At 59.3% G+C, this 115,343-nt stretch carries 95 protein-coding genes, 3 tRNA genes and 3 pseudogenes (2 of these 101 cut by a window edge); 48 read left to right on the forward strand and 53 right to left on the reverse strand.

Annotation, left to right across the window (positions count from 1 at the left end; translation table 11 throughout):
* Both ppdK and HNR55_RS03510 read left to right on the forward strand, forming a co-directional pair.
* On the forward strand, positions 1–814 hold the final stretch of the coding sequence (ppdK, locus tag HNR55_RS03505; protein ID WP_166111454.1) for a pyruvate, phosphate dikinase. The gene continues 1,862 nt to the left of window position 1, outside the view; only the last 814 of its 2,676 coding nucleotides appear in the window; its start codon lies off the left edge, out of view; its stop codon occupies positions 812–814.
* A 50-nt stretch (positions 815–864) separates the two neighbouring features.
* Positions 865–1,692, forward strand: coding sequence for a pyruvate, water dikinase regulatory protein (locus HNR55_RS03510; protein ID WP_166111457.1), 828 nt, complete (start codon positions 865–867; stop codon positions 1,690–1,692).
* Between the two features lie 94 nt (positions 1,693–1,786).
* Here the strand turns inward: HNR55_RS03510 and HNR55_RS03515 are convergent, their stop codons facing one another.
* Positions 1,787–2,179: a hypothetical protein gene (locus tag HNR55_RS03515; protein WP_242005425.1), complete on the reverse strand. Its 393-nt coding sequence runs from the start codon at positions 2,177–2,179 to the stop codon at positions 1,787–1,789.
* 204 nt (positions 2,180–2,383) lie between these two features.
* Here HNR55_RS03515 and HNR55_RS03520 point away from each other — a divergent pair, with 204 nt between their 5' ends.
* Complete coding sequence (locus HNR55_RS03520) at positions 2,384–2,995, forward strand: IMPACT family protein (protein ID WP_166111460.1); 612 nt, start codon at positions 2,384–2,386, stop codon at positions 2,993–2,995.
* Here HNR55_RS03520 and HNR55_RS03525 read toward each other — a convergent pair.
* Positions 2,992–3,396, reverse strand: a complete 405-nt coding sequence (locus tag HNR55_RS03525) for a hypothetical protein (RefSeq protein WP_166111463.1) — start codon at positions 3,394–3,396, stop codon at positions 2,992–2,994. The two genes, HNR55_RS03520 and HNR55_RS03525, sit on opposite strands and share 4 nt — an antisense overlap.
* A gap of 308 nt (positions 3,397–3,704) precedes the next feature.
* Between HNR55_RS03525 and HNR55_RS03530 the strand changes: the two genes are divergently transcribed.
* The 5 genes from HNR55_RS03530 (at position 3,705) to HNR55_RS03550 (ending at position 9,761) form a co-directional block, all read left to right on the forward strand.
* Positions 3,705–5,084, forward strand: a complete 1,380-nt coding sequence (locus HNR55_RS03530; RefSeq protein WP_166111466.1) for a class II 3-deoxy-7-phosphoheptulonate synthase — start codon at positions 3,705–3,707, stop codon at positions 5,082–5,084.
* A 106-nt stretch (positions 5,085–5,190) separates the two neighbouring features.
* Positions 5,191–6,384, forward strand: a complete 1,194-nt coding sequence (locus tag HNR55_RS03535; RefSeq protein ID WP_166111469.1) for a nicotinate phosphoribosyltransferase — start codon at positions 5,191–5,193, stop codon at positions 6,382–6,384.
* Positions 6,385–6,393: 9 nt separating this feature from the next.
* Positions 6,394–6,837 (forward strand): hypothetical protein, encoded by a 444-nt coding sequence (locus HNR55_RS03540; protein WP_166111472.1) that lies wholly within the window; start codon positions 6,394–6,396, stop codon positions 6,835–6,837.
* A 117-nt stretch (positions 6,838–6,954) separates the two neighbouring features.
* Positions 6,955–8,286, forward strand: coding sequence for a glutamate--tRNA ligase (gene gltX, locus HNR55_RS03545; protein ID WP_166111475.1), 1,332 nt, complete (start codon positions 6,955–6,957; stop codon positions 8,284–8,286).
* Positions 8,287–8,471: 185 nt separating this feature from the next.
* Entirely contained in the window at positions 8,472–9,761 is a 1,290-nt protein-coding gene (locus HNR55_RS03550; RefSeq protein ID WP_166111478.1) for a lipoprotein pyruvate-formate lyase, read from the forward strand.
* A gap of 40 nt (positions 9,762–9,801) precedes the next feature.
* Here the strand turns inward: HNR55_RS03550 and HNR55_RS03555 are convergent, their stop codons facing one another.
* Positions 9,802–12,186 (reverse strand): heavy metal translocating P-type ATPase, encoded by a 2,385-nt coding sequence (locus tag HNR55_RS03555; protein WP_166111481.1) that lies wholly within the window; start codon positions 12,184–12,186, stop codon positions 9,802–9,804.
* 127 nt (positions 12,187–12,313) lie between these two features.
* Between HNR55_RS03555 and HNR55_RS03560 the strand changes: the two genes are divergently transcribed.
* From HNR55_RS03560 to HNR55_RS03580, 5 genes are all read left to right on the forward strand, one after another.
* Positions 12,314–12,730 carry a hypothetical protein gene (locus tag HNR55_RS03560; protein WP_166111484.1) on the forward strand — a complete coding sequence of 139 codons (417 nt, stop codon included), beginning with the start codon at positions 12,314–12,316 and terminating at the stop codon, positions 12,728–12,730.
* 79 nt (positions 12,731–12,809) lie between these two features.
* A complete protein-coding gene (locus HNR55_RS03565) occupies positions 12,810–14,519 on the forward strand; it encodes a copper resistance system multicopper oxidase (protein ID WP_166111488.1) in 1,710 nt (569 codons plus the stop codon).
* Between the two features lie 95 nt (positions 14,520–14,614).
* A complete protein-coding gene (locus HNR55_RS03570; protein WP_306309691.1) occupies positions 14,615–15,586 on the forward strand; it encodes a copper resistance protein B in 972 nt (323 codons plus the stop codon).
* A gap of 159 nt (positions 15,587–15,745) precedes the next feature.
* Positions 15,746–16,081, forward strand: coding sequence for a metal-sensitive transcriptional regulator (locus tag HNR55_RS03575; RefSeq protein ID WP_166111493.1), 336 nt, complete (start codon positions 15,746–15,748; stop codon positions 16,079–16,081).
* Between the two features lie 213 nt (positions 16,082–16,294).
* Positions 16,295–17,578: a DEAD/DEAH box helicase gene (locus tag HNR55_RS03580; RefSeq protein ID WP_166111496.1), complete on the forward strand. Its 1,284-nt coding sequence runs from the start codon at positions 16,295–16,297 to the stop codon at positions 17,576–17,578.
* Between the two features lie 81 nt (positions 17,579–17,659).
* Here HNR55_RS03580 and HNR55_RS03585 read toward each other — a convergent pair whose 3' ends face one another.
* The 5 genes from HNR55_RS03585 to miaA form a co-directional block, all read right to left on the reverse strand.
* The gene (locus HNR55_RS03585; RefSeq protein WP_166111499.1) at positions 17,660–19,123 is read right to left on the reverse strand and encodes a catalase; all 1,464 of its coding nucleotides are present in this window, start codon (positions 19,121–19,123) and stop codon (positions 17,660–17,662) included.
* 235 nt (positions 19,124–19,358) lie between these two features.
* Complete coding sequence (gene ilvC / locus HNR55_RS03590; protein WP_166112075.1) at positions 19,359–20,378, reverse strand: ketol-acid reductoisomerase; 1,020 nt, start codon at positions 20,376–20,378, stop codon at positions 19,359–19,361.
* A 62-nt stretch (positions 20,379–20,440) separates the two neighbouring features.
* Entirely contained in the window at positions 20,441–20,959 is a 519-nt protein-coding gene (ilvN, locus tag HNR55_RS03595; protein WP_166112078.1) for an acetolactate synthase small subunit, read from the reverse strand.
* A 65-nt stretch (positions 20,960–21,024) separates the two neighbouring features.
* A complete protein-coding gene (ilvB, locus tag HNR55_RS03600) occupies positions 21,025–22,839 on the reverse strand; it encodes a biosynthetic-type acetolactate synthase large subunit (RefSeq protein WP_166111502.1) in 1,815 nt (604 codons plus the stop codon).
* A 39-nt stretch (positions 22,840–22,878) separates the two neighbouring features.
* Positions 22,879–23,907: a tRNA (adenosine(37)-N6)-dimethylallyltransferase MiaA gene (miaA, locus tag HNR55_RS03605; RefSeq protein ID WP_166111506.1), complete on the reverse strand. Its 1,029-nt coding sequence runs from the start codon at positions 23,905–23,907 to the stop codon at positions 22,879–22,881.
* A gap of 30 nt (positions 23,908–23,937) precedes the next feature.
* Between miaA and serB the strand changes: the two genes are divergently transcribed.
* The 4 genes from serB (at position 23,938) to HNR55_RS03625 (ending at position 26,721) form a co-directional block, all read left to right on the forward strand.
* The gene (serB, locus tag HNR55_RS03610) at positions 23,938–24,825 is read left to right on the forward strand and encodes a phosphoserine phosphatase SerB (protein WP_166111509.1); all 888 of its coding nucleotides are present in this window, start codon (positions 23,938–23,940) and stop codon (positions 24,823–24,825) included.
* Between the two features lie 47 nt (positions 24,826–24,872).
* A complete protein-coding gene (locus tag HNR55_RS03615) occupies positions 24,873–25,067 on the forward strand; it encodes a hypothetical protein (protein ID WP_166111511.1) in 195 nt (64 codons plus the stop codon).
* A 171-nt stretch (positions 25,068–25,238) separates the two neighbouring features.
* Positions 25,239–25,505 carry a metal-sensing transcriptional repressor gene (locus HNR55_RS03620; protein WP_166111514.1) on the forward strand — a complete coding sequence of 89 codons (267 nt, stop codon included), beginning with the start codon at positions 25,239–25,241 and terminating at the stop codon, positions 25,503–25,505.
* 4 nt (positions 25,506–25,509) lie between these two features.
* Positions 25,510–26,721, forward strand: coding sequence for an MFS transporter (locus tag HNR55_RS03625; protein ID WP_166111517.1), 1,212 nt, complete (start codon positions 25,510–25,512; stop codon positions 26,719–26,721).
* An 82-nt stretch (positions 26,722–26,803) separates the two neighbouring features.
* Here the strand turns inward: HNR55_RS03625 and HNR55_RS03630 are convergent, their stop codons facing one another.
* Positions 26,804–27,835 (reverse strand): mitochondrial fission ELM1 family protein, encoded by a 1,032-nt coding sequence (locus tag HNR55_RS03630; RefSeq protein ID WP_166111520.1) that lies wholly within the window; start codon positions 27,833–27,835, stop codon positions 26,804–26,806.
* 199 nt (positions 27,836–28,034) lie between these two features.
* Here HNR55_RS03630 and HNR55_RS03635 point away from each other — a divergent pair, with 199 nt between their 5' ends.
* Positions 28,035–29,195, forward strand: a complete 1,161-nt coding sequence (locus HNR55_RS03635; protein ID WP_253545115.1) for a DEAD/DEAH box helicase — start codon at positions 28,035–28,037, stop codon at positions 29,193–29,195.
* Between the two features lie 189 nt (positions 29,196–29,384).
* Positions 29,385–30,413: a M14 family metallopeptidase gene (locus HNR55_RS03640; RefSeq protein ID WP_166111526.1), complete on the forward strand. Its 1,029-nt coding sequence runs from the start codon at positions 29,385–29,387 to the stop codon at positions 30,411–30,413.
* Positions 30,414–30,635: 222 nt separating this feature from the next.
* Here the strand turns inward: HNR55_RS03640 and glyA are convergent, their stop codons facing one another.
* Positions 30,636–31,925, reverse strand: a complete 1,290-nt coding sequence (gene glyA / locus HNR55_RS03645; protein ID WP_166111529.1) for a serine hydroxymethyltransferase — start codon at positions 31,923–31,925, stop codon at positions 30,636–30,638.
* Positions 31,926–32,386: 461 nt separating this feature from the next.
* Here glyA and hemB point away from each other — a divergent pair, with 461 nt between their 5' ends.
* Positions 32,387–33,391 (forward strand): porphobilinogen synthase, encoded by a 1,005-nt coding sequence (gene hemB, locus HNR55_RS03650; RefSeq protein ID WP_166111532.1) that lies wholly within the window; start codon positions 32,387–32,389, stop codon positions 33,389–33,391.
* Between the two features lie 73 nt (positions 33,392–33,464).
* Positions 33,465–34,238: an arginyltransferase gene (locus tag HNR55_RS03655; protein ID WP_166111535.1), complete on the forward strand. Its 774-nt coding sequence runs from the start codon at positions 33,465–33,467 to the stop codon at positions 34,236–34,238.
* 114 nt (positions 34,239–34,352) lie between these two features.
* On the opposite strand, the gene HNR55_RS03660 is transcribed toward HNR55_RS03655, so the two are convergent.
* The gene (locus HNR55_RS03660; protein ID WP_166111538.1) at positions 34,353–34,919 is read right to left on the reverse strand and encodes a hydrolase; all 567 of its coding nucleotides are present in this window, start codon (positions 34,917–34,919) and stop codon (positions 34,353–34,355) included.
* 108 nt (positions 34,920–35,027) lie between these two features.
* Here HNR55_RS03660 and HNR55_RS03665 point away from each other — a divergent pair, with 108 nt between their 5' ends.
* Positions 35,028–35,657: a TetR/AcrR family transcriptional regulator gene (locus tag HNR55_RS03665; RefSeq protein ID WP_166112082.1), complete on the forward strand. Its 630-nt coding sequence runs from the start codon at positions 35,028–35,030 to the stop codon at positions 35,655–35,657.
* A gap of 482 nt (positions 35,658–36,139) precedes the next feature.
* On the opposite strand, the gene HNR55_RS03670 is transcribed toward HNR55_RS03665, so the two are convergent.
* Positions 36,140–36,700, reverse strand: coding sequence for a recombinase family protein (locus HNR55_RS03670; RefSeq protein WP_166111541.1), 561 nt, complete (start codon positions 36,698–36,700; stop codon positions 36,140–36,142).
* 134 nt (positions 36,701–36,834) lie between these two features.
* Here HNR55_RS03670 and HNR55_RS03675 point away from each other — a divergent pair, with 134 nt between their 5' ends.
* Together HNR55_RS03675 and HNR55_RS16875 are read left to right on the forward strand one after the other, a co-directional pair.
* Positions 36,835–37,317, forward strand: a complete 483-nt coding sequence (locus HNR55_RS03675) for a hypothetical protein (RefSeq protein WP_166111544.1) — start codon at positions 36,835–36,837, stop codon at positions 37,315–37,317.
* A gap of 584 nt (positions 37,318–37,901) precedes the next feature.
* Positions 37,902–38,186 (forward strand): annotated as a pseudogene (locus tag HNR55_RS16875) (transposase); the annotation flags it as partial.
* Here HNR55_RS16875 and HNR55_RS03685 read toward each other — a convergent pair.
* The 3 genes from HNR55_RS03685 to HNR55_RS03695 all read right to left on the reverse strand — a co-directional run bounded on the left by HNR55_RS03685 (position 38,122) and on the right by HNR55_RS03695 (position 39,692).
* A complete protein-coding gene (locus tag HNR55_RS03685) occupies positions 38,122–38,562 on the reverse strand; it encodes a hypothetical protein (RefSeq protein WP_166111547.1) in 441 nt (146 codons plus the stop codon). The pseudogene HNR55_RS16875 and the gene HNR55_RS03685 overlap by 65 nt on opposite strands.
* 38 nt (positions 38,563–38,600) lie before the next feature.
* Entirely contained in the window at positions 38,601–39,077 is a 477-nt protein-coding gene (locus HNR55_RS03690; RefSeq protein ID WP_166111550.1) for a DUF1311 domain-containing protein, read from the reverse strand.
* A 333-nt stretch (positions 39,078–39,410) separates the two neighbouring features.
* A complete protein-coding gene (locus HNR55_RS03695; RefSeq protein WP_166111553.1) occupies positions 39,411–39,692 on the reverse strand; it encodes a hypothetical protein in 282 nt (93 codons plus the stop codon).
* A 609-nt stretch (positions 39,693–40,301) separates the two neighbouring features.
* Here HNR55_RS03695 and HNR55_RS03700 point away from each other — a divergent pair.
* Positions 40,302–40,526 (forward strand): annotated as a pseudogene (locus tag HNR55_RS03700) (transposase); the annotation flags it as partial.
* Between the two features lie 12 nt (positions 40,527–40,538).
* Here the strand turns inward: HNR55_RS03700 and parC are convergent.
* The 8 genes from parC to dnaE form a co-directional block, all read right to left on the reverse strand.
* On the reverse strand, positions 40,539–42,749 hold the full coding sequence (parC, locus tag HNR55_RS03705; protein WP_166111556.1) for a DNA topoisomerase IV subunit A: 2,211 nt from the start codon (positions 42,747–42,749) through the stop codon (positions 40,539–40,541).
* An 84-nt stretch (positions 42,750–42,833) separates the two neighbouring features.
* Positions 42,834–43,592 (reverse strand): DNA repair protein RecO, encoded by a 759-nt coding sequence (recO, locus tag HNR55_RS03710; protein ID WP_184382570.1) that lies wholly within the window; start codon positions 43,590–43,592, stop codon positions 42,834–42,836.
* A 39-nt stretch (positions 43,593–43,631) separates the two neighbouring features.
* Entirely contained in the window at positions 43,632–44,537 is a 906-nt protein-coding gene (gene tsf, locus HNR55_RS03715) for a translation elongation factor Ts (protein ID WP_166111562.1), read from the reverse strand.
* A gap of 131 nt (positions 44,538–44,668) precedes the next feature.
* Positions 44,669–45,457 carry a 30S ribosomal protein S2 gene (gene rpsB, locus HNR55_RS03720; RefSeq protein ID WP_166111565.1) on the reverse strand — a complete coding sequence of 263 codons (789 nt, stop codon included), beginning with the start codon at positions 45,455–45,457 and terminating at the stop codon, positions 44,669–44,671.
* A 162-nt stretch (positions 45,458–45,619) separates the two neighbouring features.
* Positions 45,620–46,726, reverse strand: coding sequence for an aromatic ring-hydroxylating oxygenase subunit alpha (locus HNR55_RS03725; RefSeq protein WP_166111567.1), 1,107 nt, complete (start codon positions 46,724–46,726; stop codon positions 45,620–45,622).
* A gap of 159 nt (positions 46,727–46,885) precedes the next feature.
* Positions 46,886–47,692, reverse strand: coding sequence for an aminotransferase class IV (locus HNR55_RS03730; protein WP_166111570.1), 807 nt, complete (start codon positions 47,690–47,692; stop codon positions 46,886–46,888).
* Positions 47,689–49,056, reverse strand: coding sequence for an aminodeoxychorismate synthase component I (gene pabB / locus HNR55_RS03735; RefSeq protein WP_166112085.1), 1,368 nt, complete (start codon positions 49,054–49,056; stop codon positions 47,689–47,691). Before pabB ends, HNR55_RS03730 begins: the two co-directional genes overlap by 4 nt.
* A gap of 12 nt (positions 49,057–49,068) precedes the next feature.
* Positions 49,069–52,488, reverse strand: a complete 3,420-nt coding sequence (gene dnaE / locus HNR55_RS03740; RefSeq protein ID WP_166111573.1) for a DNA polymerase III subunit alpha — start codon at positions 52,486–52,488, stop codon at positions 49,069–49,071.
* Positions 52,489–52,664: 176 nt separating this feature from the next.
* Here dnaE and panC point away from each other — a divergent pair, with 176 nt between their 5' ends.
* Positions 52,665–53,504 carry a pantoate--beta-alanine ligase gene (gene panC, locus HNR55_RS03745; protein ID WP_166111576.1) on the forward strand — a complete coding sequence of 280 codons (840 nt, stop codon included), beginning with the start codon at positions 52,665–52,667 and terminating at the stop codon, positions 53,502–53,504.
* Between the two features lie 44 nt (positions 53,505–53,548).
* Positions 53,549–53,899, forward strand: a complete 351-nt coding sequence (locus HNR55_RS03750; protein WP_086645629.1) for a RidA family protein — start codon at positions 53,549–53,551, stop codon at positions 53,897–53,899.
* Positions 53,900–54,033: 134 nt separating this feature from the next.
* Here HNR55_RS03750 and HNR55_RS03755 read toward each other — a convergent pair.
* Positions 54,034–54,109 (reverse strand) — tRNA-Asn (locus HNR55_RS03755).
* A 502-nt stretch (positions 54,110–54,611) separates the two neighbouring features.
* Between HNR55_RS03755 and HNR55_RS03760 the strand changes: the two genes are divergently transcribed.
* Complete coding sequence (locus tag HNR55_RS03760) at positions 54,612–55,649, forward strand: ABC transporter substrate-binding protein (RefSeq protein ID WP_166111578.1); 1,038 nt, start codon at positions 54,612–54,614, stop codon at positions 55,647–55,649.
* 58 nt (positions 55,650–55,707) lie between these two features.
* On the opposite strand, the gene HNR55_RS03765 is transcribed toward HNR55_RS03760, so the two are convergent.
* The 4 genes from HNR55_RS03765 to gluQRS form a co-directional block, all read right to left on the reverse strand.
* The gene (locus HNR55_RS03765) at positions 55,708–56,652 is read right to left on the reverse strand and encodes a DMT family transporter (protein WP_253545118.1); all 945 of its coding nucleotides are present in this window, start codon (positions 56,650–56,652) and stop codon (positions 55,708–55,710) included.
* Positions 56,653–56,698: 46 nt separating this feature from the next.
* Positions 56,699–57,904, reverse strand: a complete 1,206-nt coding sequence (locus HNR55_RS03770; protein WP_166111581.1) for a pyridoxal phosphate-dependent aminotransferase — start codon at positions 57,902–57,904, stop codon at positions 56,699–56,701.
* 3 nt (positions 57,905–57,907) lie between these two features.
* The gene (locus tag HNR55_RS03775) at positions 57,908–59,110 is read right to left on the reverse strand and encodes a pyridoxal phosphate-dependent aminotransferase (protein WP_166111584.1); all 1,203 of its coding nucleotides are present in this window, start codon (positions 59,108–59,110) and stop codon (positions 57,908–57,910) included.
* Positions 59,111–59,320: 210 nt separating this feature from the next.
* Entirely contained in the window at positions 59,321–60,328 is a 1,008-nt protein-coding gene (gene gluQRS / locus HNR55_RS03780) for a tRNA glutamyl-Q(34) synthetase GluQRS (protein ID WP_166111587.1), read from the reverse strand.
* A gap of 189 nt (positions 60,329–60,517) precedes the next feature.
* On the opposite strand from gluQRS, the gene HNR55_RS03785 reads away from it, so the two are divergent.
* Positions 60,518–61,081, forward strand: a complete 564-nt coding sequence (locus HNR55_RS03785; RefSeq protein WP_166111590.1) for an HNH endonuclease — start codon at positions 60,518–60,520, stop codon at positions 61,079–61,081.
* A gap of 15 nt (positions 61,082–61,096) precedes the next feature.
* Here HNR55_RS03785 and HNR55_RS03790 read toward each other — a convergent pair whose 3' ends face one another.
* Positions 61,097–61,363 (reverse strand): hypothetical protein, encoded by a 267-nt coding sequence (locus tag HNR55_RS03790; protein WP_086645709.1) that lies wholly within the window; start codon positions 61,361–61,363, stop codon positions 61,097–61,099.
* Between the two features lie 186 nt (positions 61,364–61,549).
* Positions 61,550–61,762, reverse strand: a complete 213-nt coding sequence (locus HNR55_RS03795) for a heavy-metal-associated domain-containing protein (RefSeq protein ID WP_166111593.1) — start codon at positions 61,760–61,762, stop codon at positions 61,550–61,552.
* 140 nt (positions 61,763–61,902) lie between these two features.
* Between HNR55_RS03795 and HNR55_RS03800 the strand changes: the two genes are divergently transcribed.
* A complete protein-coding gene (locus tag HNR55_RS03800) occupies positions 61,903–62,571 on the forward strand; it encodes a hypothetical protein (protein ID WP_166111596.1) in 669 nt (222 codons plus the stop codon).
* Between the two features lie 88 nt (positions 62,572–62,659).
* On the opposite strand, the gene hpnR is transcribed toward HNR55_RS03800, so the two are convergent.
* On the reverse strand, positions 62,660–64,201 hold the full coding sequence (gene hpnR / locus HNR55_RS03805) for a hopanoid C-3 methylase HpnR (protein ID WP_166111599.1): 1,542 nt from the start codon (positions 64,199–64,201) through the stop codon (positions 62,660–62,662).
* Between the two features lie 221 nt (positions 64,202–64,422).
* Positions 64,423–64,845, reverse strand: a complete 423-nt coding sequence (ndk, locus tag HNR55_RS03810; RefSeq protein ID WP_025826705.1) for a nucleoside-diphosphate kinase — start codon at positions 64,843–64,845, stop codon at positions 64,423–64,425.
* Positions 64,846–64,984: 139 nt separating this feature from the next.
* On the opposite strand from ndk, the gene abc-f reads away from it, so the two are divergent.
* Positions 64,985–66,877 (forward strand): ribosomal protection-like ABC-F family protein, encoded by a 1,893-nt coding sequence (gene abc-f / locus HNR55_RS03815; protein WP_166111602.1) that lies wholly within the window; start codon positions 64,985–64,987, stop codon positions 66,875–66,877.
* Positions 66,878–66,937: 60 nt separating this feature from the next.
* Here the strand turns inward: abc-f and HNR55_RS03820 are convergent, their stop codons facing one another.
* Together HNR55_RS03820 and HNR55_RS03825 are read right to left on the reverse strand one after the other, a co-directional pair.
* Positions 66,938–67,333, reverse strand: a complete 396-nt coding sequence (locus tag HNR55_RS03820) for a hypothetical protein (protein WP_233129053.1) — start codon at positions 67,331–67,333, stop codon at positions 66,938–66,940.
* A gap of 167 nt (positions 67,334–67,500) precedes the next feature.
* A complete protein-coding gene (locus tag HNR55_RS03825) occupies positions 67,501–68,712 on the reverse strand; it encodes an MFS transporter (RefSeq protein ID WP_166111605.1) in 1,212 nt (403 codons plus the stop codon).
* 160 nt (positions 68,713–68,872) lie between these two features.
* Here HNR55_RS03825 and HNR55_RS03830 point away from each other — a divergent pair, with 160 nt between their 5' ends.
* The 4 genes from HNR55_RS03830 to HNR55_RS03845 all read left to right on the forward strand — a co-directional run bounded on the left by HNR55_RS03830 (position 68,873) and on the right by HNR55_RS03845 (position 73,357).
* Positions 68,873–69,973, forward strand: a complete 1,101-nt coding sequence (locus HNR55_RS03830) for an AI-2E family transporter (RefSeq protein ID WP_166111608.1) — start codon at positions 68,873–68,875, stop codon at positions 69,971–69,973.
* A gap of 82 nt (positions 69,974–70,055) precedes the next feature.
* Positions 70,056–70,733 carry a winged helix-turn-helix domain-containing protein gene (locus HNR55_RS03835; protein ID WP_166111611.1) on the forward strand — a complete coding sequence of 226 codons (678 nt, stop codon included), beginning with the start codon at positions 70,056–70,058 and terminating at the stop codon, positions 70,731–70,733.
* A complete protein-coding gene (locus tag HNR55_RS03840; protein WP_253545120.1) occupies positions 70,730–72,172 on the forward strand; it encodes a sensor histidine kinase in 1,443 nt (480 codons plus the stop codon). Before HNR55_RS03835 ends, HNR55_RS03840 begins: the two co-directional genes overlap by 4 nt.
* A 453-nt stretch (positions 72,173–72,625) precedes the next feature.
* Positions 72,626–73,357 carry an SIMPL domain-containing protein gene (locus HNR55_RS03845; protein WP_253545122.1) on the forward strand — a complete coding sequence of 244 codons (732 nt, stop codon included), beginning with the start codon at positions 72,626–72,628 and terminating at the stop codon, positions 73,355–73,357.
* Positions 73,358–73,509: 152 nt separating this feature from the next.
* Here HNR55_RS03845 and infC read toward each other — a convergent pair whose 3' ends face one another.
* The 4 genes from infC to HNR55_RS03865 all read right to left on the reverse strand — a co-directional run bounded on the left by infC (position 73,510) and on the right by HNR55_RS03865 (position 77,938).
* Entirely contained in the window at positions 73,510–74,046 is a 537-nt protein-coding gene (gene infC / locus HNR55_RS03850) for a translation initiation factor IF-3 (protein WP_059024330.1), read from the reverse strand.
* Positions 74,047–74,201: 155 nt separating this feature from the next.
* Entirely contained in the window at positions 74,202–76,133 is a 1,932-nt protein-coding gene (gene thrS / locus HNR55_RS03855; protein WP_166111617.1) for a threonine--tRNA ligase, read from the reverse strand.
* 54 nt (positions 76,134–76,187) lie between these two features.
* Positions 76,188–77,114, reverse strand: coding sequence for a glycosyltransferase family 9 protein (locus HNR55_RS03860; RefSeq protein ID WP_166111620.1), 927 nt, complete (start codon positions 77,112–77,114; stop codon positions 76,188–76,190).
* The gene (locus HNR55_RS03865; protein WP_242005426.1) at positions 77,111–77,938 is read right to left on the reverse strand and encodes a tetratricopeptide repeat protein; all 828 of its coding nucleotides are present in this window, start codon (positions 77,936–77,938) and stop codon (positions 77,111–77,113) included. Before HNR55_RS03865 ends, HNR55_RS03860 begins: the two co-directional genes overlap by 4 nt.
* A 100-nt stretch (positions 77,939–78,038) precedes the next feature.
* Here HNR55_RS03865 and HNR55_RS03870 point away from each other — a divergent pair, with 100 nt between their 5' ends.
* The 3 genes from HNR55_RS03870 to HNR55_RS16705 all read left to right on the forward strand — a co-directional run bounded on the left by HNR55_RS03870 (position 78,039) and on the right by HNR55_RS16705 (position 81,258).
* Positions 78,039–79,268, forward strand: a complete 1,230-nt coding sequence (locus tag HNR55_RS03870) for a glycosyltransferase family 4 protein (protein WP_166111623.1) — start codon at positions 78,039–78,041, stop codon at positions 79,266–79,268.
* Positions 79,269–79,304: 36 nt separating this feature from the next.
* Positions 79,305–80,117, forward strand: a complete 813-nt coding sequence (locus HNR55_RS03875) for an NAD kinase (RefSeq protein WP_166111626.1) — start codon at positions 79,305–79,307, stop codon at positions 80,115–80,117.
* 85 nt (positions 80,118–80,202) lie between these two features.
* Positions 80,203–81,258 carry an OmpA family protein gene (locus HNR55_RS16705; RefSeq protein ID WP_198911907.1) on the forward strand — a complete coding sequence of 352 codons (1,056 nt, stop codon included), beginning with the start codon at positions 80,203–80,205 and terminating at the stop codon, positions 81,256–81,258.
* Between the two features lie 99 nt (positions 81,259–81,357).
* On the opposite strand, the gene rnhA is transcribed toward HNR55_RS16705, so the two are convergent.
* Genes rnhA through ispH form a run of 3 tightly spaced genes read right to left on the reverse strand, consistent with a single transcriptional unit; the run spans position 81,358 to position 83,821 of the window.
* On the reverse strand, positions 81,358–81,807 hold the full coding sequence (rnhA, locus tag HNR55_RS03885) for a ribonuclease HI (RefSeq protein ID WP_373318173.1): 450 nt from the start codon (positions 81,805–81,807) through the stop codon (positions 81,358–81,360).
* Between the two features lie 28 nt (positions 81,808–81,835).
* Positions 81,836–82,810 carry a homoserine kinase gene (locus tag HNR55_RS03890; RefSeq protein WP_166111629.1) on the reverse strand — a complete coding sequence of 325 codons (975 nt, stop codon included), beginning with the start codon at positions 82,808–82,810 and terminating at the stop codon, positions 81,836–81,838.
* A gap of 9 nt (positions 82,811–82,819) precedes the next feature.
* On the reverse strand, positions 82,820–83,821 hold the full coding sequence (gene ispH / locus HNR55_RS03895) for a 4-hydroxy-3-methylbut-2-enyl diphosphate reductase (protein ID WP_086645653.1): 1,002 nt from the start codon (positions 83,819–83,821) through the stop codon (positions 82,820–82,822).
* Between the two features lie 242 nt (positions 83,822–84,063).
* Between ispH and HNR55_RS03900 the strand changes: the two genes are divergently transcribed.
* Positions 84,064–84,654 (forward strand): hypothetical protein, encoded by a 591-nt coding sequence (locus tag HNR55_RS03900; protein WP_166111632.1) that lies wholly within the window; start codon positions 84,064–84,066, stop codon positions 84,652–84,654.
* A gap of 76 nt (positions 84,655–84,730) precedes the next feature.
* Here the strand turns inward: HNR55_RS03900 and HNR55_RS03905 are convergent, their stop codons facing one another.
* The 5 genes from HNR55_RS03905 to HNR55_RS03925 form a co-directional block, all read right to left on the reverse strand.
* Positions 84,731–86,095, reverse strand: a complete 1,365-nt coding sequence (locus tag HNR55_RS03905) for an ABC1 kinase family protein (protein WP_166111635.1) — start codon at positions 86,093–86,095, stop codon at positions 84,731–84,733.
* Entirely contained in the window at positions 86,085–87,941 is a 1,857-nt protein-coding gene (locus HNR55_RS03910) for a M3 family oligoendopeptidase (protein WP_166111637.1), read from the reverse strand. Before HNR55_RS03910 ends, HNR55_RS03905 begins: the two co-directional genes overlap by 11 nt.
* A gap of 133 nt (positions 87,942–88,074) precedes the next feature.
* A complete protein-coding gene (gltB, locus tag HNR55_RS03915; protein WP_166111640.1) occupies positions 88,075–92,631 on the reverse strand; it encodes a glutamate synthase large subunit in 4,557 nt (1,518 codons plus the stop codon).
* Positions 92,631–94,076: an NAD(P)-dependent oxidoreductase gene (locus tag HNR55_RS03920; RefSeq protein ID WP_166111643.1), complete on the reverse strand. Its 1,446-nt coding sequence runs from the start codon at positions 94,074–94,076 to the stop codon at positions 92,631–92,633. The genes gltB and HNR55_RS03920 overlap by 1 nt, the downstream gene beginning before the upstream one ends.
* Before the next feature lie 196 nt (positions 94,077–94,272).
* Entirely contained in the window at positions 94,273–95,229 is a 957-nt protein-coding gene (locus tag HNR55_RS03925; RefSeq protein ID WP_166111646.1) for a complex I NDUFA9 subunit family protein, read from the reverse strand.
* A gap of 189 nt (positions 95,230–95,418) precedes the next feature.
* Between HNR55_RS03925 and HNR55_RS03930 the strand changes: the two genes are divergently transcribed.
* Positions 95,419–95,505, forward strand: a tRNA-Leu gene (locus tag HNR55_RS03930).
* 180 nt (positions 95,506–95,685) lie between these two features.
* Here HNR55_RS03930 and HNR55_RS03935 read toward each other — a convergent pair.
* Positions 95,686–96,594 (reverse strand): N-acetylmuramoyl-L-alanine amidase family protein, encoded by a 909-nt coding sequence (locus tag HNR55_RS03935; protein ID WP_166112097.1) that lies wholly within the window; start codon positions 96,592–96,594, stop codon positions 95,686–95,688.
* A gap of 489 nt (positions 96,595–97,083) precedes the next feature.
* Between HNR55_RS03935 and HNR55_RS03940 the strand changes: the two genes are divergently transcribed.
* The 8 genes from HNR55_RS03940 to HNR55_RS03975 all read left to right on the forward strand — a co-directional run bounded on the left by HNR55_RS03940 (position 97,084) and on the right by HNR55_RS03975 (position 104,345).
* A complete protein-coding gene (locus HNR55_RS03940) occupies positions 97,084–99,837 on the forward strand; it encodes a ribonuclease E/G (RefSeq protein ID WP_242005428.1) in 2,754 nt (917 codons plus the stop codon).
* Between the two features lie 128 nt (positions 99,838–99,965).
* Entirely contained in the window at positions 99,966–100,691 is a 726-nt protein-coding gene (gene hisG / locus HNR55_RS03945; protein ID WP_086645659.1) for an ATP phosphoribosyltransferase, read from the forward strand.
* A gap of 22 nt (positions 100,692–100,713) precedes the next feature.
* The gene (gene hisD, locus HNR55_RS03950; protein WP_166111650.1) at positions 100,714–102,027 is read left to right on the forward strand and encodes a histidinol dehydrogenase; all 1,314 of its coding nucleotides are present in this window, start codon (positions 100,714–100,716) and stop codon (positions 102,025–102,027) included.
* Between the two features lie 69 nt (positions 102,028–102,096).
* Complete coding sequence (gene infA / locus HNR55_RS03955) at positions 102,097–102,315, forward strand: translation initiation factor IF-1 (protein WP_003623225.1); 219 nt, start codon at positions 102,097–102,099, stop codon at positions 102,313–102,315.
* Positions 102,316–102,317: 2 nt separating this feature from the next.
* Positions 102,318–102,950 carry a Maf family protein gene (locus HNR55_RS03960; protein ID WP_166111654.1) on the forward strand — a complete coding sequence of 211 codons (633 nt, stop codon included), beginning with the start codon at positions 102,318–102,320 and terminating at the stop codon, positions 102,948–102,950.
* Positions 102,947–104,032, forward strand: a complete 1,086-nt coding sequence (locus HNR55_RS03965; RefSeq protein ID WP_166111657.1) for a ribonuclease E/G — start codon at positions 102,947–102,949, stop codon at positions 104,030–104,032. Before HNR55_RS03960 ends, HNR55_RS03965 begins: the two co-directional genes overlap by 4 nt.
* Positions 104,029–104,214 (forward strand): DNA gyrase inhibitor YacG, encoded by a 186-nt coding sequence (locus HNR55_RS03970; protein ID WP_373318175.1) that lies wholly within the window; start codon positions 104,029–104,031, stop codon positions 104,212–104,214. The genes HNR55_RS03965 and HNR55_RS03970 overlap by 4 nt, the downstream gene beginning before the upstream one ends.
* Positions 104,215–104,269: 55 nt before the next feature.
* Positions 104,270–104,345 (forward strand) — tRNA-Phe (locus HNR55_RS03975).
* 582 nt (positions 104,346–104,927) lie between these two features.
* Here the strand turns inward: HNR55_RS03975 and HNR55_RS03980 are convergent.
* The 6 genes and pseudogenes from HNR55_RS03980 to HNR55_RS04005 form a co-directional block, all read right to left on the reverse strand.
* A complete protein-coding gene (locus HNR55_RS03980) occupies positions 104,928–105,368 on the reverse strand; it encodes a hypothetical protein (protein ID WP_166111663.1) in 441 nt (146 codons plus the stop codon).
* A gap of 254 nt (positions 105,369–105,622) precedes the next feature.
* Positions 105,623–106,591: an ABC transporter substrate-binding protein gene (locus tag HNR55_RS03985; RefSeq protein WP_166111666.1), complete on the reverse strand. Its 969-nt coding sequence runs from the start codon at positions 106,589–106,591 to the stop codon at positions 105,623–105,625.
* A complete protein-coding gene (locus HNR55_RS03990) occupies positions 106,588–107,208 on the reverse strand; it encodes an ANTAR domain-containing response regulator (protein WP_184382562.1) in 621 nt (206 codons plus the stop codon). The genes HNR55_RS03985 and HNR55_RS03990 overlap by 4 nt, the downstream gene beginning before the upstream one ends.
* Complete coding sequence (locus HNR55_RS03995; protein WP_166111669.1) at positions 107,208–111,182, reverse strand: bifunctional nitrate reductase/sulfite reductase flavoprotein subunit alpha; 3,975 nt, start codon at positions 111,180–111,182, stop codon at positions 107,208–107,210. The genes HNR55_RS03990 and HNR55_RS03995 overlap by 1 nt, the downstream gene beginning before the upstream one ends.
* Positions 111,183–111,189: 7 nt before the next feature.
* Complete coding sequence (gene nirB, locus HNR55_RS04000) at positions 111,190–114,087, reverse strand: nitrite reductase large subunit NirB (protein WP_166111672.1); 2,898 nt, start codon at positions 114,085–114,087, stop codon at positions 111,190–111,192.
* A gap of 383 nt (positions 114,088–114,470) precedes the next feature.
* A pseudogene (locus HNR55_RS04005) lies at positions 114,471–115,343 on the reverse strand (alginate export family protein); it runs 804 nt beyond the window's last position.

The raw sequence follows: 115,343 nt of genomic DNA on the forward strand, positions 1-115,343 counted from the left end.
TCTGCCGGTCACCATCCGCCTGCTCGACCCGCCGCTGCATGAGTTCCTGCCTCATGGTGAGGCTGAACTGGCCGATGTAGCCAAGGCACTGGGCAAGGATGTGGAAAGCCTGCGCGCACGTCGCTCGGCCCTTTCCGAATCCAACCCCATGCTGGGTCATCGTGGTTGCCGCCTTGGCATTACCTACCCCGAAATCTACGCCATGCAGGTCCGTGCCATTACCGAGGCCGCTCTGGACATTGCGAAGGAAACCGGGAAGGCCGTGGAACCCGAAATCATGATCCCGCTGATCGGCACCAGGACCGAGCTGGATCTGGTTCGTAAATCCTGCGAAGGCGTTATTGCCGATGTGCTGAGCGAACGTGGCGTCAAGCTTGCTTACAAGATTGGCACCATGATCGAACTGCCCCGCGCCGCCCTGACTGCGGACCAGATTGCACAGAGTGCTGACTTCTTCTCCTTCGGCACCAACGATCTGACCCAGACGACTCTTGGCCTGTCGCGTGATGATGCGGGCTCCTTCCTGCCTGAATACGTGGAAAAAGGGCTGCTGCCGCAGGACCCCTTCGTGTCCATCGACCGCGAAGGCGTGGGCGCTCTGGTCCGTATGGGTGTGGAAAAAGGCCGTGCCACCAAGCCCGACCTCAAGCTGGGCATTTGTGGTGAACATGGTGGGGACCCGCTCTCCATCGCCTTTTTTGAGGAAGTCGGGCTGGATTACGTTTCCTGCTCCCCCTTCCGTGTGCCGGTCGCCCGTCTGGCCGCAGCACAGGCGGCTCTTGCCACACGCAATAACAAGGCTGTTAAAGCCTAAGGAAAAAATGGCCGCCTCCCTGTGAGGCGGCCATTTTTCAATCTGATACCATGCAAAAAATTCTTACTCTCCACCTCGTATCTGAGGCTACAGGACAAACGCTCGATTCCGTGGCGCGGGCCTGCATAGCGCAGTTCCCCAACACTGAAGTCCGCCTGCGCCACTGGAACCTGATCCGCACCCAGATCCAGCTCCGGCGGGTTTTGCGGCATATTGCCAATAACCGTGGGCCGGTCATGTCTACCCTGACAGATCCGATCCTTCAGGCGGATATGGAAGCTGGTTGCTCCAGCCTGCAGATCAGGCTTCTGGACGTGCTGGACAACGCCCTAAACTTTCTGGCCGAAGAAACCGGGGAAGAGGCAACCCGCCACCCCGGCGGCCAGTATATTATGGACGAAAACTACTACCAGCGCATCGAGGCCATGCATTACGTGCTGGCTCATGATGATGGGCAGGAAACGCGCGGCCTGAACAAGGCGGATGTTATTCTTGTTGGCGTCTCGCGCGTTTCCAAGACTCCGACCTGCTTCTATCTGGCGAACCGGGGCATAAAGGCGGCTAACGTGCCGCTGGTTATGGGCATAGAACCGCCAGAAGCCCTGTTTACCACCACCAAGCCGGTCATTGGCCTGACCATAGACCCCGAGCGACTGATTGAAATCCGTCGCAACCGTCTGAACCAGATGATCCCGGGCAAATCCCGCCCCGAGGCCATAACCGATTACGCCTATATTGATCTGGAAAAAGTGCAGGAAGAACTGCACTGGGCAAGGCGGTTATGCCGCCGCCATAACTGGCCAGTCATAGATGTAACGCGCCGCTCCATTGAGGAGTCGTCCGCTTCCATTCTGGAACTGATTGCCACCACAGCCTGAGAACACGCCCCTGTTGCCCTTTTAAACGGGGCGCAGGGGCAGCCTTCCAACCTCCGGCTCTGGTTAAACAGAGCCATGAAGCTGTGGAAGATATTTAGTCGTTCATTTCCTGTGCTGTCAGTCTTTGCACCCGCACGGCCTGCCCCTGAGCGTTGTAATAAATCACACTGCTCCCACTCCGCTGGGCATACCCATCGGGCTGCCCGTCTTTGGTCCAGAACAGCAGCCGGTTTGTATCAGGCTGTTCCACCGCCCTGTCCCCCGGCGGCACAAAACGGTATTTGCTAAAGTCCTTATGCGCGCGTGGCAGGGGCAGCTTGCCCGCCAGATTGTGCATGCTGGAGGCCTGATGGGCGTCCGTATCATCATCATCCCCGCCGTTCAGCGGATCACCGTCGGCATAGGCGGGCACACCGGCCATAAGGGGCAGTGCAAGCGCACACAAGCCAAACATGATTTTCCATTTTTTGCGGAATACCGGCATCATGTCGGTGCTGTCTCCTTTACTCAGACCTCAGGTGGCAGGATTTGCCAGTTCCGGGTTAGCGTAACACAGGTTAACATCTGTTACCGCGTTACTCCTGTTATAAACGACTGTCAGCCCCCAGTTTGGGCATACGCCCCTCATTGAAACTGCGTATTGCCCCCGCCCGACTTGCCCGAACCGGAACGGAAAGGATAAGAAGAGCGCATGACACAAACGCTGGTCGGCCCTTTTTTGTTGGAACGGGATATTAAAAAAAGCCGCTTTCTTGCGCGCGCAATTCCCATTGCCAGCATTGCAGAAGCCGATGCGTTTATTGCCAGCATTGCCGCTGCCGAGCCGGACGCCACCCACCATTGCTGGGCATGGCAGTTTGGCCCCCACTGCCGCTGCCACGATGCGGGAGAACCCTCGGGCACGGCAGGCCGCCCGATTTTGCAGGTGGTTGTCGCCCAGAAGCTGGACCGCGTAGCTATTGTGGTGTCCCGCTGGTTTGGGGGGATCAAACTGGGTGCGGGCGGGCTGGTGCGGGCCTATGCTGGCACAGCAGCCGAATGCCTGCGTGAAGCTCCGAAGGAAGAACTGATCGAGCGGATCAGGCTTGGGTTCCACTGCCCGTTTTCATTACTGGGAATTATTCAGGCACGCCTGCCTGAATGGGGCGTAGAGGCCGAACCACCCGTTTTTGATGAAAACGGAGCGTGGTTCCAGCTTCTGCTCCCACAGGCTTTGCAACAGGACGTCTGTGCAAAGCTGACCGACCTGACCAGCGGTCAGGCCGATATTCGCCTCATAGAGGACCAGCCAGTACCAGCCTAGCGGGGAGTAACCCAGCCATTGCCTGTGGAATCCCCCACCTGCCCCGAACCAAACGGGCCGGAGTTCTGGTAAGCGGAACCATAGCGCGACAGGTCAGACCCCGTGACAGAATCCCTATGCACCTTGGCCAGATGGTCCGGGTCATCCCCATGCTGGAACTCCATGGACGGAGCATCCTGATAACCGGGAGGCAGGCTGCGGTGCCCATGCACGGTCTTAGCTTCGGTCGATTTACCCGCGCCAGCTCCCGCATCCACGTTGCCATTCCCTTCGGAAAAGGAAACATCATCGCTCGGGGTCATCAGGGGGTCCGCGTGAGCAACACTTGCTGCCCCCCCAAGGCCTGCTACCAGCAGAAGGCCGGACATCACGTTTACAAACGGTCTACGCAGCTGCGCCATCGCGCGTTACCCCGCAAGAAAAAGGAAAAAACACCCACACCAACCATAAAGCACATGGCCGTGCAGGTTCCATACTGGCCACCCTTATCACACCAAAAGTGCAAAAATCCAAATCCTCTGACCAGAAGTGGAGCAGATGCCACACCATTGACCAGAACATGGCTTGGACCAGCAAACGCTATTTGCCTAATTCGTGCATATTAGACATAAAGGCAGCCGCCTTTGGCAAATTCATGCCCAAGAGAGATTGTTTTTATCCTTCTGCTTACCATTTGTGTGTAACCAGCCCAACTGAACAGGAACGCGTTATGAGTGCTACGCTCACCCAGCCCAACCCGACGTCTGCGACCTGGATGCCGGATAGCTGGCGTTCGTTTCCGTTCAAGCAGATTCCCACCTATCCGGATGCGGTAGCCCTTAAAAACGTTGAGGACCGGCTGAGCGCCTACCCCCCACTGGTTTTTGCTGGTGAAGTGCGCCGCCTGCGCAACCATCTGGCCCAGGCCGCACAGGGCAAGGCCTTTGTGCTTCAGGGCGGCCCGTGCGCTGAAAGCTTTGGCGAGTTCAAGGCCGATATCGTGCGCGACACCTTCCGCGTGCTGCTGCAAATGGCCGTGGTGCTCACCTTTGGGGCCAAGGTGCCGGTCATCAAGCTCGGCCGTATGGCTGGCCAGTTCGCCAAACCCCGCTCTTCCGATATGGAAACGGTGGATGGCGTCAGCCTGCCCTCCTACCGGGGGGACATCATCAACGGGCCGGAATTCACCCCTGATGCCCGTATTCCCGACCCGGCCCGGATGGAAACAGGGTACTTCCAGTCCACCGGAATCCAGAACCTGCTGCGCGCCTTCTCTCGCGGGGGGTATGCCAACCTGCACGAAGTGCACCGCTGGAACCTTGGCTTTGTGGAACGCTCTCCGCTGGCCAACCGCTACCGCACCATGGCCGAACGGATTGGTGAGACCCTCGCCTTCATGCAGGCCTGCGGGATTGACGCAGCCTCCTCTGCCCAGGTGGACGAAACCGAGTTCTACACCTCGCACGAAGCCCTGCTGCTGCCTTACGAGCAGGCCCTGACGCGCGTCGATTCCACATCGGGCGAATGGTATGACTGCTCGGCCCATTTTGTATGGATCGGGGACCGCACCCGCCAGCCCGACGGCGCGCATGTGGAGTTCCTGCGTGGGGTGCGCAACCCCATTGGCATCAAGGTCGGCCCCACCACCAGCGTGGAAGACATCAAACGCCTGACCGCCATCCTCAACCCCCAGAACGAGGCCGGGCGTATCACCCTGATCTCACGCATGGGGGCGGAAAAGATCGAACAGTTCCTGCCTCCTCTCATGCGGGCGGTCAAGGAAACGGGGCAGCCTGTGACATGGATCAGCGACCCCATGCACGGCAACACCATCTCGACCGGGAACAAGATCAAGACCCGCTCGTTCGATGCGGTGATGCAGGAAGTCAAAGGCTTCTTTGCCGTATGTGCGGCCGAGGGCGTACCTGCTGGCGGTGTCCATCTGGAAATGACCGGCCAGAACGTGACCGAATGCGTAGGCGGCGCCCAGCGCCTGACCGAAGCAGACCTTGGCGCACGGTATGAAACCTTCTGCGACCCGCGCCTGAATGCCGAACAGTCTCTGGAACTGGCGTTCCTGATCGCGGAGGAGTTGACCGGCCGCAACTAGGGTCGCGCTGCTCTTTGCCTGATCACAGAAGCGGGGGTGGCCTTTACGCCACCCTCCATCACACCCATCATCTGTGCAGTGTTTGGCAGAAAAGAGCATTTCAGTAATGACGCAGTCCCCCTCTGGCGTAACGGCTCCCGGTATTACCACGGCACAGGCCACAACCGCCCTGACAGATGCAGAAATCCGGGCACGCACGGATTCCTACTTCAACCGCACCTGTCAGATTGTCAGCCACTTCGGGGATTGTGAGGTCACTTACGCCTTTTTCCTGCGCTGCCCTGTTATTTCCGCCCCCGGCATTATGCTGGAATGGCTGAAGAACATCATGGCCGAGCGCGGTAGCCACTACACCGTGGACCTGCTCCACCCCGAGGGCGAATGGGTTGGGGCGGGGGAGCCGCTGGTCTATGTGACCGGCTCGTTCCTGCATCTGGCGGATTTGGAAACACTTCTGCTCCAGAAGCTGGGAAGTTCCTGCGTTGCCGCCCTGCGGGCTTACCAGATGGCGCTCTCTCTGCCACAAACCCGCTTTCTGGCCATGGATGCCCGGCATTGCGCGGGGTATGAAATGCAGGAGCTTATGGCCTATGCCGCCTCCGTTGGCGGACGGGCGGCCCAGCAGGACGGAGCGGTAGGTTTTGTTGGCACAGCCAATGATGCCGTTTCCGCCTTTTTTGGCACCACACAGGGCGCAGGCACCATGCCCCACGCGCTTATTGGGTATGCGGGTTCCACCGTACGGGCGGCGGAAATGTTCCACGAGACATTCCCCGATTCCGACCTTGTGGTGCTGGTGGACTATTTTGGGCAGGAAATAACCGACGCATTGGCCGTATGCCGCCGGTTTGAGGAACTGGCCAAAGCAGGCCGCCTTGCCGTGCGGCTGGATACGCATGGCGGGCGGTTTATGGAAGGGCTGAACCCGCAGGAATCCTATACCGTGGTCAACCGCCACGCCCCCGAGGCCCTGCGCCGCTACCGCTCGGACCGTGAGCTGCGCTACCTGATTGGCACAGGCGTTTCCGCCGCATCCATCTGGAAAATGCGTGAAGCACTGGACGAGGCGGGGTTCACACAGGTGCGGATTATTGCCTCATCGGGCTTTGGGGTCACCAAATGCGCCTGTATGGCCGATGCGCATGCCCCCATAGACGTTGTTGGCACAGGCTCGTTCATTCCCGAAATATGGAACGAAACGTACGCCACAGCCGATATTATTTCGTACAACGGTGTTGAGCGGGTTAAAATCGGGCGCGAATTCCTGTTTGCCTCCGCCCGCAACAAAAAAGACAGCTAGGAAAACCTCATGAGCGAAACCGAAGCCCCTCAGGAGCAGGGCTGGAAAGTCCGTATTCTGGACCTGTCCGGCGGTGCCGAAGACAATATTGTGGAGGAGGTTGGCGTTTTTCATGACCTTGCCCACGCCAACGCCTTTGCCCGCGCCTATGTGCGTGACAGTGTGGAACGCTGCCGCACGCCCGGTGCTTCCGCCAAGGACGTGCTGGACACATGGACCAGCTTTGGTGAGGACGCCGTGGTTATAGATGCAGAAGACGATGGCTGGCGCTCCGCCAACGAACTGGATGACTTTACCGCGACCCCGGCAACCCCCATGGAGCGTGACTGGCGCATGCTGGACCCACGCCGACTGGTGGACGGTGAAGACATCCTGCTTGAAGATGATGAGGACGGGAGAATGGAAGAGGACGATACGGACACGTTCGACCCCGGCCTGCACAACCTGCACTAATTCCCGCCCACAGGCGGCAGCGGCAGGTAGCCCTCTACCCGGCATGCCACCCCTGCCCCTGTTTTATGTTTCCTTCGTGCTGGTCTTTCCAGCCCATTCACGGCATAAGCCTCTGTTATGAAACTCCGCTTTGCGCCCAGCCCTACGGGCCTTCTCCATGTGGGCAATGCCCGCCTTGCCCTTGCCAACGCCCTGTTTGCCCGCCGCAACAAGGGCAAATTCCAACTGCGTATTGATGATACGGATACCGGTCGCTCGCGCGAGGAACTGGTAGGCGCCATCCAGCAGGATCTGGAATGGATGGGCATTACGTGGGACGAGACCTTCCGCCAGACCGAGCGGCTGGACCGCTACGCTGCCGCCATTGAAAAACTCAAGGCATCCGGCCACCTGTACCCCTGCTTTGAAAGCGAGCAGGAACTGGCCGCAAAGCGCGAAACCCAGATCCGCCAGCATCGTGCCCCCGTGTATGACCGCGCCATGCTCAGAATGACCGAGCAGCAGCGCGCACAGGCCGAGGCCAATGGCAAGGTGCCTTACTGGCGCTTCAAACTTTCTGGCCGCATTGTGCGCTGGCGCGACCTTGTTATGGGGGAATGTCAGGTCAAGCTGCCATCCGTCTCCGACCCGGTTCTGGTCCGTACCGACGGCACGGTGCTGTACACGCTGGCCTCGGTTGTGGATGACCTGGAAACAGGGATCAGCCACATTATCCGTGGGGAAGACCACGTTACCAATACCGGTGTGCAGATTGACATAGCCGAAGCTCTGGGCGCGCGCCCCGACCACTTCCGCTTTGCCCACCTGCCCCTGCTGCTGGATGAAAACGGCGGCAAGCTTTCCAAACGGTTTGATGCCTGCTCCCTGCGCACCCTGCGTCAGGACGGGGTGGAGGCGGAAGCCCTGATCTCCTACCTCGCACGCCTTGGCAGTTCGGACGACCCGGCACTTATGCCGTTTGATGCGCTGGCCCAGAGCTATGACCTGTCACATATCTCGCGCTCGGCTGCACGGTTTGACACGCGCCAGCTTCTGGCCATGAACCACCGTTACCTTGCCCAGATTCCCTTTGCCACCGTGGCCGACAAACTGCCCAAAGGGGCTACGGAAGCCTTCTGGCTGGCTATTCGCAGCAATATCGACCTGCTTTCGGAAGCCAGACTGTGGCTGAACGTTGTGGAAGGGGACATTATCCCCCCCGTGCAGGAAGAGGACGAAGCGTTCCTGCAGGATGCCGCAGCCCTGCTCCCGCCCGAACCGTGGGATGTGGAAACATGGAAGGCGTGGACAGCCGCGATCAAGGACAAAACAGGCCGCAGCGGTAAAAGCCTGTTCCACCCCCTGCGTGTTGCCCTGACGGGGGAAGAACACGGGCCTGAACTGCGCGACCTGCTCCCCCTTATCGGCCGCAAACGCGCGCTGGGCCGCCTGCTGCCTTCTCAAGTCTAAACCAATGGCAACGCCATATGGCCCCGGTATAGGCTGCCGGGGCTGTGTGCTGCCCTGTAGCGGGGCTGGCTGAACATCTTCCGGCCCGTGTCTTTTTGTCCATTGCGCGTAACATGACTTGACCGTGCGTGTTCCCGCCTTTCAATAGGGGGCTGCACCGCTTTATCTGTCAGTCTGGAATCTGTATGCGCCCTGTTCTGCACCGCCGTACATTCGGTTTGGGCCTGACCGCGCTTCTGGCCGCCCCCGCAGCCGGACGGGCAACCAGCATACCCGACCTGATGGACCGCCCTCCGCCCGAACTGGAGGAGTTAAAGTGGCACCCCCCGCTCCGGGAGGCCATTCAGGCACTCATTAACGCGCATGGCCATTATTCCGACACCTATAGTGGCAACGCTCCCCCTTATGTGGTGATGGACTGGAACAACACCGCCATAGTGGGTGATGTGCAGCAGACATTGTTCCTGTTCATGCTGGAACACTTCTGCTTTCTACTGCCCGCCCAGAAGTTCCGCAGCCTGATCCACGTACACGCATCCAGCCAGCCCCTGCCTGCACCCTTTGCAAACATGGCCGGGCAACCGGTTACTTTTCCCGACCTTGTGAGCGATATCGTAGAGGATTACAGCGCACTGGCCGCCCGCTACGGGCACATGCCCCACCCCATTGCGCGTGAGGAATTACAGGACAACCCCGCCATGCTGGCCTTCAGGGCACGTATGGCGTTCTGCCATCAGGCGGTGGCCGCCCTGCACGGCCCCGATGCGGCACAGCAATGGCTGATCCGGCTGGTTGCGGGGCAAACCCAGACCGATGTGATTACCCTGAGCCGCGCCGCCAATGAATGGTGCCTTGGGGCGTCGATCAGCAACCAGAGGTGGGTCTGCCCTGCCTCCCGCCCCGGCAAGGCTGGCCCTGTGCAGGCAGACATAACGCAAATGCTGCGGCTAACGCCCGAAATGGGCAACCTGCTCCAGATTTTGCAGGAACACGGGATAGACCCCATTATCTGCTCTTCCGCGCTGGAGGACCTGATTGCCCTGTTCGCCACCTCGGCCGAATACGGCTACAACCTGCGGCACGAGCATGTGTTTGGCGCGCGGCTGGTCGAGCGCAAGGGCGTTATGGAACCCACCGAGGTCTCCCACTACCCATTCCCCGCAGGGGTTGGAAAAACCGAGTTGATCCGCCTCCATTTTGAACAGAAACGCAAACAGCCCCCCCTGATGATCTTTGCGGGGGAAAGCAGCACGGCCAACCTGCTCAAATCTTTCCCCGATACACCGCTATGCTGCCTGATCAACCGCAAACAGTCCGAGGATATGGAGGTCTTCCTGCGCGAGGCCGCGCAGCCCGCCCCGGCTGGCACGCCCCGCAGGCTTTACCTACAGGGACGAGACGAAAACACGGGTGAATGGCGGCCCCATACCAGCAGCCTGCTGCTGGGCAGCACAACCCCCACCCTGCCTGCCTGAACCGCCGGGCACAGGGGAGTGGGCATGGACTACGGGCAGATTACGCGGACCAGACCTTGCGCGGCTTCCAGCGATTGAGCAGCAGGGAGTTACTGACCACCGAGACGGAACTCATGGCCATGGCCGCCCCGGCAAAGACCGGGTCCAGCAGCCCAAAGGCCGCCAATGGCAGGCCCAGTATGTTGTAAATAAAGGCAAAAAACAGGTTTTGCCGGATTTTGAAAACCGTTGCGCGGGACAGCGAGAGCGCATCCACCAGTGCCGTCAACTGGCTACGCACAAGCACGACATCGGCTGTTTCGAGCGCAATATCGGCCCCAGCACCAATAGCAAAGCTGACATCGGCCAGCGCAAGGGCGGGCGCATCGTTAATGCCGTCCCCCACCATGCCTACGCAATGCTGGCCATCGGCCCGCAACCGCGCAATCTGGGCGGCCTTGCCATCTGGCAGCACATCGGCCACGACTTCATCAATACCCACCTGCCGGGCTACAGCCTGCGCTGCACGCGCGTTATCCCCGCTGAGCATGACAACCCGCAGGCCCTCGCTCCGCAGGGCGGCAATAGCAAGCTGGGCTTCCGGCCGCACCTGATCAGCCAGTCCAAAATAGGCGGCCACCGCACCGGCACGGGCCAGCGCAACAATGCTCTGCCCCCGTGCCTGCCAGCTATCGGTCAAGGCATGGTCAACCGGGTAGCCAAGCTGGAGCATATAGGCCAGCGAGCCCATATGCACATCCTGCCCATCCACGCGGGCCTGCACTCCCTGCCCCGGTATGGCTTTAAAGTCGCTCAGGGCCGCAGGCTGGGCACCCCGCTCCGTGGCATAGCCCACAATGGCGCGGGCCAGCGGGTGCTCGGAACTCTGCTCCAGCGCACAGGCCAGCCCCAGCATGGCCTGTTCCGCCACGCCCGGCGCACTTTGCACCTGCACCACACCGGGCCGTCCCATGGTGAGCGTGCCGGTTTTGTCCGTAACCAGAATGTCCATCTTGCGGGCCTGTTCCAGCGCATCCGCATTGCGGAACAGAATACCCGCCTGTGCGCCAAGGCCCGTGCCAACCATAATGGCCGTGGGCGTTGCCAGCCCCAAAGAGCACGGGCAGGCAATAACCAGCACGGACACGGCATTGACCAGACTGGCCCCGAAGTCATGCGTGATAACCCAGCCAAGACCAAGGGCCAGCACGGCCAGAACCAGCACGGCAGGCACAAATACGGCCGCTACGCGGTCGGCCAGACGCTGCACGCTGGCCTTGCTGCCCTGTGCCTGCTCCACCATGCGCACAATGCCCGAAAGCACGGTTTGCGCGCCAACCTTGATGGCCTGCACACGCAATGCCCCGGTCTGGTTGAGCGTACCTGCAAACACGCGGTCCCCTGCGGTTTTGGCAACGGGAGCACTTTCCCCCGTTAACATGGCCTCATCCAGATCGGACTGGCCATCAAGCACCTGCCCGTCCACGGCAACGCTCTCACCGGGGCGAACCATAAATACGTCACCGGGCACAAGCTGTTCCACCGGCTGTTCCACCCACTGGCCATTGCGCTCCACCTGTGCCGTGCGGGGTTGCAGGTGCAGCAGGCTTTGCATGCCTGCGCTGGCACGGGCCTTGGCGCGGGCCTCCAGAAGCCGCCCAAGCAGAACAAGGGTCATGACCAGTGCGCTGGTTTCAAAATACACAGGCTGGTCAAGGCCAAACAGCATGACAACGGTACTGAACACAAAGGCAATGCCCGTGCCCATAACCACCAGCACATCCATATTGGCAGCCCCACTGCGCAAGGCATGCATGGCCCCACCATACAGGGAGCGCCCACACCAGACCTGCACAATGGCGGCCAGTACACATTGCGCCCACAAGGGCAGCATGGCTGTGTGCAGCCCTGCCAGCATGCCCAGCATCTGCCCCACAAAAGGTAGGCTCAGCACTGCAGCAAGCACAAAATTGCGCCATTCATCCCGCAACGCGGCCTTGTGCTGCGCTGCCTGCGCATCCGGGTCCTGCTGGCTGTACAGGGTTGCACCGTAACCCGCTTTTTCCACCCGCGCGATCAGGGCCGCGGTATCCACCACACCGGGCACAAAACTGACATGAGCACGCTCGGTCGCCAGATTGACCGATGCCTGAACAGACGGCAGGGCATTAAGCACTTTTTCCACCCGGCTTACGCAGGAAGCACAGGTCAGCCCGGTCAGGGCCAGATCCACACTGGTCGTCTGGGGCGCAAAGCCCGCGCTGCGCACGGCAGCAAGCACCTGTGGCAACTGGGTGGTGGGGTCCTCCAGCGTGACCTGCGCCCTTGCCGTGGCAAAATTGACCGATGCCTGCAAGCCCTGCTGGCGGTTAAGCACTTTTTCCAGCCGGGTGGCACAGCTGGCGCAGCTCATGCCCTCTATGGGAAAACTGACAATCTGGCTCATGCTCTTGTTGCTCCGCGCCCGTGGTCGTACAGACCGGGGCCAAACATGCTTACGCACAGGGGGTGGTCGGGTTGGAACCGCATCCATTCTTCTTGCCATATATGCCCCCTGGGGGTATATTTAAAAGATGCCGTGTCGTTCTTTCCTGCATCAGATGGTGATGGGCTGCCTGCTTGTGCTGGCCGCAACTCTGGGGCTTTGGGCTGCGCATACACCCGCGCAGGCGGCACAACCCGCCATGGCCCATACGGCCATGCACATGGCCGGGCACAGCGTGGCGGGCGTACCCACCCTGCACAGTAGCCACACACAAGCAGCCATAAGCTGCCCCACAACCACGGCCGCCACACACCATCTCATGCACCACCACGGCGCATGCTGCATGACGGGAAATGCCCTGTCTGTTGTTGATACAGCGGTTGGTGTGCTGCCCAGTGGCCTGTTGTGGCACACCCGGGCTCGTCCGTTTTTTGCAACACCCCCTACCCTGCCCGACCGCAGGGCCGCCCCTCTGCTCCGCCCGCCCAGACTGCACACGGCCTGACACATTCGCCGGAGCCACAGCTCCGCCCGATCAGCCAGACGCCCTGCCCCCGTGCAGAGCGCGCAGTATGGACCAGACCATGCCCAATTCCTCCCTCCGCCATGGCAGGGGCATTGCACGCCGCCAGTTTATAACTGGTGCCAGCGCGCTTGCCGCCATGGCCACCCTGCCTGCCACACCCCATGCGCAGGCGGATACCCTGTCTGCCCCCATCATCCCCCCCAACCCACAGCAGGTTTATGACCTGACCATAAGCCCGATGGGCTGCACTATTGCGGGCAAAACCCAGACCATACCGGCCATGAACGGCAGCATGCCCGGCCCCACCCTGCGCTGGCGCGAGGGGGAGACAGTAACCCTGAACGTGCATAACCACCTGGCCGAGGACACCTCCATCCACTGGCATGGCATACGCTGCCCGGCCGATATGGACGGCGTACCCGGCCTGAGCTTTGGCGGCATTGCGCCGGGGCAGAGCTTTACGTACCGTTTTCCCGTCAAACAGAGCGGAACCTACTGGTACCACAGCCATTCCAACATGCAGGAAGCGCGGGGGCTGTATGGGGCCATTATCATAGACCCCCGCACCCCACCGGCCACAGCATGGGAGCGGGATTACGTTATTCTTCTCTCCGACTGGTCGGACGTGGCCCCGCACGACATTATGAATAACCTGAAATTTCAGGACGACTACTACAACTTCCGCCAGCGGACGGCTGTCTCCCTTGTGCATGACGCCAAGCGGGATGGTCTGGGGGCCGCCATAAAAAACCGCCTGCAATGGGCAGGCATGAACATGTCCGCCACCGATATTTCAGACGTAACCGGGATTATTTACACCTACCTGATGAACGGCTGCACGCCCGATACCAACTGGACCGGGCTGTTCCGCCCGAACGAGCGGGTCAGGCTGCGCTTTATCAACGCCTCTTCCATGACCTTTTACGACATCCGCATTCCCGGCCTGCAAATGGATGTGGTGCAGGCCGATGGCAACGACATAGAACCCGTACGGGTTGATGAGTTCCGCATTGGTGTGGCCGAAACCTACGACTGCATCGTGCAGCCTACGGACAGCAGAGCCTACACCATTTTTGCCCAGACGGAGGACCGCACGGGCTTTGCGCGCGGCACGCTGGCCCCCGTGCAGGGTATGCGGGCCGCCATTCCCCCCATGGACCCACGCCCCGTGCGCACCATGCTGGACATGGGCATGCCCTCCACCATGCAGGGCATGGACATGAAAGGCATGGATATGTCCGCCCCCAGACCGCTTGCCGCCCACACGCCCCCGCTGAATGTTGAAAACCAGAACATTGCCCGCATGCCCACCGACCGGCTTGCTGACCCGGGGGATGGACTACGCGATAATGGCCGCAGGGTGCTCACCTACGCCGAGCTGCGCGCCCTGCACCCGGTGGCGGACACACGCCCCCCCTCGCGGGAGATCACGCTCCACCTGACCGGCAACATGGAGCGCTACATATGGGGCTTTGACGGCAAAAAATTCTCCGAAGCAGAGCCGATTCCCCTGCGGCTGGGCGAACGTGTCCGCTTTACCCTGATCAATGACACCATGATGGAACACCCCATTCACCTGCACGGATTCTGGAGCGAGCTGGAAAACGGGCAAGGCGCTTACAACCCGGTCAAACATACCATTATCGTGCAGCCGGGGAGCAAGCTCAGCTACCTTGTCTCGGCCGATACGCCCGGATTGTGGGCCTATCATTGCCACCTGCTCTACCATATGGACCTTGGCATGTTCCGCACAGTGGTGGTGTCATGAGCAGATACACCCCCGCCGCCTGCGCGGCCCTGCTGCTGCTTGGCATAAACCTGCCAGACGCCAGCCCCGCCCGTGCCGCCAGCCCACAACCCGCCATGGCGGGTATGGCAGGCATGGAGGATATGCCCGGTATGGACATGAGCGAGGGCATGGATATGCCAGCCCACCCGGCCCCGCAGCCCACCACGCATGGTCCGGCGCACCCTGCTGCTCCCTCCCACACGGCAGCCCCACTTACACCCGCCACCCTTGCCAGCATGCCACCATCCGCCACTTCCGCCACCAGCGGGGTGAGCGCACAGCCCCCGGCCCCCGGTACATTCCGCGTGAGTCTGCCCCCCCTGGCACCCAGCAGCCAGTGGCCGTCGACCCCACCGGCAACACCGGTCGTGCATTATGTGCACAACATACCCCCGGTCATGGACCACAGCACTTATTTTCATGTTCTGATGGAGCAGTTTGAAGGCCGCTACACAGCGGGGGACAGCCTGCTGCGCTATTCCGGGCAGAGCTGGTTTGGCACCGACCATGACAAACTCTGGATCAAGTCCGAAGGCACGGTAGACGGGCACCGCCATATGAGTGATGGCGACCACGAATTTTTATATGACCACGCCATTTCCACCTATTTTGACCTACAGGCCGGTGTGCGGCTGGATCTGGATAGTGGCCCAACCCGTGCGTGGGGGGCTGTTGGGGTTCAGGGGCTTGCCCTGTACTTTTTTGATGTGTCAGCCACAGCCTATTTTAATGCCCAAGGTGTGGCGGGCAAGCTGGAAGGGTCTTATGACCTGCTGATTACCAACCGCCTGATCCTGCAACCTCAGGCGGAGTTCAACTTCTATTCCCATACCGATGCCCAGCGCGACGTCAGCCGGGGTTTTTCCGACATTGATGCGGGTTTGCGCCTGCGTTACGAATTCAAGCGCAAAATAGCCCCCTATATTGCCGTGACCTATGCCGGTCATTACGGCAACACCGCAAACCGCAGGCCCAACTGGCACGGCACAGCCGATAACGGGCCAGAGGACATCCGCTTTACCTTTGGCGTGCGCACATGGTTCTAACCCCTGCCAGCGCCTGACCCGCACACACCCTTTTGCGTCCGGCGCGCAGACACTCTACACAGGGAACAAGACCACACTCCGGAACGGCTGCGGGGCCTGAAAGGCTCCTCACCCGTTCCGGCCCCTGCCTCTTTTGTTCAGAACAGCCTGTAGAAGCCCATGTCCACAGACAAACCCGGTTGCCATGCCTGCACCCCCTCCTCTACCCCGGCCAGCACGGAACGGCACGTAACCCAGCCGGACAAGACTGCCCTGATCAACCGCCTTAAACGGATTGAGGGACAGGTCGGGGGGATACTGAACATGGTGCAGGATGACCGCTACTGCGTGGATATTCTGACCCAGCTTTCCGCCGTTAAGTCCGCGCTGGATGGCGTGGGGGTGCAAATCCTGACATCCCACGCCAAAGGCTGCGTGCGCACCGCCATTGCTGAAAACGGCGGGGAGGAAGCACTGGAGGAACTCATGGGCGTTATCCGCAAAATGGTAAAATAGGGCATTCTGCAAAAAGACCGCCTCCCCCACACGACCGCCATGATGTTGAGACGCCGCAGCACACCACGGCAAAAGCAGCTTTGGCGTGTGAGCAAAACATTCCCTTCACGCTATATTGACCCGGCCAGACATCCTCCGTAAAAAGCGTCAGTTTTCATCCCGCGATGCCCCATCAGGCGCAGCTTTACTGAGCGCCGGAGGCGCCGCTTTCCCATGTCCATGACTTTTGCCGACCTTTCCCTGATGGAGCCGCTGCTCCTTGCTCTGGCCGAGGCAGGTTACGTAAGCCCCACCCCCATTCAGGCCCAGTCCATTCCTCTGCTGCTTGAAGGCCGTGACCTGCTGGGTCTGGCGCAAACAGGCACGGGCAAAACAGCCTCTTTTGCGCTGCCACTCCTGCACCGCCTTGCCACAAACCCGCGCCCGGCCCCCAAAGGGGGGGCGCGTATTCTGGTTCTGGCACCCACGCGTGAGCTTGTATCCCAGATTGCCGATGGTTTTGAAAACTTTGGCCGCCACCTGCCCTTTAGCGTCACAACGGTATTTGGCGGCGTAAGCCAGATGCATCAGGTCAACGCGCTCAGGGACGGTGTGGATATTCTTGTTGCCGCCCCCGGACGCCTGCTGGACCTGATCGAGCAGGGGCTTTGCGACCTGTCGCAGCTTGAAGCCCTAGTGCTGGACGAAGCCGACCAGATGCTCGATATGGGCTTTGCAAAACCGATAGAGCGGATTGTGGCAACCCTGCCCAAAGACCGGCATACCGTGCTGTTTTCCGCCACCATGCCAAAATCCATTGCCGCACTGGTGGAAAACCTCCTGCGCGACCCGGCCAAGGTGGAAATTGCTCCCCCCTCTACCACCGTGGACCGGATTGAACAGTCGGTCATGTTTGTGAACGCCGCCGACAAAAAAACAGCCCTGCTCGCACAGTTGCAGGAACCTGATATTGGTCAGGCGGTTGTTTTTACCTTGCAGAAAAACATTGCCAACGAAGTCTGCTCTTTTCTGACCGATGCCGGGATTACGGCGGAAGCCCTGCACGGCAACCGCTCACAGGGGCAGCGGGAGCGCGCACTCAATGCGTTCCGTGAGGGCACGGTGCAGGTTCTGGTTGCAACGGATATTGCAGCCCGCGGGATTGACGTAGATACAGTCACGCATGTTTTTAACCATGACCTGCCAAGCCTGCCCGAAAGTTACGTCCACCGCATAGGCCGCACCGGGCGTGCGGGGCGGCGTGGCATTGCCGTAACCCTGTGCGATGCCGAACAGCGCGCATGGCTCCATGATGTGGAACGTGAGATCGGGCAGACCCTGAGCGTCCATACCGAGCATGAATGGCACTCAGAAGACGCCCGGAACTCCACCATGCGCGCCCCCGTGCTGGGTGGTGGGCCAGTCAAACAGGTCAAACCGCAGGTCAAGCGTGAACGCAAGGTCTGGACTGAGGAAGAAAAACAGGCTGCACGCGCCGCATCCCAAAAAACAGCCTGAATAATACGGCCATTTTTATAGGCAGGCATGGCATAATGCTGCCATGCCTGCCCCGGTTACCGCGCGCACGAGGTTGGTTGTTTAGTCCCGTGCAGCAGCCACGCCATCGCGCACGCGCTGGCCTATGGTGGCATCAATATTAGTCCAGTATTCAAACACCCGTGACAGCACAGGTTCTTCAACACCCTGTAGAACATGGCCGACAATATTGCTCACCAGCCTGTCCCGCGCGGCACCGTCCATAACGCGGTTGATCAGGATATTGGCCTGCGCAAAATCATCATCATCGGCGCGTAAGGTGTAGGCTTCCCGCACAAAGGCCCCATCGGCCGCCCAGACCGCGTTATCGGGAAAACGCTGCGCATCCGCCACCGGCCCACCTTTTGAGTTGGGCACATAAGCCGGGTCGTGCGCGTGGTTCATGCGCATTGTGCCGCCTTTGGTGTACCCATGAACGGGGCACCTCGGTGCGTTAACCGGGATCTGCTTGTAGTTCACGCCAAGACGTGCGCGGTGGGCATCCGCATAAGCAAAAGCACGGCCGAGCAACATCTTGTCAGGTGACAGGCCGGTGCCGGGTACAAAATTGTTCGGTTCAAACGCAAGCTGTTCGATCTGGGAATGAAAATCCGTTGGGTTCCGGTCAAGCGTGAGCCTGCCGACATCGATCAGCGGATAGTCCTCATGCGGCCAGACCTTGGTCAGATCAAACGGGTTGATGTGGTAGGTTCTAGCATCCTCATACGGCATGATCTGCATTTTGAGTGTCCAGCTCGGATACTCCCCACGCCTGATTGCCGCGTACAGGTCCCGGCGGTGATAATCCGCGTCCTGCCCGGCAATTTTACCAGCCTGCTCCTGCGTCAGGCATTGAATACCCTGATCGGTTTTGAAGTGGTATTTAACCCAGAACCGCTCCCCCCGCGCATTGACCCACATGTAGGTATGACTGGAAAAACCATCCATATGCCGCCATGACGCCGGAATACCCCGGTCCCCCATAAGCCAGGTAACCTGATGTGCGGTTTCCGGGCTGAGGGTCCAGAAATCCCACTGCATGTCGTTATCACGCAGGCCGTTATCGACCCGGCGCTTCTGGGAATGGATGAAATGCTGGAATTTGAGCGGATCACGCACAAAGAAGATCGGCGTATTGTTGCCGACCATATCAAAGTTGCCTTCATCCGTATAAAACTTCAGGGCAAAACCGCGTGGGTCCCGCCATGTATCGGGGCTGCCAGCCTCCCCCGCCACGGTTGAAAACCGGGCTACAACCTCGGTCCTAGCGCCCGGCTGCAAAAACTTTGCACAGGTGTACGCGCTCATGTCGTGCGTGACTTCAAACGTACCAAATGCGCCGCTCCCTTTGGCATGGGGCTGGCGGTCGGGGATCATCTCGCGGTTAAAAGCTGCCATCTGCTCGATCAGGTAATGATCATGCAGAACAATGGGGCCATCCGCACCAACAGTGAGCGAATGCTCATCGCTCGAAACCGGGATACCGGATTCCGTTGTGTGTATTTTCACGGTTGAATCATGTGTCACCACGGTCTCCTTCGCGTGTTCGCCTTACACTGAAGGCAACGCATATCCTGTGCCGGGTGTTCACTGCCTGCTCATCACTTTTTCCGGCAAGGGCCAATCATGGGCTCAGATGTGTGGTCGTACGCCAAACCTACAGGCCGAGGGGCCATACACTGTGCAAGAAACAAAAAAGGCTCCCCCACCATCTGGCGGGGGAGCCTTTAAGCACAGCGTAAACGCCGTATGGGTCGCAGTCTTAGTTCTTGGTTTTGTCAACCAGACGGGACTTGGCGATCCAGGGCATCATGCCACGCAGTTTTTCGCCAACGGCTTCAATCTGGTGGGCATCGTTACGAGCGCGGGTGGCTTTGAAGAACACGTTGCCGGACTTGTTTTCCAGCACGAAGTTACGCACGAAGGTGCCGTTCTGGATGTCCGTCAGGATGTCCTTCATGGCCTTCTTGCTTTCCGCCGTGATCACACGCGGGCCGGACACGTACTCACCATATTCCGCAGTGTTGGAGATGGAGTAGTTCATGTTGGCAATGCCGCCTTCGTAGATCAGGTCCACGATCAGCTTCATTTCGTGCAGGCATTCAAAGTAAGCCATTTCCGGGGCGTAACCGCCTTCGACCAGCGTTTCAAAGCCAGCGCGGATCAGCTCGACCAGACCACCGCAGAGCACGGCCTGCTCACCGAACAGATCGGTTTCCACTTCTTCCTTGAAGGACGTTTCGATCGTGCCTGCACGGCCACCACCAATAGCGGAGGCGTAGGACAGGGCGATGTCCAGAGCCTTGCCGGACTTGTCCTGTGCAATGGCCACCAGGCAGGGCACGCCGCCGCCACGCTGGTATTCGGAACGCACGGTGTGGCCGGGGCCTTTGGGTGCGATCAGGAACACGTCCAGGTCAGGGCGGGCTTCGATCAGGCGGAAGTGGATGGACAGACCATGAGCAAAGGCAAGTGCTGCACCCGGCTTGAGGTTCTTTTCCAGAGATTCGGTGTACAGTGCGCCCTGACCTTCATCGGGGGTCAGCACCATAACAACGTCTGCCCAGGCGGCGGCCTTGTCGGGCGTCATAACCGTAAAGCCAGCATTGCGGGCTTTTTCCGCTGCCGTGGAGCCTTCACGCAGGCCGATCACAACGTCGGAAACACCGCTGTCCTTCAGGTTGTTGGCATGGGCATGGCCCTGGCTGCCGTAACCGATAACGGCCACCTTTTTGGACTTGATCAGGTTAACGTCGGCGTCACGATCATAATACACGCGCATAGCCATTATACTTTTCTCCCTGTTGCCGGGGGTCAGTCCCCGGCGTTGCACCTGTCTATACTTCAGAAGTTCTGAATTGTCTGCGGCCCGCGGCAAATGGAGGCAACCCCGGTGCGGGACACCTCAACCAGCCCGAGCGGGCGCATCAGCTCAATAAAACTGTCCAGCTTGTCTGTGGAGCCGGTCAGTTCAAACACAAAGGAACTGGCGGTTGTATCGACCGCCCGTGCCCGAAAAGCCTGTGCAATGCGTAGGGCTTCGGTCCGTGGTTCGCCAGAGGACACCACTTTGACCAGAGCCATTTCCCGCGCAACATAAGGCCCTTCCGCCGTAAGGTTGACCACGCGCGAGACGGGCACAAGCCGCTCAAGCTGCGTTTTGACCTGCCAGATGGAAGACTGCGTGCCCGTGGTCACAATGTTCACACGGGAGGTCTGGCTGTGCTCATCCACCGGAGCCACGGTCAGGCTCTGGATGTTGTAGCCACGGCCCGAGAACAGCTCCACAATACGGGCAAGAGCCCCGCTCTCGTTATCCACCAGAAGGGAAATAACAGCGGAACCGGAAACTTCGACCTGCATACTCATGTTTCTCACAATCAAGGCAGAAGGGACAAGACGGAACCCGAAAGAACAGAACTGGCCAATCAGACCAGCATCTGCCCTTCCTTGCTGATCGTGGCACTGCCTGCTTCCTGCTCCGGGCCAAGGATCATCTGGTTATGGGCAGCACCAGATGGAATCATGGGGAAGCAGTTTTCCCCCTCCGCCACGCAGATATCCACCAGCACGGGGCCATTATGCTCCAGCGCCTTCTGGATGGTGGCATCCAGCTCATCCAGCCGGGTGGCGCGCAGGCCGGTGGCATGGAAACTTTCCGCCAGCTTTACAAAGTCCGGCAGGGCATCGGAATAGCTTTCCGAATAGCGCGAACCGTGCAGCAGTTCCTGCCACTGGCGGACCATGCCCATGTAGTGGTTGTTGATGATGAAAATCTTAACCGGCAGGCGGTACTGCGCGATGGTCCCCAGTTCCTGAATGTTCATCAGAGTTGAGGCTTCCCCCGCAATATCCATGACCAGCGCATCGGGGTGGGCAATCTGCGCGCCAACGGCGGCTGGCAGGCCATAGCCCATGGTGCCAAGCCCGCCCGATGTCAGCCAGTGGTTGGGAGCATCAAAGCGGAAGAACTGCGCAGCCCACATCTGGTGCTGCCCGACTTCGGTGGAAACGTACGTATCCCGCCCGGTCTGGCGTGCCAGTTCGTAAATCCGCTGGATGGCCTGCTGCGGCTTGATCACGGCATCGGGGGCCTTGTTCTGCCCAAAGCGCAGGCAGTCCAGCGCGCGCCAGCTTTCAATCTGTGCCCACCAGGCAGCCAGATCAGACTTATGGGCGTAGGCGGGCTGTTTTTCCCACTCTTCGATCATCAGGTCGATAATCTGCCCGACATCCCCCACAATGCCTTCGTCGACATGCACGATCTTGTTGATCTGGGAGGGATCAATATCAACATGGATTTTAAACGAACTGGGGGAGAACGCATCCAGCCGCCCGGTTACCCGGTCATCAAACCGGCTGCCAAGGGCTATCAGCACATCGCAGTCATAGGTTGCCAGATTGGCCTCGTACGTCCCGTGCATGCCCAGCATGCCAAGGAATCGCTGGTCCGTACCGGGGAACGCCCCCAGCCCCATGAGCGTGGATGTTACGGGAAAACCCGTCAGATCCACCAGCCGACGCAAAGCGGCACTGGCCTGCGGGCCGGAATTGATAACCCCACCACCCGTGTAAAACAGCGGGCGTTTGCCTGCCTTCATGGCCGCCACCGCGCGGGCAATGGCCGCACGGTCTGGCTGGGAGCCCATGCGGGTGGTGCGCGGGGTTACGGCGTGGGCCTCCACGTAAGGGGCATCGCCCACCGTAATGTTCTTGGGCAGGTCAATCAGCACCGGGCCGGGGCGGCCGGAACGGGCAATGGCAAAGGCTTCATGCACCGCAGGAGCCAGATCTTCGGGCCTGCGCACCAGATAATTATATTTGGTAACCGGGCGGGTAATGCCCGTTGTATCCGCTTCCTGAAAAGCGTCATTGCCAATCAGGGGGGTGGGCACCTGCCCGGACAGGCAGACCAGCGGAATGGAATCCATCATGGCGTCCAGAAGGCCGGTTACGGCGTTGGTCGCCCCCGGACCACTGGTAACCAGCACCACACCCACCTTGCCGGTGGAGCGGGCATAGGCCTCTGCCGCATGCACGGCGGCCTGCTCGTGGCGCACCAGAATATGACGGATGTGATTCTGCTTGAACAGGGCATCATAAATAGGAAGGACGGCGCCACCGGGGTAGCCAAAAATAACCTCCACACCCTGTTCGACCAATGCGCGCAGAAGAACTTCCGCACCCGGCAGGGTGGTGGTTGTCTGAGCGTCCAGTGTGGTCGAACCCGTTGTGCGTGTCATAGCGTCCTCTCTTCCCGAAATTGGGAGCAGGTCGCCTGTTTAGGACCCGATATTGGGTGCGTCAATCCCCTTTAGAATAAAGGAAACAATTTCATCGTACTTTCTTTCCGAAAATTGCTCAAAATCGGGAAAACAGGCATTAACCATACAGGTCAGCCCTTCCGCCGTAAGCGGGTGGTGGGCAAACCATGTGGCCTGCCGCTTGGTGTAGCGCCCTGTGGCGGCAACAGCGCGGCTTGCGGCTTCGGCCTGTGTGATCTCCCCCAGCAGCATGGCGGCCAGTTCGGGCACACCATGGGCGCGCATGACGGGCAGGTCCGGGTCCAGATTCTGTTGTAACAGGGCGCGCACCTCCTCCACGCCGCCCTGCTCCAGCATGGCGGCAAACCGGGCCTGTATGCGAGCACGCAGTTCCACACGGGACGGGTCCAGACGCACGGCCACAAAACGGGCCGGAGCGGGCGGCAGGCCGGGCTGGGCCAGCCACCAGTCCAGCCCATGGCCCGTGGCCTGCCATACCTCCCACGCACGGGCCACACGCTGCGAATCCACGGGCTTGAGGCGTGATGCCGTTTGCGGGTCCACCACCATAAGCCGCGCATGCACGGCGGGGGCCCCTTCCTCCGCCACCAGCGCACGGGCCGCCTGCTGCACGGCGGGGGGGCTTTGTGGAATCTGGGCCAGTCCATCGGTCAGGGCGCGCAGATACATGCCCGTACCCCCGCATAGTATGGGCATCTGCCCCGCGTGCCACGCCTGCTGCATGGCGGCCAGAGCCTGCTCGCGCCACCACGCCACGCTTCCTTTATGGGCTGCGGGCAGCACACCATACAGCCGGTGGGGCACGCGCTGCTCTTCCGCCACATCCGGGCGGGCGGTCAGCACACGCAGGTCTTTATAAACCTGCATGGAATCCGCGTTAATGACCACGCCCCCCAACTGCTGGGCCAGCCTGAGCGCCAGAGCGGATTTGCCCGAACAGGTCGGTCCTGCCAGCACAAGGGCCGGGGGATGGCTTTGCGTGTAGCGGGTTGCCGAGCTGGGGCATGGGTGTTCTGCTTGCTTCATGTCCGTATTCCTGCCACACACCCAAGTGCCATGACGAGCCTTGTTCTGACCCTTGTTGCCCCCCGTGAGGCAACAACACTCGATACCGCCACAATCTCCCTCGCGCGTGATATTATCCGTGCCCAGGGTGAAACCGTTATCCTCTCCCCCGGGGAGGCAGTGGATATTCCCTGCCCGGCCTGCACGCCAGACGTGCTGGCCCAGTTGCACACACATCTTGGCAACAGGGTGGACGTGGTGCTGAGCCCCGCGGAAGGCCGCCGCAAGAAGCTGCTGGTCTCGGACATGGACAGCACCATTGTCGCCAACGAAACACTCGATGATCTGGCAAGCCTTGCCGGTATTGGGGACAAGGTTGCCGCCATTACCACCCGCTCCATGAATGGCGAGCTGGATTTTGCCACCTCCCTGCGCGAACGCGTGGCCCTGCTGAAAGGCCTGCCCCAAAGCCTGCTGGAAAAAGCATGGCAGGATGTGCGCCTGAACCCCGGCGCGGTGGAAATGGTGCGCACCATGCGTGCGCATGGCGCCTACACGGCGCTGGTATCGGGCGGGTTTACCTTTTTTACCTCCCGCGTGGCCGCCCTTTGCGGGTTTGAGGAAAACCACGCCAACACCCTGCTAACCGATGAGACCGGCCACCTGAGTGGTGCCCCCGGCCTGCCCATTCTGGGCGCGCAAACCAAACTGGACCTGCTGGAACAACTCAGCACGCGCCACAAGCTAGCCCCCGAGGCCACTCTGGCCATTGGCGATGGCGCAAACGACCTGCCCATGCTGCGCGCCGCAGGACTGGGCATTGCCTTTTTTGCCAAGCCGATTGTGCGTCAGGCCGTAGCGGCCCAGATTAACCATACCTCGCTTCGCACCGCGCTTTTCATGCAGGGCTACCCCGCATCCGCCTTTGTAAGCGCATAACCCGTAACACCAGCCGCTGAGCGCCTGTAGAAAAGTAAGGCAGCACCATGCAGTTTGACCCAAGGGATATTTCAACCTACCCCATAGCCCGCGCACTCAGCATTGTACTGGGCGTGGGGCTGGTGCTGTACTGCTTCAACTTCTACCTGACCCTGCCACAGGACACACCCGAGCACGTCATGCGGCATGTGGCTGCGCTGATTGTCGGCACCATTCTGCTACTGGGCAGTATCTGGATCTAGGGTCAGTTCGCCCCCCGCTTGTCCCATGAGTGAAGCGAGCAGCACTTCCATCCTTTAGAAGTCAATTTTTTCCTTCTCCATGCCCCCTGCACCTACTGCAAGGATGTGGCTCTCGTGAGGGTATGCGTGTTTGTACGTTGCCTACCCCTCCCCCCTAGGGTAGGGTGATGTATGGTTCATCACTCTCACCCCCTTATCCGGCGGCAACTGCAACAGGCCCACGGGCATCTGGCCAAAGTTATTGCCATGCTCGACGAAGGTCGAAGCTGCTCCGACCTTGCGCAACAGCTTGAGGCCGTGGAAAGCACGATCCGCAAATCCAAGCGCATACTGGTGCAGGACCACCTTGAGCACTGCATTATAGACGCCATTGCCGCAGGCGAGATCAGCCGTGAGGACGCCTTGCAGGCTTTTGCCGCCCTGACCAAATACCTGTAAGCGCATGCTGCATGTTTTGCGCCACCGCACCTACCGCCACCTGTTTGGGGCACAGCTTGTTGCCCTGACCGGCACCGGCCTTGCCACGGTAGCACTGGGGCTGCTGGCCTTCCGCGTGGCGGGGGGGCATGCCGGAGCTGTGCTGGGCACCGCACTGGCCATAAAAATGCTGGCTTACGTGGGCCTTGCCCCCCTTGCCGCAGCTTTTGCAGGTTACCTGCCGCGCCGCACGGCACTGGTTCTGCTGGACCTTGTACGCTGTGGTGTGGCCATCTGCCTGCCGTTTGTGAACACGGTCTGGCAGATTTACGTTCTGATCTTTGTCCTCCAGGCGGCTTCTGCCGCATTTACACCGACTTTTCAGGCGACCATCCCCGATATTCTGCCCGACGAGCAGGATTATACCGATGCGCTCTCCCTCTCCCGCATTGCGTATGACATGGAGAGCGTACTCAGCCCATTACTGGCCGCGGCCCTGTTGAGTGTCGTGTCCTTCCACGCCCTGTTCGTGGGGACTGCACTGGGCTTTCTGGGTTCTGCCGCTCTTGTTGTGTCAGTTCGCCTGCCCGCCCCCAGCACCGCACCGCACCGGAGCGTGTACGAACGCACAACCCGTGGCATACGCCTCTACCTTGCCACTCCACGCCTGCGGGGCCTGCTGTGTATTAACATGGCCGTGGCCGCCGCGGCCTCCATCGTGCTGGTCAACACGGTTGTTTATGTGCAGGGCACATTCGGGCTGGGGCAGAGCGCAACAGCGCTCGCACTGGCCTGCTTTGGCGCTGGCTCCATGCTGGCAGCCCTTGGTCTGCCCCGCGTACTGGCACACAGGGCGGATCGTACGGTCATGCTGGGTGGGGCCAGTGTGCTGTGTGTGGGGGCTGCTCTGGCCATAGGCGTGCCCAGCTATGGCTGGTTGCTGCCACTCTGGGCCGTGCTGGGCGTTGGGTATTCCGTTGCACAAACACCTTCTGGCCGCCTGCTCCGCCGCTCCGGCACGGCGGAGGACAGGCCCGCACTGTTCGCGGCCCAGTTTTCGCTCTCTCATCTATGCTGGTTGCTGGCTTACCCGCTTGCCGGACGCGTGGGGGCTGCGTTTGGACTGCCTGTTGCCGCTATGGGGTTATGCGTGCTGGCAGTTATGGCTACGGTGCTGGCGTCTCTGATCTGGCCCGCACACAGCCCGGACACTCCCGAACCTTTACCACCCCAGTAGCCTGAGACAGTCCCACCAGAACCCGCCGGACCGGAAGCCACACAAACATGCGGCCTCTGCCCTTCCATACACTATGGGCGGGCTAGAACCCGAGCCTGCTGTGCATTTCCTCCACCAGTTCTGTTGCGTCGTCCAGTGGGGTCACGTTCCATGGCGTGGGCAGGCGGATGGCACTCTCACCCAGCACACGCACGCGCCCGGCCAGTTCGAGTTCTTCAACAAACTCAATGATCCGACGGGATTTGCCGGGCAGCGGAAAAACCGTAACAGGCGCACGCCCTGCCACGGATTCGGACATCATGGAAACGCTGTCTATGGTTACAAGCAGGCTATCGGCACAGGCGATCAGCCCGATATAGGGGTTATCCCCCTCCCCATCCCATACAAAGCCGCCTGCGGGTTCTATAATTTCCTTCAGCGCAGCCAGTGCCTGCGGGTCTGTCCGGCGTGAGGCGGTCACAATCAGACTGCCGCCTTCATCCTTGCGGGTCTGCACCAGCACATGGGCCAGTCTGCGGGCCTCTGCCTCACCCAACTGGAAGCGCCCGTTGGAGCCACCAACAAGGGCCGCTACCAGCGGGCGGGGCAAATGGGCAAGCCGTGGCGCCCACTCCTGCCGGGCGTTTGCAAGCTCCTCGGGGGTAAGGCCATGCAGCGCGGTGCGGCCCAGCAGAACATTGGGGCCAGAAATATCATCATGTCGGCAGGCCAGAATCAGGTCAAAGCGGGTGAGCGACTGCCGGGGATTCTGAATCTGCACCACCGGGCGGTGGCGCGCGCGCAGGGCCGCGCCAATGGCGCCACCCTTGCCGCCAATGCTGATCACCACATCCGAGCGCAGCAGGTCCTTGTGGGATTCCAGTATCTGCCCGCTGCTTCCGCGCAGGCATGTCCGGCCAAGCCACCGCGGGCCAGCCAGAGCTACACGCGCCACACGGCTGGGGCATACAGGCTGGAACGTACCGTCCCATCCGGCACGGTGGGCAAGCCCCAATGCCTGCGAACGCATACCGGCAAAATTCTCCCCCACCACAAAAGCACGGGGGACCGCTCGGGGCAAATCCCCTACCGGGTCTGAACCAGTTTGCGCACCTGCATACATTGCGCTCGCCATAACGCGCATTCCTCCGCTACACATCGGCCTCTGCAACCACGCGCCCTGCATGGTCCGCTTTGTCCTTGCTATCGGTTTGTCTTTAAAAGCAAGGCACCTTGTACGCATTACAGACCACAAGAAAGGCAACAGTATGTCCGCTAGCTTCAAGGATACAGGTCTGTCCCCAGCCCTTTGCGCCCATGCACAGCAGGCGGGAATGACACATCCGACCCCCATCCAGCTGGCGGCCATTCCCGCGGCACTGGAAGGGCGGGACATTCTGGCCACCGCCCCGACCGGCACCGGCAAAACGGCGGCTTATGCGCTGCCCATGCTGCACAGGCTGCTCAAGGCCCGCAAACCCCGCACATTGCTGGTTATGGTGCCCACGCGTGAACTTGTGTTGCAGACCGCCAGGGTCTTTCGCGCCTGTCTGGGGGAAGGGGACACAAAGCAGGCGAACACCAGAACCCACACCCCACCCATTATCTGCCTGTATGGCGGCGCGGACCGGGATGAGCAGGCCGCAGAACTCATCCAGACTGGCGGCATGAGCCGTATTCTCATTGCAACACCGGGGCGTCTGCTGGACTTTATTGGCACGGGCACATGCGACCTTACGGACTGCTTCCAGCTTGTGATGGACGAGTGCGACCGCCTGTTCACCCACGAGTTTGAGGAGGAAACCCGCACCATCCTCAACTACCTGCCCACACCGCGCCAGACACTGGCTTTTTCCGCCACCATGCCTGCGGCCTGCAAGGCCATGCTGGCCAGCATTGTGCACAAGCCGCTGGAACTGAGTGTTGAAAAACCACCCGAGGAGCGCCCTGCCATCCGTCAGGGTGTGCTGTTTCTGGAAGACGAGCAGAAGGCGGCCTTCCTCAAGACGTTTTTTGGTCGCAGCCCCAAAACACGCAGCATCGTGTTTGTCCGCACCAAGGCGGAGGCGGATGTACTGGCCGCCACACTCAAAAAAGCACGTCTGGCCGTAGCCCCCCTGCACGGGGACCTGACACAGGACAAACGCACAAGCACGGTAGCCAGCTTTGGCTCTGGCCGCCTGTTTATTCTGGTCGCGACCGATGTCGCCGCCCGCGGGCTGGATATTGCCTCGGTCACGCAGGTCATTAACTACGATGTGCCCGAACAGCCCGAAACCTACCTGCACCGCATTGGCCGCACAGGCCGCGCGGGGCAGAAGGGCTCCGCGCTCACCCTGTGTTCGGGGGCGGAACGCAAACGCCTGCGGCAGGTGGAAGTTGGCGCGCATGTCAAACTCCGCGTGCTCAGCACGGAGCAGGCACTCCCACCAGCAACACCGTCTGGCCCGCGCGCAGGAGCAGGCAAGCCCCGCCCAAAAACCAAAGGCGCATAAACCACACCCGCCGCTACAACCCGGGCATGTCCCTCATGCCCGCAACCATTCCACACCAGCTTGCAGGGAGGGGATTGCAGCCACACGCAACCCGAACCATACTCAGGCCATGTGGTGCAGTTTTTTTCTCCCTCACCCATTATGCCGGTCTTTGGGGACAACACTCCGTTGCAAAGCACCGGGGCAGCCATGAGCTGTGCCGCAAAGCGCAAACGGGGGGGTAAAAGCTCTTACCGCTTTCGCACCCTGTCAGAAGTTCTGCCATCTCCCCCGCCACCCCTCCCCCATGCCTCACCGCAGGACCCCTTGCCGGACATAACGCCATGGGTGCCGGGGAACTGCGGCATAAGGGGGGTCCATCATTTTGAAAGCCACAGACCCGGCCCCCACATTGCCATAACGGCCCTGATGCATGGCAACGAATATGCCGGGGCCATGGCCCTTACCCACCTGCTGGCAACACCCCCCACCCCCACACGGGGGCGGCTGAGCCTGATTTTTCTTAACCCGGATGCGTACGCAGCGTTCGACCCCCGCTACCCCTCCCGCTTCCGCTATATTGAGGAGGACATGAACAGGCTGTGGGCGCCCAAACTCATCCACTCCGCGCACACATCCCTGGAAATGCAGCGTGTGCGCGAGCTTGTACCCGTGATTGACACGGTGGACGTCCTGCTTGACCTGCACACCATGACATGGCCTTCCGCCCCCCTGCTGCTGACCAGCATGGCGGAACGCAACCTACGCATGGCCAGCACTCTGGCCTGCCAGCAGGCAAGCCCCCCGCAGGTTGTGCTGGATCAGGGCCACCCCACCGGGCCACGCCTGATTGATTACGAGCGTTTTTCCACACCCTCGGGCACAGCACGGGCCTGCCTGCTTGAAGCCGGGCAACACTGGACCCGCAGCGCTGCCCAGCACAGCCTGAACATGGCCCGCGCGTTTCTGGCCCAGCATGGCATGGGGCCGCCTTTACCCACCACCCCACACCAAGGCGGGATCAATGCCGTGGTGACCGATTGTGTGGAAGCCCATACCGCAGGCTTTGCCTTCCTGCGCCGCTATGCGGGCGGAGATATTATTGAACACGCCCACACCCTGATTGCCGTAGATGGCATGGACGAAATCCGCACCCCTTACGATAACTGCATGCTGGTCATACCCAACCTGCGCCCCCGCCGGGGACATACGGCGGTCCGGCTGGCGCGCATTTTTTAAAAAATCAGATCCGGCCAGCATGGCCTGAGCATCAGGCACAGTCGCACAGGCCCGAGGTGGCGGTACTGGGCATCTGATCCGTGGAGTTATTGCCATAAGCACATTGGGCAGCGCAGGCCGGACGTGCCGAAAGTCCGGAACGAGTGAGCCTGCCCCTACACGCAAAAAAGGCGCGGGAGAAACCTCCCGCGCCTTTTAAGGCAGAACCGGTTTAAACGCGGATTAGCGCGTATAAATGGGGAAGCGCGCGCACAGGGCCTTAACCCGTTCATGCACGGCGTTTTCCACCACGGTATCACCCTCACCACCCGAGGCAGCAAGGGCGGTCAGCACTTCGTCGATCATTTCACCAACCTGACGGAACTCTGCCTCGCGGAAGCCGCGCGCCGTGGCGGCAGGGCTGCCCAGACGCACGCCAGAGGTAATGGCGGGTTTTTCCGGATCAAACGGAATGGCGTTTTTGTTGGCTGTAATGCCCGCACGTTCCAGAGCCTGTTCCGCTGCCTTGCCGGTCACTTTTTTGGGCCGCAGGTCAACGAGCAGCAGGTGGGAATCCGTGCCACCCGTCACAATATCAAACCCGCGTTCCACCAGCACTTCGGCCAGCACTGCGGCGTTCTTCTGTACGGCTTTCTGGTATTCCTTGAACTCAGGACGCAGGGCTTCGCCAAAAGCTACGGCCTTACCGGCAATAACATGCATGAGCGGGCCGCCCTGCAGGCCGGGGAATACGGCGGAGTTGATCTTTTTGGCCAGTGCTTCGCTGTTGGTCAGGATCAGGCCGCCACGCGGGCCGCGCAGGGTCTTGTGCGTGGTGGAGGTTACAATATCCGCATATTCCAGCGGGTTGGGGTACAGGCCCGCAGCAACCAGACCGGCAAAATGCGCCATATCCACCATAAGCAGCGCACCCACTTCGTCCGCGATGCGGCGGAAACGGGCAAAGTCGATAATCCGCGGGTAAGCGGACCCACCAGCCACAATAATGGAGGGCTTGTGCTCGCGCGCAAGGCTTTCCATCTGGTCATAGTCCAGCATGCCGTCCTGCTGGCGTACGCCATACTGCACGGCATTGAACCATTTGCCCGAGTAGTTGGGAGCGGCACCATGCGTAAGGTGCCCACCCGCTGCAAGGCTCATGCCCAGAACGGTGTCACCCGGCTTGCCCATGGCCATGAACGCGGCCTGATTGGCATTGGCACCCGAATGCGGCTGCACGTTGGCAAAAGCTGCGCCAAACAGGGTTTTGGCGCGTTCAATGGCCAGAGTTTCCACCTTGTCCACTTCCACACAGCCACCGTAGTAGCGGCGGCCGGGGTAGCCTTCGGCGTATTTGTTGGTCAGCACACTGCCCTGCGCCTGCAAAACAGCCTCGGAGGCCATGTTTTCGCTGGCGATCAGCTCAATCCCATCCTGCTGGCGGGTCAGCTCTGCGGCAATGGCGGACGCAACGTCCGGATCCGTCTGGGTCAGCGGCGCATGAAAAAAACGGTCCAGATCCGTGTGGCTCATTCGGGTGTTCCCTCAAAATCAAACTGTCGTTTGGCAACATGCCTGCCGGGCGGCAGATGGTGGTCACTCTATACGGTTCCGGCTCGCTCTTTGCCAGACCATGTTCCACACTGCTTTTTATAACAGACACAAGCGCTGGGTGCTCTCTTACCCCGTTCCACGCACACCTGACAGGAGAAAAACGCAAAAAGGGCAGAACTCTCCCCTTTTTTCTATTCCACACTTTTGCCCACGCCCTCTTTGGGACAAGGAGTAAACATGGCTCCCCGGCATGCCACCCCTATCAACTACGGATTCGCGCATCCTGAGCACGACAACACCGCGCGGGGCTGACCTTTGCCCGGCGGGGTTGCATAACAGGGGCAGGAGCGCATACTTCGCCCGTTCTGTTCACCCCGTACCGTCATGGGTAACCGGCCAAGCCTGCCCCGTGGCAAACACCGTGCAAGGAGATCCCGCCCATGATGGCTGGTCGTTTCCCTTTGACCCGCCCGCGCCGCAACCGGTTTGACGATGCGACACGCCGTCTGGTTGCCGAAAACTCACTGGGCATCAGCAACCTGATCTGGCCGATTTTTTTCATGGAAGGGACAGGTGTCACAACCGAGGTTTCCTCCATGCCCGGCGCGCACCGCGTCACACTGGACCGGCTCGCCAGACATGTGGAACCGGCTGCAAAGCTGGGTATTCCAGCCCTTGCCCTGTTCCCCATCACCCCGACGGACGCGCGTGATGAAGCCGGAACCGAAGCGCTCAACCCCGACAACCTGATGTGTCGCGCGGCCAGACTGCTGAAAAAGGAATTCCCCGACATGGCCCTGATCGGGGACGTGGCGCTGGACCCCTACACCAGCCACGGCCATGATGGCGTGATCGAGGATGGCTACGTGGTCAATGACGCCTCGGTCCAGATCCTGTCCCGGCAGGCTGTTAATCAGGCCCGCGCGGGGGTGGATATTATTGCCCCTTCGGACATGATGGACGGTCGCATCGCCTCCATCCGGCAGGACCTTGACGGCAATGGCCTGATCAACACCCGCATCATGTCCTACGCAGCTAAATATGCATCCGCCTTTTATGGCCCGTTCCGCGATGCGCTTGGCTCTGGCGGGCTGCTGAAAGGGGACAAAAAAACCTACCAGATGGACCCCGCCAACAGCGACGAAGCCCTGCGCGAAGTGGAGATGGACATTGCCGAAGGGGCCGACATGGTCATGGTCAAGCCCGGCATGCCGTATCTGGACATTATCCGCCGCGTAAAAGACACGTTTAGCGTGCCGACTTTTGCGTATCAGGTCTCGGGAGAATATGCGATGCTCATGGCAGCCATCAACAATGGCTGGCTCGACCGCGACCGCGCCATCATGGAAAGCCTGATGGCCTTCCGCCGTGCTGGAGCCAATGGCATACTCACGTATTTTGCCATTGAAGCTGCACAGCGCATCCGGGAAAGATCGGGCCTGTAACCCACCGCCTGGCCCATGCCGGGCATAAGCGGGCCGGTTCTACTGGCCCGCCATGCATCCGGGATTGCCGATTATGACGCCTCCGCTGCGCAACCCGCAGTTTTTTTATACCACAACGGCACAACCATGCCCGTACCTGCCTGCGCGCATGGAACGCAAAATTCTGGTTGATCTGGCAGTACCCGATGCCGACGCCCTGCACAGCCGCCTGTCCGCCACGGGCTTCCGGCGCAGCCACACACTGGCCTACGCACCTTTGTGCGCGGGGTGTTCGGCCTGTATTCCCATCCGCCTGCCTGTTGCCGCCTTTACCCCCAACCGCACACAAAAACGGATATGGAACCGCAATACGGACCTCAGCGCGACCTTGCTGCCCCCCATAGCAACAAGCGAACAGTACGACCTGTTCCGCCAGTACCTGAGCGCCCGCCACGCAAATGGCGAAATGGCGCACATGACCGCGCGCGACTACCGGATTATGGTGGAGGAAACAACGGTTGACACGCAGATCATAGAATTCCGCACACCAGACAGCAAACTGGTCGCAGTCAGCCTGACCGATACGCTCGATGACGGGCTTTCGGCCGTGTACAGCATTTACGACCCACAGCAGACCACCCGTTCACTGGGGGTTTATGTTGTGCTTTTCCTTATCCACCAGACATTCCTGCTTGGCTGCCCGTATCTTTATCTGGGCTACTGGATTCCGGGCAGTCCCAAGATGGCTTACAAAAGCCGCTTCCGACCGGCAGAAATCCTGCGTGATGATACATGGCAGACGCTGGACCCGGAGCAGCCCATCAACACCACGCGGGACGCCCTGTTCCCCGATGCGCCGTTATTCTGACCCGCCAGCCCCTCCTGGCGGGCTTACGCCCCACAGGTCATGCCTCCAGAGAGCCGAGCCTGGGCTCCGGGGCTGTGGACTGATTGCGCTGATACACCACCCGATAGCCTGTTTTTACGCGTCCAGCATGATCGCATCACTCGTCGTCACGCGGCCAAGGCGTGGGAAAATTGCCTCGCAGGCAAAACGCTGCATCTCCAATGTGAACGTGGACATGATGTCCTCGGCAAGCACAACGTTGTATCCGTGCTCATGAGCCGCCCGAGCGGTGGACTCCACCCCCATATTGGTCGCAATTCCGCCGAGCACGATGGTGGTAATCCCTCGACGCCGTAACTGGAGGTCGAGGTCCGTGCCGTAAAATGCTCCCCACTGCCGTTTCGTGACCAACAGATCGTCCGCTTCAGCAAGGCCGTCAACCAGTTCGCTCCAGTCTGGCGCGAAACCTCCTGATGACGAAACAGGGCGATCGACCGCGCCATGCACAGCATCGGCAAAATCGGGGGCGAATGCAACGTTCACCAGAATGACGAGAGCACCGGCAGCCCGGAAATGCGCTGCGACTTTTTTCGATCGTTCGACGATCTCTCCGCCCGATGTTGGTTCAAGAGGAAGCCCCGTTATGCCCTTCTGAAGATCAATCAGGACAAGAGCCGTCTGGCTGGCTGGGAGTGAAAGCATGATGAGACCTTCCTTATTGACGTTCGAAGTGCTTTCCCTAAGCATTGCCTGGGGCATCCAGAAACGTTGTAATTTGAGTACAGACTCAAGTAGGAGGATTATTTGAGGATAGACTCAAATACGTCAAGAGAAAAACGAACGCCTCTCCAGCCACTCCGCTCGACGGGGCGCCAGCGCGTTGAGGAACTGCTCGCGGCTGCGTCCGACCTTATGGCGGAGCGCGGTTATGAAGCGACAACAATGGCGGAGATCGCGGCCCGCGCCGGGGCGAAGGTCGGTTCGCTCTATCGTTTCTTTCCGAACAAGGAATCTGTGGCGGACGCGCTGGTGCAGCGGCATATCGCCATTCTGGAAGAGGAATACGCAGCACTTGCCCTGCGTGCGACCAGACTTTCGCCAGAAGAACTGGCCGATGTGCTGATCGAGTTCCTTGTCACGCTTCGTCCACGCGTCAAATCATTACCCGCGCTGATGGAGGCACGGACCGACAGAATGGAAATCCGTGATTGCGCACGAGGGCATGCCATAGCCGGAATTGCGGCGGCATTACGTGTCTGCGCACCGGGGCTGGATGAGTCTCTGGCGAGAGACATCGCGGTGGTTGTTCTGAACACCATGAAAATTTTACAGGGCATGCTCGTAAAAGATGCGCCGACGACACCAGACGCTCCCAACGAGTTGCGCCGGATGAACCGGCTCTATCTTTCGGACCGGCTGGCACCGTTCCGCCGCACCTAGAGCACATGGTAGATTATAATAAAATTTTTAATATCCTCTCTTGGTATCATATCTTTTTATGAAATCTCACCTTGTGTGCAAACAGCCAGACGCATGTGCAGACTATGAAACAGCGTGGTGGCTGTCACCTTCATGCTGGTGATCCGGGAAGGTTTTGCTTATTGGTTTTCTTGTTTGGAACGCAAACGTTTCAGTTTCCCTATGGATTTTTCCAGATTACAGGCTTGGGTATTCCCCCTGCCTGCAACAAACATGATAACAAATCGCCTTTATTTCTTTAACTATTATAGTACATCTCAACTTCTCATTAATGTTCTTTACGTTCGGCATGAGACGCTGATCAATATTAAACAATCCTCCCAACGCAACCAAGATGCTCTTTACAACGTTTCGTGTCCGAAAAACGGTCGTTTTTGGGAACCTGTCAAGCGACCACCAACAGGTGGTGCCCCCAGTGTCCCGAAAACGTGCTTTTTGGCACGCTATGCTCCGCTCCTGACCGTGCGCCAGACAGTACTTCTGCTCACCCGAAAAATTTTTGCAATTTCGGCCAGAGATCGTCCTGTCTGCTTCAACTCACAGACATGCTTCCTTTGCCGGGATGTCAGAGTGGGGGATCTTCCCAGTCGCTTCCCGGCCTGACGCGCGGCTTCCAGTCCTGCACGCGTCCGCTCCCGGATAATCTCCCGTTCAAACTGGGCGAAGCCTGCAAGAATGGTCAAAAAAAGCTGACCATTGGGTGTGCCGGTTTCAATCCCAATATTCAGTATCCGCACACGAATGCCGTTTTCTGTAAGGCTCCGCACCAGCCCCATAACATCGACCGTGTCTCGTCCAAGCCGATCCAGACGCGCCACCACCATACTGTCTCCGCGTTCCAGCCGGTTCAGCAGAGATGATAACCCCCGACGTTCCAGCGCAGGAACACGACCTGAAACAGTATCGGTAATGATCTCCTCCAGACCCTCCCGTCTCAGTTCGAGCAATTGAGGATCGTGGCTCTGTTCATCCGTGGAAATGCGAGCGTAACCATAACGCACCATCGTTTGTGTCTCCTTATGTAAACGGGACACGTTTTTGAGACGCCGTTTCACTCTGTTCGGGCAGCCAAAGCCTTCTGTCCCAAAAACGACGGATTATGAAACAAAATTCGCACCATCAAATGCAGAGTGTAGCAATGAATTTTACAATTGATGGCGACCCAGTCTGGTTCAACGGCATTACAGGTACGGTCAAAGGACTGCAAAACTGGAGTTCTTCAAATGTAAATTTGCCCGATGGTGAAGACTCTGTAACTAAAGAAAATAGTTATACCGAACAGGCCAACATCATAACGCCCCTTAATCGGCACCAGAAGTTCTGGATTGTAACACCAGACGGTCGCGAAAAAGAAATAAGTGATCCCAAACTTCATTGTCGTGAGGGTGATTGCGTATCCCTCATTTGGGGAAATGATAAAGACAGAAAAAATTGGAATTATTTGGTCTTTAAAAACCATACAACCAAAGAAACATATTTTCTTGAAAACGTGTTTTGTACAAAAAAAACCGTCAAAAATGACAATACATCAAATTTCAATTGTGTTTCTATTTATTGTCATATTCATAACGATTTCCGCATTAATAGCAGTCAATACCTACTCACACTCATTATACTCTAGAGGGATATTCCCATTTTTAATTATACTCGGCATCATATCACTTATGAATCTCATAAGGATATATATAAAGAACTTGGAAAATACTAATCTGAACCGTAAAAAATACCTATTCCTGATTGATTATCTTCTGGCAAATAAAGACTTCATGCAGTCCATTTCCTGACCCACTCCACGTCGTGAACGGTAGAGATTGCTCACGCGGGAGCCAGTACGTCCATCATATCCCGCCCCACTCTATCAGGACGGAGAATGACAGGGACTGTCTCTGCGTTCCGGATGCGCCTGTCACGCAGATGTACATGCCGATCAGCAATCCATATGCTGCCGCGCCGCCTTCGTCTTTTACCTCAAACAATGAACCCTGAGCCTAGAGCGCATCCACTGAACTCTGAATTGTGTGGGGTGACATGGGGCATGGATTGTGATTCACCGTTTCCATTGATGGAGATGGTGATGGCGCGAGCATTGAGTGATGATCTTCGGGTGCGCGTTCTGGAAGCCGGAGCAGCGGGCGGGTCAGCGCGTTCATTGGCGAAGTGTTCGGGATCGGGATTTCGACAGCGATCCGGTGGCTCCGGCGTGATCGTGAAAGCGCCGAATGGGCGGGGGCACAGATGATGTTCCTGCCTCCCTATAGTCCCGATTTCAACCCGATCGAAATGGCGTTCGCCAAACTCAAGGCCCTTTTGCGCGCCAAGGCAGCAAGAACCGTCACAACCTTATGGGACGCCGCTGGATCAGTCCTGTATGCTTTCACTCCTGACGAATGCGCCTACAGGCCGCGAAGATTCCTTCTCATCTGCACTATTCCAGTTTCCGCTGGGTATAGGCCAAATCCTTCGTCAGTTGAGCAATGTACTGAAGGTTAAGACTCGTCAAGCACGACAATCTACGGACTTCATGAGCGGCAGATTCTGCATCCCCCATAACAGACATTGAAAAATCACAATATTTATTTTTATATTTTTCAAATTCCCGATTTCTTATCGGCATATATCTTCTGGCATCTCCCTTAAAATACTCTTCCTCAAACCACGTATCCAACATCCTCGGCTCCTGCTTTTCTTTTTGAACCAGCAGTCTCTCACTCGCTTCAAAATTTTTCTCCGCACAAAGCCTGACATCTGATAGCGCTCGAAACTGGCGGTAACATGCTTGAGATAAATCATTTGTACTGGGTTCTGCACAAACAAAAGCAGGCGCTATAGAGAAGCAACAAACCATCAAAAAAATATTTTTTCTCATTGAAAAATTTCCATTATTTATAGAAAAAATTAAATTAATTACCTTGACTGCACAAACGGCAAGTCACCATCAATCTGCTCAATATAATGAAGATCAAGGCTCACACGACATGCTTTTTCATAGATTTCGTGAGAGTTACTGACTGATCCGCCCATAAGAGACATTGAAAAATTACAATTATCTCTCTTATATTTTTCAAATTCTTGATTACTTTCAAGAATCTTTTTCTTTGCTGCATCCTTATAGACTTGCTCTACATCCCATTGATCAAGAACCATCATGGCGTGCTTCTGCTCTCGTGCAAGGTATTTTTCACTCTCAGCGAGCTTTCCCGTCAGACAAACAACAATATCTGACGATACAAAAAAATCTTCAGAACATTGATTGTATAAATCCTGAGTACTGGGGGCAGCATTGGCAATACCCCCAAAAAAAATAATACAAAAAACAAAGCCGCTAAAATTTTTCATCATCAAGAACCTAGCACCAAAATCATCCAACCCTGCATCATTCAAGGAAATTACTACTTTTCTTTAAATACATTTTTTAGATCCACGTTGCAAAATTTTTGAAATTCTATTTCATAAAATCTCTCACATACAACAGTTTCTTATAATAATTTATATCTCCATGATTATAAAGAGCCGAAACACTATTAATATTTAAATTTTTCCACCCTGTAATAACTCGTTTTTTTGCAGATTTTTTATATTTCCAAATCTGTCCACGTCTAAAGATAGAAAAATTGGGATCAATATTTTCCATAACCTCAACTGTGCTGCCGATTTTCTTAGATAATTCATTCAGTGTTTTTTCATTATAAACTTTTATTGTGAGAATTTTTCCATCTATATCGCTATTTTTTTAAAATCCTCATCTACTACAACTTTTATATCTTTATTGGCATGCTTCATTAATAAAAACCCAACACTAATTCGAATATTATCAATCGGATTTGATAAAGCAGAATTTATATTTAACCACCCTTTCCAAGCAGGAGGAACAATAAGATAGCCTCCCTCATTATCAGAAAAAAAAGCTTTTAAACCTGGCTCTTGTGTATTTCCAATCTGCATAGGTCTACTACGCCATGAAGGGTTATCTGGCCCTCCCGTTTCAACCCAGATCATTGCCTTAATTATTTTCCAATCCAAGGGTCGGTAGTTTGGAGTATTAATTAAATAACGATTATACTCATTAACTATATTTTTATATCTGAATCATATGCATTCCAACGATCTAAATAACGACTTTCATTAATTGTATCTTGCCATTTTTCAAAACCAGTTTTTGCACGTCCGGACAATGTTTGAAGGACACGATATCTCTTTAGAGTTTAATGTGTTGCCACAATATCTCTCCAATCTGCCGCACACGATTAGTGCGAACAGAAAACATATTTTTTATGGGAATACTCTACGCCGGGAGCTCTCAATAGACGCAGAAAGGCTATTGTTCTTTATCAAATATGCATTACGAACTCAGTGTTAATTATTTTTACGCAACTCAAATTCAAAAATTAATCTAAAGCGCATCCACTGAACTATGAATTGTGTGGGGTGACATGGGGCATGGATTGTGATTCACCGTTTTCATTGATGGAGATGGTGATGGCGAGCATTGAGTGATGATCTTCGGGTGCGCGTTCTGGAAGCCGGAGCAGCGGGCGGGTCAGCGCGTTCATTGGCGAAGTGTTCGGGATCGGGATTTCGACAGCGATCCGGTGGCCTCGGCGCGATCGTGAAAGCGGCGAACGGGCGGGGGCACAGATGATGTTCCTGCCTCCCTATAGTCCCGATTTCAACCCGATCGAAATGGCGTTCGCCAAACTCAAGGCCCTTTTACGCGCCAAGGCAGCAAGAACCGTCACAGCCTTATGGGACGCCGCCGGATCAGTCCTGGATGCTTTCACTCCTGACAAATGTGCCAACTTCTTGACAGCCGCTGGATATGAACCGGAATAAAGTGGACTCGCTCTAGGCTTTTTTGTTCGTCCATGTGGGAGCAAGCTTGCCAACACCTGCGCGCTTGCCCAGCCAGTCCTGCAAATCCGCCATGACGCGGTTTCGCACGGTTCCGGGCCAGACCAGCCCTTCGGATGCAGTAAATACCACAGCCTGACGCAACTTCCCGCCATCGGCGTATTTCTGCAACGCCACCCCCAGACCACGCCCCATGACGGGGAGCTGGTCGAGCGGGAAAATCAAAAACCGGCGGTTATCCCCAAGCACGGCCACATGGTCCCCCTGAGCTGGAATGCACAACTGGGCGGACTCATCGCCCTTGAGGTTGAGCACCTGCCGACCTGAACGCTTTTCGGAGACGAGGTTATCATCCTCCACCACCATGCCACGCCCTGTACTGGAAGCCACAAGGCGCTTACCACCTTCCTCCAGCACAAAAACCGCTAGCAGTTCTTCATCATTGGAGAGGTCCATAAGCAGGCGTACCGGCTGGCCATCACCCCGCCCCCGTGGCAGGTCCACGCCCTTGAGCGTAAAGGCACGGCCATCGGTCGCAAAAAAGCACAGCCTGTCCGTGCTCTGGCACGGAAGAGCCAGCTTGAAGCCATCCCCTTCCTTGAACTTCTGGCTTTCCAGATCAACATTGTGGCCCTTGATGGCGCGCACCCACCCTTTTTGGGACAGGATCATGGTCAGCGGTTCGCGTTCCACTGTTTCCACCACCGAAATATCAACCGGCTTGGGAGCGGACAGGATGGTGCTGCGCCGTGGGCCAACACGGCCCTTGCCAAACGCCTTGACCATACCCTCCAGTTCCTGCCCGATCTGCTTCCAGCGCTGTTTTTCATCCCCCAGCAGCGCGAGCAGCCCGGCTTTTTCGGCGGAGAGGGCGTCGTGCTCCTTGCGAATTTCCATTTCCTCAAGGCGGCGCAGGCTGCGCAGGCGCATGTTCAGCACGGATTCGGCCTGCATATCGGTCAGGCCGAAGGTGGCGATCAGGCTGGCCTTGGCGTCATCCTCCTCGCGGATAATGCGAATGACTTCATCCAGATTGAGGTAAACGATGAGAAAGCCCGCCAGAATTTCCAGCCGTTTTTCCACGGCGGCAAGGCGGTGGCGGCTGCTCCGTTCCAGCACTTCGTGCCGGTGGTCCAGCCATGCCTGCAACACCTGCTTGAGCCCCAGCACACCGGGGGAGCGGTCCGCCCCCAGCACGTTCATGTTCAGGGGAAAGCGGCTTTCCAGCGACGTGGCGCGGAACATGGTTTCCATCAGCACTTCGGGTTCGATCCCGCGTGTCTTTGGCTCAAGGATCAGGCGGATTTCATCCGTACTTTCGTCGCGGATATCGCCTAGCAGCGGGAGTTTTTTCTGTTCCAGCAGGTCTGCCACCTGTTCGATCAGGCGGGACTTCTGCACCTGATACGGTATTTCCGACACAACAATATGCCATGTGCCAAACCGCCCCTGCTCCACAGCCCAGCGTGCACGCATGCGGAAGCCCCCACGCCCCGTCTCGTACGCCTGCAGAATGGCCGAGGCGTCCTCCACGATCAGCCCACCGGTGGGGAAGTCCGGCCCCGGCATAAGAGCCAGCAGGTCCTGCGTGGTGGCAGCAGGGTTACGCACCAGCAGCGCCGCGGCAGCGCACACCTCCGCCGCATTATGGGGGGGAATGCTGGTGGCCATGCCCACGGCAATACCCGCAGCACCATTGGCCAGAAGGTTGGGGAACGCTGCTGGCAGCACCACGGGTTCCTGCTCCTCACCATCATAGGTGGGGCGAAAATCGACCGCGTCGCTCTCTATCCCGTTCAGCAGGGCGACAGCCACTTCAGTCAGGCGGGATTCCGTGTACCGCATGGCGGCTGCGTTATCGCCATCAATCGAGCCAAAATTGCCCTGCCCTTCCACCAGCGGGTAGCGGGCCGCAAAATCCTGAGCCAGACGGACCAGCGCCTCATAAACCGAGGCATCACCATGGGGGTGGAACTTACCAATGACGTCCCCCACGACACGCGCGCATTTTTTAAACCCCGATGTCGGGTCCAGCTTGAGCTGGTGCATGGCGTAAACCAGCCGCCTGTGCACGGGCTTGAGCCCATCACGTACATCTGGCAGCGAACGTGACATGATGGTGGACAAAGCATAGGCCAGATAGCGCTCACTTAGCGCATCTGCCAGTTTTGTCTCCTCAATATGGCCTTCGAATGTCTCGTTCATGCTCTGCCCCAGATAAAACGGTGCGATGTGTGATGGTCATGACATACCGCCACAAACCCGGTTGTGCCAGCCTTGGTGCGCAGTTCAGGTGTTGCCCGCTCCGGCTACCAGTTTTTCCACACGCCCGAGTAGCCTCTGCCGGGCGGCGGGGAGTGGCAGATGCCGCTGGCCAAAAGCATCCCGCGCCAGAAAATGCCCACTCAGGCGCAGGCCATCCAGCCAGTCCGGCCAGGAGCCCGCCTGTGTGGGGTCATGCAAAAAAACAGGCAGGGGCAGGAGCCGGTCCTTCCACACGCCTGCTCCTTCGCGGCTGACGGCGCGCCCTGTGCGGGGGGAGACAAAGGCGAGGTCGTTCGTCTGCCCGGTCACGGCACAGCAGCTTAAATCCAGCCCAAAACCCAGCACGTCCAGCAAGGCCAGTTCCCATTCAATGTAATTGGGCAGGCCGGTCTGCTCCGCAACATCGGGGCTGTAGCCGATAAAGGAAAGAAGTTTGAGGGTCGCCCCAAAAAATGCCGGGCACGGCTCGCCCTCGGGCAGGGTGGCATCGGCCAGCACACAGGCAGACTGCATCATGGCCAGTGCCAGCGGCATGCTCAGGATGCGCGCAGCGCAGCCGTACAGCAGTTCACCCGATACCTGAACAGGGGCACCCTCGCCCCGTTGAGTCAGGCGGACCTTGACCACATTCCCCGGCTGCCACAAGGCGCGACCAGCTCGGCCAGCTCCCCCGTAAGCCAGAGCGCGCACCAGCCCGTCCTGCTCGGTCAACATATGAACCCGCGCGCCATTCTCGCCCTGCGGAGCCACAAAAACAACAAGAGCGGGAGCCTCCCTTTGCAGAGAAGTCCCGCCCCTGTTCAGCATGCAGAAGAGCCTGTCTTAGACGCCGGAAACCTTGGCGACTTCAGCAGCAAAGTCGTCAACGACTTTTTCGATGCCTTCGCCAAGGTGGAAGCGGTCAAAGCCCACCAGCTTGACGCCAGCTTTTTTAACAACATCCTTCACGCGGGTTTCGCCGTCATGCACCCATACCTGTTCCAGAAGCACCACTTCTTCGTAGAACTTGCGGATACGGCCTTCGACCATTTTTTCAATAATGGCTTCGGGTTTGCCCGATGCGCGGGACTGTTCGATCAGAACAGCGCGTTCACGCTCGACTTCTTCCTGATTCAGGCTGTTCACATCCAGCGCGGACGGGCGGGTCGCGGCAACATGCATGCCAACCTGACGGCCCAGCTGCTCAATGGCTTCATCAGCCGTCGGAGCTTCAATAGCTGCCAGAACGCCAATCTTGCCCAGACCGGGACGCAGCGCGCCATGCACGTAAGTGGCCACCACACCAGACGGCACAGTGAACACGCGTGCGCGGCGCAGGGTCATGTTTTCACCGATGGTGGCGATCAGGTGCGTCAGTTCGTCAGCAACGGTACGACCCGTAGCCAGCGTAGCTGCCTTGATGGCTTCCAGATCATCACCAACCTTGAGCGCAACCTGAGCAACGGATTCCACAAAGTTCTGGAACGCTTCGTTACGGGCGACAAAGTCGGTTTCGGCATTCACTTCCACCATGGCGGCGGTTTTGTCGCCAGAGGCAACGGCAACCAGACCTTCTGCTGCCACGCGGCCGGATTTCTTGGCGGCGGCGGCAAGGCCCTTGGTGCGCAGCCAGTCAATGGCGGCTTCAATATCACCCTGCGCTTCGTTCAGCGCCTTTTTGCAATCCATCATGCCTGCGCCGGTTTTTTCGCGCAGTTCCTTGACCAGTGCTGCGGTAATTTCCGCCATATTCCTACTCCTTAGAAAACCGCAACGCGCCCCTGACAGGGCGCGTGGCAGAATATTCCGTTGCCTGTAAAAACCACAGGCCTCTCATGCAAAAAACAGCCCGGTCTAAGCCGGGCTGTTTTTTAAAGGCTTCAGCCTGCTACCGGAGCTTCTTCCGCCACCGGAGCCGCTTCCAGAGCGGGTTCAACCGGCAGTTCTTCAGAAGCACCCACGTCATGGCCCGCAGCACCCAGTTCGGCGGAAATACCGTCGAGCACGGAGCCGGAAACGAGGTCGCAATAAAGACCAATGGCGCGAATGGCGTCATCGTTGCCGGGGACCGGGTAGGTCACGCCACGCGGGTCGGAGTTGCTGTCCAGAATGGCCACAACCGGGATACCCAGCTTGTTGGCTTCTTCAATGGCCAGCTTTTCCTTGTTCGTGTCGATCACGAACAGAATGTCGGGCAGACCACCCATTTCCTTGATACCACCAAGGGAGCGTTCGAGCTTGTCGCGCTGGCGGGTCAGTTCCAGCACTTCCTTCTTGGTCAGGCCGGAAGTCGCGCCTTCGAGCGTTTCTTCAATCTGGCGCAGACGCTTGATGGAGCCCTGAATGGTCTTCCAGTTGGTGAGCATGCCGCCCAGCCAACGGTGGTTGACGTAGTACTGACCGCAGCGGCGTGCTGCTTCTGCAATCGGGTCCTGTGCGGCGCGCTTGGTGCCAACGAACAGAACGCGGCCACCACCGGCGACAACATCACGAATCGCCTTGAGGGCGCGGTCGAGCAGGCCAACGGTCTGCTGGAGGTCGATGATGTGAACCTGGTTGCGCACACCGAACAGGAACGGCGCCATGCGCGGGTTCCAGCGGCGTGTGTGGTGACCAAAATGAACACCAGCTTCAAGCAGCTGGCGCAGTGTGAAATCGGGCATCGCCATGGGGCGTATTCCTACCTAACTGGTTAAACCTCCGCGAGACACCACCCAGCCATCTGACTGGGCACCAGAGGTGTATGGCCCCGCGTGTGTTATACCCCGGCCTGCGCCGGGGCGGCTCTATATGGCGTTTTTTGGCCCTGCGGGCAAGGCCAAAAAGTGCGTTCAGCCCTGCTTGAGCGGTTTGGCGTAACGGTTGGGCACCCCGCTGCGGGCCAGCAGCTCGCGCAGGCTTTTGACAACAGGGAACACTTCCACGTTGTGGTCCCCGCCCAGTTCACGCCATGCGTTCTGTTCCATTTCCACAATTTCGCGGTCTTCTTCAAAGATGCGATGCGTAAACAGACCCAGCACCGGCCATGCCATATCAAGCAGGAAAGTCCATTTGGGCTTTTTAACCGACAGCAGACCAAACGCCTGAGTAACCTGCTGGGTTTCCCCCAGCGGCAGGTAACATGCCCACAGGTCCATGATCAGGTCACCGTCCTTGTCGTGGATCTGGAGCGTCTGGTACGGATAGGTGGTGCGGATGGACACGACCTCTTCCACCGGCTGTTCGCGCCCATCATCATGATGTTTGCCAAAAATCAGGGCTTCGGCCAGCGGCTGGTTGCCCCCTTTGCGCGCAAAACTGTAGCGGGCTTCCATAAAGTTTTCGCCCTTGTCCTGCCCCAGAAAACGGGCCGTGATGGAACCCATCTGGCGGCGGTGCAGGAACTGATGGTTCATGTCCATCAGATTTTCGTGCATGAACGTGTAGTGGCACTTCAGGCGCGGGCTGAACTGGCGGGTCTTGTATTCGGGGTTCCCCACCTGCGCGATATCGGGCACGGGCACCTTGTCCGCCAGTTCTGGGTCACCGGGGAAGATAAAGATCAGCCCGCTTTTTTCGCGGCAGGGGTAGGATTTAACCGGGCGACCCACGCCTTCCTTATTCAGGTAGGGCACGGTTACGCATTTGCCCTGCTGGTCAAACGCCCAGCCATGATAACAGCACTTGATGCAGCCCTTGTCGTCCACAACGCCTTTACTCAGCGGGACCTGACGGTGGGCGCAGCGGTCTTCCAGCGCGTAGACCGGGCCGTATTCCGGGCGGATCAGCGCAATGGGGTGGCCTGCAAAACGGGCGGCAAACGCCTTGCCCTGCCGTACCTTGCTGGACCATGCCACAGGGTACCAGAAATTGGGATCAACATCGATCTGCCTCAGATCATAGCGGGGGGCATGCCCCTGCTCTGCCTGCTGCTCCGTAGCTGTTGCTGCCTGTTGCATGATGTCACCTCATCAGAATACCACAGACCGGCTGTTCCGATGCATATCATTCCGGCCTGAAAAGGACGGGCGAACGATTGAGCATTCAGGCGGGTCTGCACAAGCCCTTATCGTCGCATGCCTGCCCTCTAAACGGAATGGACATAAATCAAATCCGGCTTATGCACTCTCCCGCAGGCATTGCTCCAACTGCGCGGTGTGTGGTTCATCCACCGGCAAGGGCGTTCCGTCCAGTGCGGTCACCACCCGGAGCGAAAGGGAATTGACCAGCCACACGCCGCGCGCGCACAGCAGGTCCGCCGGGGCCAGACGGGCCTCGCGCACGCGTGTCTGCTCCAGCAGGCGCTCACGGGCAATGCCCGCCAACGCACCTTCGCCCACATGGGGCGTGAGCAGCCCCGCATCCGTTACCACCAGCAGGTTGCTGATCGTGCTTTCCGCCACGCGCCCCTGCGTGTTGAGCAACAGCGCATCCTGCGCCCCCATACGCTCCGCCTCCTGCCGGGCCAGAATACCGGGCAGGTAGTTCAGGCTCTTGATATAGGACAGGGGTGAGGCCTCATCCCGCCGGATCAACCGGCTGGTCACGGCCTGAATATGGGCAAGGCTGAACTCCCCCGGAGCTGCCGTAAGCAACACGGTAGGGCGCGCATGAGCCGAAGGCAGCAGCCCCCTTGGCCCCTCCCCGCGCGCCACGCTCAGCCGCAGCACCGCGTTTTGCAAGCCGCATGCCTGTAGCAGCGCCGTGGCCGCCTCTTCCACCTCTCCGGCCTGCGGCACGGACATGCCCAGCACGCCTCCCCCCACTGCCAGACGCGCCATGTGCCGGGGCAGATGCAGAACACGTCCACCAACCGCGCGCATGGTTTCAAACAGGCCATCACCCAGCGTAAAGCCGCGGTCTGCCGGGCTTATGCGGGCCTCATCACGCGCAAGGAGCGCGCCATTGAGCCATACGACTGTCATGCTCCCTCCGCAAAGGCAGCAAAAGGGGCTAGCTTCAGGCACATTTCCTCATATTCCTTTTGCGGGTCGGACAGAATGGTAATCCCGCCCCCCGTGCCCATACGCAACTGCCCCCCATGGGCCACAAAACTGCGGATGATCACGGAGCTATCCATCCGCCCATCCACACCAAGGCAAAAAACCGTCCCGCAATAGGCCCCACGGGGTGTGGCTTCCAGTTCGTCAATAATTTCCATGGCGCGGTGTTTGGGCGCACCTGTTACGGAACCGGGCGGCAGGGTAGCCGCCAGCAGATCAGACACATCACACCCCTGCCGCAAATGCCCCTGCACTTCGGAAACAAGATGATGCACATGCGCAAACCGTTCCACCGCCCATAATTCCGGCACACGCACGCTGCCAATACGGGCAACACGCCCGATGTCATGGCGCATGAGGTCCACAATCATCAGGTTTTCGGCACGTTCCTTGTCGTCTGCTGCCAGAGCCTGAGCCAGAAGCCGGTCCTCCGCCCCGCTCTGGCCCCGTGGGGCTGTGCCTTTTATGGGGCGGGTTGTCATATGCCCGTGCCGGTCAACCTGCAAAAACCGCTCTGGCGAGCATGAAAGCAGCGAAAACCCTGCCCCACAGGATAAAAACGCCCCAAACGGTGCCGGGGCCACCTGCCGCAACCGCCGATACAGGCCAGACGCACACACATCTGCTGGCAGGTCCGCCACATGCTGGCAGGTGATGTTGACCTGAAAAATATCCCCCTGAGCAATATAGCGTTGCGCTGCACTGACTGCCCGGCAGTATTCCGCCTGTGTCTGACTGGCCCGCAAATGCAGCGGGGGCACCTGTGGGACTGGCTCCGCGCGTTCAGGCAGGGCGGACCAGAGTGCCTGAACCTGCTCACTGGCTTGTGGCGTTAGCCCACCATGCGCCAGCCCTGCCAGCACCACCTGCCGGTTTTTGCGGTCCCATATATAGGCATGATCATAAAAAGCTGCGGAAAATACAGGAGCATCCCCTTCCACATGCCGGGACGGAACACCTTGCAGGGCACGACCAAAGGCGTAGCTGGCAAAGCCGATCCAGCCACCGCAGAACGGCACATCAGCCTGACAGGCACCAACCCTGAAACCTGCCTGTATTTTACGCAGAATATCCAGTATCTGCTCAGGCGTTCCCCGAGCCTGACGTACCCCATCCACTTCCACCCTGTCTGCAAAAACCTGTAGGGTATGGCGTGGATTATGGCAGAAGATACGCCACCGGCTGCGCGCGTCCAGCGCACCGCCACTATCGAGAAAAGCGCACCACGGGGCACCGCCCCACAGGGCCAGAACCGTATCCGGCTCCCGCCATGGCAGGGGGCGCATCCATGCCACGGGCTAGACCTGCTCCACGCGGGAAATACCATTCAGGGTACGCAGCTTCTGCCCGAGCAGAGGGGTCACCTTGTAGCCACCACGCAACCGGATTTCCACATCGCAGCTGTCAGCCACACCGGGCAACAGCACAATGCGGCCTGCTCCGCCCTTCTGGTCGCTCAGCACGGTTTGCAGGGCGGGCAGAGCTTCTTCCTTTTCCAGCCATATCCGCAATTCACTTTGCCCTTGGGCGGCTGCATCCTCCAGTTCCACAATGTCGGACGCGGTTATGCGCATGGCCTCGCCCTCCAGCTTCAGTTCGGCCGTAACCAGCACAGCCCTGCCCGCCACCAGACTTTCCCGCACACGACCCAGCACTTCGGAAAAGACCGTGACCTCACACCCACCTGTGGCATCGGACAGGCGCACCCATGCCATTTTATTGCCTGTGCGGGTCGGGCGCTCCTTGCGGTCCACCACGCAGCCCGCAATTTTAACCCGCCCGACCCCGGCTTCTGCCGCGGCAAGCAACTGGGAGGATTTGACAACCCCCAGCCTACGCAACACAGGGCCATAGGCATCCAGCGGGTGGGCGGTCATATGGAAGCCAATCGCTTCTGCTTCCATCGCCAGTTTTTCAAACTCCGGCCAGTCCGGCCCTTCGGCCAGACGCAGGGGCTCCTTCTGCCCGCCACCACCAAACAGGCCAATCTGGCCGGATGCCGCCTCCTGCGCCTGACTATGGGCACGGCGCAAAAGAGCATCGGCTGAATGAAAGACACGCGCCCGGTTTTTATCCAGACATTCAAACGCGCCTGCCTTGGCCAGATTTTCCATTTGCATGCGGTTGATGTGTTTGGGGTCTATGCGCGTTGCAAAATCGGCCAGATCGGTAAAAGGCTTGTCCCCTCTTGTGGCAACCAGAACCTCCATGGCCCCAAAACCAACTTTTTTAACCGCGGCCAGTGCATAGCGAATGGCGTATTCGCCATTGGGCATGACCTCCACGGCAAAGTCGGCCTCTGAACGGTTGATGTCTGGCGGCAGCACGGCAATGCCCATGCGCTCGGCCTCCTGCCGAAGAGCGGCCAGTTTTTCCGTCCGCTCCCGCGCGAGTGACATACAGGCCGCAAGGAAGGCCACAGGGTGGTTAGCCTTCATCCATGCAGTCTGGTAGGAGACAAGAGCATAGGCCGCAGCATGGGATTTGTTAAACCCGTAATCCGCAAACTTGGCCATGAGATCGAACACCTCTACCGCCTTGTCGTGATCGATGCCGCGCCCGGTGGCTCCTTTGGTAAAGATCTCGCGCTGGTGGTCCATTTCCGAGCGGATTTTTTTACCCATGGCGCGGCGAAGCAGATCTGCCCCACCCAGACTGTAGCCCGCCATCTTCTGGGCAATCTGCATGACCTGTTCCTGATAGACCATAATACCGTAGGTCTCTTCAAGAATATCGCGGATTTCCTCGTGCGGGGGTTCCCATGCCTCTCCATGTTTACGGCGGCAGTAATCGGGAATATTGGCCATTGGACCGGGGCGGTACAGGGCCACGGCGGCAATCAGGTCTTCCAGCCGGGTGGGGCGCATCTGCTTGAGAACATCGCGCATGCCAGCACCTTCGAACTGGAAAACGCCTGCCGTATCCCCCCTGCTGAGCATGTCATAGGTTGGCGCATCATTGAGCGGGATGCTCGCCAGATCCACGTCCTTGCCCATGCGGTGGATAAAATCCACACCGCGTTTGAGAATAGTCAGTGTTGTCAGGCCCAGAAAGTCGAACTTGACCAGACCGGCCTGCTCAACAAACTTCATGTTATACTGGGTAACTAATGTATCGCTCTTGGGGTCTCGGTACAGCGGTACCAGTTCCACCAGCGGGCGGTCCCCGATCACCACCCCGGCGGCATGGGTGCTGGCGTGGCGGAACAGCCCTTCAAGCTGCTGGGCAATTTCGAGCAGTCTGCGCAAAGCCTCGTCGTTATCGCGCATTTCCTGCAATTTGGGTTCGCCTTCTATGGCTTCCTTGAGCGTAACAGGCTTGGCAGGGTTGTTGGGAATAAGCTCGGCCACACGGTTGACCATGCCATAGGGCAGCCCCAGCACACGCCCCACGTCACGCACGGCCGCGCGGGCCTGCAACTTACCGAAGGTAATGATCTGGGCAACCCGGTCGCCTCCATATTCACGCCGGACATACGCGATCACCTCGTCTCGCCGGTCCTGACAGAAGTCGATATCAAAGTCAGGCATGGAGACACGTTCGGGGTTAAGAAACCGTTCGAACAGCAGGTTGAAAGGAATGGGATCAATATCCGTAATGGTCAGCGCCCATGCCGCCAGCGAACCTGCACCCGAACCACGCCCCGGCCCTACCGGAATATCATGCGCCTTGGCCCACTGGATAAAGTCCGCCACGATCATGAAGTAACCGGGGAACCCCATTTTGGAGATGATATCCAGCTCGAATGTCAGCCGTTCACGGTAGCGGTCCTGCGTTGCTGCATCCAGCGTCATGGAGGCCATGCGGCGCTCCAGCCCTTCCCACGCCATGGCGCGCAGGGTCTGGTCCTCGGTAGCACCTTCGCGCACTTTGGGGCAGACGGGCAGCAGGGGATTGCGGGTTTCCACCTTTATGGCGCAGCGACGGGCAATTTCGAGCGTATTGTCGCACGCATCGGGCAGGTCCGCGAACAGGGCGCGCATCATCTGCGGGGGTTTGAACCAGTGTTCGGGGGTCACGCGGAAGCGGTCTTTTTCCGCCATGGTGCGACCCTGGGCAATACACACCAGCGCGTCATGTGCTTCGTACATTTCCGGCTTGGGGAAAAAGCACTCATTGGTGGCCACAAGCGGCAGGCCAAACTGGCTGGCAAGACCCAGAACACCCGGCTCCACCGCTTTTTCCACAGCCAGCCCGTGGCGGTGCAGTTCCACCACCAGCCGGTCGCCAAAGGCTTCGTGCATACGGGCCAGCCAGCGTGTGGCTTCGTCCTTCTGCCCTTCGGCCAGCATCTGAAACAGCGGACCGCGTGTGCCGCCACTGAGCAGCATCAGCCCTTCGGCGCGCGCGCAGAGTGTATCCAGCGTTACAAACGGGTCAGACGGGTCGGATGTCTTGAACCCTTCGGATGAGAGGAACTGGAGATTGGTCAGCCCCACCTCGTTCTGGGCCAGCAACACCACCGGCTCAGCCGGGGCCCCGGGTTTGTCATTGCGCGCAGGCAGGCCGATCTGGGCCCCGATAATGGGCTGAATGCCACTTTTTGTGCAGTACTGCGAAAATTCCAAAGCGCCGAACAGATTGCCCGAATCGGCAATAGCCACGGCAGGCATATGCATTTCCTGCGCGAGGGATGCAATTTCCGGCACCCGGATTGCCCCCTGACTGAGCGAGTAGGCAGAGTGCACACGAAGATGAACAAAATCAGCGTAGGACATACGCCCCCTATAGCACAGGCCCGGCCCCTCTCCACCGGGTTGTCTGCACTTTAAATCCCGCATGCAGTAAAACCGCCCTCTCTGGAACCGCGAGCCAATCAGCACTACAATGCAGGTTTTCCTGCCCTGTCCGGGCACTCCCCTTATAGGGGGTCATCTGTTTTTCAGGATTTTTCATGCGGATTATCAGATCCAGAACCGAACTGGCCACACTGGTAGCCCAATGGCGCAACGCGGGCGAAACCATAGGTTTTGTGCCCACCATGGGCTCGCTCCACAATGGCCACCTTACCCTTGTCAACGCATTGGACGGGCAGGCCACGCGCCGGATTGTGAGTATTTTTGTCAATCCGATCCAGTTTGATAACGCAGCCGACTTCCAACTTTACCCCCGTGGGCCGGAAGCCGATGCCGCCCTGCTGGAAGGCACAGGCAAAGTAGATGTGCTTTACGCCCCGGACGGAGCGGAAATGTACCCTGAAGGTTTTGCAACCCGCATTACGGTTTCCGGGCTGGATGACATGTTGTGTGGCGCGGACCGACCGGGCCATTTTGATGGCGTTGCAACGGTTGTTACCAAGCTGCTGCTCCAGACCGGGGCCGACATAGCCGCATTTGGCGAAAAGGATTACCAGCAGCTCTGCCTGATCCGCCGCCTTGTGCAGGACCTGAACCTGCCCGTGCGCATAAAACCCGTCCCCACCGTGCGCGAGGCCGATGGACTTGCCCTGTCCTCACGCAACCGCAGGCTCACCCCCCAACAGCGCGAACAGGCTCCTTACCTGCCTGCGGCATTACGGGCCTGCATTGCGGATATTCAGGCTGGCAAAGCGGTTGATACCTGCCTGCAATCCTGCCGTGAAAACCTGAAAAGCCATGGCTTTAACGTGCATTATCTGGAGCTGCGCTCGGGCGATACACTCCTTGCGACCGAAACGCTCACACCCGATGCACGCCTGTTTGTTGCCGCAAGTCTGGGCGACATCCGCCTGATTGACAACATGCCAGCTGCATAAACTCCTTTACCCACCAAGCTTTTTTGCACAGGAAAGACAACAGCATGAGCATAACCCGCCTTGAACCTGAAGAACGCCTGAGTGGCGCTGTTATTCACAACGGTCTGGTCTATCTGGCGGGGCAGGTCGCGGATGACGCCACACTGGATGCGCAGGGGCAGATGGAAGATATTCTGCGTCAGGTGGATGCCATTCTAGCCAAAGCCGGAACGGATAAAAGCCGCCTGATTTCAGTCCAGATTTTTCTGGCTGACATGGCCGATATGGCAGGCATGAACCGCGCATGGGATGCATGGCTGGACAAGGGCAACAAACCCGCCCGCGCCACGGTAGAAGCCAAGCTGGCTGATCCGTCCTGGAAGGTGGAACTCACTGGCGTTGCCGCTCAGGCCTGAGCCCACATAACACGCCCCACATTCCGCCGCCCGTGTTGGCACACCACTCGGGCGGCAAAGACACGCATGAACTCACACAGAGCATTTGAAGCTACGGTGTAAGGAATTGTATTTTAGAAGGGGAGGAGTAAGTGTGGCTCCCGAAGTAGGACTCGAACCTACGACCCAGCGATTAACAGTCGCTTGCTCTACCAACTGAGCTATTCGGGAATAATTATTTTTCAACCACTTAGCGGCATTTAAAGGCATAATCTCTTTCAAGATACGTCCCGCCGTGCTGCTGAATGGGTGTATAACGGCAACCCTTTGAGGGTGCAAGACCCTTTTTATATTACAAAATGTTAATCAAAGTTCCCCTTTAAAAATACAATGTCTGACCCGTCCATTCTGCCTCTCAACATCGTAGTATCAGCACATCCCAAGCCTTCGCCTGCTCTCTGTCAGCCAACGCACCGGTGCACATGACCTACCCATCACATGCCGTGTACTCTACTCTTCTTGCAAACCGGCAGCACACACATCTGCGCCCATAGAGCGTGGGTGCGTATAGAGAACTTTGAAAAACCTATTTTGAAACAACAGATAATAAAAAACAGTAGAACCATACCCACCCTCAATGTCATGTCCATACGGATATGCGCACGCCTGTTTTTTTTGATTTTCTGCCCCCTTAACCGGGACACCCCCGCCAACACGGTGTAAGATAACAGATATGAGCGCATCTCCATCTTCCCGCTTTTCACGCCGTGCCCTGCTCTGGGGGGCCGGAAGTTGCGCTGCCGCAGGTGGCATTGTGTTTCTGAATACCCCGAAACGCCCCCGCAAACCCCGCAGACAGCCCGATGGCGTTTACCGCAAGCTCCGGATTGCCTGGCCAGAAGCCGCCATGTCCCCCGTGCTGGCAGCCGCTCTGGAAAAGAACTTTTTTGCCCAGTACAATCTGGACGTGGACCCCCTGCCCAACATTCATAACGGGCAGGACGCGCTGGCGGCTCTGGCGCAGCAAAAAACCTCTTACGCTCTGGCCCCCGCACTCACATGGCTCCAACACCTGCATTCAGGGCTGCCTGCCCATCTGGTTATGGGGGTCCAGTCAGGTAGCCGCCGCCTGCTGGTACGGCGGAGCAGCGGCATTACACGACTGGACCAGCTTATGGGCCGCAGCGTAGCGGTGCCAGACCAGAATGCGGCGGACAAACTGTTCTTCTGCATCATGATGCGCCGCAAAGGCATGGACGCGCTCAACCACATTAACTGGGTTGACCTGCCGATCCCACAGTTGGAACAGGCTCTCCATGACCAGAAAATTGATGCCGTGGTCACGCATGATCCCGATGCGTGGAGCCTGCTCCAGAATTTCCCGGACCTTCTGTACGAACTTGTTGGCAGCGATACAGGCCATTACGCCGCACGCACCAGCCTTATTCTGGGCGTTGCGGATACTGCGCAGGACAAGGACCCCACAGCCGCCACGGCACTGGTCATGGCCCTGCGCGATGCGGCCTTATGGGTCAACACCCATCAGGATGATGCCGCAACCCTGATAGCCGACAACGCGGCCGGTCTGCCCGTTACCAGTGCCCGCACCATGCTGCATAACGAGCCGGTTATCCGCCCCCTTGTGGGCCACGGCCTGCGCGAGCAGATTGCGCAATACTGCGATGAACTCCAGCTTGTGGGCATGATGGCCGATGGAGAAGATTCCACAGCCCTTGCCCACGCCTACACACTGAATGTTCTGCATGAATAAACGGTTTTTCTGACCGGCAGCCCGTCCCAAGCGCTCAGGCAGAATGACCGGAGCAGTTTTATGAGGAACTGCCCCTCCTGCCCCGCTCCTGTTTGCGTGGCAGGCGTACTTCGCTGGCCAACACACCCAGAATAACCAGCGCGCCACCAGCCAGCGCTCTGACTGGCAGCATATCCCCTGCCAGACGCCCCACCAGCCCGGCCCATACGGGCTCGCCCGCGTAAATAAGCGTTGCCCGTGTGGGAGAAACTGTTTTTTGTGCCCAGTTCATAACCAGTTGAATAACCGCGCTCATGGCCCCAAGGCCCAGACCGGGCACCACCCACCACCACGCCAGAACGGGCACGTGTTCGTGCATAATGGGCATGGCAGCAAATGCCAGCAGCCCGGCAACCAGCAACTGCACGATCGCCACCCGAAAACTGTTAATGGCGGGGGAGGCAAAACGGCTGATCAGCACAACTTCCATCGCAATGGCTACAGCGCTGACCAAGGTTACAACCTCACCAAACTGGAGGTGCATATGGGCTATGGCCTGCGGGCCGGTTAGTAGCACCAGACCGGAAAAAGCAAACAGCACCCCCAGCCACACCATAAGATGGGGTGGTTTACGCAGGAAAAACCACTGCAAAAACGGCACAATGGGCACATACATGGCCGTAATAAAGGCCGACTGGCTGCTGGAAATGCTTCCCAGCCCCAGAGTTTGCAGCGCATAGCCAAAAAAAATGGCCACCCCCACACAGGCTCCCGCCCGCACTTCCCGCAGGGTCAGGTCCAGCAGCAGACGGCGGAACAGAAGCATGGAAAGCAGTGCCGCCGTGGTAAAGCGTAGCCCCACAAAAAACATGGGTCCCGTATAACGCATGGCCGTATGCACGACCAAAAACGTTACCCCCCACAGAACGGTAATGCAGACCAGAGCCATCTCCTCACGCGAGAAGCTCCGGAAGACACGTTTCTCCCCCGCAGGTAGCGGCGCGGGCTGGGGCTGGTCAGGCACGTTCAGGCACTCCTGGCCGGGCCTTGTAACCTGCCCGACCGTATGATTACGTTAATCCGCCCACAAAGCGCGCAATACGCTGGCAGGCTTCGGCCAGAACCTCATCCGAGGTTGCGCAGGACAGACGCAGGTAGGGGGACTGCCCAAAGGCGCTACCGGGTACTGTTGCCACGAACTCTTCATCCAGCAGAGCGGCGGCAAAGTCGTGGTCAGTCTCCAGCTGGCGTCCGGCGGCTGTTGTGCGGCCAAGGCAGGCGGCCACACCGGGATAGGCGTAAAAAGCCCCTTCGGGCATGGCGCAGGTCAGGCCCGGCACCGCACGCAGGGCCTGCACCACATTGGTACGACGGCGGCTGTATGTGGCAACCATGGTCTGCACAAGGTCCGGCGGTCCATCCAGTGCCGCGGCGGCGGCAGCCTGCGCAATGGAACACACGCCTGATGTGGCGTTCCCCTGTACACCGCGCATTGCGGTAATCAGGTCGGCTGGTCCACCGGCAAACCCCACGCGCCACCCGGTCATGGCATAAGCCTTGGACACACCATTAAGCGTAAGGGTGCGGTCCTTGAGGTCGGGCGCCACAGCGGCGATGGATGCGGAGCGCGCTCCGTCAAACACCAGATGTTCGTAAATTTCGTCCGACAAAATCCATACATCGGGGTAATCGCGCAGGACTTTGGCAAGAGCGGCGAGATCCTCGGCCGGGCAGATGGCCCCGGTAGGGTTGTTGGGGAAGTTCAGCACAACCCAGCGTGTACGGGGCGTAAGAGCCTGCGCCAGCACATCTGCCCGGAGCCTGAACCCGTCCTCCTCCCGGCATGGAGCAAACACCGGCGTTGCCCCGAACATGCGCGCAATCAAGGGATAGCTGACCCAGTAGGGTGTTGGCACCACCACCTCGTCCCCCGCGTTCAGGGTCGCCATGAAGGCATTGAAGATGACCTGCTTGCCCCCGTTGGAAACCATGATCTGCTCGGGCGTGTAGTCCAGCCCGTTCTCCCGCGCGAACTTGCGGGCAATGGCCGCCTTGAGCGCGGGCGTACCATCCACAGGGGGGTATTTGGTCTGCCCGGCCAGCGCAGCCTGATGGGCGGCTTCCACCACCGCAGGCGGCGTTGCAAAATCGGGCTCGCCCAGAGCAAGCGAGATAACCGGCCTGCCCTCCGCCTTGAGAGCCCGGGCACGCCGGGCCATCTCTATTGTTGCGGGGGCAGGCAGGCCATTCAGGCGGTGCGCAAAACTCCGGGACATGGTTTACAGCAGACCTTCACAAAAATTCTGGATCCGGGTGCAGGCATCCCGCAGGCTCTGCGTATCGGTTGCGTAGGAAATACGCATATACCCCGGATACATGAAGGCCGACCCATGCACGGCTGCCACGCCTTCTTCCTCCAGAAGGGCCGTTACAAAATCCTCATCCGTTTTAAGCAGTTTTCCGCCAGCGGAGGTTTTTCCAAGGCATTTTTCAATGCAGGGAAAAACATAGAACGCGCCCTGGGGCACATCACATTCCATACCCTTGGCCTGATTGATCATGCTGACCACCATATCACGCCGCCCCTGATAGGTATCGACCATGGTCTGGATAAAGTCCTGCGGGCCGGTCAGGGCTTCCACCGCTGCGGCCTGCGCAATGGAACAGGTATTGGAGGTGGACTGCCCCTGCAACTTGTTCATGGCCTTGGTCAGTTCCACCGGCGCGCCGGAAAAACCAATACGCCAGCCGGTCATGGCATAAGCCTTGGACACGCCGTTCATGGTTACGGTGCGGCTGCGCAGGCGGGGCTCGACCTCCACGAATGTCGCGGGGCGAAAACCGTCGTACACAAGCTTGGCGTAAATATCGTCCGTAAAAATCCACACATGCGGGTGGCGCAGCAGCACATCGCACAGCGGACGCAGGTCTTCAGCCGAATAGGCAACCCCGGTGGGGTTACAGGGCGAGTTCAGGAACACCCATTTGGTGCGCGGGGTAATGGCGGCTTCCAGCTCATCCGCCTGAAGGCGAAAACCGTTTTCGCGCTTGCAGGGCACCACCACGGGCACGCCTTCAGCCAGCGTGACAATATCGGGGTAGGACACCCAGCACGGCGCGGGAATAATGGCCTCATCCCCCGGGTTCAGGGTCGCCATCATGGCGTTGTAGATGATCTGCTTACCGCCGGTGGAAACAATGACTTCCTCAGGCGTGTAATCCAGCCCGCTATCCAGCCTGAAGCGTTCTGCCACGGCCTTGCGCAGTTCTGGCGTGCCTGCCACATCGGTATAGCGGGTCTGGCCTGCGGCAATGGCCTTTACGGCGGCCTGAGCAATGTTGTCGGGTGTGTTGAAGTCCGGCTCACCCGCAGAAAGGCTGATAATATTCCGCCCCTCTGCCTTCAGCGCCCGTGCACGCGTTGAAATGACGATTGTCTGGCTAGGACTGATCCTGTTCAGGCGGTCAGCAACAAGGCTCATGGTTTTCTTACTTTCCGACACAATATTTTAAGGCACCCGGCCCCCGCACGGGCACAGACCCGGACAGAGGCGGCAAATGCGCTGCTCCGGGGCGCACAGTAATCCTCTTCCGGTCGGGGCGGAACCGGAGATTCCACCTGCTCTGTCTTTTTTGTTCTGCGCGGGCTTTTTCCCTGTCATGCAAAAATGGGGCTCAGCGGGCAGGAGCGCCTAACCGTGCAAGAACGTACTACCATGGGAAGCAGCCGCAAATACGGCCTTGTCCCGCACCTGCCGGGCGCTCAGCCCGCTCTGGCGCATGGCGCGCACGCTCAACGCACCATCACGCTTGGCCAGACGGCGGCCTGTGGCATCGCATAGCAGGGGGTGGAACGCATAATGCGGGGCGGGCCAGCCCATGAGGGTCTGCAACAACCGGTGCAGGCTGGTGGCGGGGCGCAGATCCTCCCCCCGTGTCACCAGCGTGACACCCTGCGCGGCATCATCACATGTGACGCACAGGTGGTAGGATGCAGGCACGTCCCGCCGGGCCAGAACCACATCGCCAAACAGTTCGGGGTAGCAGGGGACCGGGCCATTACTCAGGTCATGGTAAGTCAGCGGCCATGCGGCATCTACCACAACCCCACGGGCGCTCCCCTGCCCTGTAGCACCCGTACCATCTGCCTCCTGTCTGCCCACGGGAGACATTGCACAGTCTCTGGCACGCGCCATGGCACGCGCCATATCCAGCCGCAGCACATAGGGCTGACCTGCCTCCATCCGCCGCAAGCGCTCCGCTGTTCCAAGTGTGCGGCACCGACCGGGGTAGAGCAGGCTGCCATCGGGGGCGGTATGGGGGGCGGAGAACATGGCGGCACTCTCCCGCGCAATATCCGATCGGGTGCAAAAGCACGGATACAGCACGCCCATATGCTCAAGCGTGTCCAGCACGTCCCTGTAAACCGCCATACGGGTAGACTGGTACAGAACCGGCCCATCTGGCACCAGCCCGAGCCATGCGAGGTCTTCCAAAATGGCGGTGGCAAAGGCAGGTTTGCAGCGCTGGGGGTCTATATCCTCCATCCGCACCATCCATTGCCCCGCAGGCTGCGCGAGGGTCCAGCCGAACAGGGCGGACGCCACATGGCCCAGATGCAGCGCCCCTGTGGGGCTGGGGGCGAACCGCGTAACCCATTCTGTTTTGCAACGATCATTGTACTGTAATCGAATAGTCATATTAATCTTACCAGATCTATAAAGCTGTCCGATATCGGTGACTATTGGCCCACATTTTCTTGCCACACCTCTTTGCGTCTGCAATAGTCCTGCCGGTAATTATCTCGACGACGCACTTCTGCTGGCGGTCGGCTTGAGTTGTTCTGACCCCTTCGGAACTGTGTTCTCGTGCTAACGAGGAGACACATCTTGGCCGATGGCAGTACTCTAAACTATCCAGCCCTTGTTCTGAATGCAGACTTTCGACCTCTGTCCTATTTTCCACTTTCCCTCTGGGCATGGCAGGATGCCATAAAAGCGGTGTGCCTGGACCGGGTTTCGGTCCTGAGCGAATATGACATGGAAGTGCATTCACCTAGTCAGGCCTTCCGTCTGCCCAGCGTGATTGCCCTCAAGGACTACGTGCCCGCCGCCCGCAAACCGGCTTTTACGCGCTTTAACGTGTTTTTGCGTGACAATTTTTCCTGCCAGTACTGCGGAGAACGCCACCCCACGCAGGAACTGACGTTTGACCACGTTATTCCCCGCTGCAAAGGTGGGCGCACAAGCTGGGAGAATGTTGTTACCGCGTGTGGCTGCTGCAATCTGCGCAAGGGCCCACACATGCCACACCATATTGGCATGCTGCCCCGCCGCACCCCTGTACGTCCCACATCATGGGAACTTCAGGAAAACGGACGGGCTTTTCCACCCAACTACCTGCACAAAAGCTGGCATGACTATTTATACTGGGATGCGGAACTGGAAGGTTAAACCCACTCACACGCCCTAACGGGTGTAGGTGTAGCCGTATTCATCCGCCAGTTTCTGCAGGTCTGGCGCGCCCTTCAGGTCAAGGGGGAGCGGCTTGGCCTTGGCCTCGCCCAGCACAAAGCCGTTATTGCTCATACGCTGGCAGGTATTGGCCGCCAGTGGAAAACTCAGAAACATAGGGCCAGCCATCTGCTTGTGCAGGCAGCTTATATCCGTATCCAGCATGGGCACGCGCCCGATTTCGGATGAGCATCCAGCCAGCAGCAAGCCGCCCGCCGCCATTACACCTAGAGCAAATGTGTTTGTTTTTTGCGTCACGGACCAGCTTACCTCTGTTTTTGCCTGTCGAGCGGCTTTTGACCACCGGTTACTCCGGCGTGCCCCATGGTGCCATGTCCGCCCTCCAACAACCAGAGAGCGCAGGTCACGCCCCCTTTCCGCTGGCTGCATGACACAGCGCAAGGCAGTTCAGCTTACCTCGTAACCAGCGCCGCGAATGGCATCCCGCAGGGAAGAAACACCAACACGTGCGGGGTCATACGTGACCTTGACCTCACCATTGGCCAGATTCACATCCGTCCCTTCCACACCGTCAATTGCGGCCAGCGCACGTTTTACGGACGAGACACAACCGTCGCATGTCATTCCTTCGACCATAAAGCTTGCTATCGTCTGGCTCATTGCGTTTGCATCCTTTTTACAAAATTCCATACATGGCATTTTTACACGGCTATTCTGTTTCTTCCATAACGCAACTCCGCCGTGATGCGAAACAGTGATGTGCAGCCCATACCTGCCCCAAAGCATGATATAAGACCCATATGCCCGACCTAGCGCCCCCTCAACCCGCCACGGAGCCTTTGCTCTGTCACCCGTGGCGGAACAGCTTCATGCACCGGCTTATGCTGGCAACCCTGATCAGCCAGATGGAAAACCGCCTTCTGGCCGAAAACAGCGCCACACAGACGCTGGAACACTGGCTGCGCGAACACGCACTCCTTGGCGCGCATGAAACCCTGCGCGCCGAGCGCGAAGCCAGTGCCCACAGCCCCTGCCCGTCCGACCTGCTGGCCGCACTGGACCTGACCACTCCACAGGGGGGGCAAAGCCTGCGCTACCGCAAAATCCGGCTGGCAGGGCACAACCGCATTTATTCGGAAGCGGAAAACTGGTTTGTGCCAGAACGCCTGACAAAAACCATGACCGAGGCACTGGAACAGACCGACACACCCTTTGGCCGTGTTGTGTCCCCCCTGCGGTTTACCCGCCAGCTTATCCGGCGGGAAACCCTATGGTCCCCCTTGCCAGATTTATGGGAAACGCAACCCCACCTGCCAAACAGCGCAACGGAGGCAGACCCACTGGCCCTGCCCCCGCATCTTTTCCGGCATATTGCCCTGTTACGGACCCATGCTGGCATACCGTTCAGTCTGGTAGTGGAAACCTATACCCCGCAGGCCTTTGCCTTTCCCCCGCCCGTTTTACGTTAAACACGGCACGGGTCAGTATCGGCAGGTGGCAGGGCTCCATGCTCGGGTAAACGCCTGAGCATGGGCGGAATTGTGTGGAAGATGCGGGTTACGCATCTTCCCCCATACGGGTCTTGTCCACAAAGCTTTCGGTCGCATCATCCAGCGCGCGGGTTTTGCGCCCGCCGGGGCCATGCACATACAGGTCGTTGCGATCAATCTTGTCCACCGCATCGGGCTGCACGGGCATAAGGTAGCGCGCGGGGCGCTGGTGGTCGGCAAGCTGGAGTTCGGGGTTAAAGACCGAGTTGAACTTCCATAACATCTTAACAAAGTTGGTCTGGCCGTTCTTGAGCAGGTTAACCGCAATCCCTGCCGTGTCCTTGAGCGCTTGCCAGCCCATATGCTTGGTGTTGAGCACCTGCTGGGTCTTGACCAGTTCTTCATAAAACTCGGGCAGAGGCAGGGTGGTGGGCAGCACGGCATGCTGAATATCAAACAGGCGGTAGTCACGCGTGGTCAGGCGGCGGGCTTCCTTGTGCCAGATTTCCGTCCCCGGATACGGCGTCGTGACGGAAATATTCACAATATCGGGAATTTCCAGACACCACTGCCGCACAGCCTCAAACCGCGCACGATCCCATGATGGGTCGGCAATAATGTTGATGGCCACAATCAGCCCCAGAGAACGGGCATATTCAAGGGCCTCAAAATTCTTGTCGAGCGAAACACGCTTACGGAACTGCTTGAGCCCTTCCTCATCCACCGCTTCCAGACCGATGAAGATGTAGGAAAGACCGATCTCGCTCCAGACCTTGAACACTTCCTTGTTGCGCAGCAGCACGTCTGCACGGGTTTCAAGGTAATATTCCTTTTTAATGCCACGCTTTTTAATTTCGTTGGCAATGGCCATGCCATGTTCTTCATGCACAAAGGCCACGTCATCCACAATAAAGATGCCGGGTTCCTTGATCTCCTCCAGCTCATCCGCAATGACCTGCGGGCTGGCCGTGCGGTAGGAGCGACCGTAAAAGGTCCAAGCCGAGCAGAACGTGCAGTCCCACGGGCAGCCACGGGCAAATTCAATGGAGGCCGCGGGGTCCAGCGTACCAATAAAGTACTTGTTGCGGTGGCGCAGCAGGTCACGCGCGGGGCGGATCTCATCGAGCGATTTGACAAAAATGGGGGGCGGGCCTTCCCCGTCCAGCGTAATGGTGCCGGGGACTTCCAGAATATCCGTGCCGTTCTGCACCGCATCCAGCAGCAGGCCGACCGTAGCATCGCCCTCCCCTTTGAGAATGCAGTTGACCGTACCTTCGGAAAGATCAAGCACATCCTTGGCGATGAACGAAACAGAATGCCCGCCAATAAACTGGAACACCTGCGGGAAGCGGTAGCGTGTTTCGCGGCACAGATCGAGAATTTCCGGCACATTGGCCAGATAGCTGCCCGAGTAGCACACGGCATCGGGCTGGAACTCGTCAACCAGCTTCCAGTAATCTTCGTGCGTTTCGGCCTGAAGGTCGATAATCCGCACGTCATGTCCGGCATTCCGCGCAGCACCAGCCACCAGTTCCAGCCCCAGCGGCTCCAGCCGCAGGAAAACCTTGGTGTACATCAGGGCGCTGGGATGAACCGCCAGAACTTTCATGACATTCCTTTCTGCCTGCTGCGGGCCGGGAATGCGAACAGCATCCCGCCTTGCCCATAACACTCGAGCATAAGACAGAATTATAGAAGGAATGTGCCCTGTTGCCCTACCCTGCTGCCGGGTATCTCCCATGCGCAAGACGTCTGGCTTGGCGGTTAACCGCCATTCTGGCGGCCCCGACGTATGCACAAGACACAACGCCGGGGTGTGACCTGCCAGAATTAGGGCAGGATTTCCGTTTCTGCAAAGAAGAAGCGGATTTCGTTTGCAGCATTTTCCGCGCTGTCGGAACCATGCACGGAGTTTGCTTCAATGCTTTCAGCAAACTGGGCGCGAATGGTCTGGGGGTCGGCCTTTTTGGGGTCGGTTGCACCCATGACTTCACGGTTCTTGGCAACGGCGTTTTCGCCTTCAAGCACCTGCACCACAACCGGGCCGGAGATCATGAAGGACACCAGATCGTTGTAAAAGGGGCGTTCCTTGTGCACGGCGTAAAAAGCGCCAGCCACAGCGGGGGAAAGCTGGACGCGCTTTTGCGCAACAATGCTCAGGCCCGCATCTTCAAACACGGCGTTGATCTTGCCGGTCAGGTTACGACGGGTTGCATCCGGCTTGATAATGGACAGGGTACGTTCTTTAGCCATAAGGCCCTCCTTGGGTATAAACGCAGATATCCGCCTTGATCTGGCGGACGTTCAGCGTTTCCATCTAGAGCATATCGGCGCTGGCTGGTAGGTACCACACAGAATGTAATGAACAATTCCAGAAGAAACGAGACCTGCGTTGAGCCTGCTTGTCATTTCCAACCTTAGCCTGCGTATGGCTGGCCGCGTTCTGCTGGACCAGGCGAGCCTTTCCATCGACCCCGGCCGCAAGGTCGGGCTGGTCGGGCGCAATGGTGCTGGCAAGTCCACCCTGCTGGCCGCCATTGCGGGGGATATTGCCCCCGATGGGGGAGAAATCCGCCTGTCCTCACGCGCGCGCATGGCCCGCGTGAAACAGGAAGCCCCAGCGGATGGCGCCAACCTGCTGGACACCGTTCTGGCGGGAGATACCGAGCGCACAGCCCTGCTGGCCGAGGCCGAACAGGCCACAGACCCCATGCGCCTTGGCGAAATACACGAGCGCCTGCGCGCCATAGGAGCAGACAGCGCCCCCGCGCGGGCCGGGGCCGTGCTGGCGGGGCTGGGGTTCAGTGCTCAGGCGCAGATGCGCCCGGTATCGGACTTTTCGGGCGGGTGGCGCATGCGTGTCTCGCTGGCCACGGCCCTTTTTCTGGAACCTGACCTGCTGCTGCTCGACGAACCCACAAACCATCTGGACCTTGAGGCCACACTCTGGCTGGAGGACTGGCTGCGCCGATTCGCAGGGGCAGCTCTTATTGTCAGCCATGACCGTGGCCTGCTCGATTCCTGCGTGGACGCCATTGCCCATCTGGAACGCGGCAAGCTGAGCCTGACCCCCGGCGGCTACGAAAACTTTGTTCGAATCCGTACCGAACAGGCGTTGCAGCAGACCCGGCAGGCCGAAAAAATTGCCGCCCGCCGCGCCCATATGCAGTCTTTTGTGGACCGCTTCCGTGCCAAGGCCACCAAGGCCAAACAGGCACAGGCCCGGCTGAAGGCGCTGGAAAAACTGCCCGTGATCGACGCGGTGGTGGAAGATACTGCCGCGCATTTTTCCTTCCCCGAACCCGAGCAGCTCCCTCCCCCCATCCTGAGCGTCAACCGCGCAAGCGTGGGGTATGAGGGCAGGCCTGTGCTGAGCAACCTCTCCTTCCGGCTGGATATGGAAAGCCGGATTGCCCTGCTTGGCGCCAACGGCAATGGTAAATCCACCCTTGCCAAACTGATAGCTGGCCGCCTTGACACGCTTTCTGGCGATGTGGAGCGCAATGCCCGGCTCCGGGTTGGGTATTTTGCCCAGCACCAGACCGAAGAACTGCATCTGGACCAGACGCCGATCGAGCACATGGCGCGTGCCCTGCCCAAAGCCACCATGCCGGTTGTACGCGCGCAGCTAGCCCGCTTCGGGCTGGATGTGGACCGGGCGGAAACCGCGGTCAAAGACCTCTCGGGCGGGGAAAAAGCCCGCCTGCTGCTGGCCCTTGCCACGCGAGATGCCCCCCAGTTGCTTATTCTGGACGAACCCACCAACCATCTGGACCTCGACGCGCGTGATGCGCTGATCCGCGCACTGGCGGATTTTGAAGGGGCGGTGGTGCTGATCAGCCATGACCCGCATCTGGTGGAACTGGTGGCGGACCGGCTGTGGCTGGTGGCAGATGGGCAGGTCACCCCGTTTGAAGGGGATATGGCCGAATACCGCACATGGCTGCTTGAGCGTAGCCGCGCCAGCAACCGCCCCAGACAGGACGCCACAAGCCAGAACAGCCGCAAGGACGAACGCCGCGACCGGGCCGAAATCCGCAAGGCGCAGGCTCCCTTGCGTAAAATTGTCAAGGATGCGGAAGCCAAGCTGGCCAAGCTGGCCCTTGAACGCACAAAGCTGGAAGCCGCTCTGGCTGACCCGGCTCTGTACGAACCGGGCAAGGCAGCAGAAGTAACCCGCCTGAACACCCGGCTGGCCACCATTGCCAGAGAGGAATCCGAAGCCGAAGAACGCTGGCTGACCGCCGAAGCCCAGATGGAAGAAGACACGACCAGCGCCCCATAAGCGCAGTTCGGCACCCAACCACCCTGTCCCTCCCCTCCGGCTGGAGGGGCAGGTGATCTTTCAGGCCGTTATGGATGTTGTGGAGGTGGTGTAATTCACGTCGTTCTCCTCAAGCACCTTGCGGAGAGACTTAAGCGATTCAATGTTTTGCTGGACGTTGAAGACGCCGTTTTTTTCCTGATAATCCAGTAACGAATCAATCATGGCGTACATGTTGGTTGAGCCACTCACGAGCTTTCCGCCATTCACACCTTCCAGAGCGTAGCCATCCATCAGAGCCATTGTAACACTTTGATGGAGCGAAATCTTGCCCTCCAGCGACAGCTCCCGCCGTGCGGATTCCATTTCCTGCGGTGTCATGTTGCTGAAATCCAGCCCGAGCGACTTCCTGTTCTGGCTTTGCTGGGCCGCGCTCGCCGGGCTGTTCAGGATCTGGTAGGGGCTGCTGATTTCCATGCTCACACACCTTCAGTATTGATCTGTTTTTTGCACCTGCCCGCTCAGGGTTATAAATAAACAGCAGGCCAGTCGAGTAAAAACCACGGCAATACCGCAGTAATGGCCCTGTGCGCCCTGCGGGGCGCACAGCAGCCCTTATGCGCGCGCAAGGCCTATTATTCGGCTTACGCAGCCCCACCTTCTGCCAGCGCGGCTTTTCTGGCATCCAGCGTTTCCACCCGTAGCGAGAGCAGGAAAAGCACCAGCCCCACGAGCGAGAGCGCCATACCAGCCCAGCCTGTGGCTTCCAGCCCAAACCCCACAGCCAGCACCACCCCGCCCAGCCAAGCCCCAATGGCGTTGGCAAGGTTGAAGGCCGCGTGGTTCATGGAGGCGGCGAGGGTCTGTGCATCGGCCGCCACATCCATCAGGCGGACCTGCATGGCCGGACCAATGGCAATGCCACCACCAAGCATAAAAACGGCCAGCGCCGTCAGCCAGACCGAATGTGCAACCAGCGCAAACAGGCCCAGTGCGGCGGCATTCCACAAAAACGCAAAAATGGTTGCCCATTTCAGGTTCCTGTCCATCAGGTGGCCGCCAGCCCATGCGCCCGTACACATGCCGACACCCCAGAGCGCCTGAAAAAGCGGCACCCCCCAGAGCGGCACATGGGTGACATCCTGCAACGTTACGGAAAAATAGGTGTACACGCAGAACATGCCACCACACCCCACCGCCACGGTGCCCATGACGTACCAGACCTGCTTGCGTGAAAACGCGCCAAGCTCCGACAGGGCCGAACGCCCCCGGTTAGGCGCATCATACGGCACCCATGCCAGCACCATAAGGCAGCACACAACGCCCATAAGGCCGATAAACAGGTAGGACAGCCGCCACCCGAAATAGGACCCGGCATAGGTGGCAAAGGGAGCGCCGACCACATTGGCAATGGTCAGGCCCGAAAAAACACGCCCCACGGCCCGCCCACGGTAGCCACGGTCCACCAGCCCTGCGGCAACCAGCGCGGCAACCCCCATAAAGGAGCCATGCGGCAGCCCGGTTACAAAACGCGCCAGATCAAGCATACCCAGCGAGGCGGCAAGTGTACCCAGTGCATTGGCCACGGCAAACCAGCCCATGAGCAGCACCAGCAACTGCCTGCGCGACATCTGCGCCGCCATGACCGACACAACAGGAGCCCCGACCACAACCCCCAGAGCATAGGCCGAAATAGCCTCCCCCGTGCGTGGAATACTGGCATGCATGCTGTCCGCCATCTGGGGCAGCAGCCCCATTGCCGCAAACTCTCCCGTGCCGATGGCAAACGTGCCCACCGCCAGAGCGAGAATGGCTTTGGAGGCAGCCGCCAGCCCACCGTCGTTCCCGCCAGACATGTCCGTATTATGCTCCTGTAACCATACTAAAGAAATTTCTTCTCACATCCGCGCATGAATGGATAAGATTACACAAAAAAGTAAGACATCATGTGCTTACAGATTAACGACACGGACAGCCGTTACACAGCCTCCCCCGATCCTGAAAGAATTTTCTTGCATGCCATCTGACAGCGGTTCCTCTTCTTCGCCCATGCCATCACCGGACTCGCCTATATTTGGTCCCGAACACATTGCCCGCATTCTGCGCCTGTCCATAGGGACTGTGTGCATTGGCCTGCTCATATGGCTTTTGGGTGATGTGCTTATGGTGGTGTTTGCCTCCGTGCTGTGCGCGGTGGTGCTGTATGGGCTGGCCCGCATCCTGCGCCGCCACCTTGGCGTGTCGCATGCATGGGCGCTGACCATTGTGGTGCTGGCCCTGCTGGCGAGTGCGGCCCTGCTGGTCTGGAACAGCGGCCCCGCCATTGTCAGCGAGGTGATCCGCCTGCAAGAAGCCCTGCGCCAGCAGGAAATGGCCTTGCGGGACACGCTGCAGAGCACCCCCACCGGGCAGATGATCCTGAACTATCTGCCTGCCTCCCTTGGGGGCCGTCATACCGGGGGCGATAGCGGTCTGGCCTCCCTTGGCTCACGTATTGCCGGGTCCATGACCGGCATACTGGGGTCCGCCTTTGGCGCCATTGGCACGCTGATTGTGGTGCTGATTGCCGGGCTGTATTTTGCCATGTCCCCCGCCACTTACGCCAATGGACTGCTACGGCTGGTGCCGGAAGAACGTCGCCCGATCATCCGGCAACTGCTGCTGCGGGCGGGGCAGACCCTGTGGGCATGGGTTGCAGGCCAATCGCTGGACATGCTGGTGGTTGGCACGCTCTCGGGCATCGGGCTGTGGTTTATTGGCGTGCCTCTGGCACTGGCGCTGGGTGTGCTGGCGGGGATGTGCAATTTCATTCCCTATATTGGCGCCATCATGGGGGCCGTGCCTGCCCTGCTGCTCGCCCTTTCCCTTGGCACGCGCGAGACCATTATGGTGGCGGTGCTGTATGGCGTGATCCAGTTTTTTGAAGGCAACGTGCTTGCCCCCGTTATCCAGCGCCATGCAGTGCAGATGCCACCGGCCCTTACCGTGCTGTCCCAGACCCTGTTTGGAGCCATTCTGGGCTTTCCGGGGCTGATTTTTGCATCCCCCCTAACTGCGGTTTTACTGGCAATGCTTGATTCTCTCACAAAACCCCTAGCCGAAGCAGACCGTATATGAAACATTTCCGCACTAGCCCGTGACAAGAACATATATTTCTTGTAAGAATTTGGTAATCCGTTTGGGTAATTGAGGTCTGTCTATGCGTGTTCTTCTAATAGAAGATGATCAAACGGTCCGTAACTTTGTTGCCAAGGGCCTGTCTGAAGCCGGTCATCTGGTGGAACAGGCGGCAGACGGCAAGCAGGGCCTTGCCCTTGCCTGCCAGGACAAGTTCGATGTCATCATTCTCGACCGTATGCTCCCCGGTGGGGTAGAGGGGCTCCATATTCTTGAAACCCTGCGCCGCGAAGGCAACCTGACCCCCGTTCTCCTGCTCTCCGCTCTGGCGGATGTGGACGAAAAAGTGGCCGGGCTTAAAGCAGGCGGGGATGACTACGTCAGCAAGCCCTTTTCCTTTTCCGAGCTACAGGCCCGGCTGGAAGCCCTTGTGCGCCGCAACCGCAACGAGGCCCAGCCCCTGACCAAGCTGAGTGTGGGCGATCTGGAAATAGACCTGCTCTCCCGCGCTGTCCGCCGGGGTGGGCAGAAAATAGACCTGCAACCGCGCGAATTCCGGCTGCTGGAATTTTTAATGCGCCATACCGGACAGGTCGTCACCCGCACCATGCTGCTGGAAGGCGTATGGGACTACCATTTTGATCCGCAGACCAATGTAATTGACGTCCATATCTCCCGCCTGCGCCAGAAAATAGATAAACCGTTTGAACATGCTCTGGTGCATACGGTGCGCAACGCCGGATACATGCTGCAGGAATGACCGGACCAGCACGATTTATGCAGACCATTTTACGCAAGGTCCGCATACAATCCGTCAGCCTGCGTTTCGGTCTTGTTTACAGCGTTCTGTTTATCAGCTCCGCCATTCTGTTCCTGTCATTTGTATGGTGGGGCACCATTGGCCTGCTGGAGCAGCGCGTACGCCACTCCATAGCGCTTGATGCCCACGCCCTGCTGACAGAATGGCAGCATGCCGGTATTCCGGGGCTGGAAAACCTGATCAACAACCGTCTGGCGCAGGATATAGATGACAACGCCCTGTACCTGCTGAGTGCGCCGGACGGCAAACTGCTGGCAGGCAATCTGGCCCACTGGCCCATACGGCTTGATGCCGCCCTGACATGGCAGACCCTGCCTGTACTCCGCGATGGGCAACTCAACCTTGCGCAGGTCCGCGTCTGGACCCTGCAAGGCAATTACCTCCTGCTGATCGGACGCGATATTAGTGAGCGCACCCAGATCCAGCGGATGCTCACGGACGCCATGCTCTGGACATGCCTTATGGTCGGGCTGCTGGCCGTTGGCGGGGGCTGGGTTGTACGCGTCCTGTTCCGGCGGATCATCCATTCCATCAACCGCACAACTCTGGCCATTACGCGGGGCGACATGTCCCGCCGCATTCCCGTATCGGGCATGGGGGACGAGCTGGACGATGTGGCCCTGACCATCAACCAGATGCTCGACCGCATTACCCGGCTTATGGATGGGGTCAAACAGGTTTCCAACTCCATTGCCCATGACCTGCGCACCCCCATTGCCCGCGCCCGCGCGGAACTGGAGGATGCCTCCCGCTCCGCCACAAACGAACTGGCCCTGCGCGCCGCCATTGATCAGGCCGCGGTCAATCTGGATAAGGTGACCGGCATTTGCGAAGCCCTGCTGCGCATTGCCCAGATTGAGGCTGGCACCCGCCGCTCGGCCTTTGCCATATTCGATCTGGCCACCACCTTGCGGGACATTACGGAATTATATGAAGCCGTGGCAGATGAGCATGGCCTCAAGCTACAGAGGAATTTCCCTCTCCACCTGCCATTCAGGGGAGATCAGGCCATGTTCCAGCAGGCTTTGGCCAATATTCTGGACAACGCCATCAAGTTCTCTCCCCCGCAAGGCACCATAAACCTGAGCGCACAGCACATTCCCGCTGCTTCCTCCGCCGAACATGCACAGACAGGCACCATCCGCATTATGGTTGTGGACAGCGGGATTGGTATGAATGACGCGGATCTTGCCCGTGCATCGGAACGCTTTTTCCGGGCCGAGCAGGCACGCCATACCCCCGGTTCGGGGCTGGGGCTGGCCCTTGTACAGGCTATTGTGGAACTGCATGGCGGCACATTGCTTTTGTCGCACAACAATCCCGGCCTTGCGGTGACTATAGATGTGCCCGCGATATATGATTACCCTGATAAACTTTAAACTATACGTAATATTACAATGATGACCTAAATCTATTAACGTTAATAGATCGTTTTTGGCGGATAGTTTTGTTGAAATAACATGCAATTACGTCTCTTAGTGTCCCATGAAGTTCCGCTCACCCCTTCTTCTGGCTCTGGCGTGCGTTATCACTGGTGGTTCCGTCACACTTGCCAGTCAGGCACACCTGCCAACATCTGTGCTTTTTGGCTGGGACTTGTTTCCCTCCCCCCGATTATCCTCCCCTATTGTCGTCACTTCAGACAGCCTTTCCTTCTGCCTTGAACTTGCCCATTTGATAGATTCATATGCAGCGACAAAAGCTTCTGTCTCCGTCTCGGTCTCTGTCTCCAGATTAGAAACGGAAGGCATGAATCTTTGCCAAAAAGGGCATATCCGCCCTGGACTGGTGCGGTTGCGCCGCGCCTTACTGAATGCTGAAGGAGCACCATCGTGACTCTTCTCCCATCTTTCAAGCCCATGGGCTTTCTGGCACTCGCTTCAGGCGCGGCTGTACTGGCCCATACGCTCCCTGCCCATGCTCAGAACAATCCCGAGCCTTATACCCGGCTGGAAATCCATGCCACAGGCACAACAGAGGCCGCACCAGACAAGCTGAGTGCGCGCTTCAGGGCGGAAAGCCAGAACAGGAATGCCGCCTCCGCTCAGGGGGATGTGAATGCCGTGGTTAAAAAAGCCACAGATGAAGCGGCCAGAAATACCGACATCAAAACCGCAGTGCTCCAGTATTCCGTTTACGAGACACAGCCCGAAAAAGCCCGCCCTTACTGGACCGCCAGCCAGACCCTGAGCCTTTCCGCCACGGATGGGAAAAGCCTTTTACCTCTGGCCGGACAGTTGCAGGCACAGGGGCTTATTCTGGAAGGGCTGGAGTGGTCACTCTCGGACGAAAAACGCCAGAGTCTGTTTCTGGAAGCCGAGAAAAAAGCCATAACGGAACTGAAAAAACAGGCCGATACACTCGCCCAATCCCTTGGCCTCCATGTCGCCCGGTTTGTGCAGATCAGTGTATCTGATCAGGACTATCCCCGCCCCATGCCGATCATGCTCCGTGCCGCCGTTGCTGGCGCTGCGAACGATGCTGTCGGCTCCAGCCCTTCCAGTACGGCAGAAGCCCAGACCGTACGCGCCGATCTGCGGGCAACCGTGCTGCTGGAGCCCTAAAGCATAGCTTTGAGGCCATGTGCATTACCAGTCAGCCCTGCTCCCCTTTGACCCGGCCAGATCAATACCAGACGGAATGGTCAGCGCATAAAAAAACCGCCCGGAGTTCAGCCCCGGGCGGTTTTTGGTAGCCAGTCCAGAAAGACAAAGGTCTAGCGCGGTGCCAGCACCATAATCATCTGGCGGTTTTCAAGGCGGGGCATCTGCTCCACCTTGGCCAGTTCATCAATTTCTGTCCGAATCCGTTCCAGAACCTTGATCCCCAGTTCCTGATGCGCCATTTCGCGCCCACGGAAACGCAGTGTGACCTTGACCTTATCCCCGTCGCCAATAAAGCTTTTCACAGAACGCATCTTAACCTGGTAGTCATTTTCGTCGATGTTCGGACGAACCTTGACTTCCTTGATTTCAATAACTTTCTGTTTTTTCTTGGCTTCGTTGCGCTTTTTCTGCTGCTCGTACTTGAACTTGCCGTAGTCGAGAATCTTTACAACCGGCGGCTCAGCATTGGGGCTTATTTCCAGCAGGTCCAGCCCAACGCCATAGGCACGGGCAAGCGCATCACGCACGGACATAACGCCCGCCATTTCGCCTGTTTCATCAATCAGGCGAACCTGCGGCACACGAATTTCTTCATTCACGCGCGGCCCTTCTTTGCTGGGTGCCGCGGGGTAAGGGGATCTGACTATGGTCGGCTCCTGTAGTACATTTCAAAAACAAACAGAGGCACCGGTACCCGGTGCTCCGCCTGCTGTTAGTATGTGCGCAATTCTCCGCTGTTTATCAAGCGGTCCATGCAATAAATCAGGGGCATTGCAGCATTGCCACAAAAACCCGCCCTGCTTCACGCCTTTTTGCGCAGATCGGGAGGAGTGGCTTCGTGGCTGAGTGCGGCAATGGCCTGATCCAGCGTTAGCACCTCCTGCGCCTGCGAGCCAAGGCGGCGCATGGCCACAGTGCCTTCCTCCGCCTCGCGCCGCCCAACGACCAGAATAACCGGCACGCGGCCTACGCTATGCTCGCGGACCTTGGCGTTGATCTTGTCGTTACGGACATCCGCCTCGGCCACCAGCCCGGCATTGCGCAGGGCTGCGGCAACGTCCTGCGCATAGGGCGCGGCATCACTGACAATGGAGGCCACAACCACCTGAACAGGTGCCAGCCACAGCGGGAAGCGCCCAGCGTGCTGCTCGATCAGAATCCCGAGGAACCGCTCGAACGAGCCCAGAATGGCGCGGTGCAGCATAACGGGGCGGTGCTTGGCCGAGTCCTCGCCCACATAGCTGGCATCCAGCCGTTCGGGCAGAACAAGGTCCACCTGCAAGGTGCCACACTGCCAGTCGCGGCCAATGGCGTCACGCAGCACGAATTCGAGCTTGGGACCGTAGAATGCCCCCTCACCCGGATTATATTCGTACTCGACCCCGGCAACGGCGCAGGCTTCCTTGAGTGCGGCTTCGGCCTTGTCCCACACCGCTTCGCTGCCTGCGCGCTGTTCGGGGCGGTCAGCAAACTTGACGCGTACGTGCTCAAACCCGAGGTCCTGGTAAACTTCGTGCAGCATCTTTACAAACTGTACGGTCTCGGCCGCGATCTGGTCCTCGGTGCAGAAGATATGCGCATCATCCTGCGTAAAGCCACGCACACGCATCAGGCCATGCAGTGCGCCCGAGGGTTCGTACCGGTGGCAGGCCCCAAACTCGGCCATGCGGAGCGGCAACTCGCGGTAGGAGCGCAGCCCGTGGCGGAAAATCTGCACATGGCACGGGCAGTTCATGGGTTTGAGGGCGAGGGTTTTATCCTCATCCTCCACCGTGGCGACAAACATGTGGTGGCGGTATTTGTCCCAGTGGCCCGATGCCTCCCACAGACCACGGTCCACAAGCTGGGGGGTGCGCACTTCCTGATACCCGTGGCGGGTCTGTGCGCGGCGCATGTAGTCCTGCAACACGGAATAAACGCGCCAGCCCTTGGCATGCCAGAAGACCTGACCCACCGCTTCTTCCTGGAAGTGGAACAGACCCATCTCCCGCCCGATCCGGCGGTGGTCACGCTTTTCGGCTTCTTCAAGCTGGAGCAGGTAGGCGTCGAGTTCCTTCTGGTCGCGCCATGCGGTGCCGTACACGCGGGTCAGCATGGGGTTGCGGTGGTCCCCACGCCAGTAAGCACCGGCGACCTTCATCAGCTTGAAGGCGGTTCCCACATCCCTGGTGGTGCGCAGGTGGGGTCCACGGCACAGGTCCAGCCACTGGCCCTGCCGGTAGATGGAAATATCTTCCGTTTCCGGCAGATCACGGATCAGCTCGGCCTTGAACGATTCGCCGCGTTCTTCAAAAAACGCAATGGCTGCATCACGCGGCCAGACTTCGCGCTCGAAGGGCTCCGCCCGTGCCACGATTTCCTTCATCTTGTCTTCGATGGCGGCAAAGTCTTCGGGGGTAAACGGCTCGGCACGGAAAAAGTCGTAATAGAACCCGTGTTCAATGGACGGGCCAATGGTCACCTGAGTGCCGGGGAACAGCTCCTGCACGGCCTCGGCCAGCACGTGGGCGGCATCGTGGCGGATCAGCTCGAGCGATTCCGGGTCTTTTCTGGTAATAAAGCGGACCTTGGCATCGGCTTTTATGGTCTGGCGAATATCGCTGAGCTGGCCGTCCACTTCCATGGCCAAAGCGGCCTTGGCCAGTCCTGCACCAATGGACTCTGCCACCGTAGTGCCCGTAACTGGCCCGTCAAAACTGCGAACAGAACCGTCGGGCAGGGTGATAGCGGGCATGGGTGCAAGCTCCAGAAGGGTAGGAAGAATAAACGCAAAGAGTGTTTAATGGCGCTACCAGAGCGCGGCTGCAACCCTCTGCACCGAAAGGACTGCAAGATCACGCGCCCATAACACGTCCACCTGCCCCGGCGCGTACCCCAAAGGGGCTGTGCGCGCAGGCGTACTCTCACGCGAAAACAGGACAAGGCAGCGGCATCCAACCTCGGCGGCCAGATGCATGGGGCCTGTATCGTTCCCCACTGCCCCCCATGCCCGTGCGGCAAGGCCTGCCAGATCGGGCAGGCTGGTCTGGCCGGTCAGGTCCAGCGCCTGCGGGCAGTGCCGCAGAATCTGTGCTGCCAGAGGCTGCTCCCCGGCACTGCCGACCACAATGGGGGTTATGCCATGCGCCACCATCTGGGCCGCCAGCTGGCCGTAATGCCCGGCGGGCCAGCGTTTGGCGGGGCGATGGGGGGCCGCACCGGGCACCAGCAGGGCATAGGGCTGGGGCAGGCGCGGCCCGCCACCCACCAGCCAGCCAAGGTCGGGCCGGTCCACCGGGGTAACGCCCGCCATGCGCAACTGGTCACGCTGGCGAGGGCGTGTGTGCATGATGTTCCGCCACGGATTGGCGTGAGGCAAGGCAGCGCGCCCCACATGCCCGGACCACACCGGCCGCCCCGCCAGCCAGAAATACCGCGCTGTGCGCCCCGATGTCTGCAAATCGTAAACCCGGTCATACCCACGTAACTGTCGCCTTAAGGTGCGCAGCCCGGCAAGGTCGGTCCAGCGGGGGCGGTGGTCCACCTCCACTCGGTCAAACCATGGGGCAAGGCGGGCCAGTTCCACAAAGGGGCGGGTTGTCAGCAGGGTTATGCAGGCGTTGGGGTGTGCGCGCCTTATGGCCTCGAACGGGCCAAAACTCTGCACAAAATCCCCCAGCGCACTCAGCCGGATAACCAGAATACGCTGCGGGTCCAGTCCCGGCCCTCCGCTCATGGAGAATCGGGGTCTGCCGCCATCACGGCCAGATCCTGACGGGCCATGTCTGCCTCGTGGCTGTCGGGGGAGAGGTCCAGCACCTTCTGCCAGTCCTGCTGCGCACCAGTGGCATCGCCCTTGCGTTCGCGGATAATCCCGCGCTCCAGCAGGGCGGCTGCACTGTCGGGCGCCACAGCCAGAGCATGGGCAACATGCTGCATGGCAAGGTCAAGCCGCCCCATCTTGCGCTCGGCCTCGGCCAGCAGAACATAGGCTTCGGGCATGGCACCGGGCTGGTGGGCTATCAGGGCCGTGAGTTCCTGCTCCGCCAGATCGGCTCGGTTCTGGGCCAGCACACTGCGCGCCCGGGCAATTTGCAAGGACTGGTTATGGGGCTGGGCCAGCAGCCCGAAATCCGCGCTGGCCTGCGCCTTGCCCGGCACTCCGGCGGCCAGCCACGCCTCGGCGGCCTCATCCTCCAGAGTTGCACGCAGGGCTGGCGGGGGCACATCCCCCTTGGGCGCGGTCTGGTGGGCCAGTTCATCCAGTTCGCGTGCGGACTGATCTTCATCTCCGGCCTCAAGCAGGGCCAGAGCGTGGCAGTGCCGGGCATCACGCCCGCCCCCGTGGTGCTGCCAGTCCAGTGCGTAGTCCCGCGCGCCGTAGGGGTCATCACCAATCATGGCCATGCAGGTGGTCACGGACCAGACCTGCTTTTTATCCCCCGACGCCTGCTGCGTGCGGGCCTGTGCGACATCTTCAAACGAAGACGCTCCCGCCAGAACAACAGCGCCAGCCAGCATGCAGGGCAAGGACCAACGCGCAGAGAAAACTGCTTTCATAGATCATCCATAGCAAACTCTGGCCCATACCGGTCAAGCGCGGACCCTGATATGGTCGGAATATGGCACGTTTACCCCTGTGCGTGATAATAGGAGCACCATGGCCAGTTCTCTAAGCTCTCCTGTTATTTTGCAAATTCTTCCTGCCCTGCAGCAGGGGGGGGTTGAACGCGGCACTCTGGAAATGGCGCAGGCCATTACTCAGGCCGGGGGCAAAGCCCTTGTCGCCAGCAGCGGGGGCCGCCTTGTGCCCATGCTGCGGAGTCTGGGGGCGGAGCATATTACCCTCCCCGACTGTGGCAGTCGCAACCCCGCACATATCTGGCAGAACGCCCGTATGCTGGCCCGCATACTGGACCAGCACAATGTGGCTCTGGTGCATGCCCGCTCCCGCATTCCCGCCTGGACAGCCAGAATGGCATGCAGGCGTACCCGCACCGCGTTTGTCACCACATGGCATGGCGTCCATGCCAACACCATGCCGGGCAAAAAGCTGTATAATTCCGTGCTGGCCAGCGGGGACCGGGTTATCGCCATAAGCGCGCATATCGGGCGGATGCTTCACAAGGACTACAATGTGCCCGCCACCCGCCTGCGGGTTATTCCGCGCGGGGCGGATATCGCACAGTTCAGCCTCCATGCGGTCAGCGGGCAGCGTATGCATCAGCTTGCCGAGCAATGGGCCGTTCCCGCAGGTTCGGCCATTATTCTCATGCCCGGCAGGCTTACCGCATGGAAAGGGCAGGCCCTTGTGCTACAGGCACTGGCTCAACTGGAAGCCGGGCTGCCCGACCGGCCATGGCACTGCGTGTTTGCCGGGTCCGACAAGGCGGACGGGCGCTACGTGCGGGAACTCACCCAACTGGCCAGCAGTCTGGGACTGGACGACAGAATCCGCTTTGCCGGACACTGCGAGGACATGCCCGCCGCCATGGCGCTGGCCACCATGGTGCTTGTGCCCTCCCTCCGCCCCGAACCCTTTGGCCGTGTTGTGGTGGAAGCGCAGGCCATGTGTCGCCCGGTTATTGTCTCCCACCACGGGGCGGCGGTGGAAACGGTGGAGAATGGTGTCACCGGCCTGTCCGTTCCTCCCAACAATGTGGCGGCACTGGCCGATGCCATGCTGGCCATACTCAGCGCCCCGGCCGCATCACGCGCCCATATGGGCGCGGCCGCCCGGCAGGCGGTTGTGGCGCATTACACGACCGAGGCCATGCAGCACGCAACACTGGGAGTGTATGACGAGCTACTGGGCACCCGGCTGGCCCCAGCCTTCCTCCATACCAAAAATGAGGCCGCCCCCTTTCAGGACCACGGTCTTGCGGGGTAAGACACACTCTTCTTTCCTCCACCCACAGGGCAGAGCATGAGTGCCGCATCCCCCTCCACGCAGCCCCTTTTTGCCCAGACGCCGCGCAGGCTGGCCTTTATGGCCGCCCCCACGCATGAGGCACGGATGGAGTTTGACCGGCTGGTGGCCCATTACGGCAACTGCCACCCCGGAGATGCGGAAGTCATTGTCTGTCTGGGGGGGGACGGCTTCATGCTCGAAACCCTGCGCGTGGTGCTGGAAACACAGCTCACCGCCCCGGTATATGGCATGAACTGTGGCTCCGTTGGGTTTCTGATGAACCCGATGGACGAAGCAGACCTGCCCCACCGTCTTTTCCACGCACAGGCAGCCACCCTGCACCCGCTGCGCATGACCGCCACCACCAGCAGCAATGAAACGCACGAAGCACTCGCCCTGAATGACGTGTATCTGTTCCGCCAGACCCGTCAGGCCGCCAAGCTCCGCATAGATGTGGATGGGCTGGTCCGTGTGCCTGAACTGATCTGCGATGGCGCGTTACTGGCAACACCGGCGGGCTCCACTGCTTACAATCTTTCCGCTCACGGGCCTATTGTTCCGCTTTCGGGCAATCTGCTCCCGCTTACCCCCATATGCGCCTTTCGGCCCCGCCGCTGGCGTGGCGCGCTGCTGCCCTCTACCGCCCATGTGGGCTTTACGGTCATGGAGGCCGAAAAACGGCCCGTGGCTGCTGTGGCCGATTCGATAGAAGTGCGCAACGTGACCTCGGTTCACGTGCGTGAAGACCGCAACCTGACTGTAACCTTGCTGTTTGATCCGGGGCAGACACTCTCCGAACGTATTGCAGAAGAGCAGTTTTCCGCATGACGGCACATCTTTCTGCCCCACCTTGCCAGAATACCCCGTTTTATCTCTCCCACCTTCTGGGCTAGTCTGCACTGCAATGAAAAAAATGTTCTCCCTTTCGTGCCGCTTTTCCCTGCTCTGCGCCGCAGGGCTGGTCGGAGCGGGCACGGCCCATGCCCAGATCACGACCAACGCGCAGGCGCTCGACAGTCTGGCAGACACACAGCCCCCCGCGGCTTCCAGAACAGCCGCCCCGCAGGCAAGGCAGAACACACCCACGCACCCGCGTGCCCAGCATCATGTCGCCCCCCGGCCCATGCAGCAGCCGCAGGTACAAACTCCCGCGCCCCAAACCACCCAGCCAGCCGCCACGGCAAGTGCCGCCACCACCCGGACCACGCCCCCCGCAGCACCAGCACCAGCACCAGCACCAGCACCAGCACCAGCACCAGCACCAGCACCAGCACCAGCACCAGCACCAGCAGGACAGAACACGCCGCCATTGCAAGCGCCAGTGGTCACACCCGGTACGACCCAGCCTGCTCCTGCTCCTGCTCCTGCTCCTGCTCCTGCTCCTGCTCCTGCTCCTGCTCCTGCTCCTGCTCCTGCTCCTGCTCCTGCTCCTGCTCCTTCGGGTGGGGCCAGCGCCACGCAGGCACAAGTGCCGGTTACCGCCCCTGCCCCGGCACGTCCCCTGCCAGAGGCCACCATCCCCAATGCGCCACCGGGTGTGCCGCAGCTTACTCCGCCTCCATCCGATGTGGAGGTACACCCCTTCCCCATTCCGCCACAGCCTACCGTGCAGCTTCAGGCTACCGGCACTCTCACGCCCATTCCCGGTGGTATCCGGCTGACATTTGCCCCCGGCTCGGCCGACCTTAACCCCGAAACGCATCAGGCCATTCTGGCATTCGGGCAGAACCTTGCGTACAAGCCGCATGTTCGCGCGCTTGTGGATGCCTATAGTTCAGGATCAGCGGATGATCCCTCGCTCCCACGCCGCATGGCTCTTGCCCGCGGTCTGGCCGCGCGGAGCGTGCTGATGAACGGCGGAACGCCTTCGACCAGAATTTATGTGCGGGTTATTGGTCAGCCCCAGAACGCCAAGCCGGATGCGCCACAGGACTATATTGATATTTACCAGTCTGACATGGAGCCATAACGCGGCATAAGCCGCTACGGTGCACGGGTCGCCCCCGGCCTACCGGGGGCGATACACAAACCACTCAGATTATAAGGTAAAGGTGGTCATCAGGCGGGATTATGCGCCTGCTTTCTGCTCTTCCATGCGGATACGGGCCTGTGTGGCCAACTGGTCCACCAGTTCGTTCTCCGGCACGCCAGAGTGGCCCTTGACCCAATGCCACGACACATCATGCGGTTTGGCCGCATCCAGCAGGCGCCGCCATAAATCCATATTGGCAACAGGGTCCCCCGCCGCGTTGCGCCAGTTACGGCGAACCCAGCCCGTATGCCAACGCGTAATGCCGTTCCGCACATATTCGCTATCGGTATGCAGGTTAACGGTGCAGGGCTTGGTCAGCGCTTCCAGCGCTTCAGCGGCTGCTGTCAGTTCCATGCGGTTATTGGTGGTGGCCAGTTCCCCGCCCGAAAGTTCGCGCTCAACGCCCTTGCAGCGCAGCAACACCCCCCAGCCACCGGGGCCGGGGTTGGGCTTGCATCCACCATCTGTCCAGATTTCAACCTGCATCCGGTTTTCCGGAGTTGGGGAAGAAGGTTCAGAGTCCATAACCACCCACAGTCTGCGTTGCCAGATGGAACCTGAGCCGTTTGAGGTAATCCAGCGGGTTTTTGGGTGTGACCAGCGCATCGGCCGGGGTGTTGATCCAGTCGTACAGCCGGGTCAGCAAAAAGCGCATGGCCGCACCCTGCGCCAGAACCGGCATGGCACGGCACTCGGCCTCATCAAGCTTCCGCACGTCCTCATACCCCAGCAGCATCTGGCGGGCGAAGGTCACGTTAAACGCGCCATCAGGCTGGAAGCACCATGCGTTCAGGCAGATGGCCACGTCGTATGCAAGGTAGTCCGTGCAGGCAAAATAGAAATCAATCAGCCCCGATACACCGTGGTTGAGGAAAAACACGTTATCGGGGAACAGGTCGGCATGAATTTGCCCGCGCGGCAGAGTTGGGTTGCCCTCGTGGCCCGGCCATGCGGGCACAATACGGGCAAGGGCCTGCTCCAGCTCCGCCTGTAAACCCGGCAGCACCATGTTGGCCCCACCCGCGCAGCTTTGCAGCAGGGGTGCCCATGCGGTTGGCCCCAGCGCATTGGCGCGCTCTGGTGCATAGGAACGGCCTGCCGCATGCAATTGCGCCAGCGCACGACCAAGGGGGCGGCAATGCTCGCCCCGCACCGTACGCGGCCAGACACCGGGTAAAAACGTGGTAATGGCCGCAGGACGGCCCGCAAGGGTTTTTAGCGTTTCCCCCCGCCGGTCTGCCACCGGCTGCGGGCAGGTAACCCCTTCCCGCGCAAGGTGCTGCATCAGACCCAGAAACCAGGGCAGTTCGCGCGCATTCACCCGCTTTTCGTACAGAGTGAGAATAAAATCCCCCTCGGTTGTACGCAGCTGGAAGTTGGTGTTCTCCACCCCCTCGGCAATGCCACGGAACGACACCAGATCCCCAATGGCAAAATCTGCCAGAAAATCCTGCAGCGCCTCGTCGCTAACGTCCGTGTAAACGGCCATAAACCACCTTTAGCCCAAGGGTGCGGGAAGACGGAACGTTACGTTTTCTTCCTTCACGATCCGTTCTTCAATGCACAGGGTGTAACGCTTGGCCATTTCTGCCAGCATTTCCTGCACCAGTGCTTCCGGTGCGGAGGCACCCGCCGTAATGCCCAGCGTACCCACGCCATCAAGCACGGACCAGTCCAGCGCATCCAGACGGGGCACCAGCAGGGCACGGGCAGCACCGGAGCGTTCGGCCACTTCCCGCAGACGCTGGGAGTTGGATGAGTTGGGCGAGCCAATAACAATAACCAGATCGCACTCGGGGGCTATGGTCTTGACCGCTTCCTGCCGGTTGGTGGTGGCGTAGCAGATATCCTCGCGCTTTGGCCCTTCGATCAGGGGGAAGCGCTCACGCAGGATGTCCACGATTTCTGCCGTATCATCAACCGAGAGGGTGGTCTGGGTAATAAACGCCAGCATGCTCGGGTCCGCAGGCTGCACACTGCGGGCTTCGTCTGCATCGTTGATCAGGGTTACGGCCCCGGCGGGGAGTTGGCCCATGGTGCCCACAACCTCGGGGTGACCGGCATGACCGATCATGAGGATATGGCGGCTTTCCGGGCCACCTGCGGCATAATGGCGCTCGGCCTCGCGGTGGACCTTGGATACCAGCGGGCATGTGGCATCCAGATACAGAAGATTGCGGCGCTCGGCTTCGGCTGGCACGGTCTTGGGCACGCCATGGGCGGAAAAAACAACGTGACCATCCGCGGGAACTTCGTCCAGTTCCTCCACAAAGATGGCGCCCTGTGCCTCCAGCTCCTCTACGACGGTGCGGTTATGAACGATCTCGTGTCGGACATAGACCGGCGCGCCGTAACGGCGGATGGCTTCCTCCACCACACGGATGGCGCGGTCCACCCCGGCACAAAAGCCGCGCGGGCCAGCCAGAAGGACCTTGAGTGAGCGGCCATGCTGCGTATCCGCGGTCTGGGTGGTGGTCAGGGTGTCAGTTTGATCGGGCATGGTGTTCCCCAAAGTTGCAGCGGACTGTATAGAGAAGATAACTGGCTATGAAGACGCATACTGAAAACAGGCTACGCCCGAAACCCGGTAAAGGCCGTGGCAGTTGTGGCCTACGCAAAGGACGCATGTGATGCAACCCGTTTTGCAGCATTCAAGACGTGAAACACGCGCGCTGCCGGGCGTTGCGGGTTGGTGCGTCACCTATTTTTGTTCCTCCACCCCTTATAATGCCGGATCACTCCATGCCTTATGATCTTACCCGCCTGCGCCACCAGCTCCCCCGCGTAACCGCCTGTGGCGCACTGGCCATGGGCCTGCTGACAACTCTGGCGGCCTGTAGTGGCGGGGAAAGCGCCTCCATGGAGTTCGCACCTGCCTGCCCCGTGACACATATCCCTTCCGAGGCCGGAGACTACTACCTGTATAACGGGAAAGGCACCGGTTTTGGTGATCTGGTGGCGCGGGCCAGTATTGTCAAGCTGGAGGGCGAATGCTCCGCCGGTGGCCCCAAGGACCTGAAGACCCGAGTCGTACTGCACATTACCGTTGAACGCGGCCCAGCCTCCTCTACCGAGACACTGAACATACCGTGGTTTATTGCCGTGCTGCATGGGGACCGGATTGTGAACAAGCACATCTTCCGCCACACCGTGACGTTCCCGGCCAACCTTGCAACGTTTGACACCACCAGCAAGGTGGTCACGATCGACCTGCCGATCCCCCCCCGCAATGTCGATTCCGACTACCGGTTCGAGGTAGGATTCCAGCTAAGCCCGCGCCAGCTTGAATATAACCAGACGCACCTCAAGCAGACGACCTATAAAGCGTACTGAACCCGTTAGGGTGTGCAGGGGAGCATCCGCCCTTGCGCACCCCGCCTTTGCATGCCTGTAACGCCCTGCCCGCCCGTCAGGTGGCGGGCGGCGCATCGGGGGGGAAGCGGGCCTCTTTTATGGCGGCATTCTGCCGGTCGGTCAGGGCCTGCTCATCAAAGCCTTCCACAATTTCGTGGAACAGTTCGCTCCAGTTCATTTTAACCTTGAGCCGCATGAACACCGACCCAAGCCCAATGGCCGAGCGGTCCACCAGCACAAATTCGCGCGGCAGGCGCACGCCCCCTGTTTTTTGCAGCCCTTCATGCACGCGGCTCAGCACCTCGCGCCCGTGTTCTGGGGTGTTCTCTTCCTGAATATACCGCTCGCGGTTATCCATGAGCGGGGCATAAAGCAGGCTTGCCCATTCATTGAGCACACGCACCTTCTCGCGCGAGAGGTCCTTGAAGCCCCATGCCTCGTACGCATGGGCCGCCAGGTCCTCGTCCTTCGTGCGCAGGGCGTTGTACAGGTCGATATTACCCTTGATGAACGAGGGCCGGAAAATGCGGATCGCCCCAAAATCCAGCAGGTTCAGCCCGCCATCCTCACGCACGGTAAAGTTGCCCATATGCGGGTCGCCATGCACCACACCATACTGGTAGAGTGGCACGTACCAGCCCCGGAACAGGGCACGGGCAATTTTCTTTTTCTGCTCGTCTGAAAGCCCTGCCTTGATGGCGGCATTCAGGTTCTGGCCAGCAACCCATTCCATGGTCAGCAGGCGGCGGGTGCTCAGTTCATCTACCGGCAGCGGTACGGTTACATCCGGGCAGTCGCGCAAAATGGCGTGATAGAGGCGCATATTGGCGGCCTCACGCCGGTAATCCAGCTCTTCCCGCAGGCGTTCGGCCAGTTCTTCCACCACATCATCCTGACGGATGGCATTGTCGAGCTTGTGGTAAACACCAATGGCCATGCGGAACTGCTTGAGGTCCGCCTCCACCGCCGAGTTCATATCCGGGTACTGAAGCTTGCAGGCCACGCGGCGGCCATCAGCCAGAACCGCCTGATGCACCTGCCCAAGGCTGGCCGCAGCGGCGGCCTCCTTGCCAAAGGCGCGGAAGTTTTTCTCCCACCCCGCTCCAAGTTCCGCCGTCATGCGGCGGCGCACAAAGTTCCAGCCCATGGGTGGCGCATTGGACTGGAGCTGGGCCAGCTCCTCCGCATATTCTTCAGGCAATGCGCCGGGTATGGTGGCCAGAAGCTGTGCTGCCTTCATGAGCGGACCTTTAAGCCCCCCCAGCACGGATTTAAGGTCTTCCGCATGGGTCAGGCCCGTAGTGCGGATCCCCATTTTGTGCCCGGCCATCCGTGCGGCAATGCCCCCCACCGTGCCGGTAGTCTGCACCATACGCCGCAATTCCCCGAACATGCCGGAGTTATCAAGATCACGCGCCATGCTCTGCCTGCTCCAACTGCTCAATAAAGCCGGAGATCACATCCAGCCCCTTGCGCCAGAAACCGGGGTCCGAGGCATCCAGCCCGAAGGGAGCCAGCAGTTCCTTGTGGCGCAGCGTGCCACCGGCTTCCAGCATGGCGATGTATTTGTCCTGAAAACCCGGAGCCCCTTCGCTGAACACCTTGTACAGCGCGTTTACCAGACAATCCCCGAACGCATAGGCGTACACATAGAAGGGGGAATGGATAAAGTGCGGGATATACGCCCAGAACACATCGTAATCGGGGGTAAAGTTAAAGGCCGGACCAAGGCTTTCGGTCTGCACAGCGCGCCAGATTTCACCAATCCGTTCGGGCAGAAGTTCGCCTTTTTTCCGCTCGTCATGCACGCGGGTTTCAAACTCGTAGAACGCAATCTGGCGCACCACGGTGTTGAGCATATCCTCCACCTTGCCCGCCAGCAGCAGGCGGCGGCGGGCAGGGTCTTTTTCCCCGTCCAGAAGGGACTGGAAGGTGAGCATCTCACCAAACACACTGGCGGTTTCGGCCAGCGTGAGCGGGGTGTCGGACATCAGATAACCCTGCTTCGCCGCCAGAACCTGATGTACGCCGTGCCCCAGTTCGTGCGCCAGCGTCATCACATCCCGAATGCGGCCGTGGTAGTTAAGCAGGATATACGGGTGGGCCGACGGCACGGTGGGGTGGGCAAACGCGCCGGGAGACTTGCCGGGAGCGGGCGGCACATCAATCCACGGGCTGGTCAGGAAGGTGTTGATCACCTTGCCCATGCGCGGGTCAAACCCGTCATACGCCTTCTGCACAATGGATTTGGCCTCGGTCCACGGAATCTGGCGGTCCTCGCAGCCGGGCAGAGGGGCGTTGCGGTCCCAGTGCTCCAGCTTGTCCAGCCCCATCCATTTGGCCTTGAGCGCATAATAACGGTGGGACAGACGCGGATAATCCGTGCGCACGGCTGAAACCAGCGCATCCACCACGCCATCTTCCACCATGTTGGACAGATTGCGCGAGGATGTGGGGCGGGCATAATGCCGCAGCCCGTCGGATATGGATTTGTCCTTGGCCAGCGTGTTGGTAATGAGCGCAAACAGGCGGACATTGCCTTCAAACACGCTCCCCACGGCCTTGCCTGCGCGCTCACGCACGCCACGGTCTGTGTCGGACAGGCGGTTAAGCGCATCGCCCACCGTCATGGTCTGCCCGTCCACCGTCACCCGCAGGGCGGCTATGGTTTCATCAAACAGGCGGCACCATGCCTGCGCGCCGGTTACGGATTTTTCCAGCAGCACTTTTTCCACGTCATCGCCAAGCTGGTGGGGGCGGTACATGCGCACATCACGCAGGTAAGGCTGCCAGCGGGCAAGAGCGGGATCATCCATTTTGGCCTGAAGATCGGCCTCTTCCAGCCGGTTGAGTTCCAGCCCGAAGAACAGGAGGTCGGTGGAAATATCGGTCAGCCGTTCGTTAATGGACTGGCTGAAGCGGCTGATGGACGGGTTGGACGAATCCGCAGCAAACAGCAGCGAGGCATAGGAGCCTGCCCGGCCCAGTTTTTCCTCGATCTCTTCAAACTCGCTCATGGCCTGCGCCAGTTGCCCGCCGTCCAGGCTGTTCAGGCGGCCCTGATACAGCTTGGCAAAGCTTTTGGCGGCCGCGGCAGTTCCTGCCAGATCGGCCTCCAGTTGCGGGTCGTCCATGCCCGCGTACAGGGCCGACAGGTCCCAGCGCGGCAGGGCAGCAGCGCTCTGGTCGGAGGAAGGGGCAGGTCCGGCTTCCGCCGCCATGAGCGGAAGTGACAGCGAACGGGAAAAATGCGCGGTATGTTCCATGCCCCCACTCTACCGCGCAAATCCACCAGAGGCGAGAGCCCTTGCATGCAAAGGCAGGGCACCAGAACGACAAAACGGGCCGGAGCCATAAGCCCCCGCCCGTTTTGTGTCCGCATACCCTGTAAAGGCTGGTTCAGGCCGATTTGGCCTGCTCTGCGCCTTCAACATCAAAGCCGATGATTCTGGCGTAGTCGCGGGGCACAATCTGCCAGAACTGGGGCAGAACCTCGTCCCACTTATGCAGCAGCATGGAGGCGTAGGCCGAGCCGGTTTCCTCCACGTGGCGTTCCACCAGAGCGCGCAGACTTTCGGCCCATCTGGGGTCGGTTACACGCGACCACAGCAGGGATTCGGGGTTGATGCGCTTGGTAAAGCCCCCATTGCTGTCCAGCACAAAGGCCATGCCGCCGGTAAAGCCTGCGCCAAAGTTGTCGCCCACTTCACCCAGCACCACAACAGTACCACCGGTCATGTATTCGCAGCAGTTGGAACCGCAGCCTTCAACAACCGCCGTAGCGCCAGAGTTCCGCACGGCAAAGCGTTCGCCCGCCTGCCCTGCGGCATACAGTTCGCCCGCCGTAGCCCCATACAGTACCGTGTTGCCAATAATGGCGTTCTGGTTGGACACGAGCGTAGAGGACGAAGACGGACGAACCGTAATGGTCGCGCCCGAAAGGCCCTTACCCACGTAGTCGTTTGCATCGCCCAGCACTTCCAGCTTGAGGCCCTGCACCGCAAACGCTCCAAGGGACTGCCCGGCCGAACCGCGCAGGCGCACGGTCAGGTGGCCCGGAGCCAGCGTTTTCATGCCGAACTGGCGCACGATGAGAGAGGAAATGCGTGTACCAATGGCGCGCTGGGTGTTCTGCACATTGTAGTGCAGCTGCATTTTCTCACCATGGTCAAACAGCGGACGGGCATCGTCGATCATCTGCGCGTCCAGCGTATCGGGCACCTCGTTACGGCCTTCAAGCGTGCAGTAACGGGCAAACGGCCCCGGGTCTGCCTGCGAAAGCAGGGAGTTCAGGTCCAGATCGTCCAGATAATCCGCCCCGCGGGAAACCTGACGCAGCAGGTCCGTGCGACCGATAATCTCGTTCAGCGTACGGAAGCCAAGGGAGGCCAGAATGTTCCGCACATCCTCCGCAATGAACGAGAACAGGTTGATCACCTTTTCCGGCGTGCCTTCAAACTTGGCGCGCATGGCCGGGTCCTGCGAGCACACGCCAACCGGGCAGGTGTTGGAGTGGCACTGGCGCACCATAATGCAGCCCATGGCCACAAGGCTGGCCGTGCCAATACCAAACTCTTCCGCACCCAGCATGGCGGCGATCACCACATCACGCCCGGTCTTGATGCCACCATCGGCACGCAGGCGCACGCGGTGGCGCAGACGGTTGAGCATGAGAACCTGATGCGTTTCCGCCAGCCCCAGCTCCCACGGCAGACCCGCGTATTTGATGGAGCTGACCGGGCTTGCCCCCGTACCACCGGAATGGCCGGAAATAAGAATGGCGTCGGCCTTGGCCTTGGCCACACCCGCGGCAATGGTGCCAATACCCGAACGGGCCACCAGTTTAACGGTTACGCTGGCATCAGGGTTGATCTGCTTGAGGTCATAAATAAGCTGGGCCAGATCCTCGATGGAATAAATATCGTGGTGCGGCGGCGGGGAGATCAGCGTGACCCCCGGCGTTGCATGGCGCAGCTTGGCAATAAGCTCGGTTACCTTGAAGCCGGGCAACTGCCCGCCCTCACCCGGCTTGGCCCCCTGGGCCACCTTGATTTCCAGCTCGCGGCAGTCGTTCAGATACTGCGCGGTCACCCCAAAGCGGCCAGACGCCACCTGTTTGATGGCGGAGGATGCGTTATCCCCATTCGGGCGTGGCTTGGCGCGTGCCGGATCTTCCCCACCCTCACCGGAATCGGATTTTGCGCCAATCCGGTTCATGGCGATGGAAAGGGTCTCATGCGCTTCAGGGCTGAGGGCGCCGAGCGAAATGGCAGGCGAGATCAGGCGTTTACGCAGCTGCGTAATGCTTTCCACCTCTTCTACCGGAATGGGCGTGCGCCCTTCGCGGAAGTCGAGCAGGTCACGCAGGGCCACGGGCGGCTGGGCACGCACGGCATCGGCATAACGCTGGTAAATGGTAAAGCTGTCTGTTGCCACGGCGGTCTGGAGCATATGGATCAGCCCGCCATCAAATGCGTGCTGCTCCCCACTGCGGCGCAGTTTGTACAGCCCGCCAACCGGCAGGGTAAGCGCGGAAGCCGAACCCCATGCCTGCTCGTGGAAGCTGAGCGCGTTGCGGGCAATACCCGACAGGCCAATACCGGAAATGCGCGAAGGCATACCGGGGAAGAACTCCGCCGTAAGCGCGCGGGACAGGCCCACGGCTTCAAAGTTGCAGCCACCACGGTAGGACGCCACAATGGAAATACCCATTTTGGACATGATCTTGAGCAGACCCTTGTCCACCGCCTTGCGGTAGCGCTCCATGCACTCACGCAGGCTACGGCTGCCAAACAGGCCACGACGATGGCGGTCTGCAATGCTTTCCTGCGCCAGATACGGGTTAACCGTTGTGGCCCCCACACCAATGGTCACGGCAATGGCATGCACATCCAGCGCCGTGGAGGTGCGCACGTTAAGCGAGGTAAAGGTACGCAGGGACGTCCGTACCAGATGCGTATGCACGGCCCCGGTGGCCAGAATCATGGGGATGGAAGCCCGGTCGGGGGACTGGCCTTCATCCGTCAGGAAGACATGGGTGCAGCCACCCCGCACGCTTTCCTCCGCTTCGCGGCGGATGCGGGCAATGGCCTCACGCAGACCGGCCTCACCATCCTTTGCGGGGAAGGTGCAGTCAATCACACTGGCAGACGCACCGCAGAAGCCGCGCAGGGCCTCATACTCGCCCGAGGTCAGAACCGGGCTGGGCAGTTGCAGCATGTCGCACTGCTCGGCCGACTGGTCGAGAATGTTGCCAAGGTTACCCAGACGCGTGGCAAGGCTCATCACCCCCGATTCACGCAGGCTGTCGATGGGCGGGTTGGTCACCTGGCTGAACATCTGGCGGAAATAGTGCGACAGGCCACGGTAACGGGGCGACAGCACGGCCAGAGGTGTATCATCCCCCATGGAGCCGATGGCTTCGCTCGCGTCTTCCACCATCGGGTGGAGCAGGGTTTCCAGCTCTTCCAGCGTGGTGCCTACGGCCAGCTGGCGGCGGCGCAGCTCATCGCCCGTGTAGTAAACCGGCTCGGTCACTTCGGAGCGGACAAGATGGCCGATCTTCTGGGTGCGTTTGATCCAGTCAGAAAAATCCTGACGGGAGGACAGCACATCCAGCAGGGCGCTGTTGCCGTAGAGTTTGGCGTCGTCCAGATCCACACCAATCATCTCGCCCGGGCCAAGGCGGCCACGGCTGACAATGGCGTTTTCAGGCACGCGCACCATACCGGTTTCGGAACCCACAATCAGCAGGTTATCCGTTGTCACCGTATAGCGCAGCGGGCGCAGGCCGGAACGGTCCAGCCCGGCCACAACCCAGCGGCCATCGGTCGCGCACAGGGCGGCGGGGCCGTCCCACGGTTCCATAACCGCGTTGCAGTAGGTGAACATGTCCCGGTGTTCGGGCTTCATGGTCGCATTGCCGCCCACGCTGGCGGGGATCATCAGCGCCTTGGCAGCGGGCGCATCCCGCCCGCCAAAGGTCAGCAGTTCAAACACGTTATCCAGCGTTGCCGTATCCGACCCACCAGCCTGCACCAGCGGCTTGATGTCCGCCATCCACGGGTCCAGATCCGGGTGAGACAGCCGTGTTTCGTGGCTTTTCATCCAGTTGATGTTGCCCGAAATGGTGTTGATTTCACCATTATGGGCAAGGCGGCGGAACGGCTGAGCCAGCTTCCATGTGGGGAAGGTGTTGGTCGAATACCGCTGGTGGTAAATGGCAAAGCGGCTGACAAAACGCGCATCCAGCAGATCCGGGTAGAACTCGGTCAGATGCTCGGCAAGGAACATGCCCTTATAGATAAGGGAGCGGCAGGAGAGCGAGCAGATATACAGATCCACCTGCGCCGCAATGGCGGCCTTTTCTATTCTGCGGCGAATAACGTAGAGGTCGCGCTCAAACGCTTCCTCCGTTTTGCCCGGCAGGTTGCGGATAAGGATCTGCTCGATTTCGGGCCGGGTTGCATTGGCTTTTTCACCAATGCAGGAGGTGTCGATCGGCACCTGACGCCAGCCGTAAATGCCATAGCCAAAGGCCAGAATCTGGGTTTCGATAATCTGGCGGCACTGTTCCTGCGCCACAAAATCGGTCTTGGGCAAAAACACCTGCCCCACGGCAATGGGGCCATCGCTCGGGCGGTCGCCCGTGCTGGTGATGGCGTCAGCAAAAAACTCCTGCGGGATTTCTACATGAATGCCCGCGCCGTCGCCCGTTTTGCCATCGGCATCCACCGCGCCACGGTGCCAGATGGCTTTAAGCGCGGCTATACCAGCTTCCACCACCTCACGCCGACGCTTGCCGTCCAGTGCCGCCACAAGACCCACACCGCAGGAATCGCGCTCGTCCGCCGGGTCATACACCCCATCCAGCGCCTGTACGTTGGCGTCCCACGCCTTGAGAAACTCTTCACCGCTTTCAGCGGAAACAGTGTGCGAAAACTGTTCCATATCCATTATCCCTGCTCCGCCGTACGAGCCATTGCATCGGCCCTGATCCACTCATGGATGCTCTGGGCGGCTTCCCGCCCGTCCTTGATCGCCCACACGACCAGACTGGCCCCACGCACAATATCCCCTGCTGCAAACACACCGGGCAGCGAGGTCATAAAGCTTTTCTGGTCCACCTTGAGCGTACCCCAGCGCGATGCCGCCAGAGCGGGCTCATCCCACAACTGCGGCAGGGGTTCGGGGTCAAAGCCGAGGGCTGCGATCACCAGATCCGCTTCCAGCGTAAAGGAAGAGCCTTCCAGCGGTTCCACCGACTGGCGGCCAGAGGCATCGGGCAGGCCCAGCTTCATGCGGGATGCGCGCACGCCTGTTACGTGGGTGTCGCCCAGAAACGCTTCGGGGGCGGCCAGCCATTCAAACTGCACGCCTTCTTCTTCCGCGTTCTTCACCTCACGCGTGGAGCCGGGCATGTTCGCACGGTCGCGGCGATAGAGGCAGCGCACCGATCTGGCACCCTGGCGGATAGCCGTGCGTACGCAGTCCATGGCCGTGTCACCACCACCCAGCACCACCACGTTTTTACCCGCGGCATCCAGCGCCTGCGCCTCATCGGGCAGGACATCCCCAAGAGAGCGACGGTTGGAGGCGGTCAGGTAATCCAGCGCCTTTTCAATCCCCGCAAGGCCCGCACCGGGGCCACCAATTGCGCGGGACTTGTACACGCCTGTTGCGATCAGCAGCGCATTATGCCGCCCACGCAGTTCGGCAAAGGACAACTCGCCCGGACCGTTGCCAATGCCCTGCCCCAGATGGAAGACAACACCGCCCTCCACCAGCAGTTCATGCCTGCGGGCCACAATATGCTTTTCAAGCTTGAAGCCGGGAATACCATACACCAGCAGGCCGCCCACGCGGTCATACCGGTCATAGACATGGACCTGATAACCCTGCGCACGCAACTGGTCTGCCGCGGCCAGCCCTGCGGGGCCAGCCCCGACGATCCCTACGGATTCGGCGCGCTCACGCAGGGGGCTGACCGGCTTGACCCAGCCGTTTTCAAACGCCGTGTCCGTTACAAACCGCTCAACCGCGCCAATGGTCACGCTCTCGAACCCCGGCTCGATCACGCAGCTTCCTTCGCACAGGCGATCCTGCGGGCAGATGCGGCCACAGATTTCGGGGAAGGTGTTGGTAGCGGAGGAGACACCATAAGCCTCCTCCAGCCGGCCCTGAGCCGTGAGCATCAGCCAGTCGGGAATGTTGTTCCCCAACGGGCAGTGAACAGAGCAAAACGGAACGCCACACTGCGAGCAGCGGCTAGCCTGTTCGGTGGCCTGTTCTGGCTTAAAGTCATCGTAAATTTCGTCAAAATCCGTCCGCCGCTCAGCCGCCGTGCGCTTTTGTGGCTGCTTTTGCGGAACGGAGACAAATTTCAGCATCTTGGTTGTCATACGCCATCCCCGGCTAACAAGGGCGCGGCAGACAGTCCTCGCCCCCCTAAAATCAAGCAGGAGGGAAAGTGCCTGTTATCCTTCCAGATAAAAAGACAGCATTACTTACCTATTTTAATTTTAGGCCCGGAATAGCGTTAAATGGCGTATTTTTTATAAAATAATCGGTTCCATTCCGGACCTTTATGAACCCAACCTACCGTTGTGGAACAAAAACCCCGGACCGACCGCCGCCAGCCCTGTACCGTTCCAGATAGAAGGGCACACAGGCCGCCACGCTGCGCGGCACAATACCCAGCACCTCGAACCCCGTTTCCGTTGGCGGCACAACATTATCCTGCGAGAGCATGAGCAACTGGTCACGTGTGAGCAGCTTGCCGGGCAGGCGCTCCAGCACCGCTGCCTGCAACCGTGCCAGCGCCAGAGGCACACGCATAACGGGCCTGTCACGCTGCGTCTGCTGCAATGCGAACTCGGCAATATCCTGCATGGTCATAATATCCGGCCCGCCAAGCTGCCATTCCCGCCCAGCCAGTTCGGGTGTGGTCGCCAACTGCGCCACGGCCTGCGCCACATCCCCCACATAAACAGGCTGCACGCGGGTGGTTGCCCCATAGACCGGCATAAACGGCAGGTAGCGTGCCAGCGCACCAAACAGATTAAAGAATTTGTCTTCCGGCCCAAAAATGACCGAAGGGCGAACAAGGGAGGCATCCGGGCGGAACTGCCTGACCAGCGCTTCCCCCGCGGCACGGCTCCGCCCGTAGGCAGAGGGCGCATCGGCCGAAGCACCAAGGGCGGACATGTGCACATAGCGCGCAACCCCGGCTTCCGCCGCAAGGCGGGCCACACGCCCCGCCCCTTCCACATTGACCGCCTGAAGGCTCTGCGCGGAGGAGGAGGACAGAACCGCCGCAAGGTTGACCACCACATCCGCCCCGCGCACGACGCAGGCTACCGTGCTGTCATCCAGCACCGAGGCATAAAAGGGCGCAACCTGCCCTACCCGCCCCAAGGGCCGCAGCAGGGCACTCTGGTCCGGCCTTCGGCTGGCGACACGCACCGTGTACCCGGCCTGCGCCAGACACTGCACAACATACTGGCCGACAAAGCCATTCCCGCCCAGCACGGCCGCAGTCTTGTTCCCACTCATGCCCGCATTCCCTTGCTTCAGTCTTTTGCGCTTCACGCAATCCATGCACTGTGTTGCATTCGCCCCCAACAGGCCAGAGGAGGGGCCGACACAAATTCGTCAAAAAAAATCATTTTACCTGTTGACGGTAGCATATGTGCGGGGTAAATGCCTCTTCACCAGCCCGGAACACTCCGGGTTGCCATTTGAGCCCAGATGGCGGAATTGGTAGACGCGCAGGTTTCAGGTACCTGTGACCGAAAGGTTGTGGAAGTTCGAGTCTTCTTCTGGGCACCAAATTCTCCCCCGGGAATTTGTCAAGCAAAGCAGCCCCCGCAAGGGGGCTTCTGCTTTTCTGGCCTCCCGCTTTACTTTCCCCTTCTTCAAAAATCCTGATGCTCCGGGCGTGAGCCGCCAGTAATTTGGCCGCAGGCTATTTCTGCCGTTCCCTGCAACAGCACACGCCCAAAAACGCTCCTAGCCTGCCAGCCCCGCACCAGCAGAGGCAAAATACAGGTTAACGGCATGGCACATGGCCCCTGCCACCATGGCTCTGTGCCCGGCCTGCCGTAGTGCGGCCTCATCCAGCCGGTTGGACATAAAGCCCATTTCCACCAGAACCGAGGGAATCTGTGCGGATTTAAGCACCGCAAACGCGGCATGACGGTGCGGATGCGTTAAAAGCTGCACGCGGGACTGAAAAGCCGATACCACCGCCTGCGCCATATGCGAGGACCCCTTACGGGTTTCCTCCGTTACCAGACTGGCCAGAATACGCTGCACTTCGGGCGAGGCCCCGTGCACCATGGGACCACCAAACCGGTCCGCACTATTTTCTGTACGGGCCAGATCCGCCGTCTGGCTGTCCGATGCCCCGTGGGCATGGGTGTACACGCTCGCCCCACGCACGCTGGCATCGTGCAGCGCATCGGCGTGCATGGACACAAAGAGAGAGGCCCCGTGCTGCTGGGCCATGTCCACCCGCCCGTCCAGCGGAATAAAATGGTCACTCGAACGCGTAAGGGCCACACGGTAGCGCCCCGTTGCCAGCAACTGCCGTGCAAGCTCCTGCGCTGCGGCCTCTGCCACGTGCTTTTCATAGGTGCCGGAAAAACCAATAGCTCCAGGGTCCTTGCCCCCATGCCCCGGGTCCAGCATGACCAGCGGCTTGGGGGGCTGGGCAAGGCCGACCACGGCAGGTGCGTGCACAGCAGTAGCGTGGGACGCCGTACGCGCGCGCGCCGGGGCACTGAGCAGAACACCAGCTCCAACCACCCCGCCAGCCACATTGGTCAGGAAGGTTCTGCGTGGCACGGACAGGCTCTGGGGTACAGGGAGCAGCAGGTGCGTGTCCGACCAAACATGGTCCGGCCTGTGCGGTGCCATCAAGCGTGCCTTTATCCTTGAGTTGTCTGCTCAACACTGTGCCCGAAAAATGGCAAAAAAATAACCACTCATTTACACCCCAAAGCCTTTGTTACGAATAGCTTGCAGTCTTGCTGTATTTGGGTCATGCTTAATGTGCATGGCATCTGGGCATTAGTGTACCTGCCGTGCGCCCTGCCTGTAGCTTTTCGGGCGTTGTGTCTGCGCGGCATGCCCCGCCACCACCCAACACCGGAAAGCCGAGCAAAGTGATGATTGAAGGATACACGACCATAGCTCGCCCCATTGCCCTGAGTATCTCGGCCAGACCACAGGCACCAGCATGCCTGCCGGGGACTGGCGCGCGGCTGTCAGCGGACGTTGGGTGCACCTTCGGTTTTCCATTTCACGCCTGTTTATACCCGCTGGAAGCGCCCCTGCTCCGTGCTGCGCCATGTTGGCAAAAGCACCGCTCAGGCTGGCCACCAGCGCACCGGAGTTTTTCTTTTTATGTCAAAGCGGATGCTGATCGACGCAACACACGCGGAAGAAACGCGTGTTGTTGTCATGGACGGAAATAGACTTGAAGATTACGATGTTGAATCTGCTTCAAAAAAGCAGCTTAAAGGCAATATCTACCTCGCTCGCGTTATTCGCGTAGAACCCAGCCTGCAGGCCGCCTTTGTGGAATATGGCGGCAACCGGCACGGTTTTCTCGCCTTTAGCGAAATTCATCCGGATTACTACCAGATTCCGGTTGCCGACCGTGAAAAACTTCTGGCCCTTCAGGCGGAAGAAGAAACACTGCTCGACGACTCTGATGAGGACGAAGCCACCGCCCACAACGCGGACGCCGAAGCGGATGAAACCTCCAGCACCGCCGATCATGACGGGGCCGAAGGGGATGAAGACCGGCAGGAAACGCCCGAATACGTCAGCGGTGAAACCGATACGGGTGAGGAAGCGCTTATCCAGAAGCGGATTGCCCGCTTCCTGCGCAACTACCGCATTCAGGAAGTTATCCGCCGCCGTCAGGTTCTGCTGGTGCAGGTCGTCAAGGAAGAACGTGGCAACAAGGGTGCAGCGCTCACCACCTACGTCTCGCTCGCTGGCCGTTACTGCGTGCTCATGCCCAACGCGCTGCGTGGGGGCGGTGTTTCCCGCAAGATTACATCCGTGGCCGACCGCCGCCGCCTGCGCGATATTGTAAGCAGCCTGAACCTGCCGCGCGGCATGGCCATGATCGTCCGCACTGCTGGTGCCCAGCGCCCCGGCCCCGAAATTACGCGTGACTGCGAGTACCTGCTCCATCTGTGGGACGACATTCGCGAACATACGCTCCAGTCCATGGCCCCCGCTCTGATTTATGAGGAAGCCAGTCTGGTCAAACGCGCCATCCGCGATGTGTACACGCGCGATGTCAGCGAGATTGTGGTGGACGGTGAAAGCGGATGGAAAGCCGCGCGCGACTTCATGCGCATGCTCATGCCCCAGCATGCAGAAAAAGTCCGTCTATGGAGCAAGGAACACCAGCCGCTCTTTACCCACTACAATGTGGAAGGGCATCTGGACGCCATGTTCTCCCCCGTGGTGGCGCTGCGCTCGGGTGGGTATCTGGTCATCAACCAGACCGAAGCACTCGTCGCCATTGACGTGAACTCCGGCAAGGCCACCAGCCAGCGGAACATTGAAGAAACCGCCTTCCGCACCAATCAGGAAGCCGCGGACGAGGTGGCCCGCCAGCTCCGCCTGCGCGATCTGGCCGGGTTGATTGTCATTGACTTTATTGACATGGAATCCCGCCGCCACAACGCCACCATCGAACGCCGCCTGAAGGACGCCCTGCGCCACGACCGCGCCCGTATCCAGATCGGCTCCATATCGCATTTTGGCCTGCTGGAAATGTCCCGCCAGAGGCTGCGTCCTTCTGTGGCGGAAGCGGCCTTTACGGTCTGCCCGCACTGCAACGGCACCGGCATGACCCGCAGCGTGGAAAGCTCCGCCCTGCATGTGCTGCGCTCCGTGGAAGAAGAAGGCGCACGCCGCCGTGCTGGCGCCATTACGGTGCATGTGGCGGCTGAAATTGCCTTCTACATCCTCAACAACAAACGCGACTGGCTGGCCAATATTGAGCAGCGCCACCAGATGGACGTGCTGTTCTCCCCCGACAACACACTCCCCGCGCCGGAAATCCGCATCGAACGCCGCTCCCCACCCCGCCCCATGGCGGCAGTACAGCAGCAGGCACTACCTCCGGTCGAAAATGTGGATGTGGACGTGGATGCGGACATTCCCACACCTGCACCCGCGGCTCTCCCCTCCAGCGCCACCCCCGACACGGCAGAAACCGCCAGCGGGGATGAAGAACCACGCCGCCGTCGCCGTCGCCGTCGCCGCCGTGGCGGGAATGGCAACGCCAATGCACAGGGGCAGAATGGCGCTCCCGCTTCCACCCAAGCGGACGCGGAAGACACCGACGAGCCAGCAGCGGCTGAGTCCACCCCCGCTCCGCAGCAGGGCACGGATGGGCAGCACCTTGTTCCCGGCCGCCGCCGCACTCGTCACTCCCGCGTGCAGCGTCAGGCTCCCGAATCGGGGTCAGAACAGCGCGTGGCCATAGAGGAAGGCCCAGCCCCACGCCCGCAACGCGCGGTCTGGACCGGGCCAACCCCTGCCAACCCGTTTGGTGATGGACCGGATATTTTTGAACTGCTGGAAAACAGTGCGCAGGCCCGCCCTGCTCCCGCAGCCAGAGAACCCAGCCGTAAGGATATGGTGGCCGAAGCCGCACCTGCCCCGCAGGCAGATGCGCAGGTTGATGAGCAGGAAGCGCCCAGAAAGCCCGGCCGCCGCCGCCCTACGCGCAAACCGGCCGTAGCCAGAGCCAACGCGCCGGGCGCGGACACGGCGGACGCACCGGCGGAACCCAAAGCGCCGACCTCAGCGGTCGATGCGGGTGAAGCCACCGAAGCCGCGCCCCAAAAACCGGCCCGCCGCCGCGCACCACGCGGCAGAACCGCTGCCGCAGGCACGGAAGCCGAAACGGTGCAGGATACCCCTGCCGCACAGGGCGCGGAGGAAGAGGCCCCAAAAAAGCCGACCCGCCGCCGCACCACGCGCAAAACCAGCGCAGAGGCCGCACCGCAGGCTGACGCCACGACCGCCCCTGCAACAGAGGAAAAAGCCGAACCTCTGGTGCAGCCGATCGTGATTGAGGACAGCCCGCCCGCTACCCGCCGCCGTACCGGGTGGTGGAAGCGCTAAAACCCGCACTGTCTTTTCCGGGTGGAGGAACGTCTTCCACCCGGAAAACAGGCTGCCGGTTTTTCTTCCCGGCCACCTTGTGCTAGGAGAGCAGGCCGCATTTTATTGCCTTGCCTGCCGGAGTTTGCATGAACCAGCCCTTTCCAGACCCCCAGACCGCCAACGCGCTCGGTGCGGGCCATGACGGGCAGATGGTTCTGGCCCTGCCCAAGGGCCGTATTCTCAAGGCCGTAACCCCCCTTATGGCGGGTACCGGCATGGCCCCTTCGGCCGATTGCCTTGGCGATAGCAGCCGTAAGCTGCGTTTTTCCACCGAAGACCCCGGCGTGGACATCGTGCGCGTTCGCTCGTTTGACGTAGCCACCTTTGTTGCCGCAGGCGGCGCGCAGGTTGGCATTTGCGGCTCTGACGTGCTGATGGAATTTGACTACCCCGAAATTTATGCACCGCTGGACCTTGGCATAGGGGCGTGCCGCATTGCCGTGGCCCAGCCAGCCCACCTGCCGCATGACCCGCAGGAATGGGCGCGCTGGTCGGAAGTTCGGGTGGCGACCAAATACCCCGCCATTACCCGCCGCTTTTTTGCCGCACGCGGTATTAACGCCACCATTGTGCACCTGCACGGTGCGATGGAACTGGCCCCCATGCTTGGCCTGTCCCGCCTGATTGTGGATCTGGTGGACACCGGCTCCACACTGCGGGCCAACGGGCTGAAAGAAGTTGAAACCATTGCGCAGGTTTCCAGCCGCCTGATTATCAACCGCACGGCGCTCAAAACCCGCCCTGACCAGATTGACTGCATTCTCTCCCGCTTCCGCACGGCGCTTGCGGGCACCACAACCGCTGCAAAATAATGTGTAAGGCAGATCGGATTCCATGAAACGGCTTAATACGCGTGATGCCGGTTTTGAGAGCGCCTTCAACGCGCTGCTGACCAACCGGGAAGAACAGGGGCAGGAAGTTACAACCCCCGTGGCCAATATTCTGGCCTCCGTGCGCAAGGAAGGCGACACCGCCCTGTGCGCCCTGACCGAACGCTTTGACCGCCTGCCCGTAACCCCGGCCACACTGGCCTTTACAGCGCAGGAAATTGCCGAAGCCACGGCACAGGTCAGCCCCGAACTGCTTGAGGCACTGGACGTGGCGGCCCGGCGGATTGAAAGCTTCCACCAAAAGCAGCTTCCATCCGACATGCGCTACACGGATGCCGAGGGCATGACCCTGGGCATGCGCTGGATTCCGCTGGATGCGGCGGGGCTGTATGTGCCCGGTGGCAAGGCGGCTTATCCCTCCTCCGTGCTGATGAACGCCATTCCCGCCAAGGTAGCCGGGGTCAGTCGGCTGGCCATGTGTGTGCCAACGCCTGACGGGGTGATCAACCCGCTGGTGCTCGCCGCAGCCGCACGCGCAGGCGTGACCGAAATCTACCGGGTAGGTGGCGCACAGGCCGTTGGGGCCATGGCTTACGGCACCCAGACCATCCGCCCCGTTGACCGCATTGTTGGCCCCGGCAACGCCTATGTGGCCGAAGCCAAGCGGCAGGTCTTTGGCCATGTGGGGATTGATAGCATTGCAGGACCGTCCGATGTGGTGGTCATTGCCGATTCGGGGTCCGACCCGCGTGTGATCGCACTCGACCTGCTAGCGCAGGCCGAGCATGACGAACTTGCACAGGCCACCCTGATTACCCCCGATTCAGCTTTTGCCGACAAGGTCATTGCGGCTGTGGATGCAGAACTTAAGGTTCTCTCCCGCACGGCCATTGCCAGTGCAAGCTGGGCCCGTAACGGGGCTGTGCTGATCACGCGCGATCTGCTGGAAGCCGTGGAACTGGCCAACCGTCTGGCACCCGAACATCTGGAACTGATGGTGGATGACCCCGAGGCCCTTTTTGTCCATGTCCGGCACGCGGGAGCCGCATTCCTTGGCCGTTTCTGCCCAGAAGCGGTAGGCGATTACGTGGGGGGACCAAACCATGTTCTGCCCACATCACGCACCGCGCGCTTTGCCTCCGGCCTGTCGATTTACGACTTCATGAAGCGCACCACTTTCCTTTCCGGCGGGCCGGATGCCCTGCGCCGGATTGGCCCTTCCGCCGTGGCTCTGGCCCATGCCGAAGGGCTGCAAGCCCACGCCTTTAGCGTTTCTGCCCGGCTGGATGCCCTGGCAGAGCACACACCTAATGCTTGACCGCCAAGCGCCCCTCAACCATATCTGCTGACCAAACTCCCGTCAGTTTCAACATACACGAAGGATGCAATGTCTAAAGAAGACATGATCGAATTTAGCGGCACAGTCACCGAACTGCTGCCTAATGCCATGTTCCGCGTAAAGCTGGACAACGAACACGTTATTCTCGCCCATACCAGCGGCAAGATGCGCAAGAACCGCATTCGCGTTCTGGCGGGTGACCGGGTGAATGTGGAAATGACCCCTTATGACCTGTCCAAAGGTCGTATCACCTTCCGCTTCAAGTAAGCATGACTTCCTCCGGGCAGACACAGGCGGGGCAGACTACAGCCCCTCTACTGGTTCTTGCGTCCGCCTCCCCCCGCCGTATTGCGTTGCTGGAACAGATCGGGCTTGTGCCCGACCGCGTTCTGCCTGCCAATATTGACGAAACACCCACAAAGGGTGAAACGCCAAGGGCCTATGCCCAGCGCGTGGCCACCGAAAAAGCCAGATGCGTTGCCGCAACGCTGGAAGACCCTGCTCTGGTACTGGCAGCCGATACGGTGGTGGCCCTTGGCCGACGTATTCTGCCCAAGGCCGAAGACCGGGAGAGTGCGCGCTTCTGTCTGGAGCGTCTCTCTGGCAGGCGGCACACCGTGCTGACCTGCGTTGTGGTTGCCCCCACAGCCAGTTGGCCCCTTGGGCGGCATGGCACACGGCTGGTGGAAACCGCCGTAACATTCTCACGCCTGACACCCTACCAGATTGATGCCCTGCTGGATGCGGGGGACTGGTCTGGCAAAGCGGGCGGATATGCCCTGCAAGGCCATGCGGCAGGTTTTATCCGGGCTCTGTCCGGGAGTGCCTCGGGCGTTATTGGCCTCCCGTTGTTTGAAACAGGCCAACTCCTGCGCGGCCAACCCGGTAGCTGGCTAGCGTGAGCCTGTTCCTGCGCATTGCCACCTTCCCCGGCGAAATGCGCATTGCCGTTACCAGAAACGACACGTTGCTGGATTTTGCGCTCTGGCGCCCCGCTGCCCCGGACATGGTGGGCAGCGTGTACCACGCCCGCATAGAAGCCCTGACCCCAGCCATGGGGGGCGCTTTTGTTGCACTTGGTGGTAACCAGAGCGGTTTTTTACCCTTGCAGAACAACGCCCCTAAACTAACGGAAGGGCAGGCCGTCACGGTGGAGGTCAGCCGTGCCGCGCAGGGTGGCAAGGGCCTGCGCCTGCGCCTGCTGGCCGCTGATGTGGCCTCGGAGCAAAAGGGGCTTGTAACCCCCGGCCCCACACCACTGGCCCGGCTGGCAGCTTTGTGGCCTACTGCCGCTGTGGTGGTGGACAGCCCGGCAGCAGCAGCTCTTATTCCACCCGCACTCCGTGACCGGCGTGAACCGGGTTTTGCCCCCTACCCCGACTCCATAGCCGCAGCCTGTGATGCGCTGGAGGAACCGCTTGTTGCCCTGCCCGGTGGCATGGAAGCGACCATAACCCCCACCCCGGCCCTGATCGCGATTGATATGGACGCGCCCCCCGCACAAACGGGCCATACCAAACAGACCGCGCAGTTTGCTGCCAACCGCGACGCCCTGCCCGCGCTTATGCGCCAGATCCGGCTACGCAACCTGTCTGGTGCCATTCTGATAGACCCGGCAGGCCTTGCCACCCGCAAGCGCCACGCCTTGCTGGAGCCGGTTAATGCCGCACTCAAGCCAGACCCGCTTAACCCGCGCTGCCTGGGCATTACTGCCCTTGGGCTGATAGAAATTGTGCGTGCCCGTATTTACCCTTCCCTGCCCGAGTTGCTGAACAGCCCGCACGGCCGCGCGCTGCGGGTGCTCCGGCATATTCTGGTGCATGCCCCTCAGACAACGCAGATAACGGGTGGAGCAGGCATTATCCGCGCACTGGAGCAGGACCCCGAAGCCGTGGCCGACTGCGCACGCCAGCTTGGCCACAAACTGAGCCTGCACACAAACCACGCCCTGCCCGATTTGACATGGACTGTTCAGGAATCCTGATGAGCAAAGCCGCCAAATGCCCGATCTGCGGGCAACCCAGCACCCCTGACTACCGCCCTTTCTGCTCCCGCCGCTGTGCGGATGTGGACCTTGGCCGCTGGTTTGGCGGCAACTATCGCATCCCCGGCGAACCTGTGCAGGAAACGGATGGTGAAAAACCTGAAATAAATGATGAAACATGACTTGATCTCAACAGCGAGCTGAGATAAATCCTCTCTCACGCCGCAAGGCTGCGGTGCCCAAGTAGCTCAGTTGGTAGAGCATGCGACTGAAAATCGCAGTGTCACTGGTTCGATCCCGGTCTTGGGCACCATTATAACGCAGTAAGCTGCATCTCCCATGACAATTTGATGTAATTTGCGTTTATCGCTCTTTGTGCATGTTTGCATTTTCACACCCGCCTACAAGGGCACTGCGACAGTTGGAACAACACTGGCTCCTGTTGGTTGCCATTTCCTTACTCATTTCCAGAGCGATGGAAGCAACTTCAACAGCAAGAAACCCAAGTGTTCGTTCAATAGTAGACACTCTTCCCGCCCGGTTGAGAGTGGCATCTGTCTGGCTTCTCCTGAGTGCTGCCTCCCAATGCGGAAACTGCATTCGTAAGACTTGTTCATCATTACACTGAGGGGAAGTCTGCGTGTTCGGGTCACTGCGCTGTAGGGCAGCCCACAGGCAACAGCGTGCGCCGAGACCGCTGGACTCCACGCTATCGCTGCCCCCAAGCCAGAAACGACTATATTCCCATGTCCCGGGACCGCCATGCCAGCGCCTTCGGCCGCCCCAAGCAAAGTACGACCGTAATTGGCCTTCCAGTTGGCTTCGTCAAATATTGTGACTAAACTCTGATAACTTCTTATTTAATAAATGATTTTTCGAATTTCCTATTGACTTTTTATTCTTGGATTTTATTGATTTTATCTAGAAAATTAACAAATGACTGTATGTCGGTTTCCCACGTTGATATTTTTTGATCATCTTCATTGGTAAACCTTAAATCTCCCAAATCAGCCTCATTAGAAATTATTTTATCCAATGGATGTTGATCAGCAAGAATCATCTTATTTTGCAAATAAACAATATCGTCTTGTAAATAACACGGCCAAGACATAAAGAAATTAGATGTGTTCGGATTATGAACATCAACAAGAAAGTAAGATTTTTTCTTCTTTAAAAGTAATTCGGCTGCATGCCGCCATTGCTTCTGGTAAGAAGCCTTATCGAAAAAAGTTGTATTCGAAAAAAACCTTTCATTGAAATCATTGATGATTATTTTCCCCCAGTACCCGTCTTCATCATAGAAATTACCACTTTTTTCTAAAAACAGGTCAAACATGACTAGCCCTTTATCGGGTTGAGTGAAAAATCGAATACATCTGATTTCTTGTCTTTTCTGTCAGACATGCTTCATCCGCTCCCCACGTTATGAGCGTCACTCTTTCTTGTAATATATTGTCTTCCATTTCAAAATTCTGTCTGCACTCCATAAATTGCATAGCAGGTTCTGTTCCACTTTGCTGTGGTGCATCTCCACTGATTGCGCCCCACTATACCAACCAGAGAATTCGCACAGAAGCATGCCATCATTGCTTAAAACAACAATGGCACGTTCCATTTTTCTTCCAGAAAACTGTGTTCTGTTTGAGTGATCCAGCCCAGCCCCTGCATGTCATCCAGCATCCACGCCACGTTCCCTGCCTCTGTATGACTATGGATGTAATGTGTTTTTTCCGTAAAGTCTTCGCCATTCAAGGTTTTAAGGGTTGCGGCTTCGGGCAGGTTTAATCCTTTCTCTTCCAGCGGTGCGGCCAGGTCATGTGCAACAGTCTGTCTGTTTTCCGCATTGCGCAAAAAAATCATGGCATCGTTCAGCGCGTTGATAATTGCTTTGCAGACATCCTGATTTTGAGACGTGCCTTGTGGCACAACAAACTGCTTTTCAATATGACGCGGCATAACGGTTTGAGAACCACCGGCCAGAAAAGCAAGGTTTTGCAGGCATGCTTCTGTCCCCCATGGTGGACCGACACACCCGCCATCTATGGAGCCATTCATCAGGGCGCTGATAATATCAGGTGGGGGCATGACCTGAATTTCAATATCCTGCTCCATGTTCACCCCTATGGATAGCAGGAACCGCTTGAGGATAAGAAAATGGGTTGAATACATATGCACAACAGAAAGCTTTGGACGGCGGCCGATTGTAGCGCGCCATGTCTCAAAGGCCTCACGCCCCTTATCCCCCGTGGGCCACTGGCCCATCAGCGGGTTGGTGCCACGCAGTATAACAGTGTTGCCGCCATAGCTTAACGTCGCAAGGGGCTTGAGTGCTGGCATATGCCCACGCCTACCCAAAGAGGTCATCATGGCCAGTGGCGCAAACATAATGGCTGCATCCAGTGTTTTCCAGACCAGACCATCTGCGATATTGGCCCATGAGGGAGAAACCACCAGTTCTGTCCTAAGCCCGTATTGTGCAAACAGGCCCGCATTATGGGCAAGCATAACGGGCGCACTATCAGACAGGCGCAGCAACCCGATACGGAGAGGTCTGGTCATGGTGTGTCGCTTTTCTGCTGCGCGGCGAGGTACTGTGTGGCCACAGTGACAATACGCTGGGATGTTTGCATCGCCCGCCCTCGGAACCAGCGATATGCCTGTGTTTCATTTGTTTTTTCATTTTTCATGAACAGCTTTTTGGCCTGATCAATAATCCTGCGCTCTTCAATTTCCTGCTGTGCGGCGCTGAGTTCCGCCCGTGTGCGCTGAAAACGCTCATAGAGCGCAATGGCTGCACGAAGCAGCGGCTTAACATCGTCCGGGGGGGCATCCAGAACATTGTAGGAGCATACCCCTGTATCAAACGCGGTTTCCATAAGGCCTACATCGTCCTCATCCACAAACAGGGCAATGGGCCGTTCCAGTGCTGGAACAGACAGTGCGCGCACGCTATCCAGCGCATCACGGTCTGCGCGGGCCATGTCCACAAGCACAACATCGGGGTAGTACTGGTGCACGGCTTCTATCAGGTTCATGCCAACAGGAACGGACTGTACATCAAGCGACGGGTCCGCACGCAGCGTATCGGACAAGGCCTTTGCCCGTCCGGGGTTTTCATCGGCAACCAGCACCTTGATGGGGGTGCGCATGGGGGATGGGGCAGGATATTTATCCATTAATAAATATCTCGCAGGTAGCGGCCCCCTCTGGTTAGCCCGGCAACATAATCATCTGCCTGGCTTGCTGGCATGGCCCCATGCCGTGCCACAATACGGCGCAATGCGGCATCCACATCACGCGCCATACGCGCCGCATCTCCACAGATATAAAGGAAAGCCCCGGCCTGCAACCAGTTCCATAGCTCTGCCCCGGCTTCCTCCATCCTGTCCTGCACATATATCCGCTTGGGTTGATCGCGCGAAAACGCGGTATCAAGCCGTGTCAGGCACCCGGTATGTGCAAAGTGGGCCAGTTCCTCCTGATAGTAAAACCCTTCCTGAGCGTGCCGTTCGCCAAAAAACAGCCAGTTGCGCCCTGTTGCGCCAAGGGCTTCACGCTCCTGCAAAAACCCGCGGAATGGCGCAATACCCGTGCCGGGGCCGATCATGATCACATCCGTCCCGCCATCTGCGGGAAGATGGAAATGCGTTGTGGGCTGGACAAAAACCGGCACATCGGCCCCTGCTGGCAACCCGGCAAGCCAGTTTGTGCACACACCGGGCCACGGATCGTTATTAACGCCAACAGTCAGTTCCACCACCCGCCCCGACACGAGCGGGGAGGAAGCTGTGGAATAAAGCCGGGGCTGCATCCTGCGGAACAGGGCGGGCACGTCCTGTGCCGCAACATCAAGGCGGGCCGCCTGCAACAGTTCGGGCAGATAGCCGCCTTCGGTCCGGCCCAGTGCGTGCAGCATTGCCGGGTTGGGGCGTGCCAGATCAAAATGGCGCAACAGGGCATCGTGCAGCCCAACGGTGCCTGCGCCTTTTAGGGTCACGGGAGTGTCCGCAGGCAGGCCCAGTGCCGCCAGAGCGGTTTTGACAACCTCCACGGCATTGCAGGGCCATATCCCCAGCGCATCTCCGGGCTTCCAGTCCAGACCGCTCCTGCCCAGGTCCAGACCAATACGACGTGTATCCTTGCTGGCAGCGCCCTGACACAAGCGTTCATTCAGCGCAAGGCGGGCAATAACCGGCGCATCCCTTGTGCCAACTCTGGGCTCGGGCTGCGTGGGGATGGATGCGGCCTCCCCTCCGGGGGGTAGGGGCACTGGAGGTGTTGTGCTGTCCAGCACAGCCAGAAGCTGGCCACGCCAGACTTCTACCGTGTCCTCAAAATCCGGCTCGCAATCCACGCGGTCCATGATCATACAGGCACCCAGTTCCCGCAGGCGGCCATCCAGCGCACAGCCAAACCCGCAGAAACTGGCATAGGAGGAATCCCCCAACGCCAGAACCGCGCAGGAGAGGCCAGTCAGTGCCTCCTTACGCGCACGCAGGGTGTCCCAGAATGGGGTTGCACAATCGGGGGGGTCACCATCCCCAAAAGTGGAGACAACAAAAATCGCCTTCCCCTGCCCGAGGTCCGCATCCTTGCAGTGATCGAGACAGGCAAGTTCCACCGTATATCCAGCCTCCCGCAGCCAGACAGCCACGGTAGAGGCCAGCGCTTCCGCCCGACCAGTCTGCGATGCCCACCAAACCCGGATGCTCTGCCGCACGGCAAGAACATTCGGGGGAAGAGGCTGGGCACACCCCTCCCCCACACGGCTGAACAGGCCCGCCAGCAGGCCGTTTACATAACTCCGCGCCTCCACAGGCAGGGGGGCGGATGCGGGTACATCCGGCACCAGACCGGGTTGTGGGGGCACCATACGCAACCCTTCCAGAAAACCTTTCAGCCATATTCTGGCCTGTTCGGGCAAATCTGGCTGAAGGGCTGGATCATCAAGGGAGAAATGGCGCATCAGGGTATCAAGCGGCATAGGGGCACTTCCTTCTTCCTGACGGGGGGCTGGGAGCGGCAACACATCTGGCGCAACCCGCTCCAGCTTAACGGCACAGAGCTTGAAGCCGGGCTGGAGGGAGAGCGGGTCCACATCATCCGACGTAACTGCATTGACGGCCATGTCCGGGCCAAAGCGGTCATTCCAGTGGAATGGGGCAAAGCACTGCCCCGCCCCCACGCGCTGGCTGATTTGAACAGGCAGAACAATGTGCCCACGGCGGGACGTCACCCTGACACGATCATCCGCCTGCAACCCAAGTAACTGTGCATCCTGTACCGAAACCTCCACAAATGGGCCGGGGTTCAGGCGGTTCAGGCTGGCAACACGGCCTGTTTTGGTCAGGGTATGCCACTGGTGTTGCAGTCGGCCACTGTTGAGCACAAAGGGGAACTGCTCATCTGGCCATTCCTGCGGGCGCATCCACGGGCGCGCGTAAAAAATCGCACGCCCATCGGGGGTGGGGAAAACCGGCAGCACCTGCCCGGCCGGTACGTAGCGCACCGGGTGGCGGGCCTGTGTATCCCCCACAGGGGCAGGCCACTGCACCGGGCCCTGACGCAGGCGCTCATAACTCACTCCGGCGCAGTCATAGCCGGTTTTGGGGTTTGTAAAACGGCTGAGTTCTGCAAACACTTCGGAGGATGAGGTAAAGGAAAAACCCTGCTCAAACCCCATGGCGCACGCAACGCGGGCAATAAGCTCCCAGTCGGCCAGTGCTTCCCCCGGCGGAGCAACCGCTTTTTGCGCCAAGGTCATGGTCCGGTCGGAATTCACCTGCACGCCATCCGCTTCTGCCCAAAGGGCGGCTGGAAGCAGACTATCGGCAAATCCTGTGGTTTCACTATCTGCAAAGGCATCCTGCACAACCACGTAATCCGCTTTTTCCAATGCCCGTATGACATGGCCGCGATTGGCAACAGTAGCCACAGGGTTGGTGCAGATAATCCAGCAGGCTTTTATGCGGCCTTCTTCCATGGCCTCAAACATGGCAATGGCGCCATTGCCCCCTACATCCCGCAGGGTGCCGGGGGGGAGCTTCCACTGCGCCTCCACAAACGCGCGGTCTTCCGCCACCAGCGCGCTGCGCTGCCCCGGCAGCCCCGGCCCCATATAGCCCATTTCGCGCCCACCCATGGCGTTGGGCTGGCCGGTCAGGGAAAACGGGCCGCAACCGGGCCTGCACAGCGTGCCTGTGGCAAGGTGCAGGTTGCATAGCGCATTGGTGTTCCATGTTCCCGCAACACTCTGGTTCAGACCCATGGTCCACAGGCTCATCCAGTCCCCGGCCTGAGCAATCCAGCGGGCGGCGGTCATAATATCCGCAACAGGCAGGCCTGTTATTTCGGCAACAGTGCTGGGCGCATACTCTGCCAGAAAAGCAGGCATGGCGTCCCACCCACGGGTTGCCTGCGCGATAAACTGTTTGTCGATGTCTCCATTTTCAACAAGAATATGCAAAAGACCGTTCAGCAGGGCCAGGTCTGTTCCCGGGCGGATGGGCAGGTACAGGTCCGCTTTTTCCGCCGTTGCCGTTTTGCGTGGGTCCACCACAATCAGCTTTGCCCCGGCTCTTTTCCGCTCCATCAGACGCAGGAACAGGATCGGGTGGCAATCGGCCATGTTGGACCCGATAACAAAAAACAGGTTGGTGGAGTCCATATCCTCATAACTGCCCGGTGGTGCGTCTGCCCCGAACGAGAGCTTGTAGCCCGTGCCTGCCGCTGCCATGCACAGGCGGGAATTGGATTCCATATACTGGCTGCCAACATACCCCTTTGCCAGTTTGTTAATGAGGTACTGTGCCTCCAGAGACATCTGGCCGGACACATAAAACGCAAGTGCGTCCGGCCCATGTGTATCCAGAATACTGCGTAACCTTGCCGCCGTTGTGCCAATAGCCTGTTCAAGCGGAACCGCCACGGCATCCGCTCCACGTTGCGGGCGCAACAAGGCCGTTTTTAAACGTTCCTGCGCGTATACAGGCTTATCGCAGGAAGCGCCTTTGGTGCATAAACGACCGGCATTGGCAGGGTGCGTGGCATCACCCCGCACCTTTGCAATTTTTCCATCCTTGACATCCAGAATAATCCCGCACCCAACGCCACAGTACGGGCAGGCAGAGCGGAAGGCAGAATCAGGCATGGCCACGTCAGGCAGGTGTCAGTTCAGGCGTGCCCTGACCGGCGCGCACCCTGATCTGCACCTTGCCGTCCACCAGCCGTGCATCCCATGTGCGCAGCCGGACAGACGCATCCTCCAGACACTGGCCATCTTCCAGACGGAAGTGCTGCTTGTACAGTGGTGAGGCCACAACCCGCTGCCCCTTGATCTCCCCTATCAGCCCACGGCCAATAATGTTGGCATGCGAAAACGGGTCATGGTTATCCAGCGCATACACACAGGCAGGCTCGGCCTGCGTGGCCGGAACATAGAACAGGGCAACCTGATTGCCCTCGCACCATGCGACCACACCGGATTTTTCCACAAGGTCCGTTTGCGCGCACAGTTCCGTCCATGCCTGCGGACCTGCAAGGCTCCCTGCTTCGGGCAGGTTGGCAGCGGGCCGGACCTGATCGCGCTCGGCCACGGTGCGAATGTTGGGGTCTGGGCGGGCATCGTTTACAAATGTGCGGAAGCGCTTGAGTTTATCCTTGTCACTCAGTGCGTCCCGCCATTCGCAATGGTAGCGGTCCACCACCAGTTGCATCTGACGTTCCAGCTCTTCGGCAATGCCAAGACTGTCGTTGATGATCACGTCCTTGAGGTAATCCAGCCCGCCTTCCAGATTTTCACGCCAGACAGAGGTCCGCTGGAGTTTATCGGCCGTGCGGATATAGAACATGAGAAAACGATCTATATATTTTATCAGAGTTTCTGAATCGATGTCGGTTGCAAACAGTTCCGCATGGCGCGGCCGCATACCGCCATTACCGCAGACATAAAGGTTCCAGCCGTTTTCTGTGGCGATAACCCCCACATCCTTGCTCTGTGCCTCCGCACATTCACGCGTGCAGCCAGAAACCGCAAACTTGAGTTTGTGGGGCGAGCGTAACCCCTTGTAGCGGTTTTCCAGATCAAGGGCCTTGCCCACACTATCCTGCACGCCGTAACGGCACCATGTGCTCCCCACGCATGATTTTACGGTGCGGGTGGATTTGCCGTAAGCCTGCCCCGTTTCAAACCCTGCATCGAGCAGTTCTGTCCAGATTTCTGGCAACTGGTGCAGTTGCGCGCCAAACAGGTCGATCCTCTGCCCACCAGTAATTTTGGTGTAGAGATCATATTTTTTTGCAACCTGACCAAGCACGATCAGCTTGTCCGGTGTAATTTCCCCACCGGCTATGCGTGGCACAACCGAGTAGGTGCCGTTCTTTTGCATATTGGCCATGAACGTGTCGTTCGTGTCCTGCAGGGGAATATACAGCGGGTCGGTTATGGGCTTGTTCCAGGCCGAAGCAAGAATGGACCCAACCGCAGGTTTGCAGATGTCGCACCCCAGACCGCCATGACCATACTGCTGCATCAGCTCTTCAAATGTCTGGATACCGTGCACCCGGACCAGAGAATACAGCTCCTGCCGAGTATGGGAAAAATGCTCGCACAGGCTGCGATCAACCGTAATGCCCCGGCTTTCCAGCTCCGTTTCAAAAACACTTTTCAAAAGGGCGGCACACCCGCCGCACCCTGTGCTGGCTTTTGTGGTCTGCTTGAGTTCCCCCAGATCGGTGCACCCGGCATCTATTGTTGCGCAGATCGCCCCTTTGGTCACGTTATGGCATGAGCAGACCATGGCCGTATCGGGCAGGGCATCGGCCCCAAGCAGTTCCGCCCCTTCCCCACGCGGGAGAATCAGTACTGCCGGGTCGGCCGGAGGTTTGATCGCATTCTGCACGTACTGGAGAATGGTGTCGTAATACGAATTATCGCCCACCAGCACGGCACCCAGAACACGGGTGCCATCACCAGACAGCACGAGCCGCCTGTAAGTGCCATCTGCCTCGCCAATAAAGCGGTAGCTCCTGCTCCCCGGCGTTGCCCCGTAGGCATCGCCAATGGAGCCTACATCCACGCCCTGCAATTTGAGCTTGGTGGACATGTCCGCCCCGGTAAACGCGGCCTCCTCGCCTGCCAGAATGGCCGCAACGGTGCGGGCCATGGCATAACCGGGCGCAACCAGACCAAAAACCTGCCCCTGCCAGGAGGCACATTCCCCAATGGCAAAAATGGCCGGGTCTGACGTACGGCAGCTCTGGTCAATAACAATTCCGCCGCGCGCCTGCACCTCCAGCCCGCACTCACGCCCAAGCTGGTCCTGTGCGCAAATACCAGCAGAAAACACCACCATATCGGTTTCCAGAAACGTATCGTCTGCAAAAATCAGGCGGTGTCGGCTGGTCTGACCCGGTACAATCTGCTTTGTGACATGGGATGTGCGCACATCTATCCCCAATGCCTCAATCCGGCATTTGAGCGCATCCCCGCCTTCCTTATCCAGCTGAGCGGGCATAAGATGCCCCCCAAGCTGGATAACGCTTGTATGCAAGCCCAGTATTCTCAGGGCGTTGGCGGCCTCCAGCCCAAGCAGGCCACCCCCGATAACCGTACCGTGCCGCGCCCCCTGTGCTGCTGCGCGGATAAGGTCCAGATCTTCCAGATTACGGTAAACAAGCCCAGCCGTACCGGTGTTGCCGGGCACCGGGGGCACAAAGGGGGTGGAACCGGTTGCCAGAATCAGGGTTGTGTACTGCAAAGCACCTTCTGCACTGTGTACGGTCTGCGCCTGCCGGTCGATGCGGTTTACGCGCACCCCACGGTGCAGGGTAATGCCGTGTGCCGCGTGAAAATCTTCCGCATGCAGGCGCAGGGCCAGTGCATCCTGCCCGGTCATGTATTCGGTCAGGTGCACGCGGTCATATGCATCGTGCAGTTCCTCGCCAAATACATGGATGGCACAATTTTCATTCAGGCCGTGCATGACAAGCTGTTCCGCACAGTAGTGCCCCACCATGCCATTGCCGATGATAACGATAGTGCCGGAAATGGCCATGGTCAGTAACTCCTCGCAATTTGGGAACAGGGGATGGCAACGCGGGCGCACCTATGCACGCATGACTGCCCAGAAGCGTGCAACCGCCCCCGCAGGAGACTTGCGCACAGGGGAAGATAATGCACGTTACAAAAAACAGAATGTGAAAAACGCTGCACCATTATGGAACGGTTCCTGCGTTTGCACTGTGTGCAAACACGCCTTGCTCAGGCCAAGGAGCCGCCGTTGACCCCTGAACAACTCGCCGTTAACCCGTTACCACCGCCGCTGACGGTAACTGTTATGGGATGCTTCCAATTAGTTCCCTACACGAAATAAAATCAATAGGGAACCACAGATCACAACAGGGCAGACCCTCACCCACATCGTTCCGGCACATGGACCTAGAACTTGAACTCCATGGTCTGCATGTAAAACATGCCGCTTTTTGCTCCGGCCTCACGCATGCCGTGGGATGAGGCAAAGCCTGCGATATCATGTGTCCAGGTAAAATGCGGGGCAAAGCTCCATGCAACCTGCACCTGAGGAGAAACACCAACAAAGCCCCCATGCAGGTTATTCCGCCAGGCATAGGTCTTGCCTGTTCCATACACGGCATCCTGCGTGCTCTCACGCCAGAAGGCGGGAACATGAAGCCTCAGGCGCAGATTTGGCTTTGGTGCGGCTGTAATCACTGGACCGACCCCCACAAGGTTCTGGGAGGTCAGGGCGAGTGTGACGTCGTTATAGTAAGGCAGTGCGACATAAGGTGTTACAAAAGTCCCGACCGCGCCATTTTTGCTGTTATAATTACCACCGGAAAACACATCCCCCTGAATCCCGAAAGATGGTTTACCCAGAAGGTTTTTTGCACTCCAGCTAATACTGCCGTTAACCGCGAACGCGCGGACAGGGCGGGTTTGCGCGCTCTCCTGCGCGGGACGAAACTGCCCACCCTGAAAAACCCCGGTCAGATTAACATCAAACGGACCGGCATTCCCCCACAGACGCCCGCCTATATTATCCCGGCGGGTGGAGCCTGCTTCCGTCTTGCCTGCCTGAGCAAGAGGCAGGGCCGCATTGGCACCGTTAAACAGGTAGCCAAGAAAAAACACATCGGCAAAAAGCTGGCTCTTCTGCTTCATAAAAGAAAATGATGGCAGTGCCGTGGATGTGTAGGCCCCATACATGCGGGCATTATAACTTGTGCCATCCGCAAATACATCAACCGGCGTTTTATTGGTCTGCATGAAGTCAAACAGGTCAACACGGAAGGA

The organism is Acetobacter lovaniensis, from assembly GCF_014207635.1.
Lineage (GTDB): Bacteria > Pseudomonadota > Alphaproteobacteria > Acetobacterales > Acetobacteraceae > Acetobacter > Acetobacter lovaniensis.

What these genes read in the sequence shown, in the direction of transcription:
- HNR55_RS03510 (WP_166111457.1), top strand. Translation starts at nt 865, where the DNA reads ATGCAAAAAATTCTTACTCTCCACCTCGTATCTGAGGCTACAGGACAA.
- HNR55_RS03515 (WP_242005425.1), bottom strand. Translation starts at nt 2,179, where the DNA reads ATGATGCCGGTATTCCGCAAAAAATGGAAAATCATGTTTGGCTTGTGT.
- HNR55_RS03520 (WP_166111460.1), top strand. Translation starts at nt 2,384, where the DNA reads ATGACACAAACGCTGGTCGGCCCTTTTTTGTTGGAACGGGATATTAAA.
- HNR55_RS03525 (WP_166111463.1), bottom strand. Translation starts at nt 3,396, where the DNA reads ATGGCGCAGCTGCGTAGACCGTTTGTAAACGTGATGTCCGGCCTTCTG.
- HNR55_RS03530 (WP_166111466.1), top strand. Translation starts at nt 3,705, where the DNA reads ATGAGTGCTACGCTCACCCAGCCCAACCCGACGTCTGCGACCTGGATG.
- HNR55_RS03535 (WP_166111469.1), top strand. Translation starts at nt 5,191, where the DNA reads ATGACGCAGTCCCCCTCTGGCGTAACGGCTCCCGGTATTACCACGGCA.
- HNR55_RS03540 (WP_166111472.1), top strand. Translation starts at nt 6,394, where the DNA reads ATGAGCGAAACCGAAGCCCCTCAGGAGCAGGGCTGGAAAGTCCGTATT.
- gltX (WP_166111475.1), top strand. Translation starts at nt 6,955, where the DNA reads ATGAAACTCCGCTTTGCGCCCAGCCCTACGGGCCTTCTCCATGTGGGC.
- HNR55_RS03550 (WP_166111478.1), top strand. Translation starts at nt 8,472, where the DNA reads ATGCGCCCTGTTCTGCACCGCCGTACATTCGGTTTGGGCCTGACCGCG.
- HNR55_RS03555 (WP_166111481.1), bottom strand. Translation starts at nt 12,186, where the DNA reads ATGAGCCAGATTGTCAGTTTTCCCATAGAGGGCATGAGCTGCGCCAGC.
- HNR55_RS03560 (WP_166111484.1), top strand. Translation starts at nt 12,314, where the DNA reads ATGCCGTGTCGTTCTTTCCTGCATCAGATGGTGATGGGCTGCCTGCTT.
- HNR55_RS03565 (WP_166111488.1), top strand. Translation starts at nt 12,810, where the DNA reads ATGCCCAATTCCTCCCTCCGCCATGGCAGGGGCATTGCACGCCGCCAG.
- HNR55_RS03570 (WP_306309691.1), top strand. Translation starts at nt 14,615, where the DNA reads ATGGCGGGTATGGCAGGCATGGAGGATATGCCCGGTATGGACATGAGC.
- HNR55_RS03575 (WP_166111493.1), top strand. Translation starts at nt 15,746, where the DNA reads ATGTCCACAGACAAACCCGGTTGCCATGCCTGCACCCCCTCCTCTACC.
- HNR55_RS03580 (WP_166111496.1), top strand. Translation starts at nt 16,295, where the DNA reads ATGTCCATGACTTTTGCCGACCTTTCCCTGATGGAGCCGCTGCTCCTT.
- ilvC (WP_166112075.1), bottom strand. Translation starts at nt 20,378, where the DNA reads ATGCGCGTGTATTATGATCGTGACGCCGACGTTAACCTGATCAAGTCC.
- ilvN (WP_166112078.1), bottom strand. Translation starts at nt 20,959, where the DNA reads ATGCAGGTCGAAGTTTCCGGTTCCGCTGTTATTTCCCTTCTGGTGGAT.
- ilvB (WP_166111502.1), bottom strand. Translation starts at nt 22,839, where the DNA reads ATGACACGCACAACGGGTTCGACCACACTGGACGCTCAGACAACCACC.
- miaA (WP_166111506.1), bottom strand. Translation starts at nt 23,907, where the DNA reads ATGAAGCAAGCAGAACACCCATGCCCCAGCTCGGCAACCCGCTACACG.
- serB (WP_166111509.1), top strand. Translation starts at nt 23,938, where the DNA reads ATGACGAGCCTTGTTCTGACCCTTGTTGCCCCCCGTGAGGCAACAACA.
- HNR55_RS03615 (WP_166111511.1), top strand. Translation starts at nt 24,873, where the DNA reads ATGCAGTTTGACCCAAGGGATATTTCAACCTACCCCATAGCCCGCGCA.
- HNR55_RS03620 (WP_166111514.1), top strand. Translation starts at nt 25,239, where the DNA reads ATGGTTCATCACTCTCACCCCCTTATCCGGCGGCAACTGCAACAGGCC.
- HNR55_RS03625 (WP_166111517.1), top strand. Translation starts at nt 25,510, where the DNA reads ATGCTGCATGTTTTGCGCCACCGCACCTACCGCCACCTGTTTGGGGCA.
- HNR55_RS03630 (WP_166111520.1), bottom strand. Translation starts at nt 27,835, where the DNA reads ATGGCGAGCGCAATGTATGCAGGTGCGCAAACTGGTTCAGACCCGGTA.
- HNR55_RS03635 (WP_253545115.1), top strand. Translation starts at nt 28,035, where the DNA reads ATGACACATCCGACCCCCATCCAGCTGGCGGCCATTCCCGCGGCACTG.
- HNR55_RS03640 (WP_166111526.1), top strand. Translation starts at nt 29,385, where the DNA reads ATGAGCTGTGCCGCAAAGCGCAAACGGGGGGGTAAAAGCTCTTACCGC.
- glyA (WP_166111529.1), bottom strand. Translation starts at nt 31,925, where the DNA reads ATGAGCCACACGGATCTGGACCGTTTTTTTCATGCGCCGCTGACCCAG.
- hemB (WP_166111532.1), top strand. Translation starts at nt 32,387, where the DNA reads ATGATGGCTGGTCGTTTCCCTTTGACCCGCCCGCGCCGCAACCGGTTT.
- HNR55_RS03655 (WP_166111535.1), top strand. Translation starts at nt 33,465, where the DNA reads ATGACGCCTCCGCTGCGCAACCCGCAGTTTTTTTATACCACAACGGCA.
- HNR55_RS03660 (WP_166111538.1), bottom strand. Translation starts at nt 34,919, where the DNA reads ATGCTTTCACTCCCAGCCAGCCAGACGGCTCTTGTCCTGATTGATCTT.
- HNR55_RS03670 (WP_166111541.1), bottom strand. Translation starts at nt 36,700, where the DNA reads ATGGTGCGTTATGGTTACGCTCGCATTTCCACGGATGAACAGAGCCAC.
- HNR55_RS03675 (WP_166111544.1), top strand. Translation starts at nt 36,835, where the DNA reads ATGAATTTTACAATTGATGGCGACCCAGTCTGGTTCAACGGCATTACA.
- HNR55_RS03685 (WP_166111547.1), bottom strand. Translation starts at nt 38,562, where the DNA reads ATGAGAAAAAATATTTTTTTGATGGTTTGTTGCTTCTCTATAGCGCCT.
- HNR55_RS03695 (WP_166111553.1), bottom strand. Translation starts at nt 39,692, where the DNA reads ATGATCTGGGTTGAAACGGGAGGGCCAGATAACCCTTCATGGCGTAGT.
- parC (WP_166111556.1), bottom strand. Translation starts at nt 42,749, where the DNA reads ATGAACGAGACATTCGAAGGCCATATTGAGGAGACAAAACTGGCAGAT.
- tsf (WP_166111562.1), bottom strand. Translation starts at nt 44,537, where the DNA reads ATGGCGGAAATTACCGCAGCACTGGTCAAGGAACTGCGCGAAAAAACC.
- rpsB (WP_166111565.1), bottom strand. Translation starts at nt 45,457, where the DNA reads ATGGCGATGCCCGATTTCACACTGCGCCAGCTGCTTGAAGCTGGTGTT.
- HNR55_RS03725 (WP_166111567.1), bottom strand. Translation starts at nt 46,726, where the DNA reads ATGCAACAGGCAGCAACAGCTACGGAGCAGCAGGCAGAGCAGGGGCAT.
- HNR55_RS03730 (WP_166111570.1), bottom strand. Translation starts at nt 47,692, where the DNA reads ATGACAGTCGTATGGCTCAATGGCGCGCTCCTTGCGCGTGATGAGGCC.
- pabB (WP_166112085.1), bottom strand. Translation starts at nt 49,056, where the DNA reads ATGCGCCCCCTGCCATGGCGGGAGCCGGATACGGTTCTGGCCCTGTGG.
- dnaE (WP_166111573.1), bottom strand. Translation starts at nt 52,488, where the DNA reads ATGTCCTACGCTGATTTTGTTCATCTTCGTGTGCACTCTGCCTACTCG.
- panC (WP_166111576.1), top strand. Translation starts at nt 52,665, where the DNA reads ATGCGGATTATCAGATCCAGAACCGAACTGGCCACACTGGTAGCCCAA.
- HNR55_RS03750 (WP_086645629.1), top strand. Translation starts at nt 53,549, where the DNA reads ATGAGCATAACCCGCCTTGAACCTGAAGAACGCCTGAGTGGCGCTGTT.
- HNR55_RS03760 (WP_166111578.1), top strand. Translation starts at nt 54,612, where the DNA reads ATGAGCGCATCTCCATCTTCCCGCTTTTCACGCCGTGCCCTGCTCTGG.
- HNR55_RS03770 (WP_166111581.1), bottom strand. Translation starts at nt 57,904, where the DNA reads ATGTCCCGGAGTTTTGCGCACCGCCTGAATGGCCTGCCTGCCCCCGCA.
- HNR55_RS03775 (WP_166111584.1), bottom strand. Translation starts at nt 59,110, where the DNA reads ATGAGCCTTGTTGCTGACCGCCTGAACAGGATCAGTCCTAGCCAGACA.
- gluQRS (WP_166111587.1), bottom strand. Translation starts at nt 60,328, where the DNA reads ATGACTATTCGATTACAGTACAATGATCGTTGCAAAACAGAATGGGTT.
- HNR55_RS03790 (WP_086645709.1), bottom strand. Translation starts at nt 61,363, where the DNA reads ATGGCGGCGGGCGGCTTGCTGCTGGCTGGATGCTCATCCGAAATCGGG.
- HNR55_RS03795 (WP_166111593.1), bottom strand. Translation starts at nt 61,762, where the DNA reads ATGAGCCAGACGATAGCAAGCTTTATGGTCGAAGGAATGACATGCGAC.
- HNR55_RS03800 (WP_166111596.1), top strand. Translation starts at nt 61,903, where the DNA reads ATGCCCGACCTAGCGCCCCCTCAACCCGCCACGGAGCCTTTGCTCTGT.
- hpnR (WP_166111599.1), bottom strand. Translation starts at nt 64,201, where the DNA reads ATGAAAGTTCTGGCGGTTCATCCCAGCGCCCTGATGTACACCAAGGTT.
- ndk (WP_025826705.1), bottom strand. Translation starts at nt 64,845, where the DNA reads ATGGCTAAAGAACGTACCCTGTCCATTATCAAGCCGGATGCAACCCGT.
- HNR55_RS03820 (WP_233129053.1), bottom strand. Translation starts at nt 67,333, where the DNA reads ATGGAAATCAGCAGCCCCTACCAGATCCTGAACAGCCCGGCGAGCGCG.
- HNR55_RS03825 (WP_166111605.1), bottom strand. Translation starts at nt 68,712, where the DNA reads ATGTCTGGCGGGAACGACGGTGGGCTGGCGGCTGCCTCCAAAGCCATT.
- HNR55_RS03830 (WP_166111608.1), top strand. Translation starts at nt 68,873, where the DNA reads ATGCCATCTGACAGCGGTTCCTCTTCTTCGCCCATGCCATCACCGGAC.
- HNR55_RS03835 (WP_166111611.1), top strand. Translation starts at nt 70,056, where the DNA reads ATGCGTGTTCTTCTAATAGAAGATGATCAAACGGTCCGTAACTTTGTT.
- HNR55_RS03840 (WP_253545120.1), top strand. Translation starts at nt 70,730, where the DNA reads ATGACCGGACCAGCACGATTTATGCAGACCATTTTACGCAAGGTCCGC.
- thrS (WP_166111617.1), bottom strand. Translation starts at nt 76,133, where the DNA reads ATGCCCGCTATCACCCTGCCCGACGGTTCTGTTCGCAGTTTTGACGGG.
- HNR55_RS03860 (WP_166111620.1), bottom strand. Translation starts at nt 77,114, where the DNA reads ATGAGCGGAGGGCCGGGACTGGACCCGCAGCGTATTCTGGTTATCCGG.
- HNR55_RS03865 (WP_242005426.1), bottom strand. Translation starts at nt 77,938, where the DNA reads ATGAAAGCAGTTTTCTCTGCGCGTTGGTCCTTGCCCTGCATGCTGGCT.
- HNR55_RS03870 (WP_166111623.1), top strand. Translation starts at nt 78,039, where the DNA reads ATGGCCAGTTCTCTAAGCTCTCCTGTTATTTTGCAAATTCTTCCTGCC.
- HNR55_RS03875 (WP_166111626.1), top strand. Translation starts at nt 79,305, where the DNA reads ATGAGTGCCGCATCCCCCTCCACGCAGCCCCTTTTTGCCCAGACGCCG.
- HNR55_RS16705 (WP_198911907.1), top strand. Translation starts at nt 80,203, where the DNA reads ATGTTCTCCCTTTCGTGCCGCTTTTCCCTGCTCTGCGCCGCAGGGCTG.
- rnhA (WP_373318173.1), bottom strand. Translation starts at nt 81,807, where the DNA reads ATGCAGGTTGAAATCTGGACAGATGGTGGATGCAAGCCCAACCCCGGC.
- HNR55_RS03890 (WP_166111629.1), bottom strand. Translation starts at nt 82,810, where the DNA reads ATGGCCGTTTACACGGACGTTAGCGACGAGGCGCTGCAGGATTTTCTG.
- ispH (WP_086645653.1), bottom strand. Translation starts at nt 83,821, where the DNA reads ATGCCCGATCAAACTGACACCCTGACCACCACCCAGACCGCGGATACG.
- HNR55_RS03900 (WP_166111632.1), top strand. Translation starts at nt 84,064, where the DNA reads ATGCCTTATGATCTTACCCGCCTGCGCCACCAGCTCCCCCGCGTAACC.
- HNR55_RS03905 (WP_166111635.1), bottom strand. Translation starts at nt 86,095, where the DNA reads ATGGCGCGTGATCTTGATAACTCCGGCATGTTCGGGGAATTGCGGCGT.
- HNR55_RS03910 (WP_166111637.1), bottom strand. Translation starts at nt 87,941, where the DNA reads ATGGAACATACCGCGCATTTTTCCCGTTCGCTGTCACTTCCGCTCATG.
- gltB (WP_166111640.1), bottom strand. Translation starts at nt 92,631, where the DNA reads ATGGATATGGAACAGTTTTCGCACACTGTTTCCGCTGAAAGCGGTGAA.
- HNR55_RS03920 (WP_166111643.1), bottom strand. Translation starts at nt 94,076, where the DNA reads ATGACAACCAAGATGCTGAAATTTGTCTCCGTTCCGCAAAAGCAGCCA.
- HNR55_RS03925 (WP_166111646.1), bottom strand. Translation starts at nt 95,229, where the DNA reads ATGAGTGGGAACAAGACTGCGGCCGTGCTGGGCGGGAATGGCTTTGTC.
- HNR55_RS03935 (WP_166112097.1), bottom strand. Translation starts at nt 96,594, where the DNA reads ATGGCACCGCACAGGCCGGACCATGTTTGGTCGGACACGCACCTGCTG.
- HNR55_RS03940 (WP_242005428.1), top strand. Translation starts at nt 97,084, where the DNA reads ATGTCAAAGCGGATGCTGATCGACGCAACACACGCGGAAGAAACGCGT.
- hisG (WP_086645659.1), top strand. Translation starts at nt 99,966, where the DNA reads ATGAACCAGCCCTTTCCAGACCCCCAGACCGCCAACGCGCTCGGTGCG.
- hisD (WP_166111650.1), top strand. Translation starts at nt 100,714, where the DNA reads ATGAAACGGCTTAATACGCGTGATGCCGGTTTTGAGAGCGCCTTCAAC.
- infA (WP_003623225.1), top strand. Translation starts at nt 102,097, where the DNA reads ATGTCTAAAGAAGACATGATCGAATTTAGCGGCACAGTCACCGAACTG.
- HNR55_RS03960 (WP_166111654.1), top strand. Translation starts at nt 102,318, where the DNA reads ATGACTTCCTCCGGGCAGACACAGGCGGGGCAGACTACAGCCCCTCTA.
- HNR55_RS03980 (WP_166111663.1), bottom strand. Translation starts at nt 105,368, where the DNA reads ATGTTTGACCTGTTTTTAGAAAAAAGTGGTAATTTCTATGATGAAGAC.
- HNR55_RS03985 (WP_166111666.1), bottom strand. Translation starts at nt 106,591, where the DNA reads ATGACCAGACCTCTCCGTATCGGGTTGCTGCGCCTGTCTGATAGTGCG.
- HNR55_RS03990 (WP_184382562.1), bottom strand. Translation starts at nt 107,208, where the DNA reads ATGGATAAATATCCTGCCCCATCCCCCATGCGCACCCCCATCAAGGTG.
- HNR55_RS03995 (WP_166111669.1), bottom strand. Translation starts at nt 111,182, where the DNA reads ATGCCTGATTCTGCCTTCCGCTCTGCCTGCCCGTACTGTGGCGTTGGG.
- nirB (WP_166111672.1), bottom strand. Translation starts at nt 114,087, where the DNA reads ATGGCCATTTCCGGCACTATCGTTATCATCGGCAATGGCATGGTGGGG.